This is a genomic window from Roseobacter sp. MH60115 (genome assembly GCF_015644665.1).
Classification (GTDB): Bacteria; Pseudomonadota; Alphaproteobacteria; order Rhodobacterales; family Rhodobacteraceae; genus Roseobacter.
This window is the reverse complement of the sequence record NZ_JADOBQ010000001.1, coordinates 226,629-338,751: the sequence shown is the minus strand read 5'-3', so window position 1 is coordinate 338,751 and position 112,123 is coordinate 226,629. Positions and strand designations below refer to the sequence as shown.

Here is a 112,123-nt window from a genome sequence, read left to right as displayed (position 1 = left end):
GGAGAAGCCAGCCGTGTTCCCCTGATAGCCTTCGGCGGCTTCGGAATAGTCGATGTTCCCGACCTTGTCCGACATGCCCCAGCGCAGGACCATGGCACGCGCGAGGCCCGAGGCCTGCATGATATCGCCCGCTGGCCCGTTGGAGACTGCATCCGGTCCGTATTTATGGATTTCCGCCGCCTTGCCCGCCATGGTCATGGCCAGACGCTGGTGGCATTCGTCCTTGAACATGTTCAGACGGTCCATTTCCGGCAGGCTCATCACCATGCCCAACGCGCCGCCGCGCGGAATGATCGTGGCCTTGTAGACCGGATCGCATTTGGGCAGCATCATACCGACCAGCGCGTGACCGCTCTCGTGGTAGGCCGTCATCTCTTTCTGTTCCTGCGTCATGACCATGGAGCGGCGTTCCGCCCCCATCATGATCTTATCCTTGGCCTGTTCGAAATCGATCATCGTCACGAAACGACGCCCGACCCGAGCAGCACCCAAAGCCGCCTCGTTCACCAAGTTCGCCAGATCCGCCCCGGAAAAGCCGGGCGTACCGCGCGCGATGATGCGCAGATCGACGTCAGGGCCCAGCGGCGTCTTGCGGGCATGCACGCCGAGGATCTTCTCACGGCCCTTGATGTCCGGATTGCCCACGGTGACCTGACGGTCAAACCGGCCCGGGCGCAGCAGCGCAGGGTCCAGCACGTCTTTGCGGTTGGTGGCCGCGATGATGATCACGCCTTCATTGGCCTCGAACCCGTCCATCTCGACCAGCAGTTGGTTGAGGGTCTGCTCACGCTCGTCATTGCCGCCACCATAGCCCGCGCCGCGGTGGCGACCCACCGCGTCGATCTCGTCGATGAAGACGATGCAGGGCGCGTTTTTCTTGGCTTGTTCGAACATGTCGCGGACCCGGCTCGCACCGACACCGACAAACATCTCGACAAAGTCCGATCCCGAGATTGTGAAGAAGGGCACACCCGCTTCGCCCGCAATCGCGCGCGCCAGCAGCGTTTTACCGGTCCCAGGAGGGCCCTCAAGCAGGGCACCTTTCGGAATTTTCCCGCCCAAACGACTAAACTTTTGCGGATTACGCAGGAACTCGACGATCTCTTCGAGCTCTTCCTTGGCCTCATCGATTCCCGCCACGTCGTCAAAGGTCACGCGGCCATGCTTTTCGGTGAGCATCTTGGCCTTGGATTTGCCAAAGCCCATGGCACCGCCTTTGCCGCCGCCCTGCATCCGGTTCATGAAGTAGACCCAAACACCGATCAGCAAGAGAAACGGCAGGAGAGACATCAGGAAGGTCTGGAAGCCCGATTGCTGTTGTTGCTCGGCCCGCACGGCGATGTCGTTCTCGATCAAAAGCTGTGTGATTTCAGCATCTTCGGGCTTGATCGCAACATAGTCGGCACCGTCCTCCTGACGGAAACGCACCTGTTCCCCGTCCAAGGTGACGTTGCTGACATTACCGGACTCGACCGCGTTGACGAATTCCGAATAGCTGATTTCACGGCTCTGAAGCGTGCTGCCGGGGCCGCTGAACAGATTGAACAGTGCCAGGATCAGAAGGAACAGAACGACCCAAAAGGCGATGTTGCGTGCGTTACCCAACGAAATTCTCCCAAATATGCGCGTGGTGCGGATCGGCATGATACCACCACCCGCTTAAGATAGACACTGTGCCGCCATGTTCAATGCGATAAAAGTGCGGCAAAGAATGCTTCTTCGCCGCCCTCGATCCGGGCGTACCAGCCGTTTCTGAAACCGGCCATGGGCGCGGCCACCAGGTCCGTGCCGCGCCAGACTGCGGGTGTGACGCGCAAAACCTCGCGGGGGCGCCCTGTCCCGCGCCAGTCCGGCAGTTGATCCAAACCGTCAGCCCCCAGAGCCGCGATATGCAACCGCTCATCCGCCAACCCGCCCTGAACATGCCAGCGCCCGTCCCAGATCGCGTCCAGCGGACAGGTTACATCGCGCACCGGCTGATACTCCCGGAAAATCCACAGCGCGTCGCGATCCCGCCATGCCTGGCATCCATCCACCGTGCCCCCTGTACCCTGTTTCAACGCCTCGATCAGGGCCAGAACCGGGCGGCGGCGCGGGGCGTAATCAGAGCCGCTGATCCATCGCAACGCACTCAGCAGGATGCGCCGGGCAATTTCATCCGGCAGCGTCCGATACGCGCGCCAGTCGATACGCACAGCACCCGCCTCGATGCGGGCGATGCGGCGCGCCTCCAGAAAGGCCTGCCAGCCCAGTGCATCGCGTGCCCGCGCCATGTTGAACGCAACCTGCCCCAGCGCCTGCGCATCGATGCCCAGAGGGGTGAGTACCTTCAGCGCCTCGCGCATCCTGACCCGGCTGAAGCGCCGGTCGTCGTTGCTGGGGTCTTCCAGCCAGGTCGCGCCCCGCGACTGCAGATCGTGGCGCAGATCGGCGCGGGTAATCCCCAGAAGGGGGCGGATCCAAGTGATCCCGCGGGACAGGCGCCGCGGGGTCATGGCCGACAGACCATCCACGCCCGCCCCCCGCGCCAATCGCATCAGCACGGTCTCTGCCTGATCGTCGAGTGTGTGACCCAGGGCGATGGTCTGCAGCCGGTTTTCCCGCGCCCATTCCGCAATCAGTTTGTAGCGCGCGTCCCGGGCCTCCTTTTGCAGGTTGCCCTGTCCGTCCCATCCGGTCCACGGCAGCACAGTGTGGGGGATGTCCAGAGACTGGCAAAGCTGCCCGACAGACTTCGCCTCTTCAGCGGCTTCGGCGCGCAGCCCGTGATCCACCGTGACCGCATAGAGTTGCAGCGGATGGCTCTCGGCGAACGCATGCAAAAGATGCACCAAAGCGACGGAATCGCCGCCGCCGGAGACGGCAATGCCAAGCGCCGGTGGGGGATTGGGCAGCAGATGTTTCGCAACCTCACTGCCCAGATCCTGCGGCATTACATCACGCACAGCCCAGGCGTTGCATCTCTGCGCGGGCCTGCTCGGCTGCGGGATCGGTAGGAAAGCGCAATCCGACCTCACCCAGGGTCACGCAGGCTTCCTGCGTTTGACCAAGCCCGCCAAGCGACCGCCCAAGGCGGAACAGGGATTGTGGCGCGAGGGGGCCGGTCGGGGCCACGCTGAAGCTATTGAGATAGGCGCGCGCGGCTTCACGGGTATCACCCAGCCCTTCGAGGGCTTCGCCACGCCCAAGGTCCGCCCCGGCAGCCAGCGGGCCGCCCGGATAGGTCTGAGAAAAATTCTCAAACAGCGTGACAGCCTGTTGGAAATCACCCTCCGCCAGCGCCGCTTGTGCCTTCTTGAAGTCTTCTTCTTCGCCGACGGCCAGTTGTGTGCCGCCTTCGGGCAAGGCAGTTGCCGTACCGGTGCCTGGAGCCGGGGCCGTGGGGGCCACGGTGGCCGGGATATCCCCGCCAAGCGTGCTGGTCTCTCCCAGCGCCGCGATATCGCCGCCTTCAAGCTCGACCAGGCGGAATTCCAGATCCCCAAGACGGTTGGTGCCATCCTCGACGATGCGGTTGATGCGGAACTCCAACTCCTCGGTCTTGGAGGTCAGCCGCTGCATCTCCGCTTCGATTGCGGTCATCCGGTCCAAAACCGACGCGCCGCCCGTATTGACCGAGGCCCCGCCCGTCGTGGAAAGCTCACGCCGCAGCTTCTGGATCTCCACGTAGAGCACGGTCATCTCTTGCCGGATATCGGCCAGCGTTTGATCGTCCTGCGCGGCAACACTGAGCGGCAGCAGCGCAAGGGCGGTGACGATAGCGACCAGATTGCGCATGGGTTATCCTGTCAGGCCACCGGCCAGCACGGTCACCGCGCGGCGGTTCTTGGCATAGCAGGCCTCGTTGGAGCAAATCTCGATGGGGCGTTCCTTGCCGTAGCTCACCGTGCGCAACCGGTTGCCCGCCACACCTTTGGAGATCAGATATTCCCGCACCGCATTGGCCCGGCGCGCGCCAAGTGCCACGTTGTATTCGCGGGTGCCTTGTTCGTCAGCGTGACCTTCGATGATCGCGGTGAAATCGGTGTTTGTCAGAAGCCATGTGGCCTGACCGTCCAGAACGACCCGCCCCTCGTCCGTCACGGCAGATTGGTCAACGGCGAACAGTACCCGGTCGCCAATCGCCTGGTTGAAATACGCGGGGGATGTCGGGTCATTTGCGCTGCCCGGCACGATTGCGCCGCCGGCACCACCACCAATACCACCCGCGCCACCATCGGCGCCGAAGCGGTCCGGGTTGGTACAGGCGGCCAGGGCCAGCCCCGCAACGAGAAGTAGGATTTTTACCTTAAGTGTCATGTTCTCTGCCTCATATGGATAGATCGTTTATTATTTTGTCGTGGTTTTACCACAGGCGGCAGCCCATGGGAACGATTTCAGCGGCCTCACTGCAAAAGCGGCGACCACGAGGGGTCTGATCCGCCCTCGGGGGTGCGCACCGGGCGCAGATTGCGGCCCGAGATGTCGACCGAGTAGAGCGATGAACGCCCGCCTTCCCCTTGGGTTTCGCGGGTAAACATAATGACGCGACCGTTGGGCGCCCATGTGGGCCCTTCATCAAGAAAGGAGGCGGTCAGCAACCGCTCTTCCGATCCGTCCGTGCGCATGACACCGATGTGGAAGCGCCCGCTGTTCTGCTTGGTAAAGGCGATGAGATCGCCGCGCGGCGACCAGACCGGCGTTCCGTAGCGGCCCGGTCCGAAGGAAATCCGCTGTGCCTCTCCGCCGCCTGCAGGCATGATGTAGAGCTGTTGCGAGCCCGACCGGTCGCTTTCAAAAACGATCTGGCTGCCATCGGGGGAAAAGCTCGGCGCGGTTTCGATCGATGGGGCAGAAGTGAGCCGTGTCGCCCCACCGCCGCCCACATTCATCGCCCAGATATCTGTGTTGCCACCCTGGCTGAGCGAAAAGACAATGTTCTGCCCGTCGGGAGCAAACCGCGGCGCGAAACTCATGGTGCCTTCCTGGCTTTCCAACTCCCGCCGCTGCACGGAGCCCACATCCAGCACGTAGATGCGCGGGAACCCGGTTTCATAGCTGGTATAGAGCACCCGGTCGCCGCTCGGGGAAAAGCGGGGCGCCAGCACGATGGCGCTGCTGTCCGTCAGATATTGCACGTTCGCCCCGTCGTAATCCATCAAGGCAAGCCGCTTTTGCCGGGCGTCCTTGCCGCCGGTTTCCGAGACATAGACCACGCGGCTGTCGAAGTAACCGCCCTCGCCGGTGATCCGGCTATAGACCGCATCGGCCACCTTATGCGCCATGCGGCGCCAGCCCTCGGTGGTGCCGGTGAACTGCAGGCCGTCCCCCATCTCCGCGCCCGAGAACACGTCATAGAGCCGGAACTTCACCGCCAGCTGGTTGCCCTGCACCGAGACCGCCCCGGTGATCAGCGCCTGCGCGTTGATCGCTTTCCAATCGGCGTATTGCACAGGCGCTGCAAAGCTGCTGACCTGGCTGATGAAAGCGTTTGCCGGGATTTCGCGGAAAAGCCCCGTGCCCGACAGATCAGCAGAGACAACCTGGCTGATCTGTGCCGCCAATCCGCCCGCATCCCCGGTTTCCGCCTCGAAGACCGGCAGGGCAAACGGCAGGGGCTCGATAACCCCTTCGGTGATCTCGATCCGCAAGGGACCCTCGCTTTGCGCTTGAGCGGCCGCTGCCCAGAGCCCGCCAAACGCCAGGGCCCCACTCAATACCATTCCCAGAAATCTCATTTGATACGCATCCTTTCGGGATTGAACGTCATCTCAATATCCTGCCACTGGCTATATTTTTCTACGGGTAATTCGAAGCCTCTTGCGCCACATCTGATAATTGCGCGGCGCGCCGCCTCAAACGCCTGCCGGGCGGCCTGCTCCGTGCCGCCGGAACTGGACGTCATGCGGATTGAGGAGGTGACCGGTTTGCCGTCCTGGCTCATTGCGACACTGACCACGACCGTGGTGTTCAAGGCATCCGTGGACAGCGAGCCCACGTTCCAGCAGGCCTGCACGGCAACCCGCAGCGTGTCCTTCTCCCCGGCGGTCAGGGGTGGCCCCTGCGGAGTGCTTGGTGCGCTTGAGGGCGTGTTCTCACCACTCAGTGCCTCGGCCAGTGCGGCGGCAACTGGATCTTCCTCCGGTTCGGGCGCGGGTGTCTCGCTTGCGGGTGGGTCGGGCTCTTCGGTCTCAGCCGGTTGCGCGGTCTGCACCGGCGCGTCGGGGCGGCGCGCAGGGGGCCGGGCCGATGTGTTTGGCACAGCGCTCGGGCGCTCCGCCTCGGTGACAATCTCCGTCGCCGCAGCCTCGGGTGCGGTTGCCTCGGCAGGCTCCTGCGGTGTCTCACCCGCCTCGTCCGGTGCCACGGCCTCCTGCTCCACCGGGTCCGGGGTCGCTTCTGGGTCGGGTTGGGCCACGGCTTCGGGGGCCACGCGCTCGGCAGCTTCGGGCACCGGCGTGTCGCTGACCTCAGGCACCAGAACGGCCACATCCGCAGGCGGTTCCGGCAGCACCGGGGCTTCGTCACTGACCTCCGCCCGCGGCAATGGCTCGATCTGCGTTACATCCGGGGCCTCTTCGACGCTGGGCGTCTCTGCGGGCGCGGGCATCGATTGATCATTCACCGTATCCTCTGTCGCCGCGATCTCGGGGGCATCCGGCGTCACCTCGGGGCTGGAGGGCTGCGCCACTTCCGTGGTCGATTGCGGCGCCTGTCCGGCGGCGACCATGGCGGCGTATTCAGCCCCCGAAATCACCGACACGGCGGTGGCTTCAAAGGGCAAGGGTTCGGCGGCGAAGACATCGCCAAAGACCAGCCAGCCGATCAAAGCCAGATGCCCCGCCCCTGAGATATAATGCCCGGTATGCACCGCGCCCTACCGGTCCTGCCCGTCCAGCGTCGGCCCGCCAATGTCGGTGACCAGACCGATATTGGCAAAGCCGCCTGCGTTCAGCGCGCCCATGACTTCCATGACCTGCGCATAGGGGACCGCCCCGTCCGCGCGCAGGAAAACCTGATCACTGGTGCGTTCCGCAGCAATTGCGCGCAGTTTGGGGATCAACTCCCCCCGCGCCGTCTCGGTGGTCTGGATCTGCAGGTCACCCGTTGCGGTGATGGTGATGGTCAGCGGTTCTTCCTGCTCCGTCGGCAAGGCCCCGGCGGCGGTTTTCGGCAGTTCCACCGGCACGCCGACGGTTAACAAGGGTGCGGCCACCATGAAGATGATCAGCAGCACCAGCATCACGTCAACAAAGGGCGTGACGTTGATCTCGGACATGGGCTGCGGCTTGCCACGCCCGCGACGTCTGCGTCGTGTGCCTTCGCCCTGGTTCTGAATGACGCCTGCGCCCATGGCCTATCCGTCCAACTGGCGGCTGAGGATCGTCGCGAATTCATCCGCAAAGGCCTCGTAGCCCGAGAGGATCTTATCACAATCGGCGCTGAGCTTGTTGTAGAAGATCACCGCCGGGATCGCCGCCAGCAGCCCCAGCCCCGTGGCCAGCAGCGCCTCGGCAATACCGGGGGCAACCACGGCCAGATTGGTGTTCTGCTGCTCTGCAATCTCGATGAAGGCGTTCATGATCCCGATCACTGTCCCGAAAAGCCCGATGAAGGGGGTCGATGAGCCCACCGTCGCCAGCACCGTCAGCCCACCGCGCAGATAGTCGGCCTCCTTGTTGATCGCCACGTCCATCGATCGGTCAATCCGCGAGGTGGCCCCGGCGATCAGACCGCCATCGTCGCGGTGCGAGCGGCGCCATTCGGTCATGCCCGCCGCGAATATCTTCTCGGAACTGCCCGAGGGCGCCGGTCCAACTGTTTCGAAAAGACCGTCTAACGGCTCCCCCGACCAGAAGGCCTGATCAAACTCTGCCGCCTCGGCGCGGGCGCGCCGGTAGACAAGCAGCTTCATCACGATAATCGACCACGACCAGAAGGAGGCCGCGATCAGCATGATCATCACGATTTTTACGATTAAGGTCGCGCGGGCAAACAGCCCCCAGAATGAGAAATCAATCTCATGCGCCAGTGCCAGCGTTTCTGCTTCCATGATGCCTGCTCTTTACTATTCACCGCTCGTGGGTCGTTTGCCGACCTCAATTTCACGCGATTCTATCGAAGAACAACCAAGATTACTATCACTATGCTGTCATGAGGGGGCACTAATCGGCATTGAGCGAAGTTCTGCTGGCATTCGGGTGGGCTTTCCACCCGCGCCGAGACAGGCAATCGTGACGTCGGCGGTAAAGAGCAGATCGTCATCGCGCCGCACCTTCTGGCGCATGACCATGCGCGCGGGCGTCATGTGGATAAGCGTGGTTTCGACGTCCAGCGTGTCGTCAAATCGTGCGGGCCGCAGGTACTCGGCCTCCACCCGGCGCACCGCAAAGACAACGCCTTGGTCCTTCATCGCCAGTTGGTCAATGCCCATATCGCGCACCCAGTCGCTGCGGGCGCGTTCGATGTAGCGCAGGTAGTTCGCGTGGTAGACAATGCCCGCCATGTCGGTGTCTTCATAGTAGACCCGGAGCCTGAAACGGTGCATCGGCCTAGCCCTCCCGATGACAGGCCGCGGCCTGCGTCACCAAGCCATCGGCCCCGAAATAGAGCGTCTCTGCCGCCAGCACGCCGCGATGGTTCTTGTAGGTGATCACCATCATCTCATGGCCCTCGAACACATCTTCCACGGTAAAGATCAGGTCGGGCTGCCCTTCCAGCGCCTTTGCCCAATAGGCCCACAACGCCTCCTTGCCGCGGATCGTACCGTCGCCCATCAGAGCTTGCGCCTTGCGCGAATGAAAGACGATGTCATAGCTATAATGCGCCAGGATACGGTCGAGATCATGGCTGTTCCAGCCTGCCTGCCACGCCCTGGCAAAGGCCTGATAGTCGATCGCGCTCATTGCACCTGTCCGATGCGGGCCGCAAGGCGCAGCGCATGGCTGCTGTCCTGTGCTGCCGGGGGCATGACCGGATCATAGGCCGCGCGGATCAGCGCGGAGATCTCCGGCCGCAGGATAGTCTTGTCCCCGGCCACGGCCAGCGGCGACTGCTGCCGAAATGCAGCGTCCGACCACAACAGCACTGACTGCACGATCTGGCTCAGCGCCAGGGTCTGTGCGGGCACGTCGCTCAAGGCCTTGTCCATGCGCAGGAAGACGAAACAGGCCTTGATCGCGCCTTCCGGATCGAAGTGAAAGACACGGTACTGATTGGCCTCCGCCGCTTTCAGCTTCTCCACCAGCGGCCTCAACTCAAGGATCAGGCGGTCCAGCCCCGGCACCTCGGGCAATTCGTCCCAGTCCTGAAAGAAGAACATCATGAGATTGCTGCCCAGTTCCGGGTCTGTCTCGGCCATCTGATGGCCGGACAAGGTCATCACCGCCTCCAGCGCCCCTTTGATGACTGCCAAGGTCTCGTCGGTCACGCCGAAGACCACAGGCGCAATCGGGCGGCCCCAACGGGCAAAGACATAGTCTCCGCTCTCACGCGTGAAAAGGGCCTCGATCTTGGTGGCGTCCATCATGTGGGTCTTCTTGCTTTCGCTGTTTGGATCAGGTGGGGACGGTGGTGCACCGGATCAGCCCCCAAAGAGATCGGATTGCGGTTTCGGTGCCTGCAGCCCGAGATGTGTCCAGCCCTTTTGTGCCAACATCCGCCCTCGCGGAGTGCGTTGGATCAACCCCTGCTGCAACAGGAAAGGCTCAATCACCTCCTCCAGCGCATCCCGGCTCTCGGACAGCGCGGCGCTCAGGGTTTCGATCCCAACAGGCCCCCCCGCATAGTTGTCAGCCATCAGACGCAAATAGCGCCGGTCCGCCCCATCCAGCCCCAGATGATCAACCCCCAGACGGGTGAGCGCCATGTCGGCCAGATCGCGCGTCACCTTGCCATCGCCCTCGACCACGGCGAAATCCACGACCCTGCGCAACAGCCGCCCGGCAATCCGCGGTGTGCCGCGCGCGCGCCGCGCAATCTCGCGCGCGCCACCTTCATCCGCCGGCGCCCCAAGCTTGCGTGCATTCCGGTCCACGATGATAAAGAGTTCATCCTCGGTATAAAACTGCAGCCGCGTGGGAATGCCGAAGCGGTCGCGCAGCGGCGTGGTCAGCAATCCCATCCGCGTGGTGGCTCCCACCAGCGTAAAGGGCTGCAGCTCGATCCGTACCGTGCGCGCTGCAGGTCCCTCGCCAATCACCAGATCGAGCTCGAAATCCTCCAGCGCAGGATACAGCACCTCCTCCACCGCCGGATTCAACCGGTGGATTTCATCGATGAAGAGCACATCGCGCGGTTCCAGATTGGTCAGGATCGCCGCCAGATCCCCCGCCTTGGCCAGCACCGGGCCGGAGGTCATGCGAAACCCCACCCCCAACTCGCGCGCCATGATCTGCGCCAGCGTGGTTTTGCCCAGCCCGGGGGGACCGTGAAACAACGTGTGATCCATCGCCTCGCCCCGCTGCCGGGCGGATTGAATGAACACGCGCAGATTGGCCCGCGCCTCGGCCTGCCCCACGAATTCATCGAGCATCTGCGGACGCAACGCCCGGTCGTGATCCTCGGGCAGCGGCTCCGGCCGCACGGTGGGGTCAATATCGCTCATGGGGTGTCCTGCAGGGTCCCGGGCATCTTAGCCCTTCGGCGCAAGAAGTTTCAACGCCGCACGAATAAGCGCAGGCGTATCCGCCTCAGGCGCCTCACCTGCCGCTTGCGCCACAGCCCCCGCTGCATCCCCGGGGCCGTATCCCAGATTGCCCAGAGCCGACAGCGCATCCGCCTGAGCCGAGGGCGACATCTGCGGCGCGGGGGCCGCCGTGGCGGGGGTCTCGATGACCGCCGCCACGGCATCGCCGGTCGCGGCGGCAAGGGTTGATCTCATGGCCATCACACCCGGCGCTTTATCCTTGAGGTCCAGCACCACGCGCTGCGCGATTTTCGGACCGATCCCCTTTGCCGCCTTGACCGCGTTCCAATCCCCCAGCGCGATGGCGCGGCTCACACCGTCGGGGCCCAGCGTGCCCAAGATGGCCAGCGAGGCCTTGGCCCCCACCCCCTGCACAGAGGTCAGCAGCCGGTGCCATTCCTTCTCTGCCAGTGTCGTGAACCCAAAAAGCTGCATCAGGTCTTCGCGCACCACCAGATCGGTAAAAAGCGCCACCGCCTCGCCGACCCCCGGCAGAGCGGCCAGGGTCCGCTCGGAGCAGTAGACCAGATAGCCGACGCCACGCACATCGATCAACACGTGATCCGGGGCGCGATACTCGATCCGACCGGTGATCTTGCCGATCATGCGCGTGCCCTCTCTATAGCGGCGCTCAGCCCGCCCGCACCGCCGTGATGGGCATGGCAGATAGCAATCGCCAGCGCATCCGCCGCGTCAGGTCCAGCAATCTCCGCGCCGGGCAGTTGCAACCGCACCATGTGCAGCACCTGCCGCTTGTCCGCATGGCCCACCCCGACCACCGCCTTCTTGACCGAATTCGGTGCGTATTCACCAATGCTCAACCCCGCCTGCGCCGGTACCAGCATCGCGATCCCGCGGGCCTGCCCCAGCTTCAACGTGCCTGCACCGTCCTTGTTCACGAAGGTCTGCTCGATGGCCGCCTGCTGCGGGACGTGTTCCGCGACAATACAACTCAACTGCGTATGCAGGGACAAGAGCCTCTGCGCCAGATCCGCGCCAGTCGAATGACAGATTCCATTGGCCACATGGCTGATCCGACTGCCCGACACGTCAATCACGCCCCATCCAAGGTTCCGCAACCCCGGATCAATGCCAATTATCCGTATCATAAGCCCTGCCCTGACCATTTAAGTCGTTTTTTATGCATTAGCACGAAAGGCGAACACCCGCAAAGCGCTTCGTTTTACGGAGAAGGTTTCAACTGGGCGGCGATCAGCGGTCCGATCAGGGGTCAAAAACGTCGGTTTCAGGTCCGTTTTCGACACATAGCTGCGCGGTATTTTCTATTTATTTACCTATGGTTAACCATGGAATGCACCCATGCGTCGGATGCATATCAAACATGCGTTTTCACATCTTGCTCAAAATTCAGGCAATCCCTATCTGCGGCTCATGACACACCGGCATGACCGGTTCACCCTCAGATAAAGGACGGCTACAATGGCTACTTTTGATACTTCCCGCACCACCTATGGCTCCGCAACCGTTGCAAGCCGTTTCTTCAACACCATCAGCGCAGCAGTTGCGTCCGTGATCGCATGGAATGACGCACGCGTCACCCGCAATGCACTGGCCTCTCTGACGGATCGTGAACTGGAAGATATCGGTCTGAGCCGCGCGGACATCGACACCGTCGCCGAAAGCAACATCATCCGCTAAGCGTATGAGATGCGCCACGCTGGCGCACAGACAAAAAAGCCGCCCCTTCTGATTAGAAGAGGCGGCTTTTTTTACCAGTGAACACCTTTGGAGGGACGTTCATTCACACACCCGAACGAAACCTGGTTTCGTTCGCACAGACTAGGGCAGTTGCGATGCAATCTGCTCAGCCACAAAAGAAGACACGATGCCCGGTTCCATCACCCAAGCCACGGTCTGCTCAAACACCGTGCCGGCCTGAAGACGCTCAATGCGGCCCTCATAGGTGGCAAGCCCGGTCGATACGATCATCAGGGATTTGAACAGCAAGACCCCAATAACGGCGAAGACGATGGCGCGGGGTCTGATCGAAAAGCGCGCAGGCTTCGGTTCCACCGAAATCAGACCATCAGGGCCGATTTTCGCAGTGTAGCCGCGCGCCATTTTCTTGTGCTTGGCGCTCAGCACGGCGAGGCGTTTTTCGAATTGAGCGTAATCTGTCACCACACTCTCCTGAAGATCAGGCCCCCACCGGATCCCTTCAAAATTGGCGCTAAAACGGCTCAAATTCAAGATAAACCGCCAAATAAGGCGGAAATGGGGCAATTAAGGCAGTTCTCTACCCAGAGTAAGCGTGGTCCAGTCAACAATCTCTTCGCGGTGCACCAGATTGATGCCGACATCGGCATAAACCCCGATCACCTCATCCGCCTGCTCATTCAGAATACCGGACAGAATCGCATGTCCGCCGGGGGCCAGATGCCGCGCCATATCAGGCGCCAGAGCAATCAGCGGCCCTTTCAGAATATTGGCAAAAACCAGATCAAACGGGCTTGCCGCCAGCAAGTCCGGGTGATCGAACCCGGCAGCCTCAAGACACAATACCCGCCCCTCAAGGCCGTTTGCCGCCGCATTGCTGCGCGCCACATCAACGGCCACCGCATCGATGTCGCTGGCCCGCACCGGATTTGGCCAGATTCGCGCGGCAGCCATGGCCAGCACCGCCGTCCCGCAGCCGATATCGGCCACGTTCTGCCCCACTACACCGGCATCCGCCAGTCTGTCCAACGCACGCAGGCACCCCAGCGTGGTGCCGTGGTGACCGGTTCCAAAGGCCATTGCGGCCTCGATCAACAAGGGCTCCGCCCCCGCTGGCACCTGATCCGCATCATGGCTGCCGTAGACAAAGAAACGCCCGGCAGCCACGGGGGCCAATTCGCGCCGCACATGGGCCACCCAATCGGTTTCCGGCACTTCGGAGACGACAAAGGGTTTCGCCCCGACCGCAAGCGCAAGAAGCGTCAACGCGGTGTCATCCGGCGGGTCCGTGAAATATCCGCCGACTTCCCACAGGCCGGAGCCGTCTTCCACTTCGAAAACACCAACGCCCGTGGGCTCCGGATCCAACGCCTCCATGGCGGCGCCAAGTTTCTCGGCGGCGGCCTTGCCGGGCAATGTGGTCAGGGCGGTAAAAGTGGGCATCAACGTCTCCGGTATCGGTCCGGGTTCGGGTAGGGCCGGGCGGGCGGAAGGTCAAGCGTCTCGGGCGGGACAGGCTGGAGGCTTTGCACAAAGCGCCACCCCCAAAGGGCGGAAAAGGCGCCAGCAAGCGCCCCTGCCGCTGCCTGCCCGTAAATCACCCCCGGCGCACCGTAATATGTGGCCAAGAGAGCCGCGGCAGGCCAGCTCATCGCCCCGTCCTTCAGCCAGTTGACCACCGTCGAACGCCCGGGTTTGCCCAGATTGTTGAAGGCCGCGTTGGAGACAAAGAGCGCACCGACAAAGATGAACCCGCCCACACCAATGGTGGTGAAGGCCCAAATCACTTCCGCGCCCTGCCCGCTCAACCCGAAGACCGCGATCACATGCGGCGTTGCCGCAAGCAGGAGCGCCCAGGTCACGCCGGTGTAGATCAGACAGAAAATCAACGCATCACGGTAAGTCGTGCGCAAGCGGTCACACTGCCCCGCCCCATAGTTCTGGCCAAAAATCCCACCAATCGCGCCGGAGAGGGCAAAGATCCCGCCAAAAGCCACCACCGTCAGCCGCCCGACCACGGCCCAGGCCGCAACGGCGTCATCACCAAAGGGTGCCATCACGATCGTCAGGAAGTAATTGCCCGCCGGTGTCGCCATCTGCGTTGCAATCGCGGGCACTGCGACGATCATGTAGGGCCGCAGGATCTCGGCCGTCATCCGCAGATCGGGCATCGCGATCAGCCGGTGCTGGTGGGCGGCGTAGAAGAGGCCCAGCCCCATCAGCGCAAGCCGGAATGCGCACAGGCCCATCGCCGCACCATCCAGCCCCAGACCAAGCCAGAGGATAAGAACCGGATCCACCAGCATCAGAAGGGAGCCGGACAACAGGGTCACATACATCGCCTTCGCCCCCAGCCCCTCCGCGCGCAAAGCCCCGGAGGCGACCATCCCCACGGCCATGAAGGGCAGCGACGGGATCGTGAACCCCAGGTACCGGGCCGCAAGGGCAGCCGTCTCGCCGCTGGCGCCCGCCAGTGCCACGAGATCATGCCGGAAAAGGACGATCAGCACCGCGACAACCGCCTGGATGATCGCGGCAATCGCAATGGCGCCGCCGGCCTGCCGCCGGGCCGCCTCCCGGTTTCCCGCGCCGATGCTGCGCGAGATCAGCGCCGTCGCCGCGATCATCAGCCCCACCCCGGAGGAAACAGAGAAAAACTGAATTGAGTAGGCAAAACCGATGGCGGCCACCAGCGACGGATCGCCCAGCTGCGACACCCAGAGAAGATTGGCCGCATCCACCAGGAAAACGAAGGTGATGCCCATGGCCCCTGTAGCCGTCATGCGCACCACATGCCCCATGGTCGAGCCGGTCAGAAACCGCGCATCGCTCATTCCGCCGCTGCCGTCACCGGGTGGGAAAAGATGGTTTCATTGCCCTTCTCAGGATGGCGCGGGATCATCATCGCGAGGATCAATGAGACCCCTGCCATCCCTGCGGCCAGGAAGAACACCGCAGCGGGTGATGCCAGCCACAACAGTCCCAAAAGCACCGGCAGAAAGACCGCCGCGATGTGATTGATCGTGAAGGCGACGGCAGCCGTGGGGGCGATGTCGCCCGGGTCCGCGATCTTCTGGAAATAGGTTTTCAGCGCCAGCGCAAGGCCAAAGAAGATATGGTCGATCACGTAGAGCGTCGCGGCCACCGCCATGCCCCAGCCAAGATAGTAGACCCCACCGTAGGACAAAAAGACGATGATCAGCCCGATGTATTCAAAACCCAGCGTGCGGCGTTCGCCAAAGTAACTGACCGCGCGCCCCAGCAAGGGCGCCACCAGCATGTTGATCACCAGATTGATGAGGTAAAGCAGCGTGATCTCATGCACGTCATAGCCAAACTTCTCGACCATCATGAAGCCCGCGAAGACCACGAAAATCTGCCGTCGGGCGCCGGACATGAACTGCAACGCATAATAGAGCCAGTATCGCCGACGCAGGATCATCTTCTTGATCTGCGGATTGGGTGCCTCGAACTGCGGATAGGCGATCATCGCGAAAACCGCGATGGCAACGGTGATGCCGCCCCCGATCAGGTAGACGATGTTATAGCTGAGCTGCAACGTGTCCCAGAGCGCCATGATCGCCAGATAGGCCACCAGCGTTGCGGCTGATCCGGCCGCCAGCAGCCACCCCAGCATCTGCGGCGCTTCTTTCTTGCTCAACCACTGCAACTGCAGCGACTGGTTGACCGTCTCGTAGTAGTGAAAGCCAATCGAACTCAGCATGGTGATGGTCAAAATGCCGCCCATCGACGGGAACCAGGCGGTGACCGCCGTGGCCGCCCCCAGCAGGATCAGCGACACCAGCCCCAATACCTGTTCCCGCACAAAGATGATGATCGCAATCACCCCCACGGCGAGGAAACCGGGGATTTCCCGCACCGTATGCAGCAAACCGATGTCGCCCCCGTCAAAGCTGGCCGCCTCGATCACGAAGTTGTTCAGCAAGGCGGACCATGTATTGAAGGCAATCGGCATCGCCAGCGCCATCAGGAACAACAACGCAATCGGTCGCCGCCAAAACGGCAACCGCTTTGCATCTGCAAGTTTCACAAATTGGGCCATGGCTGACCCATATGCTTTTTGCTTTCCTTTGGCGAGGCGCAAAAACGCACAAAACCTGTCCGCGGACGCACCTGCGGTTTCATTGTTCGTCAAATATGCCCGCCGGAGGCTCCTCTCGCGGCGCAAGCGCGAGAGGGAAAATGCTCAATAAAAGCTCTGCGGATCGATATCCACGGCCAGCCGCAGATCGCCCTTGATGCGCAATTGCCCGACCCATCTTGCCAGGGCCTCCTGCAGCGGCGCAGATTTCTCCGCCTTGACCAAAAGCCGTACCCGGTGCCGCCCCCGCACCCGGGCGATGGGCGCAGGGGCCGGGCCAAAGACCTGCGCGCCGATGGCCCGGAGCGGGGCATCCTGACGGGCCAGGAAATTGCCCGCATCAAAGACCATCGCCACATCCGGCGCGCTCAGGATGATCCCGGCCATACGCCCGTAGGGCGGCACGCCTGCCGCCTCCCGCTCACGCGCCTCCGCCGCCCAGAACCGCTCCTCATCCCCTGCCAGAATGGCGCGGATCACCGGATGCTCCGGCTGATAGGTCTGCATCAGCGCCGTACCCGGTTTCTCGGCACGCCCGGCACGCCCGGCCACCTGCCGCATCAACTGGAAGGTCCGCTCCGCCGCGCGCAGATCCGAGCCCTGCAGCCCGAGATCCGCATCAATCACACCAACAAGCGTGAGTTTGGGAAAGTTATGACCCTTTGCCACCAGCTGCGTGCCGATGATCACATCCGCCGCCCCCTCGGCAATACCCTCGATCTCAGCCTTCAGCGCCCGCGCCGAGCCATACATATCCGAGCTCAGCGTGGCGATGCGCGCCTCGGGAAAAAGCGCCGCCGCCTCCTCGCCCAAACGCTCTACACCGGGGCCGACAGCGGCCAGCTTCCCCTCAACCCCGCAGGAAGGACAGACCTGCGGCATCGGCTTGGTCTCACCACATTGATGGCAGACCAGCCGCTTGAGGAACCGGTGCTCGACCATGCGCGCATCACAGTGATCGCACCCGATCTGATGCCCGCAGGCCCGGCAGAGCGTGATCGGCGCATAGCCGCGCCGGTTGATGAAGAGCAGCGATTGCTCCCCGGCTTCCAACCGCGCTTCGACCTCGCGCTGCAAGACTGCAGAAATCCAGCGGTTGGACGGCAGCTGCTCCGCGCGCATGTCAATCGCGCGCATCTCGGGCATGACCGCCGGACCAAAGCGCGAGGTCAGTTCCAGACGCTTGTATTTGCCAGCCTCCGCATTCGCCCAGCTCTCCAACGACGGCGTGGCCGAGGCCAGCACCACCTGGGCGCCACAGATCGACGCGCGCAGTACGGCCATGTCGCGCGCGTTGTAGAGCACGCCCTCCTCCTGCTTGTAGGAGGTGTCATGTTCCTCATCGACAACGATCAACCCGAGGTTCTGAAACGGCAGGAACAGCGCCGAGCGCGCGCCGATCACCAGTTGCACGTCGCCCTGCCCGACCATGCGCCAGATGCGGCGGCGTTCGGTCATGGTGGCCCCGGAATGCCACTCGGCGGGTTTGGCACCGAAGCGCTCCTGCACCCGTGTCAGGAACTCCGCCGTCAGCGCGATCTCCGGCAACAGCACCAAAGCCTGCCGCCCGGCACTCAGCGCTGCCGCCACCGCCTCCAGATACACTTCCGTCTTGCCGGACCCGGTCACACCGCGCAGCAGCGTGGTGCCATAGCGTTCCAACCGCACCGCCTCGGCAAGTTGCGCAGCACCTGCCGCCTGATCGTCGGTGAGATCTTTACCCGGCAGCGCCGGATCGAGCCGTGGAAAGGGCAGATCGCGCGGGCTTTCCTCTTCAGCAACAGCCCCCTGCGCCACGAGGCCCTTAACCACAGACGGGCCCACCCCGGCCATCTCGGCCAATTCCTTCAGCGTGAACGCCAGATCACCGTAGTCGGCCAGAACATCGAGGACCTTGCGCCGCGCCGCCGTCATCTTGTCCGGCTCCGACGCCCCGCGCCGGTAGATCTTGCGCATCGAGGGCGGATCACCCAGTCTCGGCGCGCGCGTGGCCAACCGCAACATCGCAGGCAGTGGTGTCAGCGTATAATCAGCAGCGCGCTCCAGAAAGCTGCGCATCTCCTCGCGCATCGGCGCCACGTCGAGCACGCGCAGAACAGCGCGAATTTTCGCAAGATCATAGTCACCCCTGCCCGGCCCCCAGACCACGCCCAACACCTTGCGCGGTCCCAGCGGCACCTCGACAAAGGCGCCCAGATGGCACCCGCCCTCCGGCGCACGGTAGTCCAGCGCGCGACCCAAAGGCTGCGTCGTCAGAACACCGATCAGGTCGCCCTGGTCGTAGAATTGTGGCATGCTCAACGGGGCAGGCTCCGGCGGGAATAGGCATTTGAGGGTTTAAGCATCGCAGATCATGCGGTAAAGCCAAGCGCAAGACGGAAAACTGTTAGCGTTCACATCTACCTCCGAAAGGACCCGACCCATGAAATTCTTTGTCGACACCGCCGACACACAGGCGATCTCCGAACTCAATGATCTTGGCATGGTCGATGGCGTGACAACCAACCCGTCCCTGATCCTGAAATCTGGCCGCGACATTCTTGAGGTGACCAAGGAAATCTGCGGCATCGTGGACGGCCCTGTCAGCGCCGAAGTCGTGGCACTTGAGGCCGAAGCGATGATCGCCGAGGGGCGCAAGCTGGCCGAGATCGCGCCGAACATCACCGTGAAACTGCCGCTCACCTGGGACGGGCTGAAGGCCTGCAAGGTGCTGTCGAGCGAAGGCAAGATGGTCAATGTGACGCTTTGTTTCTCGGCCAATCAGGCGCTGCTGGCCGCCAAAGCGGGTGCGACCTTCATCAGCCCGTTCATCGGACGTCTTGACGACATCAACCTCGACGGCATGGACCTCATTCAGGACATCCGCACGGTCTATGACAACTACGGGTTTGAAACGGAAATCCTCGCCGCCTCCATCCGCTCGGTCAATCACGTTCAGGAGGCCGCACTGATCGGGGCAGACGTCATGACCGCACCGCCGGAAGTGATCAAGAAACTGGCGACCCACCCGCTGACCGACAAGGGGTTGGAGCAGTTCATGGCCGACTGGGCCAAGACCGGTCAGAACATTCTCTGACCAGCACGCTGTCGGGACACAGCATGCCACCAGCGCCTCGGCTCGGGGCGCTGGCACCCATTGGCAACACCTCGCCCATCTTGATGTCAGGACGCGAATTTCAGGGCAGATTTTACAGGGGTGTCGTGCTAGGGTTGCAAAAAAAAGAGTAAAAAAAATGAGCAGCAGTCCCAAGATTGAAGACGCCCTGAGAGAGGCGATCATCTCTCAACCCGATGTCATTCTGGATGACAAGGATGTCATGAATGCGTTGATTGCCGCGAATGAGCGGTCGATGGGCGCCAATATCGTCGATCTGCGTGGCATCGCCATGGACCGGATGGAGACCCGGCTGGACCGGCTCGAAGATACCCATCGCTCGGTGATTGCGGCGGCCTATGAAAACCTTGCAGGCACCAACCAGATCCATCGCGCCATTCTGCGCATGCTGGACCCGGTGGATTTCGAACCGTTCCTGCAAGACCTCGGCGGTGAGGTTGCTGAAATCCTGCGCGTCGATGCGGTTCGGCTGGTGCTGGAGACCGCGCAAGGCGAAGAAGGTCTGACGCTGAGCGGTCTCGGTGACGTTCTGACGGTTGCGGATCCCGGCTATGTCGAGGGTTATGTCACGCAGGCGCGCGGCGGCGCGGCCCGACAGGTGACATTGCGACAGGTCGAAAGCGGATCGGAAAAGCTCTACGGCGAGCAAGCCGCGCGGATCAGGTCAGAGGCCTGTCTCACACTGGATTTCGGCGCTGATCGTCTGCCTGGTCTGCTCCTGTTGGGGGCCGAGGATACCCATATGTTTGGCCCGCAGCAAGGCACCGACCTGTTGGTCTTTTTCACGGGCGTTTTCGAACGGATCATGCGCCGCTGGTTGTCGTGACCCTGATCAGCCCAGCAGCCGCCGACGCGCTGGAGACCTGGCTGAGCCATCAGCGCGCTTTGAAGGGCGCGTCCCAAAACACCATCACCGCCTATCAAGGCGATGTAATCGAGTTTCTCGCTTTCATCACGGAACATAAAGGCGACCGGCAAGGTCTGGCCGCCTTGTCGCGCATCACGGTCACCGACATGCGGGCGTGGATGGCGCAGGCGCGAGGCCAGGGGCTCGCCGCCCGGTCTCTGGCGCGCAAACTCTCTGCGGTGAAGGCATTCTACCGGTGGCTGGCGGACCGCGAGGGCTTTGAGCCCACCGCCGTCCTGTCGGTGCGCGCACCCAAGTTTCAAAAGAAACTGCCGCGCCCACTGGCCGAAGACGCCGCGCGAAACCTCATTGATGCCATCGAGGTACAGGCACAGAAGCCTTGGGTCGCCGCCCGTGATGTGGCGGTGGTGACACTGCTCTGGGGGTGCGGGCTGCGCATATCGGAAGCGTTGGGATTGACCGGCACGCAGGCGCCCTTGCCCGATGTGCTGCGTATTCTGGGCAAGGGCGGCAAGGAACGCGTGGTGCCCGTGGTGCCCGCAGCGCGGACAGCGGTCGATGCCTATCTGAGGCTATGCCCCTATCCGCTGGCGCCTGATCAGCCGCTCTTTCGGGCGATCCGCGGCGGGCCGTTGGGCGCAGGCGCGATCCAGAAGGTCATGGCGCAGGCCCGCATGCAGCTTGGCTTGCCAGCCAGCGCCACGCCCCACGCCATGCGCCACAGCTTTGCAACGCATCTGCTGGACGCAGGTGGTGATCTGCGTGCCATTCAGGAGCTTTTGGGGCACGCGTCCCTGTCCACGACCCAAGCCTACACGGCTGTGGATACCGCCCGCCTGATGGAAGTCTACGACCGCGCGCACCCGAAGGCGTGATGGACCCGTGGTTTCGTGCGGCAAGCCTATCGCTCTCTGCGAGGCACCTGTGTCGGACTGAGCGCGAGACACACCGCCGCATGGAATGATCTGAGGGGGCCCAATGACCGTGTCAGCCTGGCCCTGTTCGTCATGACTTCTTCGACAACCGCTTCCTACGCAGTAGCCTGCACCTCTTAAGCGGGCAGCCCGTTCGACCTCGAACACTCCAAGATCGACGTGCTCTATGATGCGTGAAAGATGCGCTGGCCCAAGACGACCCCAGGCAGGGCGATGCAACCGGCTCCGCGTATCGCAGTTGGACGGTAACAGCGATATCCGCCGATGTTCAGGGCGCGCATAGAAAACACGCGCTTTTGATCTATGCCAATGACATCGCCGCTAACAGTATCTGAAACTCGAACAAGACGATGTCGTCATGTCTGTGGGCTCGGTTCTGGCTACGGAAAGCCTGTCCCTCGGCAAAAAATAGGCCCGGTCCGCTGTTTATCATGACCAAGTGGCGGCAGAAGCCGCCCCGGAAACAGAGGATGGGGTCCATGACGGTCTGCACCAGAACGACAAACGGATGCGGGCCAAGCAGGCGTTCTGGCATGACTGCCATGCCGCCTGGAAAGGTCAGGATTTCGTCACCTGTCCAGCCGAGAAGATGCGCGTCGGCAACCAGAGAGACTGCAAAACTGCTACATTCCGGCGCGCTTGCAGCCTGGCGAAGCTTTTCCTTTTGCATCCCGCATCCCCTTGCGGCATGAACGCGGCATGACTTTGAGGTTACGCGCGCTCGGCGTGCATTTGTTTACAGCCACGGGCGCGGTTTTTGCCATGCTGTCCATGCTGGCGGCGGTCGATGAGAAGTGGGATCTGATGTTCCTCTGGCTGGTCGTGGCCTTTTTCGTCGATGGGATCGATGGCCCGCTGGCGCGGCACTACCACGTGAAGGTCAACGCGCCGGAGTTCGACGGCGTGTTGCTGGATCTGATCATCGACTATCTGACCTATGTCTTCATCCCGGCCTTTGCACTCTTCAAATCCGGGCTTATGGATGGTTGGACCGGATGGTTTGCCATCATCGTCATCACCTTCGCCTCCGCGCTCTATTTTGCTGACACGCGCATGAAGACAAAGGACAATTCTTTCTCTGGCTTTCCCGGGTGCTGGAATATGTTGGTGCTGGTGATATTCGCACTGCAGCCGAATTTCTGGGTGTCGCTGGCGCTGGTGACGGCATTGGCAATTGCCATGTTCCTGCCGTTGAAATTCGTGCACCCCGTGCGCACGGAGCGCTGGCGCTTTGTCACCTTGCCTACGGCGCTGGCCTGGACATTCTTTGCGGGCTGGGCGGCCTGGGTGGATTTCCATCCCCAAAGCTGGGCGCATTGGGGCCTGGTCGCGACATCCGTTTACCTGCTTTTTGCTGGGATCGCGCAGCAATTGTTCCCGCAGCGGGACTCGTCCTAGTCTCGAAAGGGTGGCCTGAAAGCCCACCCTACCTGCTGTGAGAAGCGGCGGTGGCATGCAGGTAGGGTGGGCTTTCAGGCCACCGTTGCAGGGTTCAGATCAGCAGACCAGCGGCTTTTTCATGGCGCAGCAGCGCAACCTTGGTCTCGACACCGCCTGCCCCGGAAAAACCCGTCAGCCCCTTGGCACCCATGACCCGGTGGCAGGGGATGATGATCGGAATCGGATTGCCACCGCAGGCCTTACCCACGGCCTGTGCCGGTGCCCCCAAAGCCTTGGCGATATCGCCGTAAGTGCAGGTATCGCCAAAGGGGATCGCGTAGATTGCGTCGCAAACGGCACGCTGAAATTCGCTGCCGTGTACTTGCAGGGGGAGGTCGAAGACCTCGCGCGCTCCCGCGTCATATTCTCGCATCTGCTGCGCCGCTTTCTCCAGCAAAGGCGACGTATCCTCACGACGCGCCTTGCCCCAGCGCACGGCTGTGATCGCGTCGGCATCCTCTACGAGCACCAGATCACCAAATTGAGTTGAGACAGTCTTTTCCAGCATGGGTTTCATGGTGGCCCCAGACCCGCGTCACAGCAACCCGGTTTTTGCGCATCTGAACGATAGGCGGTGACCCGAAGGCCACCGCCACAACCCATTTTCAGGTCATTGCGGCATCGCAACGCCCACAGACCCCCGCATGGCCATGGGTACTCACGTCCGGCAGCACTTTCCAGCAGCGGGCGCATTTCTCGCCCTCCGCCTTCGCAAAGGCCACCGCAACGCCCGGCACTTCCGGCAAGGTAAATGCACCCTCCGGTGCTGCTGTACCCGTGACGGTTACCTGTGAGGTGATGCAGATGTCTTCAAATGGCAACACCTCGAGCACCGCACGCAAGGCATCGTCCGACACATATACAACCGGGGCCGCCTCGAGCGAGGCGCCGATGACCTTGTTGGTCCGCTCTACTTCCAGCGCGGCCGTGACGACACGGCGCGCCGTACGCACACCAGACCATTTCGCCGCCAGTTCCGGCGCCAACCAGTCCTTGGGAGTTTCCGGGAAGTCCTGCAAATGCACCGAACTGCCCGCCTCCGGGAACCGTTCCAGCCAAACCTCTTCCATCGTGAAGACCAGCACCGGCGCCAGCCATGTGGTCAAGCGGTGGAAGAGCAGGTCCAGCACGGTGCGTGCCGAGCGACGCGCCACCGTATCCCCATCACAGTAAAGCGCATCCTTGCGGATATCGAAGTAGAAGGCCGACAGATCCACCGTTGCGAAGGTGAAAACCGCCTGAAACACGCCTTGGAAATCATACTTCGCATAGCCATCGCGCACGGTCTGATCCAGTTCCGCCAGACGGTGCAGCACCCAACGCTCCAGCTCTGGCATGTCCGACACGTCCATCCGGTCTGCAGTGCTGAAATCATTCAGCGACCCCAGCATGTAGCGCATCGTGTTGCGCAGGCGCCGGTACCCATCAGCCACACCTTTGAGGATTTCCGGCCCGATCCGCTGGTCCAGCGTGTAATCCGTCTGTGCCACCCAGAGCCGCAGGATATCCGCCCCGTATTGCTGCACAACCTTTTCCGGCACGATGGTATTGCCGAGGGATTTGGACATCTTCATGCCCTTCTCATCCAGCGTGAACCCATGGGTCAGCACGGCGCGATAGGGCGCATGGCCTTGCGTGCCCACCGACTGCAGTAGTGAGGAATGGAACCAGCCACGGTGCTGGTCGGTACCTTCCAGATAGAGATCGGCCACACCGTCGTCGGATCCGTCTTCGCGGTCACGCAGGGTAAAGGCGTGGGTCGATCCGCTATCGAACCACACATCAAGGATGTCGGTCACCTGATCGTAGTCGTCAGGGTTCACGACATTGCCCAGAAAACGCTCTTTGGCGCCTTCCATGTACCATGCATCCGCCCCTTCGGTCTCAAAAGCCTCAACGATGCGCGCGTTCACCTCGGCGTTGCGCAGCAGGAAATCCGCATCCGTCGGCAGCGCGCCCTTCTTGGTGAAACAGGTCAGCGGCACGCCCCAGGCCCGCTGGCGCGACAGCACCCAGTCGGGCCGCGCTTCCATCATCGAATGCAGGCGGTTGCGCCCAGACTTCGGCGTCCACTGTACATTGTCGATCTCGGTCAGCGCCCGTTCGCGGATCGTGGTGCCATGATCGTCCTGCCCGTCACCCACCGGCTTGTCGATCGCGGCAAACCACTGCGGCGTGTTGCGATAGATCACCGGCGCCTTGGAGCGCCAGGAATGCGGATAGCTGTGCTTGATCTTGCCCCGGGCGAGCAGCCCGCCCACCTCGGCCAGCTTGCTGATCACGGCGCTGTTGGCATCGCCTTCCTTACCTTTGCGGTTGAGAATGTACTTGCCACCAAAGAACGGCAGACCCGCGCGGAACATGCCATCATCGGTCACGTTGTAGGTGATGACATCCTGCAGCATGCCCAGATCACGGTAGAGCTCATATTCCTCCATCCCGTGCGAGGGGGCGCAATGCACAAACCCGGTGCCCTCTTCGTCGGTCACGAAATCCGCCGCGCGGAAATCGCGGATGTCATCCCACTCGCCATCACTGCCCTCGGCATCTTTCAACGGATGCGCCACGCGCAGCTGGCTCAATTCCTGGGCCGTCACATCCCGCACACGGCGGTACATGGTGTCATCCAACCGCGCCCGGCCCAGGACATCCGCCGCCAGCTTGTCCGCCAGCAAATACCGGTCCCCGATGTTCGCCCAGCATTCGTCTGGCCGCCCGGTGATTTCGTACAGCCCGTAAGAGATATCCGCCCCGTAAACCACCGCCTTGTTGGAGGGCATGGTCCACGGTGTGGTGGTCCAGATCACGACGTATGCCCCGTCCAGATCAGACATCGCCTGCACCTGACCCGCGTCACCCGTCACCGGCGGTGTTGTCTCATCGATCAATGCCTTGAACTTCACCCAGATGGTGAAGCTTTCCTTGTCGTGATACTCCACCTCCGCCTCGGCCAGCGCGGTCTTTTCAACCGGCGACCACATCACGGGCTTTGATCCCTGATAGAGCGTGCCGTTCATCAGGAATTTCATGAACTCTTCGGCAATCACCCGCTCGGCATGGAAATCCATGGTCAGATAGGGTTTTTCCCATTTGCCGGTGATCCCCAAACGCTTGAACTCCTCGCGCTGGATATCCACCCAGCCTTCGGCGAACTTGCGGCACTCCTGACGGAAATCGACGACATCCACATCGTCCTTGTCCTTGCCCTTGGCGCGGTATTGCTCCTCGATCTTCCACTCGATGGGCAACCCGTGGCAGTCCCAGCCGGGGATGTAGCGCGCGTCAAAGCCCATCATCTGTTGGCTGCGCACGACCATATCCTTGAGCGTCTTGTTCAGCGCATGCCCGATGTGCAGATGCCCGTTGGCATAGGGGGGTCCATCGTGCAGCGTAAAGGAGGTGCGCCCCGGCTTTTCGCGCAGCCGGTCGTAGATGCCGAGCTCTTCCCAACGTGCCAGCCATTCCGGCTCGCGCTTGGGCAGGCCCGCCCGCATCGGAAAGTCGGTTTTCGGCAGGTTCAACGTTGATTTATAATCAGGTTTTTCAGCGGCTTCGGTGGTGTCGGCGCACATTGCGGACGTCCTTCAGATATCTTGGCGGGATGGGAAAAGCGGTCGGTGCGAGCGGCTCAAACACCTTGGCCCGGCGTCTCATGGTCTCAGAGCGCCGGGGATATAATTCGAATGATAATCATGCGGAGGTCATCCATGCGCGCCTTATAAGCAGACCGGCACGGCGCGACAAGTCCCAAGCAGCGAAGGCTCTCAACAGGCAGGTAGGGTGGGCTTCAGGCCACCTTGCCGCTCAGTCGTTCACATGCGCCCAGGCCGCGGACATCACCACAGACCCTTCGCCGACCGCGGAGGCCACGCGTTTGACAGAGCCTGCGCGCACATCCCCTACGGCAAAAACACCGGGACAGGAGGTTTCATATTGCGTCCGCCCGCCCGCATCCGCTCCTGTCAGCACAAACCCCTTGTCGTCCAGCTTGATCAACCCGGAAAGCCATTCGGTATTGGGCGCCGCCCCGACCATGACAAAAAGCGCCCCCGTCCGCAGGTCCCAGTCCTGACCAGAGGCATTGTCGCAGATGGTGATCTTGTCCAGCGTCTCTTCCCCGTGCAGCGCGGTCACCTCGGTGCGGGTATGGATGGTGATGCGCGGATGCGTGGTGAGACGTTGCACCAGATAATCGGACATCGAGGATGCCAGCGAGGGCCCGCGTACGAGCAGATGCACGTGGCGCGTGGTGCGCGCTAGGAACATCGCCGCTTGCCCTGCCGAGTTACCGCCCCCGATCACGGCCACCTCCGTGTCCCGGCAATAGCGCGATTCCACTTCCGTGGCCGCGTAATACACGCCCGCGCCTTCGAACCCTTCCAGACCTTCCAACGGCATGCGGCGGTACTGGACACCGGTGGCTACGATCAGGGCCTTGGCGCTCACCTCCTGCCCGTCATCCAGCGTTGCGTGAAACCATTTCTCGTTACACTGGCGCAAAGCAGACGCGCGCCGGGGCACGGAAAACTTGGTGCCGAACTTCATCGCCTGCACCTCGCCGCGTCCCACCAGATCACCGCCCGAAATGCCCGTCGGAAAGCCCATGTAATTCTCGATCCGGCTTGACGTGCCCGCCTGCCCGCCCACGGCCATATCCTCCAGCACCAGCGCGCTGAGCCCTTCGGCCCCCGCATAGACACCGGCAGCCACACCCGCCGGCCCGCCGCCGACGATCAGCACATCAAAACTGGCGTCTTCCTGGGTTTCCAGATGCAGCCCGAGCATCTGGGCCACGCTGCGCGGCGTTGGTGGGTCGATCTTGCGTTCACGCCCGAAAATCACGCCCGGCTGTGCCTCCTCGATCCCGCATTGCGCAGCCAGGGCCACCGCCTCATCCGATGTCACCTCGATCTCGCGGAAAGGGATGCGGTTGCGCGCGGCAAAGCTCGCCACATGCCGGATGTCGCGGCTGATCTCCGATCCGATCAGGGTCAGCGCAGAATCCGATTGCTCCACCGCCCGGCGCCGCCGCGCCGCCAGTACCGTCACGACAATGTCGCTCATCTCCGGCATGTCGGACATCAGTTGCAGCATCTCGTCACGCGGCACGCAGAGCAGCGTGCTGTCCACCACCGCACGGGCACCTGCCAGAGACACGCCGCCCGAGAGGAACTGCAGGTCTCCAAAGAACTGCCCCGGCCCCAGCGTCGCATTGCCCATGCGCTCCATCGTCATCGGATCGACGGCTTCGACCTCACCGTCGACGACGTAGTGAAACTCCGCCGACTCCGCCCCTGGCTCCTGCACCATCTCTCCGGCCTTCTTGTCGCTGACTATGCCCTTCTTGCGCATCGCCGCGACATGTTCGGGCTCCAGCGGTCTGCGCACCATCGTGGCAAGATCAGCAGCAAAACTCTCCATTCAAACGTCTCCCATGAACCCCATCATCGCCGTCGCGGTTCAGGATTTCGACGATCCGAACAATCCGCTGAGGCTACTCTTAATGATATTGGGTACTTTCGGCTTTTTTCCAACCGCGAAGGGCAAGGGACGGCAGACTTCCATCGCCGCAACCCCGACACGTGCCGTCAGCGCGCCATTGACAAGCCCCTCACCGAAGCGGCGCGAGAGCTTGCCGATGATGGACCCGCCCAGCACCGGCTCCAGCAGATCATCCCCCACGGCAACGGCGCCGGTGGCCACGAGATGCGCCATGACCGCCCGGGTCAACCGCCAGCCGCCCAGAAACCCCGACCGACCGCCATAGACCTCCGCAACGCGGCGGATCATACGCAGATTGGCCGTCAGCGCCGCGGCCACATCCGCCAGCGCCAGCGGCACCAGCGCCGTTACGGTCGCCACCTGTCGTGCGGCGGCTTCGACCTCACGTTGTGCGGCCTGATCCAACGGCCCCAGCAACTCGCGGTCCGCCAGCGCCAACAGGCTCGACGCATCCATCTGATCGCGGCGCAGCTCGGCCAGTCGGTTCCGGCCCCAACGGGTATCCTCACGCCCTTTGTAAAGCGCCACCAACCGATCGGTGACCGCCCTCGCCGCCTCAAGATCCTCGTCCACCAGCGCGGTATCGGCGGCGCGACGCAGACCGTCCAACCGGCCGAGCCGACCCAGAGCAGCGATCTCGCGCAGGGCCAGCACAGCCAAAACAAAGAGGAACGCGCCCAACAGGCCAGTGATGCCCCAGCCCAGGATTGCATTGCGCGCAACCAGATCGGTCAGAAACCCCCACGCCTTGATCGAGACAATCGCGCCGACAAGGGCGATGCCCAGCGACCAGAACCAGCGCACCAGTCGTGAAGGTTTGCGCGCGGCAATCCCCGCAGCTACCTGCATCGCCTGACCGCTTGGCATTCCCGGCGTGTCGTCTGGCACCGGCGGTGCGTCCGCAACGGTCAGCCTGTCGGATTTTTCATCTTCCAGCTCGATCAGGACCGGGCCGCGGGCCATCAGGATGCGCCCCTGGTCCATTCGAACCGGATGTCCGGCAGCCCCACATCGTTCTCGCTGCCATCGGTCCGGGCTGTTTCCGCAAAGCCCCGCAATCCATAAAACCGCGTCGCCGATGAATTGGCCTGATAGCTCCAGAGCGCCAACCTGTCGGTGTCGGCCTTGGCATCATCCAGCAGCGATGTTCCCACGCCACTATCCTGCTCATCCGGCAGGACGTAGAGCGCGTGGATTTCTTCTTCCCAGCGCGCGATGAAGCCCACGACCTTGCCATTCCTCTTGGCCACGCGAACCCAGCCCGCCTCGATCATATCGCCTGCGTACATGATCTCTTCGGCAGCCGAGTGCAATCGCGGCAGCCAGGGCATCATATCGTTGGAGGCCGACAGGATGTGACCTACCGCGCCCGCATCAAGGGTCCGCGCCGGTGAAATGGTGATCGTGCTCATAGCCTATCCCCTAAAAGGAATTGGGCGGCCTTATCAAGCCGGATATGCGGTGGACCATCTCCGGGGCGCAAAGTTAGCGGGGAAGGTGCGAAATTCATCACACGGTAGTCGTCTTCCAGCCAGCTTTCTGCGCCGCTGCGGGCGGGCGTCAGCAGGTGGCTGGGGTCTTCCGGCAAGGCGCCCGGATAGAATGCAGCCTGTTTTCCGCTGTCGAGCAGGGTGCCACGCACCACGTCCAGCGTCTGACCTTGGTGGGAAACCGTATCCTCGACGGTAGCGCGCAGGGAGGCGATGGCCATGGCCGATGTCTCTGCACCCGCAAACCGGGCCCGGTCGACGGCCCCGCGTACCAAGGCCTCCATGATCGCGGTCAACCGCCCGTGTTGCCGGTGGTGCAGATGATCCGCCTTGGTGGCGGCGAAGAGGATTTTCTCCACCCGTTTGCCCTGGAAGAGCTGGGTCAGGAAGGCATTCTGGCCCGGGCGGAACGCGCCGAGGATGTCGGTCATGGCCCCGCGCATGTCCTCTACGGCACGCGGCCCCTTGTGGATTGCGCCCAAGGCATCGACCAGCACCACCTGGCGGTCGATCCGGGCAAAATGATCACGGAAAAAAGGACGCACGACCTGGTGTTTATAGGCTTCATAGCGCCGGGTCATTTCGCGCAGGAGCGATTTGCGCGGGGCTTTCCCGTCTGTGGGCAGAGGCGCAAAGGTAAGCACCGGCGATCCCGCCAGATCCCCCGGCAGCAGGAACCGCCCCGGCGTGCAATCGTAAAACCCCGCTTGCCGTGCCGCGTGAAGATAATCGGTGAAGGCCGCGGCGAGGGCCTTTGCTGCCGGTTCTTCAAGCGCCGCAGCCGGGTCTGTTGAGGCCACCAGCGCGTTGAACGCCGAGGCCTCCGCGCGGTCTTTGATGCGGGTCAGAACCTCTGCGGACCAGGTTGCGTAATCCTTGTCGAGCAGGGCGAGGTCAAGCAGCCATTCACCGGGGTAGTCGACAATATCCACGTGGATCGTGCGCGGCCCCTGCAGCCCCGCCAGCAACCCTGCGCGCTGCACCCGCAGGGACAACCGCAATTCCGAAATGGCTCGGGTGCTGTCCGGCCAGGCAGGTTCGCGCGCTGTCAATTGCGCCAGATGGGTCTCAAAATCGAAGCGCGGCACGGTGTCATCCGGCTGCGGTTGCAGGAAAGCCGCCTCGATCCGACCCTCGGCTGCCGCCACCAGATGCGGCATGCGGCCCCGGTCCAGCAGATTGGCAATCAGCGAGGTGATGAAGACAGTCTTTCCGGACCGTGCAAGCCCGGTCACACCGATACGCACCACCGGCTCGAACAGGGTCTCGTTTACAGTGTCCTGCACGTTTTCGATCTGGCGCAGCACCGTGTCGGCGATTGAAGTGATGACCAAAGCCTGCCTGTCCCTGCAGTTTTCGTTTTGCAACACATAAGCGCTGGCGCGCGGGGGTACCAGAGGCTTCAAAGCCATTTGACGCGACACGCACCGCGCGCTAGGGCCTGCGCCATGCCGCGCTATGCATTAAAAGTCGAGTACCACGGGAAGCCATTTGCCGGGTGGCAGCGCCAGAAGGCGCAGGCCACGGTCCAGGGGAAAATCGAGGCCGCCCTGGCCCGGTTGGAGCCGCGCGCGCATACGATTGCCGCGGCAGGACGGACGGATGCCGGGGTGCATGCGCTGGGGCAGGTTGCCCATTGCGACATGATGGAGACATGGGATCCCTTTCGCCTGTCAGAGGCGTTGAACTATCACCTGAAACCCGATCCGGTGGCAATTGTCGCCTGTGCCGAGGTTTGCGATGACTGGCATGCCCGGTTTTCCGCGCTGCAAAGGCAATACCTCTTTCGCATCCTGATGCGCCGGGCACCGGCCACCCATCAGGACGGGCTGGTGTGGCAGGTCAAACACGAGCTGGACGTCCCTGCCATGGCGAGCGCCGCCGCGCATTTGGTCGGGCGGCATGATTTCACGACCTTTCGGTCCACCATCTGTCAGGCAGACAGCCCGGTGAAAACCCTGGACCGTCTGGACGTGGCAAGGGTGGAGACGGCCCATGGTCCGGAGGTGCATTTCGACGTGCGCGCCCGGTCCTTTCTGCACAATCAGGTGCGCAGCTTCGTCGGCACATTGGAGCGTGTTGGCGCGGGCTCCTGGGCGCCGGATCAGGTGGCTGCCGCACTGGCTGCACAGGATCGCGTCGCTTGCGGGCCCGTCTGTCCGCCGCAGGGGCTTTACCTGGCGCATGTGTGTTTTGAAGAGAACCCGTTTGCGCCGTCAAAGGTGGCCTGAAAGCCCACCCTACCTGCCGTCAATCATTGTCGCTGGTCCCCGCACCCGCCCCTGCCCGGCGCGAGGTTTCGCTGTCGGGGACGAAGGTTCTGGCGGCCAGAACCGTCATCTGCGCAAGCAGGGCGGCACAGCCCTCCACCCTGCCGAGCCTCAGAGAGGGGGCTGATGTGGTCGTATCGACGGTGACGTCAAGGCTATCCCCATGCGCGGCGACCACCTCGGTCGCATGGGGCAAGGTCTCCAGATAGCTCCGCAGCAAGCTCGGTTGACCCCCAGTGGGGATTTCCAACCTGTGTTGAACTGTGCCGTGGGCGGCGAGCAGAAGCTCTTGCAGTTGGAGAGGCATGCGCATGATGGCGCCGGCGGGCAGAGCATCGAGCGCCTGACCAAGCGCGGCGGCATCGCGTCCCTGCCCGAGATGTATCGCCGCCGCCCTGCCAAAATGAGCCGCCTGCGCAGGCGGTGCCCCGGCGCCGCGCGCGGCTTTCGTGGCCAGGGCGAGAACCTCCGCGCGCGACCAACTCATCCCTCGAAGACCGGCAGCCACCAGTCATCCGAGCGGCTTGCCAGCTCATCCGCCAGAGGGGCGCCCTGGCACAGGGTGATGCGGGTCCACCTGTCAGATTTCGGATCGAATTTCGACGCTCCGAAAAACGACAGCTTGCAGCGCAGCATGTCGATGGGCAGGCACTGCTGGCCGATCAGGTTGTCGCGGATTTCAGCGTATGGATAGCGCGCCGCAAGCGCAGCCCGCTCGACGGCCATCAAGTGCTCTGGATGTTCCTTTAGGAAGACGGTCAGGGCCGTTGATGTTTGCGGCAGATCATCATGCAGCGCCTTCATCCGCCGCGCAACATCCAGCGGGCTTTCCAACGCGGCCCCCTCTTCGGCAAAACGGTCGCCCAGCCGCGGCTCCTGTTTGGCTTCGCTCACATACCAGAACTGCCGACATTGATCTGTTGCGTCGTAGTCCAGCGCCAATGCCCAGCCAAAGCTGCGCTCAAGGACGTCACGCAGTCCACCGGTATCGGCAATCGGTTCCGGCACCGGGCCGCAAGGATCGGCCATGCAGTCGGCCAGACCGTCCACAAGGTCCGGAAAAAGCTCGATCACCAGCGCCACCAGCAGTTCCTGAAGGTCCTCCGATTCAGACAACGCACGGTCGATCAGCGCCTCGATCGCGTTTTCAGGGGCAAACCCATCCGGCACCACCTTGGCCGAGAAGGCAGCCCAGTCCGTGCAGAGGCAATCAATGCGACGCTGATGCGCAAGATCGGGCACCTGCCACTCTGCGAGGTGCCGGTCTGCCCGCTTCATCAACTGGCGCAAGCGCGCCTGCATCTCTTCATTTAGGTGCGCCACAGCCCGCACCCGCGCCAAAGCGGTTTCCCGCGCGAGCATCCAGTTGTTGAGCAAAACCGGATGTGTGACCAGAAACGGTGCCATGCCAAGCCCGGTGGAATTGCCAATCCCGAGATGACGTTTGAGGTTGCGGTCCAGACGCCCCTGCCCCACATGCTCCACCAGATCATGAGTGAAATGGCGGATCAGCCAGACGGTCAGCATCTCGGCCATGAACGGGCCGGAAAACCCCGGCCGGGTGTCGATACAGGCGCGATCCGCAATCCCGAATTTGCCATTGCCGTAAACGGCAGTCGTGCGCATCAGATACCCGATGTCGCGTATCATTGCGGCATCCGGTTGACGACCCGCCCGCAGCCGGTCCACCACATGAGCGAACAAGCGGACGGATTTGTTGGCGCGGCTCAGCACCAGATCGCGTTCGGTGAACCGCGCAGCCTCCTGTTTTGGCGCGGTGGCACAGATCCGTGCCACCTCATCTGCATCCGGCACGCCATCATAGAGCACATAGGCCGTGTCCCAGGCGGAGGCGATCACGCGGTCGGTCCGCGCCGCCGGATCAAGTTTCGTTGAGACAGCGACCAGCGAATACGTGTACCCGCCAAGGTCGACACAATAAACGGCATGGCCATATCCTTCAGCGCACATCTGCCACGAGCGGCGCGTGATCCGCGCATTTTCAGCTGCCAGGAACCGCATCAATGTGCGCAGAAACGAAAGCCGGGTGGGAAACATCGACCCCATGCGGCTCAACCGCATCACCGTGTCTGGCGGACGCAGAGGGGCTTGAGGAGGGGCGATGAAGTCCTTCATGCCCGGCCAAAATTCTCGGAGTAGAACCTGTACCAATTGCCGCCCATGATCCCGTCGACGTCCGTCTGGTTCAGACCCTGCTCCAACAACCCCTTGCGAATATTGCCGAAGTCGCGATTGCCTCCAAACCAATCCGGCATCGGGGGAAACCCTGCGTTCTGCGCCGATCCTTCGCCATAATCGATCACCTTTGACCAGCGCCCAACCCGCATCCATTCGACCACGCTGTCCGGTTGATCCTGGCATAGGTCGGACCCCAAGCCCAGATGTTGCGCGCCATAGCGCCGCGCGGCCTCTGCAATCATGGCGCAGAAATCCTGCCGGGTGCAGGCGCTGCCACCCGCGAGGTGATGCGGATAGAGGGAGAAGCCGAGCATGCCGCCCGATGCCGTCAGGGCCGTCAGAACCTCGTCTGATTTGTTACGCAGAGCGGCATGCCACCAATGCGGATTGGCATGGGTGATGGCGATGGGCCGCGTGGAATGATCAATCGCCTCAAGCGTTGAGCGGTCGGCAGAATGTGACATGTCCACTACGAGACCGACACGGTTCATCTCGGTCACCACCTGACGCCCCATGCGGGTCAGCCCGGTGTCATCCTCCTCATAACACCCCGTCGCCAGCAGCGATTGATTGTTGTAGGTGAGTTGCATGAAGCGGATGCCCAGCTGATGGCAGATCTCCACCAATCCGATGTCATCCTCAATCGGACTGGGGTTCTGAAATCCGAAAAAAATCGCCGTGCGACCTGTCTCCTGCGCGCGACGCACATCGTCACCGGTCGTCCCTTTGAAGATCAACTCCGGGTGTGCCTCGAACCAGCGGTTCCACTGTTCGAGATTGAGCACCATCTCCCGAAAGCTTTCATGATACGCGATAGTCACATGCACCGCATCGACACCACCTGCCCGCATTTCCTCAAAGATACTGGGGGAAAAATTCGCGTATTGCAAATTGTCGATCAAGGGCGCGCGCATGCGGGCAGTCTGGGAAAGAATGGCCGTCACCTCAATTCAAAAAACGACCCGCCTATCGGCATAGCGACATTGATTTGTCAGTCCGAGCACCCATGCTTCTTGTTGTCTTGCAATCAGCAGGGGCAAGTAATCCCCCAAAAAATTCTTAATTCTGTATAAAATACAATATTTTAGCCTCTTACACACAGCTCGTGATCTGTATCGGTTGCTACAACCTTTTTGCTGTCAGGAGGGACATTTGTCATATGAGCAACATGGTGGGTCAGACCAAAGGCCCAACCCACCAAGCACTGGTTACCCAAACTCCCCAGGCACTCGTTAAATCGGTTCCGGGCAGCGCCAGAATGACTTTCGTTAACGATTTAAAAACTCCGGAAGAGGCTTGGAAGTTCCATGTGACTGGACAGAAACTCGGGCAGAATTCCGCTTATGCTACCGTAGGTTGCCAGATACAGACCCCCGCGTACGCAGCCCGACGGTACACCCTTCACCTGCAGGCAACATGACGGTTTTCAGACTTTTGCCTGCGTATGTTTGCGCAGTTCCGCGCGCGCCACCTGACGTCGGTGCACCGCATCCGGCCCATCCGCAAACCTCAAGGCGCGCTGCCAGGTCCAGGCCATGGCAAGCGGCGTGTCCTGGCTGATGCCCTGCCCGCCATGCATCTGCATGGCCTCATCAATCACCTTCAGTGCCATCCGCGGGGCGACAACTTTGATTTGCGAAATCCACGGGGCGGCAGCACGCGCATCCCCCTGATCCATCATCCAGGCCGCCTTGAGACACAAGAGCCGCGCCTGCTCGATCTCCATCCGGCACTCCGCGATGATGTCAAAATTCGCGCCGAGGTTCGCCAGCGGTTTGCCGAATGCCTCTTTTTGCAGCGAGCGGCGACACATCAACTCCAGCGCCGCTTCCGCCTGCCCGACAGATCGCATGCAGTGATGGATGCGCCCTGGGCCCAGCCGACCTTGCGCGATTTCAAACCCGCGTCCTTCACCCAGCAACATGTTCTCGGCGGGCACCCGGACGTCCGTGAAACGGATGTGCATATGCCCGTGGGGCGCGTCGTCGTGGCCAAAGACATGCATGGGCCGCAAAATCTCGATGCCGGGCGTGGCGGCATCGACAACGATCATCGAATGCTGCTGATGTCTGGGTGTCTCCTCATCCCCGGTCCGGACCATGACGATATAGACCTTGCAGCGCGGATCCCCCGCCCCCGACGCCCAGTATTTCTCCCCGTTCAGGACATAGTCGTCGCCCTCCCGCACGCAGGACATGGCGATGTTGGTGGCGTCAGAGGAGGCGACGTCGGGTTCCGTCATCAGATAGGCTGACCGAATTTCGCCTTCGAGCAGCCGCGCGAGCCAGAGCTCTTTCATGGCCGGTGTGCCGTAGCGCTCGAACACCTCCATATTGCCGGTGTCCGGTGCGGAGCAGTTGAAAACCTCAGCGCCAAGCGGCGTTTTCCCCATTTCCTCGGCAAAATAGGCGTATTCCACGGTGCTGAGACCAAACCCCTTTTCACTATCCGTCAGCCAGAAATTCCACAGGCCCGCCGCCTTGGCCTTGGCTTTGAGCCCTTCGAGGATCTCGGCCTGGCGATCCGTGTAGGCCCAGCGGTCTTCTTTGCCGATCTCCGCGTGGTATTCCGCCTCCATCGGCATCACCTCGTCACGGATCATCGCCGCCACCCGGTCCAGAAGGGCCCGATTTTCCTCCGCCATGCCAAAATTCATATCCATCGCCCGCGCCTCCCTGACCGGTAATCGGGGCTTTCCCCGCGCCCGCAGAGTTGCTTAGATCACCGGGACTTGTCCATGGGTCACGAGGGAGATTTGCCGATGCACCGCCACGACCCGAAAGAGCTGGAACGCTATCTGGCCGCGCATGTCGACGGCTTCGGCGCGCTGGACGGTTTCGAGAAATTCTCGGACGGGCAGTCGAACCCGACCTACCGCGTGACCAGCCGCGGCACCGATTATGTACTGCGGGCCAAGCCGCCCGGCAAACTGCTGAAATCCGCGCATGCGGTCGACCGCGAGTTCCGCGTGATGCAGGCGCTGGCCGCCACTGATGTGCCGGTGCCGCAGGTCTATCACCTGTCCGGAGACGACACCCCGCTGGGCACTCAGTTCATGGTCATGGAAATGGTCGAGGGGCGCATTTTCTGGGACCCGGCCCTGCCCAAGATCGACCAGGAGGCACGAGGGCGTGTCTACGATGCAATGAACGGCGCGCTGGCCGCGTTGCATAACGTGGTGCCTGACGAGGTCGGTCTGGCGGATTATGGCAAGCCCGGGAGTTATTTTGCGCGGCAACTCACGCGATGGTCGGGCCAGTATCAACAGACCGCCACCGCCCCGCTGCCGGATGTGGACTGGCTGATGCGCTGGCTCGACGAGCATATGGTGACAGATGACGGTGCCAGCAGCATCGTGCATGGTGACTTCCGCATCGACAACATGATCTTCGCCCCCGATCGCGAAGAGGTGGTCGCACTTCTCGATTGGGAGTTGAGCACATTGGGCCATCCGCTCGCCGATCTGGCCTATCAATGCATGCATTGGCGGTTGCCGCATGCGGGCCACTTCCGTGGCCTCGGCGGTGTGGATCGTGCTGCCACCGGCCTGCCGGACGAAGACGCCTATGTCACGGACTATTGCGCGCGGCGCGGAATTACCCGGCCAGATCACTGGGTGTTCTACGTGGTGTTTTCATATTTCCGCCTGCTTGCGATCCTGCAGGGTGTGTTGAAACGCGGGTTGGACGGCAATGCATCGAACCCCAAGGACACAGGACGCTTGCGAGAGATCATCGCCTTGATGGCACAGGACGCACGCGCTCTGGCCGAAGAAGGATAAGCTCATGAAAACCATTGAATACTTCTATGCCTGCCATTCGGTCTATGCCTATTTCGGGGCCTGGCGTCTGGCAGAGATTGCCGATGAACATGGCGCGCAGATTATCCACCGACCGTTTGACTTTGATCCGGTCATGGCCGCGGCAGGGGGTGCCCCGTTCAACGCGCGCCCGAAGCCGCATATGGATTACTTTTTCGGGCGCGAGTTGATGCGGTGGGCGGAATTTCGGAACCTGCCCTGGATCATGCGGCGGCCGACCCATCACGACAATCCGCTGGCCCTCGGCAATGGCGCGATCATCGCGGCGCAAGAGATGGGATGGGACGTGCATGCCCTGAGCCGCGCGCTGCTGCAGGCCCATTGGCGCGATGACGCGGACCCGGCAGACAGCAGTACCGTTGCCCGCATCGCGGAGGGCCTCGGCATGGAGGCGGAGACCCTGGTGGCAGAAGCAATGAGCGACGCGACACAAGAGCAGCACGCTGCCAATACAAAAGAGGCCATCGCCCGCCATGTCATTGGATCACCGACTTATTTCGTCGAGGGTGATATGTTCTACGGGCAGGACCGGCTGGAGATGGTCGCACGGGCGCTGGTCAGGCCTTTTGCCCGCTTTAGGGATCACAAAGCTTGACGACCCCGCGTGCCCGTGTTCCGAAAAGACAGGAGGGGGACGGGATGACGACTCAGCACCAGAACTATGACGTGATCATTGTCGGCGGCGCGATCTACGGCTCGAGCGTGGCGTGGTGGCTGACGCAGATGCCGGGGTTTCACGGGCGCGTGCTGGTGGTCGAAAAGGACCCGACCTATGAACATGCCGCAACCAGCCACACCAACAGCTGCATCCGCCAACAGTTTTCCAACAAAGTGAATATTGGTGTGTCGCAGTTCGGCGCAGAATTCATCAAGAACTTCCGCCGCTTCATGGGCGATCATCCCGAGGTGCCTGAACTGGTGCTGCAAAGCTACGGCTATATGTACCTCGCCGACACGCCCGAATTTGCCGAGACCCTGCGCGAAAGCCAGAAAGTGCAGGCCAGCCTTGGCGCGGGCACCAAATTCATGACGCGCGATGAGATCGCCGCCGACTATCCCTTTTACCGGCTCGATGACATCCTCGGGGCCAATCACAATCTGCTGGATGAGGGCTATTTCGACGGCGGCACCATGTTCGACTGGTTCAAGCGCATGGCGCGCAAGAACGGCGTTGAATATGCCCATGACGAGGTTACGGCGATCACGCGCGATAGCAACCGCGTCACCGGGGTGACCCTGAAATCCGGCGGTTTTATTGCCTGCGGCGTGCTGGTGAACACTGCGGGAACGCGCGGGGCACTTGTGGCGCAAATGGCAGGTCTCGATATCCCCATCGAGCCGCGCCGCCGCTATACCTATATCTTCGATGCCTCCCATCCGCTGGACCGCGACCTGCCCCTGACCATCGACCCCACGGGCGTACACATGCGCACCGACGGGCGCTATTACCTCGCAGGAGGGCCGCCCGACGACGACCCGGCGGTGGATTTTGACGATTTCAACGCCGACCACGGGCTTTGGGAGGAGAAGTTCTGGCCGATCATCGCCACCCGCATCCCACAGTTCGAAGAGATCAAGCTGATCAACATGTGGGTCGGGCACTACGACTACAACAAGCTCGACCAGAACGCGATTGTCGGACCGCATCCGGAAGTGTCGAACTTCCTGTTCTGCAACGGGTTTTCGGGACATGGATTGCAACAGTCACCGGCTCTCGGACGCGGGTTGGCCGAGCATATCGCCTATGGGGAATACCGCAGTCTTGATCTCAGGCCCTTCTATGTGGACCGTGTCTTGCGCGGTGAGAAATTCTTGGAAAAGGCCGTGATCTGACGGTCAGGAAGGACAAAGATGAAACTGGTACTAACAGGGGCCGCAGGCCGCTTGGGCTCTTACCTGCGCGAACCACTTGCGGCCATGTGCGACACGCTGGTCAGCACGGACATCGCTGCAGACATCGGCACGCTCTATGACAAAGAGACCTACGTTCAGGCCGATCTGGCACAGATGGACCAGATTGCGCCCGTGCTTGAGGGTGCGGATATGGTCATCCACTTTGGCGCCATCGTAGATGAAAAACCCTTCGAAGAACTGCTCGGGCCAAATTTTGTCGGCTCCTACAACATCTGGGAAGCAGGCTACAAGGCAGGCGTGAAACGCATCGTCTATGCGTCGTCGATCCACGCGGTCGGCATGCACCTGAAATCGGATTTCATCGGCATCGATGCGGAGCACCGTCCCGACACCTTCTACGGGCTGGCCAAATGTTTCACCGAAGACCTGGGCCGCATGTACTGGGACAAACGCGGGCTGGAATCGGTGCACCTGCGCATCCTGTCCTGCGCGCAGGTCACGAATACCCGGGCTCTGGGCTCCTGGCTCAGCTATGATGATCTTATCCAATTGGTGACCCGCGCGATTGACACCCCGTCGGTGGGTTTTGGGATTGTCTACGGCGTGTCCAACAACGACCGCGCACCGGTGGACAACGCCAAGGCATCCTTTCTGGGGTACCGCCCGAAAGACAATGCAGAGCAGTTTGCAGCGGAGATATTGGCCGAAGCCCCCCCTGTCGATCTGAAGGATCCCGGGCAGATGTGCCATGGTGGTCCCTTCTCTTCCGTCGATCTTGGGCAAAGCGGGCTGGCACAGATGAACATTGTGAACGACAAGAAAGAAACCTGATCCCACTGCGGAAAATGGCATGGGAACCGGCAGCTGACATGGGGTGCATCCAGCACCGCATGTCAGTCTGCGTACGGCTTTGACGGGATTTTAACCACAGTGAACTGACCGCACGCCCGGGCTTCCTTGCGGAAACTCTCTATGTGCTATCGACAGCATCTCAGACGCCGACGCGCTTTGCATCAGGCGGCCATGCGAGGATTGCACCAATGCCAGTCAACGTGATAATGGGGTCCAGCCCGCTGATCCTCGCCATTCCCCACGCGAGCACGCAGATTGCGCATCCCATCATGCAACGGCTCAACAACATTGGGCGCGCGCTCACCGACACGCATTGGCATATTGATCGGCTCTACAGGGGTCTGGTGGAGGATGTGACAATCGTGCAGGCCAACTTCCATCGATACATCTGTGACCCGGACCGCAACCCTGCCGAACGCGCAAGCAGCTTGGGAAACTTCAACATCGCTCCCTTTGTGCCGATCCTCAATCAGGACGGTCAGGCAATCTGGACCTACCCACCTGACAAGCTGGAGATGGCCAGCTGGCGTTCCGCCTTCTACGTACCCTATCACGCAGCCCTTGCCACACAGATTGCCCGGGTGCGGTCCCGGCATGGATTTGCGGTTTTGTATGATTGTCGCGCAACGCGATCAGAAGTCCCGAACCTGTTTGAGGGTGTCGCACCCGATTTCAGCATCGGCACCTATATGGGCGCCACCTGCGATCACAAGCTGGCCGCCCATGTGGCGGGCATCTGCCTGAGCGAGAAAAACTACACAAGCGCCATAAACAAGCGGTCAAAGGGCGGGTGGATTGTGCGCCACTACGGGTCCCCGAAGCGCGGCGTGCATGCGCTTCAGATGGAAGTGTCCCTGTCGACATATCTGCGGGCAGCACAGGATCCGTGGCTCTACGACCCGGAAAAGGCCCAGGCCGCCCGCACGGTGTTGACAAAGATATTGAGCCACTTGAAGTCCTGGTCTCCACAAAACACATTCGCGTAATTATATTTTATAACAATATATTGCATAGAAATTCTAAAGCATTACATTAAGCTCTACCCGCCTAAAACCCGGACCACTGAAAGCGGGGCCAATGCTGCAAAACCCGATTGCTCGCCGGTCAGGCAGGCAGGCTCTCGGTACCCTTGAGTTTGCGCAGGGCAACGGCCCAGAAACGGGTTGAGAGCAACACACTGGCCAGTCCGAGCCCGACGACCAGACCCAGCCAGACGCCGATGCCCTTGAGGTCCCAAATGAAGCCAAAGAGGTAGGAACAGGGGATGCCGACGACCCAGTAGCTCAGCGCCGCGAGGATCATCGGCACACGCGTGTCCTGTATGCCCCGCAGCAGCCCAAGGGCGATCACCTGCGCCCCATCGACCAATTGGAACAGCGCCGCCATGGCAAGCAGCCCTGTCCCGATTGCAAGAATCTGCAAGCGCTGTGGTTCGTTTTCCTGCATGAAAAGCGAGATCAATGGCTCAGGCAGCAACAGGAACAACAAGATCGTCAACGCGGCCATGCCCAGCGACATCATGGTGACCATCAAGGCGCCCTTCTCCATATGCGCCGGGTCGTGTCGCCCATACGCGTTGCCCGCGCGGATGGTCGCCACGTTGCTCAATCCCATATGGACCATGAAGGTGAGCGAGGCCAGTTGCACCGCAATCCCGTGCGCCGCCAGCGGCACGGTTCCAAGCCAGCCCATCATCATGGCGGACGCCGCGAATAATCCGACCTCGCTCAGGCTGGTCAGCCCAATCGGCCATCCCAGCCGGAACACCTGTGTCAGCATCTGCCAATCCGGGCGCCACAACCGTTGAAACAATGCGTGTTCCGACAAAGACATCGCGGCATAGGCTGTGACCCCGACCAAGCCGACCAGTTGCGTCACAACAGACGCGATGGCCGCCCCGGCGATACCAAGTTCTGGTGCCCCCCAGTTGCCAAAGATCAACGCATAGTTGATCAGCCCGTTGACCACCGCGCTGATCACCGTGATCCACAGTACGACCTGCGTACGCTCCAACGCCGCGAGGTAGGATTTAAGCACCATGACAAGGAGAGCCGGCACGATGCCGAAACCGGCGATAGAGAGATAGGCACTGGCATCGGCGGCCAGCATTTCCCCCTGCCCCAGCAAGCGCAACAAGGGCTCGGACCAGATCATGACCGGCAGTGCCAGAAGGCCGAACGCGAGGCTCAGCCACAGCCCCATACGCGTGGCACGGCGCAGCCCGATCTCATCGCCTTCGGCGGCAAACGAGGCAACCATTGGCATGACCGCCCAGGCAAACCCGGACCCGAAGATGAAAAGCACAAAGAAAAAGGTCGATCCAAGCGTGACCGCCGCCAGCGCGTCCACACCATACCAGCCGAGCATGACGGTATCCGTCACGCCGATCGCCATCTGCGCCAGATGACCGCCAATCAGCGGCAAGCCCAGCACCAGGATGGCGCGGCCATGTTCGGGATATGTCATCACTTTTGCCATACCCCTGCCTTACGCCTCGAAAACCTCCGGTGGAAGAGGCGTGCAGCATCGCATTTCAAAAAAAGTGGGCGGCGCGGAGAGCCCGGCCAGATATCTTTGGATACAATTCCGGTCACGCGCCGCCTGGGCCTGGCACCACAAAAACAGCGTTCTGGACACAAAAAAACACTCATAACTGGTTGAACGGCGGGGAAAACCTGTCAATCTATGCGTGCAGGTAGGACGATACCCGCTTGGAGCATACGATGACCGCAACACGCCCTCTCGCCGCCGTGGCAGCCCTACTTGCGGCTCCCGCATTGGCAAACCCGGTGGATATGGTGCGTCCCGATGCGCCCGAATTGGCGCCCTATGGTCTGATGCCGATTGGCGTGCAAACGCTGGACCTGGTGAACCCCGAGCAGATCGATATCGTCAATATCGACGGGCAGAAACAGCCGGTCTATGATCGTCCGCTGACAGCGGAAATCTGGTACCCTGCGGCAGAAGGCACGCAGCCGGGTGGCACCTATCGCGCCATGCTGCGTGATGGCGCCACGGAGGTCACCCTGACCGGGCGCGCAGCACGCGATGCCGCACCCGCCACCGGTGAACGCTACCCGTTGATCCTGATCAGCCACGGGTATCCGGGCAATCGCTTTCTGATGGCGCATCTTGGCGAAAACCTAGCCTCCAAAGGGTTCGTAACCGTTTCCATCGATCACACCGACAGCACCTATTCGGATCAGGCAGCCTTTGGCGCCACTCTTTACCACCGCCCGTTCGATCAGCGGTTCGTGCTCGATCAGATGGCTGCACTCGGTGGCGACCTCGGCGCCATCATCGATGCCAGCGCCGTGGGCGTGATCGGCTATTCCATGGGAGGATATGGTGCGCTGATCTTTGGCGGTGCCGGTGTGACCCAAGCCTCGACCGAGTATAGCTGGGGCACACCCAACGGCTTGCTGGCAAGCCACCAGGCCGGGTCAGAGAGCCACGAGGCTCTGGTGGACCCGCGTGTCCGTGCGATCATCGCCATTGGACCGTGGGGGCGCAATGCCGGGTTCTGGGACACCAATGGCCTGGCCGGGCTGCGCGTTCCGACGCTGCTGATGGCTGGCGGGTCGGACGATGTTTCGGTCTATGATGCGATCAGAACCATCTTTACCGAAGCCAGTGGCACTGATCGCCACCTGCTCACCTTCATTCACGCCAATCACAATGCGGCAGCACCGATCCCCGCGCCCAGAGAAGCATGGCAACCTGTTGAAGGTCTCGAATTTGTGCCCTTCGAACACTACGCCGACCCGGTCTGGGACACGACGCGCATGAATAACATCGCCCAGCACTTTGCGACCGCCTTCTTTGACCTGCACCTCAAAGGGGATGCCAGCAAACACCCCTATCTGGATCTGATCCCCAATGCCGATGACGGCATCCGGGCGCTGGATGAAGAGGCCCGTCCCACCGAAGATCACAGCTACTGGGCTGGCTTTCCCGCGCGTACCGCCAAGGGGCTGCGTTTCGAGACCCTGAAGAAGGGCGAATAGCGGCGTTTGAACAGGGTCATAGCATGCGCGACTGGCGCTGGCCGGGCGTCTTGTCCGATGCGACCGGAGTTCATAGAACGCGCGTCGCCGCCTCTCTAAGCTGAATTACCGATGCCCCCAGTCATTTGGATCGTCGGAATTCCCCGGGGACAAGCCAATGATGTCGCCCTTCGTCGAACATCCCAATCCAAGCACCGTGCGGTTGGCATAGGAAAAGTAACTGACCACCTGATTGATCTCGAGAATCTCTCCATCCTCGAACCCCGCGTCCCGTAACGCCTGCACATCCGCTTCGATCATGTCCTGCGGTGCGCGGCTGAGCTTGTCTGCATAGCGCATCGAAGCCTTTTGCGCTTGGTCCAGCGGGATCGCTTCGGTGTCGCTTGCGGCAATCGCGGCACGGATAGCATCAGCACGCGCGTCATCCTTCAGCAGCCGTTTCATGCCAGCAAAATGATGATTCTCACAGTATTCGCATCCGTTCAGATGGGACACCCACACGCCCAGAACCTCCAGAAACCACTTCGGCAGCGTATTGCCCGAATGATGCAGGACGTTTTTATAGAGCGCCATATGGCCCTCCATCGTGTGCGGGCGCAGGGAATGCGCCATCATGATGTTATCCACATTGTCTCCGGGGCCCGCGATACGCGTGTAAAGCAGCCGCAACCTACCTTTGGCTTTATCGAAGGGGATGGTGGTGATCCAAGTCATCGCATCTATGCTCCCGAGTAACGAGGGAGTTTCTCACCTCAAGCGCGAAAGGGAAAGGAAGACGATGCTGGAAGGTCAATGGTTGGGCACAGACAAAGGCACGAACCCAGGCGGTCTCTGGGTAGAATTGAACATGTTGACGGACGTATCTCGGGATATTGCCTCAAGATGGGGATACGCCAGATCTCTTTGCAACGCTGGTTGAGCTGGACCTTTCGGATCAATCGAGTGACCAGACTTTCAAGGTACGGACACACCTGGTCGATACCTTTGCGGGTCAGATTATCTCACATCGCGAGGCACGAGAACGGCTCCCAGACCTAACGCCCGCGAAAAATGTAGAAATCACGATCGCACTGAACGGGAGCGGACAGTTGCAGGTCCGTTGGCGTGCCGATATCGGAACCGAAGGTTCGGCCATACTGACAAAAGCCTACGTTGCACTACGCTCGCAGATCCGGCGACAACCCGGCATAACCTCTTGGGACAACTTCCGCGAAGAGATGCGCAAAGGCCCTTACCGCACCCGACTCTTCCGGGGTCAAGCCAAGGCTTGGCCCTTGCAGACCTCATTCCACCGCTCTTCGCGGAACGATCTCAACGGGCATATCAACCAAGACACGCGCGAACTATATCGCCGTCTAAGCGGCGAGGTACCCGAAGCGAGAATTGACCGGCGCGATCCGGTGCAGAATTCCTCATTCATCGCTCTGGCGCAGCACCATGGTTTTCCCACCCCGATGCTTGACTGGACCAAGTCGCCCTTTGTCGCGATGTACTTCGCTCTACAAAATGCGCTTAAGACCGAACCCCACGGGCAAACGCGTGTCCGGGTCTTCTGTCTCGACATCGAAAAAGTGCAACCCTTGGTCGGCAATACGCAATCCTTCATTCTCACAGGCCCTTATCTGACAGCTTTGAACGCTTTGCCCTTGGCCAACCGCCGCCTGTTGCCGCAACAAGGCGTTTTGACGGCCACAAATTTGCACGACATAGAAGGGTTCCTGCAGTTTCTCGAAGCTAAACATGATATCTCGCTCATCACTGCCTTCGATCTCGATATCCCCGACCCCGCCGAGGTCATGCGCGAACTTCGCACCATGGGGATCACCGCCGCCGCGCTTTTTCCCAGGCTGGACGGCATCTGCGAAGACCTTAGATCGGAGCTGTTTCTAGAGCCGGATTGATCTCGCTCCCTTCCCCCCCGCCTGCGCCTCTGCCATAATCGCCGACAACCAATAAACGAGGTTCGAGCCCGATGCCCAACGATCTGCTGTCCAATACCGCTGCGCCTGAATATGATGCCTCTTCCATCGAGGTGCTGGAGGGGTTGGAGCCTGTGCGCAAGCGTCCCGGCATGTATATCGGCGGCACCGATGAGCGCGCGTTGCACCACCTCGTGGCCGAAGTGCTCGACAACTCCATGGACGAGGCCGTGGCAGGGCATGCCAACCGGATTGAGGTCGAGCTGCATGACGACTACGCCGTGACCATCCGCGACAACGGGCGCGGCATCCCGATTGATCCGCACCCAAAATTCCCTGACAAATCCGCTCTCGAAGTGATCCTCTGCACCCTGCACGCGGGCGGTAAATTCTCCGGCAAGGCCTATGAGACCTCCGGCGGGCTGCACGGCGTCGGCGCCTCCGTGGTCAACGCGCTGTCGGATTCGATGGTTGTGCAGGTCGCTCGCAACAAGGAGCTTTACGAGCAACGCTTCTCCCGCGGTCTGCCCCTCGGCCCGGTCGAGAAAGTGGGCAGCGCCCCGAACCGCCGCGGCACCACCGTCACCTTCCACGCGGACCCCGACATCTTCGGCTCCCACCGCTTCAAGCCCGCGCGGCTCTTCAAGTCCATCCGCTCCAAGGCCTACCTCTTCTCCGGCGTCGAAATCCGCTGGAAATCCGCCATCGACGACAATGAGACCCCCACCGAAGCCACCTTCCACTTCCCCGGCGGCCTTTCCGACTATCTTGGCGAAACCCTGGGCACCTCCACCACCTACGCCGACAAACCCTTTGCAGGTACCGTCGACTTCAAGGAAAAATTCGGGCAGGCGGGCAAGGTCGAGTGGGCCATCAACTGGACGCCCTCCCGCGACGGCTTCATCCAATCCTATTGCAACACTGTGCCTACGCCCGAAGGCGGCACCCATGTCGCAGGCTTCTGGGCCGCGATCCTCAAGGGCATCAAGGCCTACGGCGAGCTCTCGAACAACCGCAAGGCTGCCCAGATCACCCGCGAGGACCTGATCTCCGGCGGCTGCGCGCTGGTGTCCTGCTTCATCGCAGACCCCGCCTTCGTCGGCCAGACCAAGGACCGCCTCTCCACCGAGGCCGCGCAGAAAATGACCGAAGGCGCCGTGCGCGACCACTTCGACAACTGGCTGGCGGCAGATACGAAATCCGCCGGCGCCATCCTCGACTTCCTCGTGCTGCGCGCCGAAGAGCGCCTGCGCCGCCGGCAGGAGAAAGAAACCGCCCGCAAATCCGCCACGAAAAAACTCCGCCTGCCCGGCAAGCTCACCGATTGCACCTCCAAGGACCGCGCGGGCACCGAGCTCTTCATCGTCGAGGGCGACTCGGCCGGCGGCTCCGGCAAGGGCGCGCGCAACCGCAACACGCAGGCGCTGCTGCCGCTGAAGGGCAAGATCCTGAATGTGCTGGGCGCGGCCTCCAGCAAACTGGGCAGCAACGCCGAGATTAACGACCTTTGCGAAGCGTTGGGCTGCGGCATGGGCACGAAATTCAACCTCGACGATCTGCGCTATGACAAGATCATCATCATGACCGACGCCGATGTGGACGGCGCCCATATCGCCGCCCTGCTGATGACCTTCTTCTTCACCCAGATGCGCCCGCTGATCGACGCAGGGCATCTGTACCTCGCCTGCCCGCCGCTCTTCCGCCTGACCCAAGGGGCCAAGCGGGTCTACTGCCTGGACGAGGTGGAAAAGGACATGTGGCTTGAAAAGGGTTTGGGCGGCAAAGGCAAGATCGACGTCTCCCGCTTCAAGGGCCTCGGCGAGATGGACGCCAAGGATCTCAAAGAGACCACCATGGATCCGGCCACCCGCAAGCTCATCCGGGTTTCGATTGACGAAGACATGCCGGGTGAGACCGGAGACCTCGTCGAGCGTCTCATGGGCAAAAAGCCCGAACTGCGGTTCCAGTATATTCAGGAAAACGCGAAGTTCGTGGAGGAGTTGGATGTTTGAGTGAGGTTTTTCAATGGACTTTGTGGTAGCACAACTTGCTCTAGTATTTCTCCCCGGCATAATCTGGGCCAACCTTGACAGCAAGTACGTCACCGGCGGGCAGTCTAATCAGTTCAACACTGTACTAAAGGCGTTTTCTTTTGGTTTGCTTACATATGGTGTCCTGTATCTCATCTACTCTTTGCTCGGGTACGACTTCAGCGATGAGAGTTTTTCTAGCGCAGACAAAACGCTAGATATCACGATGTTTATCGATGAAATTTTGTGGTCAGTACCCTTAGCAATCGGGCTTGCGATTTTCTGGATGTTTTTCCAGAACTATCGCATATTTATGAGGTTTCTTCAGTGGATAGGCGCTACTAAACGCTTTGGAGATCAAGACGTCTGGACGTTTACATTCAATTCAAATCAACCACACGTTGAGTACGTTAATGTCAGGAACACTGATATCGGCGTGACTTACTCTGGTTGGGTGAACTCGTTCTCCGAGAAGGAAGAAATACGTGAAATTTTGTTAGAAGATGCCTATATTTACGGTGAGGACGGTAAAGAATTAGCAAGAGTACCACACCTTTACTTATCTCTGCCTAAATCTAATATATGGTTGGAATTTCCGTACACGGAAAATGAGGAGTTTTACGATGGCGACGAACACAGCGAGGAAGGGGCCCGCGGTTAAAACAATCCGTGGTGGTAGCACCATGAAGGGCGGCCACAACTCAAGCTATCAAGTTCTGAAACGCCCTCCTGCTCCGAAGTCAATAGCAGCGTCTGCGCTTACTCAAAGGCCAAACAAAAAGAAGTAAGATTCAATCCCCCGAGGCCCCGCCTCGGGCCACGCCCGTCCAGGGCTTCGCCCGTTTAGCACTCAAACTCTCTCCCAGAGACTTTGCAGACCGGCTTCACCCTACACCCAGGAGAGCGCACTACATGCCCACTGATACTTCCCTTCCCGCATCCCTCCGGGCTCAAACGCTCCACCGGAGCGTTTGCAAGACGCCCTCCGGCCCGAGGTCGGGCGCGGCCCTGAACTGCTGTTTCGCGTGATGGCCGCACAGCCGTAAGGTCATGCGTTGCCTGCGCAACACCCGCCCACTCCACCGATGTTCATTTTTGCTTGTTCTGCGCCCGCGGGGGCTTGATCCGACAGCGCTTTTCAGGCCCTCATAGAACATGCGATTTGCTCTCCTCTTCCTGATGATCCTCACGGCCTGCGGGCGACCGCTGACGCCCACCGAAGAGGCCTTTGCCCGAACGATCCATGGCGATACGCTCGACACGGCCAAGGTCCGGCTGGTCGATGGTGCGCCCACCCGCGCCGTCACCTTCCGCCGTGAGCCACGCCCGCGCACCACCTGCCGCGAGCGCATCCTGCCGCCGCGCACCGATGAGATCGTGACCTCCAAGCCCGCGGCCGTCGCGCTTTGGAACCGTATCCTTTTCGACAAGGACTGGTATCTCGATGACTACCTGCCTGACTATCCGAATCAGATCGGCCTCGTCGCCACCATGCTTTTTGCCCATGAGATGGTGCATGTCTGGCAATGGCAGAACCGCAGGGAGACCGGCTATACCCCCTTGCGCGCGGCGTTTGAGCATGACGGTGCGCGGGACCCATATCTTTTCGATCTCGATGCCAACCCGAAATTCAGCGACTTCGGCTTTGAGCAGCAGGGCGCGATCATGGAGGAGTTCGTCTGCTGCCGCGCGCTTGATCCTACAGCGCCACGCACCGAACGCCTGCACCGGCTGATCTCTGGCGCGATGCCCGTCGCCCCCCTGCCCGAAGCGCGTCCGCATAACGTGCTGTTGCCCTGGGATGGTGTGGAGATTGGTGGCATTTGCCGCTGATCAGGGACGCTGCACAGCCTCCAGATAGACCAGCAGATCCGCCAGCGGGGGCGTGGTGCGGATACGTGCACCGTCGAGGCGGACGCGCTTGCGGTCCTCGCTTTGCAGGGCGGCGAACCCGGCCATGTGGCGCCCGCGCTGGCCATCGACCGCATAGCCTTCGAGCACAGCCAGCACGTCCTTCGCCGGGAAACTTCCCCCATTACGCGCAGCCAGGCCGGTCAGGTCAGGCGGCGTTTTGCTCAGCCCTTCGACCCCGCCACCGCCGCCACCACGCGCGTCCTGACCGTGACAGACCGCACAGTTCTGCGCAAAGAGCGCAGCACCGGAGGCCGACCGGTCCCGCCCCTCGCCGCAGCCCGTCACCGCCACGCTCGCCAGCAGCCCTATCCACCATAAACGTATCGACATGTGACCCTCACGCTTGATCATCCTGACGCAGCGGCGTGCAATCGGTCTTGCCGATCCGGTGCCGCGCCGCCATGGTCGCAACTGTTCCGCGTCAGCCTATAGGAGAAGAATGAATGGCTCATTACGCTGTAATCATGTTGTTGGCCGGGATCGGCATCCCCGTGCTTGCGGCGTTGAACGCGGCCCTTGGCGTGCGCATCGGATCGCCGGCGGCGGCGGCCACCGTGCTGTTCACCATCGCCTTTTTGACCTGTGCGGTGGTGATGGTCGTGACTGGGCCGCAGGCTTTGACCAAGGTTGTGTCAGCGCCCAAACATCTGTTGCTGGCCGGGGTGCTGATCGCTTTCTACGTGCTGTCCATCACCTTTGTCGCGCCGAATTTCGGGGTCGGAAATGCGGTGTTCTTCGTGCTGCTCGGGCAGTTGATCAGCACCGCGATGATCGACCACTTCGGGCTTTTCGGCGCGCGCGTGACGCCGATGGATGCCAGCCGGGCCCTGGGCATCGCGCTCATGGCCGCCGGGGTTTTTGTCACGCAGAAGGTCTAGGGCCTTCGGCCAACTCCTCCAGGCGGGACCATGTGCCCGCGTCCACTTCCACTTCATCCGCCATCTGTCGGTTCTGGCCGGGCATCCGCGCCCCTTCATCCTGCGCCACCAACTGCGCCAGCGCGGCGAGGCGCGCGTCGAAGGCCGCTGATGTGCCCGGATCGATCAGGATGTAGAACTGCCCCAGATCATGTGGCGGACCGACCGGCGCCTTCAAAGGTTTGACACTGGCGGAGAGGACGGAGCCGGTCATCCCGGCGGCAAGTATCTCGGCCATCAGACCAAAGCCCCACCCCTTGTGTCCCCCCGTGGAGACAAGAGACCCCTGCAAGGCGGCCTCCGGGTCCGTGGTCGGCTTGCCGTCCTCGTCCAGCGCCCACCCCAGCGGGATCTGCTGCCCCAACGCCTTGGCCATGGTGATCTTGCCCAGAGCAACGGTTGTCGTCGATTGATCGAACTGCATGGCCAGGCCACCAGCCCCGTCCGGCACCGAAAACGCGATTGGATTGGTACCGATCACCCGGGTTTTCCCATCGGGCGCCGCAACGATGGGGGAGGCGTTGGTAAAGCCGATGCCGATGAACCCGGCGCGGGCAATCTGCTCGGTGAAATAGCCCAGCGACGTGCAGGTGTGGGCGTGCCCAACGGCGAGCGTGGCTGTGCCGAACTGTCGGGCTGCGTCCAACGCGGGGATCAATCCCAGCGCAAAGGCAGGCTGCGCAAAACCGAACTGTGCGTCCACATGCAAGGCCGCCGGGCGCGGGGTGCTGACCACGGGGGCCGCGTCCCCGATGACCCGCCCGCTTTCAAGCTGAAGACAATAGCTTTCGACATAATAAAGACCGCATATCTTGTTGCCATGGCCTTCCGCCGCCCGCACGGCCCGTGCAACTTCGGTGGCCACGAAGGGCGTTGCCCCGTGGGCCAGCAGTGCCTTTTTGGTAAGGCTTTCAATCTCATCCAGCGTGTGGTGGCTCATGTATTGTTTCCCCGCCCCTGTCTGAGTGCAGGTTGGGCGAAAGAGGAACGGGCCGTCAAGCGACACATGGTATGTCTAGGCTGGCGCCAATCGGCCTGCGTCAAGGCGGATCTGCCGATCCATCCGGGCAGCCAGCTCCATATTGTGGGTCGCAATCACGGCCGAAAGCCCGGTGCCGCGCACCAGTTCCATCAGCGCATCAAAGACCTGATCAGAGGTTTCAGGGTCAAGGTTACCGGTCGGTTCATCCGCCAGAAGCAGCTTTGGTTGGTTGGCCAGCGCACGGCAGAAGGCCACGCGCTGTTGTTCGCCCCCGGACAGGGCCGCCGGCCGGTGGGTGGCGCGGGGGGCGATGCCCACGCGGTCCAACAGGTTGCGCGCCCGGGTTTCGGCCTTACCGCGCGCTGTGCCATTGGCCAGTTGCGGCAAGAGAATGTTCTCTGCGGCGGAGAATTCCGGGAGCAGATGATGGAACTGGTAGACAAAGCCGACATCAGCACGCCGCACCGCAGTTCGCCGATTGTCGGAGAGGCGCGTCATATCCTGCCCGTCAATTTCCACCCGGCCCTGATCTGCGGTGTCGAGCAGTCCGGCGATGTGCAAGAGCGTTGACTTTCCCGCGCCGGACGGCGCCACAAGGGCCACAACCTCTCCCTTGGCAACCGCCAGATCGATGCCACGCAACACCGTGACCTCGCCGGGCAGACCCCGATTGTAGGACTTCTCGATCCCCCTCAGCGTCAGGACGGCGTCACTCATACCGCAGGGCCTCGACAGGGTTCATCCGGGCGGCACGGCGGGCCGGGAAGATGGTGACCACAAAGGAGAGCCCCAGCGACAGTGCGACCGCAGACAGCACATCGGTCAGGTGCAGTTCCGCGGGCAGCGCGTAGATGCCGCGAATGGACGGATCCCAGACACCACCGCCCATCATGACATTCACGAATGAGAAAATCGGATCGATGTAGAGCGCAAAAAGCGAACCGAGGATGACGCCGAAAAGCGTGCCCAACAATCCGGTGAAAGCCCCGCAGATGAAAAACACACGCATCACCGATGCCTGGCTGAGACCCATGGTGCGCAGGATGCCGATGTCGCGCCCCTTGTTCTTGACCAGCATGATCAGCCCGGAGACGATGTTCATCGCCGCGATCAAAACCAATATGGACAGGATGACGAACATCACGTTGTCCTCCACTTCCAGCGCGCGGAGAAACCCGCCGGAAGCATCGCGCCAGGTCCAGACCTGTGCCCGTTCTCCCGCAGCTGCCAGCAGGGCCGGAGAAAGTGCATCCACTTGCTCCGGCACCTCAACCATCACTTCAATTTCGTCTGCCAACCCCTCTCTATTGAAAAACAATTGCGCCTCGGAGAATGGCAGATAGGCTCGAGTGCGGTCGATGTCATAGCGCCCCGCGCTGAAGATATAGGTGACGTCATAGGCGTTCACACGCGGGGATGTGCCAAAGGCGGTTTTCACACCGTTCGGAGAGATCAGCCGCACCTTGTCTCCGATGCCCACGCCGAGTTCCCGCGCCACGCCGGACCCAAGTGCAATCCCTGCGTCGAAATCGGCGATGTCCCCGCGCGCGGTCTCGGGATTGGCAATGCGCGGCAGGGTCTGCAGATCTGCGGCGTCGATCCCGAATATCTCGACACCAGCATTGCGGCCCTGATTGGCGGCCATCACCTGCCCCTTGATCAGCGGTGCTGCCCGCGTGACACCGGGCACGGCGGCCAGGCTTTCGGCGAGGGCTTCGTAATCGGTGATGGAGCGGTCGATCTGCCCGTTCTCGGTCACCTGCCCCAGCGAGTAGATCGTGACATGGGCATTGGCACCGAGGATCGTATCGACGAACTCCGCCCGAAATCCGGAGCGGACGGCCAATGTGGCGATCAGGGCAAAGACGGCGAGGGTGATGCCGATCAGGCTGATCCAGGTCATCACGCTGACCCCGCCTTCGGCCCGGCGCGCGCGCAGGTAACGCCAGGCGATCATCCATTCGAAAGGCGCAAAAGGCGCGGTTGAAGAAGCCATGCTTTTCCTTGATCCGTGGTTGCGCGCAACCTGATGCTTTGGCGGCAGAGGGTCAAGCAGGCAATGACCTGCGACGCAACGACCAGCGGAGCAGAGCCCGCGTCAGCCCCAGCAGGAAGGTCGACAGAAGAAATCCGGCAAAGGCGAAAATGCCGGTCGCCAACGTCAGGGGAAAGGCTGGCTGGAACGCCTGCCAGGCCCGTTTGGCAATCTCTGCATCGGTCAGATGCGTGGCATGATAGGCCCGCATGAACGGCCCCTGACCCTGCAGCACCGAAAGATCGGCGCGCAACCGTGCATAGCGGTCGAATGTTTGGACCATGTCGGCCCGGCGGCGTTCGACAAAGGCGGTGCCGCGCATCTGCGCGAGGGCCTCGGTGCGGCTGAGACCTTCCTTGGCGGCAGAGGCATCGAAATCGGCCACCACCTGCGCCAGCGCATCCACTGCCCCGCCAAGGCGTTGCATGTATTGCTGTGAATAAGCGGGGAATTGTGCGGCCCCGAAGGCGCCGGTCAGCCCGACGGCCAAGGTCACTGCGCGAAGGATCATGTCTGCGCTCCTGCTCGCCCCCCGGCGGCACAGGTGTCAGTTTAACAGAAGCGCGACCTGCCGCAAAGCCTCAGATGTAGGTGTGGAACGACCGTTTGCCCATCATCTGCACGTGCTCGCTCGACCGATGCCCGCTGTAAATCTCGGCAATCTTCTTAACGGCTTGTTCCGGTGGCAGCTCTTCGCTCTCCCCGGTCCGGCGGCTGGTCAGCTCCACCACCCCGTTTTTCAAGCCGCGCGGCCCGACGGTGATCCGCCAGGGCAGACCGATCAGGTCCATCGTGGCGAATTTGCCGCCCGCACGTTCATCCCGATCATCATAGAGCGGTTCCAGCCCGAGCGCCGTCAGGCTGGCGTAGAGGCTCTCACAGGCGGCATCGGCTTCCGCATCCCCCTGCTTGAGATTGACGATACCGCAGTGATAGGGCGTCACGCCTTCGGGCCATATGATGCCCTTGTCGTCATGGCTGGCCTCGATGATCGCGCCCACCAGGCGGCTGACACCGATACCGTGGCTGCCCATATGCACGGGCGTCGGCTTGCCATCGGGTCCTTGCACCGTGGCCCCCATGGCGTCGGAATACTTGGTGCCAAAATAGAAAATCTGCCCCACCTCGATGCCGCGCGCAGTGCGGCGGCGTTCTTCGGGCACCTGCTCGAACAGCGCCGCGTCATGGGTCTCATCCGTGCGGGCATATCTGGAGGTGAATTCCTCCAGAACGCCCGCGCATTGCTCCACGCTGTCGTAATCAATCTCGCGGTCGCCGAATGTCAGGTCAGTCACGGCGCTGTCGTAGAAGACCTCCGACTCGCCCGTCTCCGCCAGCACAAGGAATTCATGGGTGTCATCGCCCCCAATAGGTCCGCTGTCGGCGCGCATCGGGATCGCCTGCAGGCCCATGCGTTCATAGGTGCGCAAGTAGGTAACAAGGTGGCGGTTGTAGGCGTGCAGCGCATCTTCTTTGGTCAGGTCAAAGTTGTACCCGTCCTTCATCAGGAATTCGCGGCCCCGCATCACCCCGAACCGCGGGCGCATCTCGTCGCGGAATTTCCACTGGATGTGATAGAGCGTCATCGGCAGATCTTTGTAGCTACTGATATGCGCCCGGAAGATATCGGTGATCATCTCTTCATTGGTCGGACCATAGAGCATGTCGCGATCATGCCGGTCGCGAATGCGCAGCATTTCGGGACCATAGGCGTTGTAGCGGCCCGACTCCTGCCACAGATCGGCGGGCTGCACCGTGGGCATCAGCACCGGCATGTGGCCTGCGCGCTGCTGTTCTTCATGCACGATGTTCTCGATCTTGCGCAGCACCTTGAAGCCCAGCGGCAGCCACGAATAGATCCCTGCGGCCTGCTGCTTGATCATACCGGCGCGCAGCATCAGGCGGTGGCTCACGATCTGCGCCTCCGCTGGGTTTTCGCGCAGAACAGGCAGGAAATATCGGGTCAGGCGCATCGCACGTCCTTTCAGGTCTTGGATCAGCCCTGATTAGGCCAAAGACCAAGGACCCGCAATCGTGAAACCGGAATGTCCGGTCGCCGCGCTGACGGCCAAAAAGCGGTAACGGGCGCGCGACAATCTGGTGCGTGTGCAAATGTTACACGTTTCTCACAAGCCCGCGAGGAGGCTGATCCGTGCAGGCCAACCCCCCGTAAGCCTTGCATGTCAATCAGACATCAATGCACTTCAAGGAGGTACAATCCATGACACCCATCCACAAAATCGCTGCTGCCGCTGCCACTGCACTGACGCTCGGGACCGCTACCCAGGCTGCCGACATCGTTGAGATCGCCTCCGGCGATGACCGCTTCTCCACCCTTGTCGCCGCTGTTTCCGCGGCGGGACTGGTCGAAACGCTGCAGGGCCCCGGCCCCTTCACCGTCTACGCCCCGGTTAATGATGCCTTTGCCGCGCTGCCGGAAGGCACCGTGGACACCCTGCTGCAGCCTGAAAACAAGGGCCAGCTGACAGACGTGCTGCTCTACCATGTCGATGACCGCAAACTGACCGCCGAGATGATCCCGAACGGCTCCACCTACTTCAAGCCGGTCCTCGCGTCGGAACGTCTGTGCATCAGCAAGGGCGCGGACGGTGTCTCGATTGCCGATGGCACAGGGGAAACCGCCAATGTGATCGTCGCCAATATCGAGGCGGACAATGGTGTCATCCACGTGGTCGACAAGGTCCTGCTGCCCGGCACACGCCCCGCTTGTCACTGATCTCGACCGGAAATCCCGAAAAGGCCTCGCACTCTGCGGGGCCTTTTGCGTCAGCGGATCACGGGCCAGCATCAGAGCGCGCGCGACCACCCGTTGCACTCCCCCCGCCAATTGACGGATAGTGCCTTGAATGACCGGCCCGCATGGGCGATGTCACCGCAAGAGAGATGCATCGGAGCATGTGATGGCGCTGCCTGTACAGAAACAACTGCTCTATTGGGGGATCGCAGCGGCGGTTTTCCTGATGATCCTGTGGTCGCTCGGCCATGTGCTGCTGCCCTTCGTGCTGGGCGGGGCCATTGCCTATTTCCTCGACCCCGTCGCCGACCGCCTGGAACGGATGGGGCTGAGCCGGGTCGCCGCCACCGGGCTGATCACGATTGTTGGCATTCTGATCTTCGTGCTGATGGCCCTGCTGGTGATCCCGACCCTGGTCAACCAGGCGTTGCAGCTGGTCAACGTCGCCCCCGATTACTCCCGCAGCATCACGGCCTTTCTGACCGAGAGGTTCCCATCGCTGCTCGATGACAGCTCCACCCTGCGGCAGTCGATCAGCTCGCTGGGGGAAACCATCCAGAGCCGGGGTGCGCAATTGCTGGAAACCGCGCTGAGCTCTGTCGCCTCTCTGCTGAACGTGGTTGTCCTGCTGGTCATCGTGCCGGTGGTGTCTGTCTACCTGCTGCTGGACTGGGACCGGATGGTGGCGCGCATCGATGATCTCTTGCCCCGCGACCACGCGGACACCATCCGCAACCTTGCGCGCGAAATCGACGCAACGCTGGCCTCCTTCATTCGCGGGATGGGCACGGTCTGCCTGATCCTCGGCGCCTATTATGCCATCGCCCTGATGATTGTCGGGCTGCAATTCGGTCTTGTCGTCGGTTTCGTCGCCGGGCTGGTCACCTTCATTCCCTATCTGGGCGCCCTGATCGGCGGTGCCCTGGCCATTGGTCTGGCGCTCTTTCAGTTCTGGGGAGATTGGATTTCCATCGGGCTGGTTGCGGGTATTTTCGTGGTCGGCCAGGTGGTTGAAGGAAACATCCTCACCCCGAAACTGGTGGGCAGTTCCGTTGGGCTGCATCCGGTCTGGCTGATCCTTGCGCTGTCGGTCTTTGGCGCGGCGTTCGGTTTTGTCGGCATGCTGGTCGCCGTGCCAGTCGCCGCAGCCATTGGCGTCGTCACGCGGTTTGGCGTCGCGCAATACAAGGACTCGCTGCTCTACCGTGGCCTGTCCGGGCGCAAAGAGGACTGACATGCCGGAGCAACTGGGTTTTGATCTTCCAAGCGTTCCGGCGCTGGGGCGGGCGGACTTTCTGGTCGCGCCTTCCAATGCCGTTGCGGTGGCGATGATCGAAAGCGCGCGGGCCGACAAGCTGGTGCTGACCGGGCCCGAAGGGGCAGGCAAGACACATCTCGCCCATGTCTGGGCCACCCAGACCGGCGCGCGCATTTTCTCTGCCAGGGATTTGGCGCGACACGACATTCCAGAGCTTGCGCAGGGTGCCGTCGCTGTGGAAGACGTGCCGGAGATCGCGACGGATGCTGATGCACAAACAGCACTCTTTCACCTGCACAACCTCGTGCTGGCAGAGGGTCACACATTGTTGCTGACCGGCTGCGGCGCGGTGCGCGACTGGGGCCTTACCCTACCCGATCTGGCCAGCCGCGTTTCTGCGGCGCAATCCGCCGCCCTGGATGCGCCGGATGACACGCTGCTGAGCGCTGTGCTCGCCAAGCTCTTTGCGGATCGTCAGGTGACACCAAAAGCGGATCTGATCCCCTATCTGATCCGCCGCATGGATCGCTCTTTTGCCGCGGCGCGCGCGCTGGTGGAGCGCCTCGACACTGCCTCATTGGCACAAAAACGCCCGATATCACGGGCACTTGCAGCAACGTTGCTGGACAATGATCAGGGCCCTGCGCGATAACTGTCATAGATAGTTTACACAGCTCGCGCACAAGGCCTCCATGACCCAAGCCGATTTCCTTTCCGCCGAATTTCCCGCCGCCACCGAGATGCCCGATCTCGATGCCAGCGGGCCAGCCCGGTTCTTTAATCGCGAACTGAGCTGGCTCGGCTTCAACTGGCGTGTGGTGCAGGAAGCCGAAAACCCGCGCGTGCCCTTGCTGGAACGCCTGCGGTTTCTTTCGATCTCGGCGGCAAACCTCGATGAATTCTACACTGTCCGCGTCGCGGGCCTGCGGGAACTGGCGCACGCGGGCAATACCACGCCCGCGGCAGACGGGCTCAGCCCCAGCGAACAACTGGCCCTGATCGACGAAAACGCCCGGCGATTGATGGAAACCCAGCAACATGTGCTGGTCGATCTGCTGAGTGAGATGGAGAAGGAGAATATCTCGGTTCTGCGCAGCGGCGACCTGACCGCAGAGGATCGCAAGTATCTCGAAGACGTCTTCCTGACGCAGGTCTTTGCCGTTCTGTCCCCGCTGGCCATTGATCCCGCGCACCCCTTCCCCTTCATCCCCAACACCGGCTACGCATTGGCGCTGCAACTCGAACGGGTTTCCGACAAACGACCACTGCAGGCCCTGCTCCCGATCCCGGCCCAGATCGACCGATTTGTGGCCCTGCCCGCAGAGGACGGGCACCACCGTTTTCTGCCGCTCGAAGAGCTGCTGGTGCTGAACGTGTCCGGGCTTTTTCCCGGCTACAAGCTCAAGGCCCACTTCGAGTTCCGCGTGCTGCGCGACAGCGATCTGGAGGTCGAGGAAGAGGCCGAAGACCTCGTGCGCGAATTCGAGGTGGCGCTGAAACGCCGTCGGCGCGGCGAGGTCGTGCGCCTGACCCACTCCTCCGGTGCGCCGGAGCAGTTGAAGTCCGTGATCATGGAGGAATTAGGGGTCGATCAGGAAGAGGTCATCGAAATCAACGGAATGATCGGCTCCGCTGACCTCAAGGAACTGGTGCTGGACGCGCGTCCTGACCTGCTCTGGCCGATGTTCACGCCGCGCGTGCCCGAACGGGTGACCGACCATGATGGCGACATGCTCGCCGCGATCCGATCCAAGGACATGCTGCTGCACCACCCCTATGAGACCTTCGATATGGTGGTGCGCTTCCTGCAGCAGGCAGCGCGGGACCCGCAGGTGGTTGCGATCAAACAAACGCTCTACCGCACCTCGCGCGACAGTCCGATTGTCGAGGCGCTCTGCGAGGCCGCCGAAGATGGCAAATCGGTCACCGCACTGGTGGAGCTCAAAGCGCGCTTTGACGAGGCCGCCAACATCCGGCAGTCCCGGCGGTTGGAGCGGGCGGGCGCCCATGTGGTCTATGGGTTTCTGGACCTCAAGACACATGCCAAAATCTCGACCGTTGTGCGCCGCGAGGGCAATCAGCTGGTGACCTATACGCACTATGGCACCGGTAACTACCATCCGATTACCGCCCGGATTTACACCGACTTGTCGCTCTTTACCTGCGATCAGCGGCTCGGGCGCGATGCCACGAAGGTCTTCAACTACCTATCCGGCTATGCGCTGCCCGAAAGCCTCGACAATCTGGCGATTTCGCCCACAACCCTGAAGCCGCGCCTGCTGGAATTGATTGCCGCGGAGGCGGCATACGCGCGGGAGGGTAAACCGGCGGTGATCTGGGCGAAAATGAACTCCCTGATCGACAGCGAGGTGATTGACGCGCTCTATGCCGCCTCGCAGGCAGGCGTAAACATCAGCCTGGTGATCCGCGGCATCTGTGGCCTGCGGCCGGGCATCAAAGGCCTCAGCGACAATATCCGGGTGAAATCCATCGTCGGGCGATTCCTTGAGCATTCGCGCATCGTCTGCTTTGGCAATGGCGCCGGCCTGCCGCACAAGAAATCGCGCGTGTTCATTTCCTCCGCCGACTGGATGGGGCGCAACCTCAACCGCCGTGTGGAAACGCTGGTGGAGATCGAAAACGCCACCGTAAAGGCACAGATCGTCAGCCAGATCATGGCCGCCAACCTTGCGGACGTCGCGCAAAGCTGGGTCATGGGGCCGGACGGCACATTCGAACGTCCGCCGCTGCCCGAAGGGGCATTTGCCTTCAACTGCCACCGTTTTTTCATGGAAAACCCATCTCTCTCCGGACGTGGCTCTGCCGGGGCCTCGGATGTGCCGAAACTGACCCATACCGAAGACTGAAATCGCACCCGCACGCGTACCCTTGACCAGGAAACCTTGTCACAACGCCCCGGTTGACCCATAGCTGGTTATTGAACAGGGTGGTGTCAGCAAAAGCCGGATGTCTGCATGAACGAAGCAACTGAAGTGCCCGATGCTGCCCTAGCGCAGCTCGACCACCCAGACATGGGGCTTTTTGGCCGACCTTTGTTTCAGGACCCCAGCGCGCGGGCGCTATCGCGTGTGGGGGTGGTCGATGTCGGATCAAACTCCGTGCGGCTTGTGGTCTTTGACGGGGCGGCGCGCTCGCCCGCCTATTTCTACAATGAAAAAATCATGTGTGCGCTTGGTGCCGGTCTCTCGGAAAGCGGCAAACTGAACCCCCAGGGCCGAGTACGCGCGCTCAGCGCGCTGCGCCGGTTCCAGCATCTCGCGCAGGGCATGGGGCTGCCCGAACTGACGGTCGTCGCAACCGCCGCCGTTCGCGATGCCAGCGACGGACCTGAATTCCGCGAGGAGGTGCTGCGGGAAACCGGCTTGCGCATCTGGGTCATCGACGGAGAGGAAGAGGCACGCCTCTCCGCGCAGGGTGTTCTGCTCGGCTGGCCCGGCTCTTACGGGCTGGTCTGTGATATCGGAGGCTCTTCCATGGAGTTGGCGGAGATTTCAGGCGGTCGTGTGGGCCGCCGCGTCTCCTCCTCGCTCGGACCCCTGAAGCTGCAGGAGATCAAGGGCGGCAAGGCCGCGCGCCGCGTGCACATCAAGGAAACGATGCTGCAGTTGCAGGAAACCATGGGCGTGCAACGCGACCGCCTGTTTCTCGTGGGGGGATCCTGGCGCGCAATTGCCCGCATAGACATGCACCGGCGCAACTACCCGCTGCATGTGCTGCACGAATACCGGATGACCGCCCGCAGCGTCAGCGCCACGGTCAAATTCATCCAAAAGGCCGATCTGGAGGAGCTGCGCGCCGCCTGTGGCATTTCCTCGGCCCGTATGAGCCTTGTGCCCTTGGCCACCGAAGTACTGAGCCGCCTGGTCAAGACCTTCCGCCCCAAGGACATCGCGATTTCCAGCTACGGCATCCGCGAGGGCATGCTATATGAGCAGATGCCGCAAAGGCTGCGCGATCGCGATCCGCTGATTGAATCCTGCCGTTTCGCCGAAGCCAAAGACGCGCGCATGCCCGGGTTCGGCAAGCTGCTCTATGCTTTCATCCACCCTATTTTCCGCTCGGTGCCCGATGCGCGGCGGCGGCTGATCAAGGCCGCCTGCCTCTTGCATGACGTCAGTTGGCGCGCCCACCCGGACTACCGTGCGGAAACCTGTTTCGACAATGCCACGCGCGCCAACCTCGGCGGTCTCAAGCATTCGGAACGCGTCTTTCTGGGTCTTGCGCTGCTGCACCGTTATTCCAACAAGCGCCAGGGCACACGGTTCGAAGAGCTTTATGATCTCATCGATGAAAAGACGCAGCTGGACGCGGAAATCCTGGGAAAAGCCATGCGCTTTGGCTCCATGCTCTGGATGACGCAGGACGCGGAACGCGGCACGCTGCGCTGGTTCCCGAAGAAAAAGGTGCTGCACCTGCGCCTGACGCCGGATATGGTCCCGCTTTTCGGCGAAGTCGCGGAGGCGCGGTTGATGTCACTGGCCTCCTCTCTGGGCGCGGAGGTGGAAGTCAAGAAAATCCGCGGAACCGCTCAAAGATCGATCTGAGGCGGCGTCTCTTCGGATGGCTCTGCACCTTCGGGCTTGCGACGGATGATGATGTCACCGTTGGGCAGGATTTCCGGTGCTTCATAGACGGACCAATCTTCGATCTGCCCCATCAGGTCCGTCAGAGCAGGTCCCATCTGCTCCATGAAACCGCGCATGCTGTCGAATGCAGGCTCCATCTCCAGCAGCAGGCCTTCGAGGAATTGTTGCGCGCCGCGCTCCATCATTGAGGGCGCGTCATCCTCTTGCGCGGCAACGGGTGCGGCACAGAGAAGACAAAAGATCAGAACCGTCAGAATGCGTGTCATGGTGGCAATATAGGCGTTTCGGCGCGATTCTTCGAGGTCAGATGTCCAGATCGATGCTGACCGGGAAATGATCCGAGGCCGTCACCAGCGCATCGCGCAAGGTGGTATTCGCCCAGCACGCGGGGTCATCCAGCGGGTGCCAGATACGCCAACTGGCCCCTCTCTGCTGCAAATCCGGCGTCACCATGATGTAGTCGAGCAGCGCCTGCAGGTATCGTTTCTCCGGTTTGATCCAGAAACGGGCAGACGTGGGCGCCGCGCCCAGCCGGGAGGTAAGCGCCCGGCGTGCGTGCGGATCAAAGAGGGCACCGGCCTCCCCGTCCAGAATGATCTCCACCGACGACCGGCCAAAGAGGCCCTCGAATTCATCCAGCCCCGGCCCGTCGTTGAGATCCCCCATCAGCATCAGCGGACGCGCCTGCGCAAGATGCTGATCCACGCGCGCGCGCAGCCAGATCGCCTGTGCCAGCTGCTTGCGGCGGTTGGCGATGGCGAGTTTCATCGCATGTGCCTTGTTGCGCGCGCCATGCGGCGCCTTGGATTTGAGATGGGCGCCGATCAGGCTGAACGACACGCCCGACGCCGTTTCAATGTCCAGTTCCAGGGGTGGTTTGGAAAAGCGGACCTGATCCCGGGTCGCATCGATATCGAGATCGATCTCGAAGGTGCCGTCGAACCGCGGCACCGTGCCCGTGCCCGCCATCGGCGCATGCCGCGCCTGCAGGTGATCGGGGTCAAAAAGCAGCGCGATTTCCTGCTGGGTCTCATTCATGAACCCCATCACGGCCCGGCGCGCACGCAGCCCGAAGACCTCGGCGAAATCCTCCAGCGCAGGCACGGTCTGGCGTTTGCCGTTTGAATCCGGCGCCTCGATGATCAAGACCGCATCCGCGTCCAGCGCGTGAAACACGACGCCCAGAGCGTCCGCCTGCTCTGCCCGCGTCACGTTGTGGCGCGCAGACCACGCGCCATCGCGCAACAGGCGATTGTCGTCGTCAAAGAGATTGGTGAACCATTCGATGTTGTAGGTCGCCAGACGCATCAGACGTCGGCGCCCGCAATCTCATCCCAGGCGCGATTGATGTCCGCCATGCGTTTCTGGGCCAGTTGCATGGCCTCTTCGGGGACCCCGCGGGCGATCATTGCGTCGGGGTGGTTTTCCCGCACCAGCCTGCGCCACGCGCGCCGTACTTCTTGGGGTGGCGTGTCGGGGGTGACCCCCAAAACCGCGTAAGGGTCCTGCCGCGCATCGGGCGCAAATCGCATGCGCAGGCGACTGAACTCCGCCTGTGGCAGCCCGAAGATCTCGGTCACCCGTTCCAGAAACGCATCTTCATTCGGGTGATAAAACCCATCCGCCATGGCGATATGAAAAAGACCCTCCAGCAGGTCGCGCAGCGTCTCTGGCTGGCTGGCAAACATCTCCCGGATTCGCGACGCGTAGTCCTCGAAACCGGCCACATCCTGCCGGGCGAGGTTGAAGACCTTCGCCGCGCCCTGCTCATCCTGCGACGCGATGTGAAACACCTCGCGAAAGGCCGTCACCTCGTCCCGCGTCACCTGCCCATCGGCCTTTGCCATTTTTGCCCCCAGGGCAATCACGGCGATGGTAAAGGCCACGGATCGCTCGGGCGGGCTGCGCAACCGGTCGAATACCGCAGAGAGACCCTCACCCGCGGTAAGGGCCGACAGCGCCTCGGAAATGCGGGACCAGATCGACATGATGGCAACCTTACCTGCTCCCCCCGGGCGTGTCAGGGGGCGAAGCGTCGCGTCATAGGATTTTCTGCATCAGCACAAGGTCCAGCCATTGGTCCGCTTTGCGCCCGACCTGCGGCATGCGGGCAACCTCCGTGTAGCCCAACCGCCGGTGAAACATCTGGGCACCTTTGTTGGTGTGGCTGATCCCCGCGACCATCACGTGGTGGCCCTGCTGACGGGCGGCATCTTCGGCGGCGCTCAGCAACGCGCGCCCGGTCCCGCGCGTCTGTGCACTGTCCGCAACGATCACAGTGTGTTCGACCGTCGCCGCATACCCCGGTCCCGCTCGAAACGGACCGAAAGTAACGAAGCCCACACAGGCATCCCGTTCCCGTGCCACAAGGAAGGCGTCTTTTCGTGCGGCGATCATCGTTTGGATATCCTCAGGCGTTTTTTCAACCGTCGTAAAGGTAGAGAGCGTGTCCCGGATCATCGGGTTCCAGAGCGCCGCGATTGCGCCCGCGTCCGCCGCTACCGCCGGGCGGAGCCTCACGCGATGTCGCGGGGACCATGGGGCGTGTCGAATGCCGCATGCAATCCCGCAGGCCCCTGTGCGTATTGCACCCGGTCATCTGACAGATGTGGTGCCAGACGCGCCTGTAAATCCGCACTTTCGGGGTGCTGAATGGTCAGCCGCCTGAGGCGGACCCCGGAAGGGGTCAGCATCAGCGCCGGGTGCAGAGGCGTATCCCATTGGATCAACGCAGGCGCACAATTGTCGAATGGCAGAATACCATCCTCTGGCACCGCCATCCGCCACCGCAAATCCCCTCGTTCCAGCGCGACGGGGCGGCCCATGTCGCCGGGCAGAGCAGCCAGCGTTCCGGTGATGTCCTCTGTCCGGCAAATCCAGTTGGTCAGACGTGCCGTTCCTGCAAACCGATCAAGGTCAAACCACCGGGCGTACGCGGGTTTTGGCGCTGCCGGGTTAGCCGCAATGGCCTCCAGATAAAGGCCCTCTTCCAATCCCAGCAGGGCGTTATGCGTGCCGAAAACCGCATGTTCCCCACCGGGCTGCAGGTGCACACCAAGCGCGTTCTCGACGAAATTCCGCGCCTCTTGCAGCGTTTCACCGGCAATTGCCACATGGTCCAATAGCATCCGCGCGCTCCTTCAAGCCCTTGTTTCTTCGTGGATTCCCGACTCCGCAGGGTGTCGAACTTCCACACCCTCTATTGTCGCGCGGTGCGAATGAGCGACAGGATGTCCTGTGCCGCCTTGGGAATATTGGTCCCGGGTCCAAAGATCGCCTTGACGCCGGCATCATAGAGGAATTGGTAGTCCTGCTGCGGGATCACCCCGCCACAGATCACCAGAATATCCTCAGCGCCGGCCTCTTTCAATGCCTTGACCAGCTGCGGCGCGAGCGTCTTGTGGCCCGCCGCCTGACTGCTGATGCCGATGACATGCACGTCATTGTCAACCGCATCCTGCGCCGCCTCTGCCGGGGTCTGGAACAATGGCCCCACATCGACATCGAACCCGATATCCGCAAAGGCGGTGGCAATCACTTTGGCCCCCCGGTCATGCCCGTCCTGACCCATCTTGACCACCAGCATGCGCGGGCGGCGCCCTTCGGCCTCGGCAAATTCCTCCACCGATTTCTGAATGGCGGCGAAGCCTTCATCTCCCTCGTAGGCGGCCCCATAGACACCGGCCAACGTTTTGACTTCGGCACGATGGCGCCCAAAGGTTTTTTCCATTGCCATGCTGATTTCTCCCACGGTTGCCCGCGCGCGGGCGGCCTCTACTGCAGCGGCCAACAGGTTGCCGCCCTCTGCTGCGCAGGTGCTCAGGGCATCAAGCGCCTGGGTGCAAGCGGTCTCATCCCGCGCAGCGCGGATCTTGTCGAGCCGCGCGATCTGACTGTCCCGCACAGCGGCATTATCGATGTCCAGGATATCAATGATGTCTTCCTTCTCGCGGCGGTACTTGTTGACCCCCACGATCACCTCGGTCCCCCGGTCGATCCCGGCCTGCCGGGTGGCCGCAGCCTCCTCAATGCGCAGTTTCGGCATACCGCTGGCCACCGCCTTGGTCATGCCGCCCATCTCTTCAACTTCTTCGATCAGCTTCCAGGCGGCATCCGCAAGATCGGAGGTCAGTTTTTCCACGTAATAGGATCCAGCAAGCGGATCGACCACATTGGTCACACCGGTTTCTTCCTGCAAAATCAATTGGGTATTCCGCGCGATCCGGCTGGAGTTTTCCGTGGGCAGGGCAATGGCCTCATCCAGCGCGTTGGTGTGCAGCGACTGGGTGCCGCCCAGAACCGCGCTCATCGCCTCATAGGCGGTGCGGATGACGTTGTTATAGGGGTCCTGCTCCTGCAGGCTCACACCAGAGGTCTGGCAATGGGTGCGCAGCATCGAGGATTTGGGGTTCTTCGGCTCAAACTCCGCCATGATCCGCGACCAGAGCAACCGCGCCGCGCGCAGCTTCGCGGCCTCCATGAAAAAGTTCATGCCAATGGCAAAGAAGAACGACAGCCGCCCGGCGAATTTGTCCACATCCATGCCCCGCGCGATGGCGGTCCGCACGTATTCGCGCCCGTCCGCCAGTGTGAAGGCCAACTCCTGCACGAGGTTCGCGCCCGCTTCCTGCATGTGGTAGCCGGAGATCGAGATCGAGTTGAACTTCGGCATATGGTCGGAGGTGTACTCGATGATATCCGCGATGATCCGCATCGACGGTTCCGGCGGGTAAACATAGGTGTTGCGCACCATGAATTCCTTGAGGATGTCGTTCTGGATCGTGCCCGACAGCAGGGATTTATCATGCCCCTGCTCCTCCCCCGCCACGATGAAATTCGCGAGGATCGGGATCACCGCGCCATTCATCGTCATGGAGACGGAGACCTTGTCGAGCGGGATGCCGTCGAAGAGGATCTTCATATCCTCAACGCTGTCGATGGCCACGCCCGCCTTGCCCACATCCCCCTCGACGCGGGGGTGATCGCTGTCATAGCCCCGGTGAGTGGCGAGATCGAAGGCAACCGATACCCCCTGTTGCCCGGCGGCCAGCGCGCGGCGGTAAAAGGCGTTGCTTTCTTCCGCCGTTGAAAACCCCGCGTATTGACGGATGGTCCAGGGGCGCCCTGCGTACATCGTCGCCTTCACGCCGCGCGTATAGGGCGCCTCCCCCGGGATGGTACCCAGATGCGCAAGATCGGCGACATCATCCGCCGTATAAAGCGGCTGAACCTCAATGCCTTCGAGGGTCTGCCACGTCAGATCGTCGAGCGGCCTGCCGCGCAATTCCGCCTCAGCCAGGTCGCGCCACTTGTCTTTCGTCGAGCTCATTCCCTTGTCCTTCTGTCTGTGGCCCGGCCGGCAGAATTTTTCCTGCTCTTGTCCGGGTTTGATCCTCTGTCAGGGTGGCCATGCCGTCTGCACCGGCATGGAGCCACATCATATCGTCTGCGTAAGTCTCTCGCAGAGCTGCATTTTCTTCCGGGGTAAAGGGGTTCCAGCGCCCCATGCCAAAGGGCAGCACGCTGCCCTCCGATCCTCGGTCGGCCAGCACACGGCGCAGGTCCGCCAGGGTCGGCGCGCGGTTCAGCCACATGCGTTCCGCGTTCCGGGGCGCATCCAGGCCAGCCCCTTTTTCAAGCAGCATTTCTGGCCGCCCGGCATAGGTTTCGAACGGCATCACCCGGATGTCAGCCTCGGGCAGCGCGCAGGCCAAATCGGCAATCACGTCCCGCCAGCCGCGGCATGAGTGCGCGATGCCGCGCAGCTTGTCCCGTTCCGGCACAGCGTGTCCGCGGGCAATCCCATAAGACAAGGCCGAACTCCAGTAGAGTTCGAGACTGCGGGGGCTGAAAATAACCGTGCTCAACTGCCCCTCAAACGCGCGGGCAAACCGTGACATGCGCTCGCCAATGGCAGGGTAGAGACTGCCGGTGCGGATGTTGTCGCGCACCGTGCCGATCATGTTTTCATCGCTGATCAAAAGGGTCTTGAGGCCCCGCGCCCGCGCTGCGGTCAGTTGCAACTGAATGCGGCCCTCGGCCCGGCGGCGCAGATCGCGGCCCTTCGCCACCTCGGGTTTCGGCACCAGACCAGCGAACAGCCCCCGGCGCGTCCGACCGGGGCCCCAATAGCCAATGCCCGCCTCCGCCAGGGGGTCAGCGTGGCGGCGCATGTAGTCCTGAAATGTCGTTGTTCCCGTGCGGTGCGCACCAACGTGAAGGATAACGTCCATGACCTGTGTGACCCGATGTGAAACGACCGCTCCGATCGGTCCGGATGTTGCGGAGGACATCATCATTACACGCAATCTCTTGCTGCGGATTTAATGGTAAATTTGCCGGTATTACCCATCGCATATCTGGATGAGCGGCCTATATTGGACGGGACAGGAGACACGATGAAACCGATATTACCCCTTGTTCTCGCTTGCCTTTTTGCCAATGGGACCGCCGCGCAGACCGCAGAGGCAGAGCCTGAGGCGAAGCTGTTCGTGACCATGGAAGAAGTCGATTTGAACCAATTTAAGTGGAAAAATCGCCCCATTGTCGTCTTTGCCGACAGCGAGGACAACCCCGCCTTTACCGAACAGATGCGCCTGCTGCAGCAGCGCCCCGGTGAGTTGGTCGCGCGTGACGTGGTTGTGATCACCGACACCGACCCCGATGCACAGTCGGATCTGCGCAAAAAACTGCGTCCGCGCGGGTTCATGCTGGTGATCATCGGCAAGGACGGCGGCGTGAAGCTGCGCAAGCCCTTCCCCTGGGACGTGCGCGAAATCAGCCGCAGCATCGACAAGATGCCCATGCGCCAACGCGAAATCCGCGAACAGAAAGACCGCGCCATCACGCGGTGATCCTGTCGCATATCGCAGTTGGCATCTGTGGGCTCAGGGGTCATTCGAACTCCATGATCACATCGTCCACGGCCAGACTGTCCCCGGCGGTCGCATTGATCTTGGACACCACGCCCCGGCGTTCGGCGCGCAGGATGTTCTCCATCTTCATCGCCTCGATGGTGCAGAGCGCCTGACCATCCTGCACTTCGTCGCCCACGGCGACATCCATCTTCACCACCAGCCCCGGCATCGGGCAGAGCAGCATCTTGGAGGTGTCGGGCGGCAGTTTCTCAGGCATCTTGCGCGCCAGTTCCGCCTGACGCGGCGTGCGCACATGCACCTTGAGATCGGCCCCCCGTGTCCGGATGCGGAACCCGCCGCTGACCTTGCCGACCTTCAGCACCAGGGGGGCGTCGGCCACGGTCATTTCCGCCAGTTGGTCACCGGGCGTCCAGGCGCCGGACACCCGCAACTCCGCGCCGTCCTCGAAGGTCACCGTCGAGCCGTCCTGATCCGCCGCGATGGTCACGTCATAGGACTGGCCCTGCAGCCGCACGTTCCAGTCCGATCCGACCTTGCGTTCGTGGTTGTCCATGCGGCCCGACACCCGCGCACGCCGGATTTCCGCAACCCGGTGCATGGCTGCACAGGCCGCCGCAATGCGGATCAATTCCGCTTCCGGCAATTCGACGCCGTCAAAACCGTCTGGGTATTCTTCGGCGATGAAAGCTGTCGTCATGTCGCCGGAAATGAATTTTGGATGATCCATGACGGCGGAGAGGAAGGGCAGGTTATGGCCGATCCCTTCCACCTCGAAGCTATCCAGTGCCACGCGCATCGCCTCAATCGCCTCCGCCCGCGTCGGCGCCCAGGTGCAAAGCTTGGCGATCATCGGATCGTAGTACATGCTGATCTCGCCGCCCTCATAGACGCCGGTGTCGTTGCGCACCGCTGCAGGACCACTCTCGGCATCGCCGTGCCACTTGTCATTGTCGAGAAGCGGCCCGGCGGCAACCTCGGCGGGCGGGCGGTAGCGCGTTAGCCGACCAATGGACGGCAGGAAGCCACGATACGGGTCCTCTGCATAAAGCCGGTTTTCGATGGCCCATCCGGTCAGCGTCACATCCGACTGTGAGATGGTCAGCTTTTCGCCATTGGCAACGCGGATCATCTGCTCCACCAGATCGACACCGGTGATCAGCTCGGTCACCGGGTGCTCCACCTGCAGGCGCGTGTTCATCTCCAGGAAGTAGAAATTCTTGTCGCCGTCGACGATGAATTCGACGGTGCCCGCGCTGGTGTACCCAACCGCCTGCGCCAGGGCGACCGCCTGCTCGCCCATCGCCTTGCGTGTGGCCTCATCCAGAAACGGGCTGGGCGCCTCTTCGACCACCTTCTGGTTGCGCCGCTGGATCGAACACTCCCGCTCCCCGAGATAGATGCCATTGCCATGCGCGTCACAGAGCACCTGAATTTCGATGTGGCGCGGCTGGGTCACGAATTTTTCAATGAAAATCCGGTCATCCCCAAAGGAATTGGCCGCCTCATTTTTGGACGACTGGAAGCCCTCGCGTGCCTCTTCATCATTCCAGGCAATGCGCATGCCTTTGCCACCGCCGCCCGCGGAGGCCTTGAGCATCACCGGATAGCCGATTTCATTCGAAATCTTGACCGCTTCTTCCGCATCTTCGATCAGTCCCATGTAGCCCGGCACCGTGCTGACCCCAGCCTCCTGCGCGATCTTCTTGGAGGTGATCTTGTCCCCCATCTGCTCGATGGCACCTGTGGGGGGGCCGACAAATGCGACACCCGCCTCTGCCAGTGCCTCGGCAAACTTGGCGTTTTCCGACAGAAACCCATATCCGGGATGCACGGCTTCGGCGCCGGAGGATTTGATCGCCTCCATCACCTTGTCGATCACGATGTAGGACTGGTTGGCGGGCGGCGGACCGATATGCACCGCCTCATCAGCCATCTGCACATGCAGGGCCTGCTTATCCGCATCGGAATAGATCGCGATGGTCTTGATCCCCATCTTGCGGGCAGACTTGATGACGCGGCAGGCAATCTCGCCACGATTGGCGATCAGGATCTTATTGAACATGAGGGGTCCTTTTGGCAGTGCAAAGTAATGAAGAGGCAGTCCACGCAAAACGCCGCGCGTGGGCGGCACGCGCGGCGTTGAAATCAGGATGGGAAGTGTCTGACCTTAGGTCAGTTGCACCTGCCTGGGTTGAGTTGGCAGTAGGCCACGTTGCCCGCCGCGCCAAGGGCAGCACCCGCCAGGGCGCCGTTGCCGGTGACCACAGCTGTACCGGCACCGATGGCCGCGCCGCCGACCGCCTGTTCGCCCAAGGTGTCGCCGCAGGCCGCGAGGCCCGCGCAGGCGGCAAGCGCAAGCATGACTTTTCTAACTGGCATAACTGGTATCCTTTTGTTTTCGCTGCTGACGCACCGTCAACGCCGAGCGCGCCTCTTTGTTCCAACGCCTTGGACTGGCTCACGAAAAAGGCGGGCAGTCCGGGCGCAACCGCGCTGAACTGCCCGCCAGGGGAAGGGGTACGAATAGTGTACACAGACACGGTGCGGGGATATTCGCGCGCGGCTGCATCAACGACAATACTCGCATTGGTTGAACATTCTACTGTTTTCGCGGCCATCGGCGGCAAATGGGCCATGACCCGCCGGTTTGTCGTCGGCAGTGGCAAAATCATGCCGATCCTCCCTCGAACGCTTCCGGAAATGACTGGCGCGCAACCCTTTCGTCGATCACCAGCATTGCCTCGTAGTCCGCTGGATCAAAGGGATCGGTGGCGGGAATCACCTCGCGGCCAAAAAGCCAGGACAACCGGCCCGCATCAAGATTGCCCCGCTCGAACGGCTCAGGGCCAAAATGCTCCCAGAGTGCCTGGAAAAAGGCCGCGTCTGCGCGCCGGTCGGCGGGCTTGCGATCCTTGAAACGCGCGCGCTCTGTCAGCGGGGTGACCCCACGCGGATTGAACCGTCTGAGCGTGAAATGGAAATCGGTGCCCGGCAATCGACCGGGAAATCCGCGGTGCTTCAGCATGACGCCCCTCCCCACAACAGAGGTGCGCCGGTCAGGGCGGGTCCAAAGACCCGCCCCACCGTCTGGTTACTGGTATTTGCCGGTGTATGTCGGCTCAGTCGAGATCGGCTCAGGCTCGACCACGACGAATTCTTCCTGCTCTCTCGCACACGCGGCCACGAGGGCGATGAAGCCCAAGGTCGCCAGCAGTTTGATGCTCTTCGACATCTGTATCTCCTGTCACAATGTCTGTCGGCCGGGTGCACATATTGGGTGCCCGCGCCCGTTCTTGGAAAGAAGCGGCCCAATCGACCGCCCGGCGTCACCATAGGCAATGGCGCCGATAAAGGAAATGTGAGCAGCGCCAATCCGCCTTGCCCGGCATGCAAGGCCGCAGATTTCCGCCGAATGCCGCGCCGCGCGTCAACATCTTGTGGCCGCATCAGAACCCCTCCCAGATACAGGCACCCGAGGTAACCCTGAACACATCAATGAACTGCGTGACCTCCGGATCGGTGAGACCAAAGGCCACCGGGCGGTCCAGCAGCGTAACCGCCACGATCTCGGGCGCGAGGTCGTATTCCGCGAGATAGGGCAGCGCGACTTCGGCGCAGAGGTGCTCCAGATCCGCTTCGGCCTCGATGAAGGTGATACTGCCACCGTCGCGCGCGATCTCCGGTGTCAGAAAGCGGAATCGCAGCCATGTTTCGGCACCGACCTTATCGACCAAAACCTCATAAAGCTCCACCGGCTGGCCTGATGGCACATCGAGCACGGGCAAGGCCGTGGCGGCGGTGAATGCGATGACCGTCACCAGGCTCATGGGGCGTCCTCGTCCCGGGTATCGAAATCCGCCGGGGAGATCACCTCCAACAGTTCGAGATCGTCGGAATGGCGCACTTCCCGGTGCTTGATCCCGGGCGGTTGCAGCACGCAGGACCCTGCGCGCAGAACATGTTCGCCAGTACCCTCGTATTCGAAGACCACCCAACCTTGGGTGACATAGACCATCTGGAACGCCAGATCATGCGAATGCCATGTTGCGGGGCTTTCCATACCCGGCACAGCGCGGATGATGTGTGCGCCGAATTTGCCCTGCGTCGCCTCCTTGATCCCCAGATCGCGGTATTCGAAGAAGGGCCGCAACCCCGCGCCCTCGAACTTGCCATCATCCGCGTGGGTGATTGTGAAGGCCTGGTTTCTCCAGAGCGATTGCTGCGGCTTGCTCCTCCAGTGTTCTCGAACAAGCACCTTTTCCACGACTTCATCGGCGGACAAATCTCTTCGCTCTTCGATCAGGCCCGATTCAATGGGTGCACCTCGAAGTTTCCAGAATCCATGTTCAATCTTTTCGAAAAGGTCTTCTCTGAAGTCACCGGGCGCATCAGATGAATGCTCGTATATTCTAGCTCGAACACCTTCGCGCCATGTCCGAGGCAACTCTTCCTCTGCGGTTACTTCAAAGTACTTGTAGACATCTTCCATTCGGCCCGCGCCGCCAAGCTTTCGAAAAGCATCTACAACCTGATCTATTCTCCTCATTTCGAAGTACTTCTTTCGCTTAAAGCGGAATATTGTCGTGCTTCTTCCACGGCGTGTTTGCCTGCTTGTTGCGCAGGCTGGCAAAGGCGCGGGCGATGCGTTTGCGGGTCGTGCGCGGCATGATCACCTCGTCGATGAAACCGCGTTCCGCCGCCACGAAGGGGTTGGCAAAGCGTTCCTCATAGTCCGCCGTGTGTTTCGCCGTTTTCTCCGCGTCCCCCAGATCACCACGGTGGATGATCTCCGTCGCCCCTTTGGCGCCCATCACCGCAATCTCCGCCGTAGGCCAGGCATAGTTGAAGTCCGCCTGCAGGTGCTTGGAGGACATCACCACATAGGCCCCACCGTAGGCCTTGCGGGTGATCACCGTGACCATCGGCACCGTCGCCTCACCATAGGCATAAAGCAGTTTCGCCCCGTGTTTGATCACACCGCCGTACTCCTGGCTGGTCCCCGGCAAAAAGCCCGGTACGTCGATCAATGTCAGGATCGGGATTTCAAACGCATCGCAGAAACGCACGAAGCGGGCCGCTTTGCGCGAGCTGTCGATGTCCAGACAGCCCGCCAGCACCATCGGCTGGTTCGCCACAACGCCCACGGTGCGCCCCTCAAGGCGGATAAACCCGGTGATGATGTTCTTGGCGAACTCTTCCTGTATTTCGTAGAAATCCCCCTCGTCGCCAAGCTTCAGGATCAGCTCCTTCATGTCATAGGGCGTGTTGGGGTTTTCGGGCACAAGCGTGTCCAGTGACGTCTCAACCCGGTCGGGGTCATCGAAAAAGGGGCGGACAGGTGGTTTTTCCCGGTTGTTCGACGGCAGGAAGTCCACAAGACGCCGCACTTCCGCAAGCGCTTCCACGTCATTCTCGAAAGCCGCGTCAGCCACCGATGACTTTTTGGTATGGGTGCCCGCACCACCGAGTTCTTCCGCCGTCACCTGCTCGTTTGTCACGGTCTTCACCACATCCGGGCCCGTCACGAACATGTAAGAGCTGTCTTTGACCATAAAGATGAAGTCGGTCATGGCGGGCGAATAGACCGCACCGCCCGCGCAAGGACCCATGATCACGCTGATCTGCGGCACCACGCCTGACGCCATGATGTTACGCTGAAAGACATCACCATAGCCCGCTAGGGAATCCACACCTTCTTGAATCCGCGCACCACCGGAATCGTTGATGCCGATGACCGGCGCGCCGTTCTGCACCGCCATATCCATGATCTTGCAGATCTTCTTGGCGTGGGTCTCCGAGACAGAGCCCCCCAGAACCGTAAAATCCTGACTGAAAACATACACCAAACGCCCGTTGATCGTCCCCCAGCCGGTGACAACACCGTCCCCCGCAGGCTTTTCCTGATCCATGCCGAAATCGGTGCAGCGGTGGGTCACGAACATATCGAACTCTTCAAAGCTGCCTTCATCCAGCAGAAGGTCAACCCGCTCTCGCGCCGTAAGCTTGCCACGTCCGTGCTGCGCGTCGATCCGCCTCTGCCCCCCCCCAAGACGGGCAGTTTCACGACGCTCTTCAAGCTGATGCAGAATATCTTTCATGGGGACCCCATTGGTTGTTTGCGGCACCATACTCAAGGATTGCGGAGGATCGAAGGTATATTTCGTTAATTTGCAAAGTCTATTCACCACGTACTTTGCAAATTGCAAATCAGCAAACAAGCGCGAGACGCATAGCAGCTATGCGTGGACAACAATCCGGACGTGGCCTAGCGTTGACGAATGCAAAATCCGCCTGCCATCCGCTTCCTGGACCGGACCACGCCGCCGCATATCGCGACGCTGATCCTGCTGTCCGGCATGTCCGCGATGGTCATGAATATGTTCCTGCCCAGCCTGCCGAATATGACCGCATATTTCCAGACCGAATACGGTGTGATGCAGCTCTCGGTTGGCCTGTATCTCGGGGTCAGCGCGATATTGCAGATCCTGATCGGCCCGATCTCCGACAAGTTCGGCCGCAGACCGGTGATCCTTTTTGGACTGAGTATTTTCCTCATCGCCACCTTGGGCTGCATCTATGCTCCCACCGCCGAGATATTCCTTGTCTTCCGCGTCTGTCAGGCGATGGTCGCCGTGGCCATGGTCCTCAGCCGTGCCGCCGTCCGCGACATGTTCGAGCAGGACAAGGCGGCATCGATGATCGGCTATGTCACGATGGGCATGGCGATCGTGCCCATGATCAGCCCCATGCTGGGCGGGGTGCTGGACGAGCTCTTTGGCTGGCGCGCCAATTTCTGGGCGCTCTTCATCATGGGCGCCATGACCCTTTGGCTCGCTTGGGCAGATCAGGGCGAGACGGCAACCAAGAGCGGCAAGACACTCACACAACAGTTCGGCGAGTATCCCGCCTTGCTGACCTCCCCAAGGTTCTGGGGGTACTCGCTTGCTGCGGGCTTCTGCTCCGGCGCGTTTTTTGCCTACCTCGGCGGCGGTCCCTTTGTCGGATCCGTCGTCTTCGGCCTCTCCCCTTTTTGGGTGGGCATCTACTTTGGCGCGCCAGCCCTTGGCTATTTCTTTGGCAACATGTTCACCGGCATGCTGGCGCAGCGGGTAGGCGTCAACAAACTGATCCTGATCGGCAGCTTGATCAACGCCTTCGGGGTATTTCTCTCCCTGCTGATTTTCCTGGTGGGCCACGGCAGTGCCCTCAGTTTCTTTGGCTTAATGACCTTTGTGGGGCTGGGGAACGGGCTGGTCATCCCCAACGCAACCGCAGGCATGCTGTCTGTACGCCCACATCTTGCTGGTTCCGCATCCGGCCTGGGCGGCGCCATCATGATCGGGGGCGGTGCTGGCCTCAGCATGTTGGCCGGCGCGTCACTGGGTCCGGAAACCGGGGCCTTCCCCCTGCTCTACATCATGCTGGCCACCTCAACGGCGGCGGTCCTCTCGATCCTGATGGTCTACCGTCGCGAAAGACGCATTGCGCTGCAGGATCCGCTGACCTGACACACCCCGATCGATCCGGCGGAAGGCCCGCCCGCCACCGCCATCTGCGCTGAGTAGAAACGGCGGCGATGGCAGGGCCTGCCCCGAGTATCTGGAGCAATCCAGCTGCACGACCAAATTTACTGGCAGGGTGTGCGGAAAAACCTTCAGGTCCCCAAAATACAAAACCATTTGTTAACCAACATTGCCGCACCTTGTCCGTACTGATTTGCAAAGATAGCTTTGACGAATCTGCAAATTTGCAAACTACCGGGAGAGACGCGGGGGATGGCCACACAGAAACTCTATGCAGGTGCCAAGCTGCGCGAATTGCGCACGCGCCTAGGCCTGACGCAGAAGGACTTTGCCGCCAAGCTTGGTGTTTCACTGCCCTATCTGAACCAGATGGAAAACAACAACCGGCCGGTGTCCACCACGGTGGTGCTGGCCCTGGCGCAGGAGTTCGGGCTGGATGTTACCGAGCTGAGCACGGGCGACAGCGAACGGCTGGTCAGTGACATGCGCGAAGCCATGGCGGACCCGCTTTTCGCAGACGCCCTGCCCCCGGTCGCAGATCTGCGCCTTGCCGCGTCGAACGCCCCCGCCTTTGCGCATGCCTTTCTGGAGCTGCACCGCAGTTACCGCCAGATGCAGGAAAGGCTGGCGTCATTGGACGAAGCACTGGGCCGGGAAGATGCGCGATCAACCCCAAGCCCCTGGGAAGAAGTGCGCGATTTTTTCCACTATTGCGACAACTATATCGATGCTGTGGATCGGGCCGCCGAGCACTTTGCAAATAAGGAAGGCGGACATCGCAACATCCGGGTCGCCGCGGTTTCAGCCTTGGGAAATGCAAAGGTTTCCGTGCAGTTTGCAGATACGGACAAGCTGCGCAGTTTCGATCCCGACACCCGCGAACTGACCCTGTCGCGGCGCGCGCCACCCGAAAGCCAGACCTTCCAGCTGCTGCTGCAGGTCGCGCTGATCAAACAGGAGGCCTTGCTGGAAGCCACGCTGGACCTGGCGCGGTTCCACAGCGCCGAAGCCCGCGCGATTGCAAAGATTGGACTGGCGAATTACTTCGCGGGTGCCGCGCTGATGCCCTATGCCGCGTTCCAGCAGGAAGCGCGCACCTACCGCCATGATGTCGAGGCACTGGCAGGCCATTTTGGCGCCTCCATTGAACAGGTGGCGCACCGGCTTTCGACCCTCCAGCGCCCCGGCGCCAAAGGCATACCGTTTTTCTTTGTCCGGGTCGATCAGGCGGGCACGATCACCAAACGCCATTCCGCCACGCGGCTGCAATTTGCCCGGTTTGGCGGCGCCTGCCCGCTGTGGAACGTGCACCGCGCCTTTGAACTGCCCGGCCAGTTTCTGCGGCAATTGGCGGAGACCCCTGATGGTGTCCGCTACATCAATCTGGCGCGCGACGTGTCGAAATCCGCAGGCCGGTTCGGTGCACCCGTGCGCCGATATGCGATTGCCTTAGGATGTGACGTGCGGCACGCCAGCGATCTCGTCTACGCCGATGGCATGGACCTGAGCCGGGATGGCGCGTTTGAGCCCATCGGCATCTCCTGCCGGATTTGCGAACGGGCGAATTGCCATCAACGTGCGGTGCCACCGCTGGAACGCAAGCTGCGCGTCGATCCCAATCTGCGCGATGTTCTACCCTATCAGGTTGAATAGCGCGGTCTCGCGCCTGACGCGACATCCAAGCTTGTGACGCGCAGAGAAAGCGCTACCGTTTAGCTGCACGCCACCCGGCAAGTTGCGCAGCGCTTGCAGAGCAAAACCATCGCTCACCGCGTTCCGTGCGGATGCCGGTGCGTTCATAGTCGCGTTGTCCGGGCACATGGTAGATCCGGGTGCCCTGACTGGAGATATTGCCCTTCACAGGGCACGCGCGGTCAGGTGGGATCCGCCCAACGGCGCGTGTTGGGCGGAACTGGGATGGGTTCTGCACACGGCTGGCATGCAGCCCGATGTCCCGGATGGCGGCACCCTTCTCCGCAAAAACATAATCCTGCGCGTATTTCCGATAGGCAAAGGCCAGACCTGCGCTGACCAATTCATATCCGACATCCTGACCCGCCACGGTGCAGCGGGCCACGGTGCGATTATATTTGTCCGTGGTCACGGGCGTGCATTCGGCCATCCGCCCGCCAAACAGGGTGGTCACCTGATCGGTCACCCACTTGCCGCAGGCCCAAACCTGACCCTGCTCGGTCCTGCAGGTCTGATCGGTCTCGGGCGCGTCGATCCCATGGAGGCGCACACGAACGTCTCCCACGTCGACCGTGTCGCCATCAATCACCCGCACCGCGCCAGAGAACGCATTGCCCGCCAGAACACCACCCGGCAGCCAAAGTCCGGACACGACCATCATAATCATCACCATACGCATGCGCGCGGTATGACGACGCCCCGATGGTCACGCAAGGGAATTCGTTAACCAAGGTTACCAGGTGGTTAACGTTGGGCGGTCGCCCATGCCGGGTTGATCCAGGGCTCATCGTTGGACCGCGCCAATGGATCGCGGCCCAGCAAATGGTCAGCGGCCTTCTCGCCCACCATGATCGATGGCGCGTTAAGATTGCCGTTGGTGATCCGCGGGAAAATGCTGCTGTCGGCCACGCGTAGCCCGTCAACGCCGATCACCCGCGCCTCGGCATCCACGACCGCGTGGCGGTCATCTGCCCGCCCCATGCGGCAGGTGCCACAGGGGTGATAGGCGCTTTCGGCGTGTTCTTTGATAAAGGCATCCAGATCGGCGTCCGATTGCACCGCATCCCCGGGCTGTATTTCGTGTTTGACGAAGGGCTTGAAAGCCTCCTGCGCAAAAATCTCGCGCGTCAGGCGGATGCAGCGCCGGAAATCGGCCCAGTCCTCATCGGTCGACATGTAGTTGAAGAAGATACGCGGCGCATCCGCCGGATTGGCCGAAGCAAGGCTCACCGCACCGCGCGAGGGCGAGCGCATCGGCCCCACATGCGCCTGGAACCCGTGGCCTTCGGCGGCCACCTTGCCGTCATAGCGCACTGCAATCGGCAGGAAGTGGAATTGAATATCCGGGTATTGCACCCCCGGTTGCGAGCGGATGAAACCAGTGCTTTCGAACTGGTTGGAGGCGCCGAACCCCGTCTTGGTGAAAAGCCACTGCGCGCCGATCACCGCCTTGGACACAAGGTTCCAGTGTTTGTAGAGCGTGATCGGCTGGCTCGCCGCCATCTGCAGGTAGAGTTCCAGATGGTCCTGCAGGTTTTGCCCAACGCCCGGACGGTCAGCCACCACATTGATCCCGTGTTCGGCCAGATGGCTAGCCGGTCCGATCCCGGAGAGCATCAGCAGTTTCGGCGAGTTGATCGAGGAGGCCGCCAGTACCACCTCGCGGTTTGCCCGGATCACCTCGACACGGCCACCGCGACGGATTTCGACACCGACAGCGCGCCCGTCCTCGACGACCACTCGCTGTGCCAACCCGTTGATCAGGGTGCAATTGTCCCGTTTGAGCGCCGGGCGCAGGTAGGCATTCGCCGCAGACCAACGACGCCCCTGCCAGACCGTCTGCTCCATCGGGCCGAACCCTTCCTGTTTCTGACCGTTATAATCCTCGGTGGTATGATATCCGGCCTGGCGCCCCGCCTCGACGAAGGCGTGGTAGAGCGGGTTCTGCCGGGGACCCCGGCTGACATGCAGCGGGCCGTCGGCGCCGCGCCACGTCGGGTCACCACCATGGCCGCCGTCGTGCCAATTCTCCATCCGTTTGAAATAGGGCAGCACATCGGCGTAGGACCAGCCGTCGGCCCCCTGCTCTGCCCAGTGGTCAAAATCCATCGCGTGGCCCCGCACGTAGACCATGCCGTTGATGCTGGAGGATCCGCCAATCACCTTGCCGCGGGGACAGGCGAGACGACGGTTGTTCAAATGCGGCTCCGGCTCGGATGTAAACCCCCAGTCGTAGCGTTTCATGTTCATCGGGTAGGACAACGCCGCTGGCATCTGGATGAAGGGGCCCGCGTCCGTGCCCCCGTGCTCGATCACGATGACGGAGGCCCCTGCCTCGCTCAACCGATAGGCCATCGCACAGCCTGCGCTGCCCGCGCCCACAATTACAAAATCTGCTTGCATTTTATTCGTCCATTCAAGCGTTCAGATAGCCAATGAGCAGCGAGACAAATGCCCCGACATGCACGACCATGATCGCCTTGTCCTTCCACATCACACCCACCGCGAACCACAGAACGATGCCGCCGAAAAAGGCGAATACGTTCCATGGGACGATGTTCAGACCCGTCAGCCCGTAGCCGACCAACTGGATGGCCGTTGCCACCCATTTGACGATATCGACGGGTTGAAACCCCTCCGGTTTCTGCACCGCACTGGCCATCAGAAAGGCGCTTCCAGATCGCCCATACGGACGTAGACGGATTTCAGCTGGCTGTAGTAGGCGATGGCGGCCTTGGAGTTTTCGCGCCCGACACCGGAGGCCTTGGAGCCCCCGAACGGTGCCTCGACCGGTGCGTCATTGTAGGTGTTGATGTAGCAGGTCCCGGCCTCGAACCCGGCGGCCACGCGGTGGGCACGCGCCAGGTCGCGGGTGAAAACACCGGCAGCCAGACCGAATTCGGTGTCGTTCGCGCGGGCCATCACATCCGCTTCGTCCTCGAAATCAAGCACGGCCATGACGGGGCCAAAGATTTCTTCGCGCGCGATGACCATGTCATCTGCGACGTCGGCAAAGACCGTTGGGGTGAGGTAGAAACCGTCGCGGTCCAGCCGGGTGCCACCACAGACCAGCCGGGCTCCTTCAGCTTTGCCCTTCTCGATATAGTCGAGCACGATATTCATCTGCCGTTCGGAAACCATGGGGCCGAAACTTGTCTCGGGCTGCATCGGGTCACCGATCACCGCGGCCTTCAGGCGCGTGCTCAGCCGGTCGAGAAACGCCTCCTTGATGTCCTTGTGCACGAAGACGCGGGTGCCGTTCGAGCACACCTGACCGGAGGAATAGAAATTGCCCAGGATCGCGCCGCTGACGGCGTTGTCGATATCTGCGTCTTCGAAGACGATCATTGGAGATTTGCCGCCCAGTTCCATGGTGACGTGCTTGATCCCCTGGGCCGCGGCGGCATAGACCTTGCGGCCCGTGGGCACAGAGCCGGTCAGCGAGACCTTGTCGACACGCGGGTCGGTGACCAATGCGCCGCCGACGTCGCCCAGACCTTGCAGCACGTTATAGACACCGGCAGGCAGCCCTGCCTCATGCAGGATTTCGGCCACTTTCAAGGCGCAGAGCGGCGTGGTCTCAGAGGGTTTGAAGATCATCGTATTGCCGCAGGCCAGTGCGGGCGCGCCTTTCCAACAGGCGATCTGCGTCGGGTAGTTCCACGCGCCGATGCCGACACAGAGGCCCAAAGGTTCGCGACGGGTATAGACCCAATCCTCGCCCAGCTGGATATGTTCGCCGGTCAGCGTTGCAGCCATGCCGCCAAAGTATTCCAGCGCATCCGCGCCGCTGGTGGCGTCCGCCACGCTGGTTTCCTGATAGGGTTTGCCGGTGTCATAGGTTTCGAGCACGGACAGATCGTGATTGCGCTCCCGCATCATCTCCGCCGCGCGGCGCAGGATGCGGCCGCGCTCGGTCCCGGTCATGGCGGCCCATGTGATCTGCGCCGCCCGCGCGCTTTCGATGGCGCGCTCGATCAGCGCGGGTGTTGCGGCGTAGACCGTGGCGATCTGCTCGCCGGTGGCGGGGTAAATGACGTCGATGGGCGTGCCTGCGGTGTCTTCGGCGTATTCACCGTTTATGAAATGGCTGGCGGTAGGTTGGGTTGGATAGGTCATGATCGCCTCCGGGGGGCATATTTGAAGAACAATGAAAGGCTCAGTCACCCTTGGGGGCGCGTTTGGCATCTTCCAGCACGTTGAGATCCATGTGGTTGCGCATGTATTGCTCTGACGCGTCGCGCAGGGGCTGGTAGTCCCACGGGTAGTAGCCGCCTTGCCGCAGCGCGTCGTAGACGACCCAGCGGCGGGCCTGGCTTTTGCGCACGTCGGCGTCGAAGGCGGCGAGGTCCCAGCGGGCTTCGGATTTTGTTTTGAGCTGGCTGAGGGTGCCCTGATGGGCGGCGACCTCTGCGAGATTGGTCCGTTCATGCGGATCAGCGTCCAGATCGAAGAGCTGATCGGGATCGAGCGCGCAGCGGTTGTACTTCCACTTGCCGTAGCGCAGCGAGACCATGGGCGCATAGGTGGCTTCGGCGGCGTATTCCATGGCGACCGGTTCGCTGCGCTCCACCCCTTGGCCCATCGGGACAAGGGACACACCTGTGGTCCAGTCCTTCACCTCCTCCATGGACACGCCGGCAAGGTCGCAGAGCGTCGGGCAGACGTCGATGTTGGAGACGGGTGTGGTCTGCAGCCCCGGTTGCATCTGCGGCGCGGAGATCATCAGCGGCACGCGGGAGGAGCCTTCGAAGAAGGACATTTTGAACCAGAGACCGCGCTCGCCCAGCATGTCGCCGTGGTCCGAGACAAAGAGGATGATTGCCTCTTGCCGGGTGTCTTCCAGCGTTTGCAGGATCTCTCCGATTTTGTCGTCGAGATAGCTGATGTTGGCGAAGTAAGCGCGGCGGGAGCGGCGGATATCCTCTTCGGTGATGTCGAAGCTGCGCCAGTCGTTGGCGTCAAAGATGCGCTTGCTGTGCGGGTCCTGATCCTCGTAGGCGAAGGCCGGTACCTCGGGCAGCAGGTGGTCGCAGTCCTCATAGAGGTCCCAGTATTTCTTGCGGGCCACGTAAGGGTCATGCGGGTGCGTGAAGCTGACCGTCAGACACCAGGGGCGCGCATCGGCCCCGCGCGAGAGATCATAGAGCTTGCGGGTGGCGTTGAAGGCAACCTCGTCGTCATATTCCATCTGGTTGGAAATTTCGGCGACACCTGCACCGGTGACCGACCCCATGTTGTGATACCACCAGTCGATCCGCTCGCCCGGTTTGCGGTAGTCGGGCGTCCAGCCGAAGTCGGCCGGGTAGATGTCGGTGGTCAGGCGTTCTTCGAACCCGTGCAGCTGGTCGGGCCCGACGAAATGCATCTTGCCCGAGAGGCAGGTCTGGTAGCCTGCGCGGCGCAGGTGGTGGGCGTAGGTGGGCACCGACGACGGAAACTCGGCGGCATTGTCATAGACGCCCGTGGCCGAGGGCAGCTGGCCCGACATGAAAGCGGCGCGGCCCGGCGCACAGAGCGGCGAGGCGGTGTAGGCGTTGCGAAACCGGGTCGAGCGCGCGGCGAGTTTTTTCAGATTGGGCGCGTGCAGCCAGTCGGCAGGGCCATCCGGAAACAGGGTGCCGTTGAGCTGATCAACCATCAGGATCAGGATATTCGGGCGGGACATCAGCGCTCCTCCAGCAGCATGTTGAGTGTTTCCAGGGCGGTGCGCCGGGCGGCATCGGGGCTTTGTGAGCGCGAGAGGGCCGCGCGCAGGTAGAGCCCATCGATCAGGGCCGCCAGTGTTTCGGCATGTGCCTCCGGCCGCGACGTCAGCGGGCGCAGGGCATGGCTGAGGTTGGATTTCAAACGGCGCTGGTAGAGCTGCAAGAGCCGCAGCATTTCGCGGTTGGTCTGCGCCTGCGCATAGAGCGTCATCCAGGCGCTGACCGTCTGGGGCGAGAAACAGGTGTCCGAAAAGCTGGCCTCGATCAGCGACACCGCCCGCGCCTTGGGGGTGCTGGCCCGCGCGAGCCCCTGCCGCACTTCCGCGCCGAAATCACGCAGGATCTGGCGCATCGCCGCGAGGAATATCTGGTCTTTGCCGCCGAAATAGTGGTGCGCCAATGCCGTGGACATGCCCGCGCGTTTTGCAATCTGGCCAACGGTCACATCCAGCGACCCTTTGGAGGCAAGCTCCGCGATTGTCGCCTCCACCAATGCGGTGCGGCGGATCGGCTCCATTCCCAGCTTTGGCATGCGATTCCCCTTGTGACGGTGTTTCGCCTGCAGTAGCGGGTTTTTTATTGACTGGTCAATCAATAAAAAAGAGCGTGCTCAAACCTTGGTCGCATTTACGGTGGGCGTTGTCTCTCCCCGCTTCAGCACGGCTTCTCGCCAGGTGATGAAAACCACGGAGCCCAGAATGACCAGACCGCCCAGAACCACCCAGATATCAACGGCTTCGTCAAAGACCAGATACCCCAGCAGAACGGCCCAGATCAGTTGGGCAAAGGTCACGGGCTGGGTGACGGTCAAGGGGGCTGCGGCAAAGGCAAGGGTCATGGTGTAGTGACCTGCAGTGGCGAAACAGGCCACCAGGAAGAGCACGCCAAGATCGGCGAGACTGGGTGTGACCCAATGCGCCAGGGCAAAAGGCGCCAAGGTGATCGTCACGAAAATCGACAGCATGGCGACGACCACGGCGGGTTTGACCTCATCCGCCATGACCTTGGCCGTGAGGTACGATCCCCCAAAGGCAATGGCGGTGGCCAGCATGGCTAGATGCCCGCTGCTGATCTCGCGGAAGCCCGGGCGCAGGATCAAAAACGCCCCGGCGAGGGCGGCGAGAATGGCTGCGATCCGCCGGAAGGCCAGCCGTTCGCCCAGAAACAGCGCGGCCCCGATGGTGACATAGATGGGTGCCAGATAGTTCATCGCTGTGACATCCGCGATGGGGATACGGGCCATGGCATAGAACCACAGGATCACGCCGATCCCATGCATCACGCCGCGAAGGCCAAAGAGACGCCACTGCCGGGGGGTCAGATGCGCGGCGCGCAGCGCGCCGATGGCGGGGATCAGGAAAATCAGCCCCATCAGGTAGCGCAGAAAGGCGGATTCGGCGGGCGGCACGCGGGTGCCCATATGCTTCACCAACGCCGTCACCGCGATGAAACACAGCCCCGTGACAAGCATCCAGAAAATACCGACAACCGGGCGATGGGGGGTGCGGGTGACCATGTGCCATAGACAGCGTGTTTTGCCGCCCGCCGCAAGGGGTCAGGCCCACAATAATCCCGCGGCAATGGCCCACATGGTGAGCGCAATCAACCCGTCCAGCACACGCCAGCTGGTGGGGCGTCCGAAAAGCGGTGCGAGCAAACGGGCGCCGTAGCCGAGCATGAAGAAGAAGGTCAGGCTGGCCGACACCGCGCCAGCGCCAAAGAGCAACCGGTTGTCATATTGCGCCGAGATGGACCCGAGCAGGACCACCGTATCGAGATAGACATGCGGGTTGAGCCAGGTGAGCGCCAGCACGGTCAGGATCGTGGGCAGCAACGCGCGCTGTGTGCCGCCATCCGCCTGCAGCGCCTGCCCGCCCTGCCAGGCGGACCGCGCGCTGCGCCATCCGTACCACAGCAGAAAGGCGGCCCCGCCAAAACGCATCACAGTTTCAAACCAGGGCATGCGTTCCGACAAAGCGCCGAACCCGGCCACGCCCACAGCAATCAACACGGCATCAGACACCCCGCAGGTCAGGCACACCCAGAACACATGCTCGCGCCGAAGCCCCTGCCGCAGGACAAATGCGTTTTGTGCGCCGATGGCCAGGATCAGGGACAGGCCCAACAGGTAGCCGGGGAGGAAGGTATCAAACACGCGATCATCCTTTTGAGGTGCCGCATTGACTAGCGCGCCTCTCGACATTACTCAAATTAAACATGTGAAGCTTAATTAAGAACAACTAATGTCGATTGATCCCAGTCAGCTTGCGGCCCTTGCCGCCATTGTGCGCCACGGCAGCTTTGAGGCAGCGGCGGCCCATCTCGGCGTGACATCCTCGGCCATTTCACAGCGGATGAAGGCGCTGGAGGAGCGGATGGGGGCTGCGCTGATCTACCGGGGCCAGCCCTGCACCCCGACCGAGGCCGGCACACGCCTGGCGCGGCACGCCGATGACGTCGCCTTGCTGGAATCGCACGTGCTGCGCGACCTGTCCCCTGATCGGATGCAGCAAGCACCGCGTGTGCGTGTCGCCGTCAACGCCGACAGCCTTGCCACCTGGTTTGTGCCCGGGCTGACGCAGGCAACCGGCATGCTCTTTGATCTGGTCATCGACGATCAGGACACCTCCACCGACTGGCTTTTGCGCGGCGCGGTGAGTGCGGCGGTCACCGGACAGGCGCAGGCGGTATCGGGCTGCAACTGCACACCGCTTGGCGCATTGCGTTATATCGCGACGGCCAGCCCTGCGTTTTTTGACATATGGTTCAGCAAGGGTGTCACCGCGGCGAGCCTGGCCGCAGCACCCGTTATGACTTTCAACGCCAAGGACGCCCTGCAACACCGGTGGATCACGCAACAGACAGGTGAACGGCTGACCCCGCCCGCGCATCAGCTGCCCTCTACGCATGCCTTTGTCGATGCCGCGCTGGCCGGGCTGGGCTGGGGTCTCAATCCCCTGCCCCTTGTCAAAACCCATTTGCAGCGCGGCGCGCTGATCGAGCTCGTTCCGGAAAATCCTTTGGATGTGGAGCTTTACTGGCAGACCAGCCGCTTGATGACCGACGCGCTGGCCCCGCTCAGCCGCGGCATCAAAGCCGCCGCAGGGTCACATCTCGTTAAGAATACTCACGCAGGTGTGATGTGAAAAAATAAAATCACAGAAATCTTATCCGGGATGATTGGCGTATCCCTCTTTGTTCCCCATATGATAGGGATGCAACAAGGATGTGCTCAGATGCTGGACAATTCACACAACCTAGATCTTACGGCAAAAGACATCGAATTGATCGAGTCCGCGCTGCACACTCAAAAGAAGATCCTGTCCGTGCAAAGCGAAGCGGGCGGCAGTGGGGCCCGCAAGCGGCTTACCGATCTCAAGCACCTCATGAAGCGGATCAACCGAAGCACGTCGCGGCGGTCGATGGGCCAGCCGGAAACGCAGCGCCTCGGCTGGGGGCATTTCGCGCGGTCCCTTTTCTGCACCGATTGCAACCAACCGCGCTGATCCGGTTTCGGTCTGACGTCAAAAGCCGCCCACGTCCCCCGGGCGGCTTTTGGTTTTTTGGCGCGTGGCACAGTTCAGAGCTGTTCCATCACCTCATCGCTAGCTTCGAAATTCGTCGTGACGCGTTGCACGTCATCGTCATCTTCAAGCGCATCGATGAGCCGCATCAGTTTCTGCATGCTGTCGAGGTCCATCTCGGTGGTCGTTGTCGGCCGCCACACCAGCTTGGTGCTCTCGGATTCGCCCAGCTCCCCCTCAAGCGCCGTGGCCACCTCATTGAGATCGGTATCCGCACACCAGATCACGTGCCCATCCTCGGAGCTTTCGACATCCTCGGCGCCCGCCTCGATGGCTGCCATCATGACCGTATCCGCATCGCCCACATCAGCCGGGTATGTCACCTCGCCCTTGCGGTCGAACATGAAGCCAACGGAACCGGTCTCGCCCAGGTTGCCGCCGTTCTTGGTGAAGGTGGAGCGCACGGTCGATGCGGTACGGTTGCGGTTGTCAGTCATCGCCTCGACGATCACCGCCACACCGTTGGGCCCATAGCCCTCGTAGCGGATTTCTTCGTAATCGTCGCCATCGCCGACCTGGGATTTCTTGATCGCGCGGTCGATGTTGTCCTTGGGCATGGACTGCGATTTGGCTTCCTTCACCGCAAGACGCAGGCGCGGGTTCTTGTCGGGATCGGGATCGCCCATCTTGGCGGCCACGGTGATCTCTTTGCTGAGCTTGGAAAACAGCTTGGCCCGCACGGCGTCCTGACGTCCCTTGCGGTGCTGGATGTTTGCCCATTTTGAGTGTCCGGCCATTGGCACCCTCCATTCATTCTTTGAGTTTGGCGATGTGTATCCGTGACGCGCGGGACGCTCAACCCCTCAGCCTATCCCGTCATCATGGCCTGGAGGATCAGGAAGGCGCGGATGGCCAGACCAAGCGTCAGTGCCGCCAGCATGTAGTTGGGCATGACGCGCGCAAAATCCTGATAGTACCGCGCTTCTTCCCGTTTGAGCTGGACGGTATGCTCATCGGCATCGCGGGCCATCAGCCGGTCGGCCTCACGTTCGTACCAGCGGGACCGCAACAGGAAGGAACAGGCCCAGATCGCCGGGGCCAGGATCAGCGCGTCGGAAACGAGACCGGCCTTTGTCACTTTTTGACGGCGTTCAGCTCAATCCGGTAACCCAGCGCCTCGGCCAGGGCAAAGACCTTCCACAAGGTGGGTCCGGTCTTGGAAGCACCGCGGGCAATCCGCGATAACGCGGTATGGTCAAACCCGGATTGGGCGCCGATCTCACGCATGCTGAGGTCCGATCCGTTCAGCATCTGGGCAATCACCTGCGCCCCCAGCGTACGGGCCAATTCCTCACCAACATCGCGGAACACGGCGTGTTTCTCCGCCGGGTCAAGCGCGTCGAAGGCGGCATCAAAGGCCGCTTCGTCCAAGGCAGCAAGCGGTGGGGCGGTGGTTGTCGAGGTGCGTGCAGCCCGCCGGGCGCTCGCCCGTTTGGGTGCTTTGGCCTCGGCCCCTGCATTGGTTTGTACATCAGTCATGGGTCATCATCCGTTTGTGGCGATCAGAACTGTTGTCTTGCAAAGCAACACTTAGGCAATAACGCCCTCTCTGTCAAGGTTTTACCGCGCGGTGGTCGAAGGCTTTGGCAAGGCCCGCACGTCTGCAATGAGCTTTTTTGCAAGTTTTTTGTCGCGCAGGGCAGTCAGGTGTCTGTTGCACTCGGCCAGTGTGCCGACCACAGGGAAAGCCAGACGCCGGTCGGGCTGTTCCGTATAAACAACCAGACAAGCCAGTTCGAACCTGCGGGACCGGAACCGCGCGAAATATCCTTCGGGATCCGGATCGTTCAGCCCTGCAATGTTCTGAAACAACAGCGGTTTTTCAATCTCGCAGAGAAACGCCCCGAATTCGGGGGGCGGATAGCTGTTCTTGACGTGCCGCGCCTGATCAATATGGCTCCAGCGCAGATGATCAGGATTGCGCCAGCTGTATTCGACCCCATCCAGATACTTCCTGAGCTTGAACACCCGGACCTTGGCCCTGGCCGCCGCCCTCGGCGCCAGCTTGCCAGCATTCTCCAACGCGGTCAGAAATCCGTTGGTGATTAAAAAGTTCAAATCAGACATAACCGCAGTTGAGGTAAAACAACTCGCAAAATCAAGAGCGTGGAGCAGGCCCCCGTGACAACAGATCAAATCATCCTTTTCACGCTCTTTGGCGCGGTCTTTGGCCTGCTGCTTTGGGGGCGCTTTCGCTATGATATCGTGGCCTTTACCGCCCTGATGGTCGGTGTGGTTCTGGGCGTGGTTCCCACCCAGGACGCGTTTTCCGGCTTTGGGCATCCCGCGACGCTGGTGGTGGCCCTCGTCCTTGTGGTCTCCGCCGGGCTGGTGCGGTCGGGGGCGGTGTTCCTGATCACCCGCACGCTCGTGGATGCGACGCGCTCTCTGGGCACACATATCGCGCTGATGGGCGCCATCGGCGGGGTGCTTTCCGCCTTCATGAACAATGTCGCGGCCCTTGCCCTGCTCATGCCGGTGGACATTCAAACCGCGCGCAAGGCGGGCCGCGCGCCGGGGCTCAGCCTGATGCCGCTCAGCTTTGCCACCATCCTCGGGGGCATGGCCACATTGATCGGCACGCCGCCCAATATCATCATTGCGTCGATCCGCGAGGAGTCTCTGGGGGCGCCTTTTGCGATGTTCGACTTTGCCCCTGTCGGCGGGGCCGCAGCGATTGCGGGCCTGATTTTCGTGGCCTTGATCGGCTGGCGGCTGATTCCACAAGACACAACGCAAACAACACCGGAAGCGGACCTGTCGCAATACATTGCCGAACTGACCGTGCCCGAGGGCAGCAAGCACCTTGGCAAACGTCTGGCGGAACTGGATGACGCGGCGGACAAGGCGGATGTGGCCATCCTCGGTCTCATCCGCGACGGCAAGCGCCGCTACGGTCAGGCCCGGAATGCGCTGCTGCAGGCCGGTGACGCACTGGTTCTGGAAGCAACACCCGACGCATTGGACGAATTTCGCACCAGCCTTGACCTGGCCGTGGCCGACGCCAAACGCGAAGAGGCCCTGCGCGCCGATGGCGAAGGCGTCGAGATCATCGAGGTCGTGGTCCCGGAAGCCGCGCGCATCCACGGCAAGACGGCGCAATCCATCGGCCTTGCGTGGCGACAGCGCACGGTACTCTTGGGCATCTCGCGGCAAGGCACGCGGATCACCAAGCATCTGCGCAAGACGGTTGTGAAGACCGGCGACATCCTGCTGCTGCTGGTGCCCCGCGACACCGGGCCGGATGTCACCGACTGGCTGGGCTGTCTGCCGCTGGCCGACCGCGGGCTGGCCGTGACCGAAAACGGTAAGGTCTGGCTTGCGATCGGCCTCTTTGCCGGGGCCGTGGCCGCGGCCAGTGTCGGGCTGCTCTATCTACCTATCGCGCTGGGGCTGGTGGTGGTTGCCTATGTGCTCACCCGCATCGTCCCGCTCAGTGAACTCTACGATCATATCAACTGGCCGGTGGTGGTGCTCCTGGGGTCGATGATCCCGCTGGGCGCGGCGCTGGAAAGCTCTGGCGGCACCGAGCTGATTGCGGACGCGCTTGTCTCCTGGACCGGCGGGCTGCCGGCCTGGGCTGTACTCACCGTGTTGATGATCGTGACGATGACTTTGTCGGATGTGCTCAACAACACCGCAACGACCATCGTGGCCGCGCCCGTCGGCATTCAGATGGCGCAGAGCCTGAATGTCTCACCCGATCCGTTCCTGATGGCGGTGGCCGTGGCCGCGTCTTCCGCGTTTCTCACCCCCATCGGGCACAAGAACAACACGCTCATCCTTGGGCCCGGGGGCTATCGGTTCGGGGACTACTGGCGCATGGGCCTGCCGCTGGAGGTGATCGTGGTGGCGGTATCGATCCCCGTTATTCTGGTTGTCTGGCCGCTCTGAGATTTAGTGTGGGAAAATGAAAAGCCCGCGCGCGCTCCTGCTAAAGGAGACGGGCGCGGGCTTGAGGAATGTCGGTGGGCGCCTTCTGGTGCCCTTTGCGTTTAGCGTCCGTAGACGTGCGAATACGCGACTTGATAAGCGTCTTCCGGGAACATGCCCAGATCAATCGCCGTCTCGCGTGGCATGTGCCGCAGCTCGTGATAGGTGCGGTTGAATTCGGCCCGTTTCGCGGCCGCGTTTTTCAGTCGGTTCATAATATCATTCATGTGACGTTCCTTTCATCAAAACCGGATGTTCTGATAGCGCCAACATGGTGGCAAAATTCTTAACAAACAACGTTCAAAAACGAAAAGCAGCCCTGCAATTGCTGCATGGCAGCATGAGCTTCAGAGCGGCCAGATCAGCGGGATGATCATTGAGACAATGAGCGCCATGCTGAGGTTAAGCGGCACGCCGATGCGCATGAAGTCGGTAAAGCGATAGCCGCCGGGCCCATAGACCAGCGTGTTGGTCTGATAGCCGATGGGCGTGGCAAAGGCGCAGGAGGCCGCGATCATGACAGCAACGACCAGGGGGCGCGGATCCAGGCCCAGTGCCGTGCCCAAACCAATGGCCAGCGGGGTCATGATGACGGCGACGGCGTTGTTGGACACGATCTCTGTCAGGGTCGAGGTCATGGCAAAAACCACCAGAACCACCACCGTCGGCGGCATTGCCATCAGCGTCGGCGAGACGGCATCAACGATGAGCGCAATTGCTCCGGAATGCTGCAGCGCCGCGCCGACGGAGAGCATGGCAAAGATTAACGCCAGCAGGCGCCCGTCGATGAAGGAAAACGCCTCATCCGCGTCGATGCAGCCGGTGACCAGCACCAGCGCCACAGCGATGATCGCCAGCAGCAGAATGGGCGCCACGTTGAGAGCGGCGAGGACGACAATTCCTGCCAGAGCGGCAATGGCGATGGGCGCGTGACTGCGCCGAAAGGCGCGGGCGGAAGGCTGCGACACATCCACCATGTCCATATCCGCAGCCAGCCGCTGAATGTCTTCGGGTGCCCCTTCCAGCAGCAGGGTGTCCCCGATCTTGACCACCAGATCGTCCAGCTGCCGACCGATGTTCTGGTTACGTCGATGCACGGCCAGCGGATAGACACCGTAGCGACGGCGCAGCCGCATGCTGCCAAGGGATCGCCCGACCATGCGGCACCCCGGCGTGATCAGGACTTCAACCGTCGTCGTCTCCACCGCTGAGACCTGATCCACCCGTTTCAGCTCCTTGTTGGCCTGCAGGCTCAGCAGCTCCGTCATCTGGGTGCGCAATACCACGCGGTCCCCCAGCTGCAGCGTCACACCCTGCATGTTGCGCCGGAGCGAGGCATCGCCCCGGATCACATCGACAAGCCGCACGCCTTCGCGTTTGAAAAGTTGCACGCTCAGCACCTCGCGCCCGATCAGGTTGCTTTCGGGGGGGATCACGGCCTCGGTGAAGAACTTCATCTTGGAGCGATCAGAGAGCATATTCGCCATGCTGTCGCGATCCGGCAGCAGATGTTTGGCAAAGATCGACAGGTAGATCAGCCCCCAGACGCAGACCACAAGACCGATGGGCAGGATCTCAAAAATCGTGAAGGGATCGAGCCCCTGCGTGCGGGCAACCCCATCGACCAGCAGGTTGGTCGAGGTCCCGATCAGCGTGAGCGAGCCGCCCATGATCGCCGCATAGCTGAGCGGGATCAGGTAGCGCGAGGCCTTGGCCCCCAAGGTTTGGCTCAGCTGGACCATCACGGGGATCATCACTACCACGACAGGCGTGTTGTTCATGATGGCCGAGGCGCCCATCACCGACAGGATCACCCCCGCCACTGCCCCCTTCGGATGGGTCTTGGCATAGCGTTCCGCCAGTTGGGTCAGCACCTCCAGCGCGCCGGTGCGCACCAGCGCCCCCATCACGATGAACATCGCGGCAATGGTCCAGGGCGCGGGGTTGCTGAGCACGGCCAGCGCGTTCTCATAAGGCAGGACACCCAGCAGCAGCATCAGTGCCGCACCGGTGATGGCGACCACCTCTGTCGGGAAGGTCTCGCGCACAAAGAGCACGAACATCACCGCAACCACCGTGAGGGTCAGCACGGCACTCACGGTAGATGACAATTCAACAAATGGGATCAAGGGGATGCGACCTGTGTCGTTGTTCAACCTGCGGTAAGGTACGCCGATTGCTCACGCAGGAGCAAGCGCCGCTTTCGGGCGCGGCTGCACCAGATACATGCCTGCAAACATAAGCAGCAGCGCTGCCCAGATGCCAGCGGAATAGGCCTCGCCCAGCAGCAGTTTGGCCCAGAGGACGCCAAAGCCCGTGACCAGATAGCTGACCTGCACGGCGAAAACGGACCCGGCACGCCCAACCATCCAGACATAACCGGCATAGACGACCACGTGAATGATGGAGCCGAGGATCAGCGCCTGCCCCTCGCGGGTCTGGGCGGCGTCGACGGGGATCCACTGGCCGGAGAGCACCGTCACGGGCAGCATGATCACCGCCCCCATCAGGGATGCCCCGTAGAGCACCTGGAACGGGTCCATGCCTGCGGTGCCGAATTTCGCCACCAGATTGCCCTCAAGCCCGTAGCAGATGCCGCTGATCAACCCGACGCCGACCCAGAAAACCGCGAGATTGAGCGCGGACGCCCCCGGCACCGCGATCAGCAGCACACCGCAGAGGCCCAGCGACAGCCCCAGAAAGCGCCGCCATGAAAACCGGTCCAGCCCCATCAGCAGCGCAATGGGAAAGGCCCACATGGGCACCATCGACAACAGGATCGACAGGATGCCCGAGGGCAGATGCACTGCGGCCTGGTAGGCGGTGGAGTTGGGGATCATCGTGCCAATGGCCGCCACCATCAGGCAAATGGCGATCTGACGCCGTCCGCGCGGCAGCCGGGTGCCCCGTATCGCGCAGATGGCCGCCATCAGAACCGCTCCGATAATGAGCTGCCAGAAAATCAGGCCAAAGTGCTGGTACCCGGTGGAGACCGCAATCTTTGTCAGGGGCTGTGTCATGCCCCAGCCGGCTCCCAAAAGGATGAGCACGCCGGTCAACAGCACCACGTCCGAGCGCACAGGCACGGTCACGGGGCGCCCGGCTCAAGCAGGCCGCCCTCGCGGATCGCGGCGATGCGGGTGGCCTTGCCCGTGCGGTCGTCGGTTTCGACATAGACACCGGAGAGGGTCGCCTCGCCGTTCGCGGGGGAAAAGCGGTCGCGCGGCATGCCGGTGATGAAACGGCGCAGCGGTTCGGCCTTATCCATGCCGATGACGGAATTATAGTCGCCGCACATGCCCGCATCGGTCAGATATCCGGTGCCGCCGGGTAGAATCATCGCATCCGCCGTGGGCACATGGGTATGGGTCCCGACAACAAGGCTCGCGCGCCCATCGGCAAAATGCCCCATCGCCATCTTTTCCGACGTCGCCTCGCAATGCACGTCCACGATCACGGCGGCGGCCTGCCCGCCGAGCGGATGCATCTTGAGCACCGGCTCCAGCGCCGAGAACGGGTCATCAAAGGGCCGTTTCATGAACACTTGCCCCAGCACCTGCGTCACCAACACCTTACGCCCGTTTTTCGAGGTAAAGAGCCGCGCGCCCTTGCCCGGTGCGGTTTTGGAGAAGTTCAGCGGGCGGATGACCCGTGGTTCCTGCTCAATGAACTGCAGCATATCGCGCTGATCAAAAGCGTGATCGCCCAGCGTGATGCAATCGGCCCCGGCCTCCAGCAGCGTCTTGGCATGCGCGCCTGACAGACCCACGCCCGAGGTCGCGTTTTCGCCATTCACCACCACGAAATCCAGCTTCCACGCCGTCCGCAACCGCGCAAGGTTTTCCGTGATCGCGCGCCGTCCGGCCCGCCCCATTACATCGCCAAGGAACATCAGTTTCATGTCTGATGGGTAGGGCTCCGGCACCGGCAGGGCAAGGGGCAGGCCTTATAATAATGCGGCACAGCGTCATGGCGGAAAACCGATTTCGCCTTAAGTTGGGATATGTAGATACCGGAGGGCAAAACGATGTCATGGCAAGAAATCAGCAAACGCGGTGGGCTGGCCGTCATCACCGGTGGCGCCAGCGGCGTCGGATTGGCGGCAGCAGAGCTATTGGCGGGGCGGGGGTTTCACCTCCTGCTGGCCGATCAGAATGCGGAGGCTCTTGAAACGGCGGCAACAGACCTGCGCGCCTCGGGGGCGCGGGTTGAGACGCAGGTTGTGGATGTCTCCGATGCGCATGCCGTAAACGCGCTGGCCGATCAGGCCTTTGCAATGGGCCGGGTTGCGGTGGTCATGAACAATGCAGGCATTGGTCTCGGCTCCTCCTGTTGGGACGATCCCGAGGCGTGGCGCAAGACCTTCGATGTCAACTTCTTCGGCATCGTCAATGGCGTTCAGGCCTTCGTGCCCCGGCTGATCGACGCGGGCGAGCCTGCGGCGATCATCAACACCGGCTCCAAGCAGGGCATCACCACCCCGCCCGGAAACCCGGCCTACAACGCCTCCAAGGCGGCGGTGAAAGTCCTGACTGAACAGCTGGCACACGAACTGCGTGAGGCAGGCGCCCCCATCGATGTCCACCTCTTCGTGCCGGGGTTTACCTACACGGGCATGATCGCGGCCATCATGCCGGAAAAACCGGAGGGCGCCTGGACCAGCGCGCAATGTGTGGAATACCTCTTTGACCGCGTCGGACGGGGGGATTTCTACGTGCTCTGCCCTGACAATATGGTGGATGAGACGGTGGACGAGCGCCGCGTGCTCTGGGCGGCAGGCGATATCGCTGAAAACCGCCCGGCCCTGTCCCGGTGGCATCCGGACTGGGCTGAGGCATTTTCCGCCTTCGAAAAAGGATGACGACTGGAGGCATGCAAGGTCTGCCGGGAGGTGCGGTTCGGGAACCAATGACCCACCGAAACCACTCCGGTAGGCACCTTTGCAACTTCATGTGATAGAGCCCCACAAAAATTCATATTAGGATTGCAATAATTATTGTTTTACGATAATTTTTAAGCGTAGTATTTTATGTGGAGTACGCACCCATGTCCGACCCCCTCGACAGGCAATCGAAAATCGCGGCAACCGCCCGCGCTGGTGTGTGGTTCAGCACACTCGCTCTGGGTCTCGCGATCGTTGTCGCGGCCTATTTTGTCTTTCTATCCATCAGCGATCCGCAGCTTTTGGGACAGAAATTGACGCAAGAACTCAACCTCGACATCAGCGCCCTGCAGCTGACCACGGCCAGCGCGCTGCTGGCCTCGCTGATCTGGCTGATAACCGACGTCATGGCGGTTGCGATGATGCTGCTCATCCGGCAGCTTTTTGCAGGTATCCGTGAAGGATCAGGCATCTTCACCCAAAGGACCGCCATCCGGCTACGACGGGTCGGCTGGGTGCTGGTTCTGATCGTCCCGGTCAGCATGATCGTCGATGGGATCGCACGCGCAATCCTGCTGTATTGGGCCGATCCCACACGTCTCACCTTCGGCATTGGCTTTGAGGACGGCGACATCTACGCCATCATCCTGGGCCTGATGCTGGTGGCATTGGGCCACATCATGGTGGACGCCGCCCATATGGCAGAGGAAAACAAGGCCTTTGTCTGATGCGGAACAAGAAATCGGCAAGCGGATCGTCGTGACGCTGGATGTGATGCTGGCCCGGCGCAAGATGCGCTCCAAAGAACTGGCGGAACGGGTGGGCATCACCGAACAGAACATCTCGTTGCTGAAGTCCGGCAAGGTCAAGGGCGTGCGCTTCGACACGCTGGCGCGGATTTGCGAGGCCCTGTCCTGCGAACCCGGTGACATCCTGACCTACGAGGACGTCGAGGACTAGCGCAGGTCGATCATCTCGGTCTCTGTCACGATGAAATCAAGCGTCTGGTCGGTCGGCTCCAACGGCAGCTGAGCGGCCTCCTGTGCGGCATAGGCAAAGCCGATGGCCAGGGTCCCGCGGCGCGCCCGCAGCTGTTCCAGCGTGCGGTCGTAGAACCCCCCGCCATAGCCCAGCCGCCCGCCCTGCCCGTCAAAAGCAACCAGCGGCACGATCAGTATTTCCGGCTCGAAGTAGTCGGGGTCTTCGGGGATCAGCGCGCCAAAAGCCCCTTCGACCAGCGGCATGTCGGGCTCCCACCGGGCGAACTTCAGCGGTTGTCCCGCCCCGAGGATGACCGGGATGCCAACCGGGCCATGGGCGGCGGCCTCCGACATGGCCGGGCGCGGATCGATCTCTGTGCGGATGGGCATATAGCCGGACAGGGGCACCCCCCGGTAGCCTGCCAGAAAGCCCGACAGCACCCCGGCCGCCGTGCCCGGGTCGTCTGCATGCGCCGCCTTGCGCCGGGCAAACCCCTCCCGCCGCGCCTGTGCCTTCGCCTCCACCAGATCGATCACAAAAGCACCAGTGCCGCGAGGCCGAGAAAGGCAAAAAACCCGACCACATCCGTGACCGTGGTCACAAAGGCGCCGGAGGCCAGCGCCGGATCGACGCCCACGCGCTCTAAGACAACCGGAATCACCGTTCCAGCCAGCCCCGCAATCACCAGATTGATGACCATCGCCACGGCAATCACGTAGCCAAGCGCGGGGGAGCCGAACCAGATGACCCCCACCACACCCATCACCACGGCAAAGATCAGCCCGTTGATCAGCCCCACCAGCACCTCGCGCCGGATCACGCGCCAGACGTTGGCGCCGGTCAGGTCCTTGGTGGCAATCGCACGCACCGCAACCGTCAACGACTGGGTGCCCGCATTGCCACCCATGGAGGCCACGATGGGCATCAGCACGGCCAGCGCCACGATCTGCGCAATCGCCATCTCGAACTGCGCGATCACCAGACTTGCGGCAATCGCCGTCACCAGGTTCACCGCCAGCCAGGGCAGACGCTGCTTGGTTGTCTCGATCACCCGGTCGGACAGCGACCCCTCGCCCACACCGGCCAACCGCAGGATGTCTTCTTCATGTTCCTCGTCCAGGACGGCCATGGCGTCGTCAATGGTGATCACCCCGATCAACCGGTCCTCTTCATCCACAACAGGTGCGGAAATCAGGTGGTACTGGTTAAAGGCATAGGCGACCTCGCCCTCGTCCTGCAGCGCCGGAATGACCTGAAAGGTCTCTTCCTTGATGTCCATCAGCCGGGTTTCACGCTTGGATCGCATCACCTTGCCCAGCGTGACATTCCCGATGGGATGCAGCCGCGGGTCGACCAGCACGATGTGATAGAACTGCGCGGGCAGTTCCTCCTCGGGCGTGGTGCGCAGGTAGTCAATGGCCTCACCCACCGTCCAATGCTCCGGTGCCATGACCACTTCGCGCTGCATCAGACGGCCCGCAGAGTACTCCGGATAGCCCAGCGCCTGCTGTACGGCGGCCCGGTCCACATCTTCGAGCGCCTCGAGAATGGCTTCCTGCTGATGATCCTCAAGATCTTCGACCAGATCGACAACGTCATCGCTGTCCATGTCGCGCACGGCCTGCGTCAAGACCTGTGGTGTCAGGACGGAGATGACCTCCTCCCGGATCGATTCATCGAGTTCCGACAGGATTTCACCGTCAAACTCGCGCCCGTAAAGCCGCACCAGCCGGGAGCGGTCAAAGGCGTTGATCTGCTCCAGAAGGTCAGCAATATCCGCCGGGTGCAGCGGCTCCATCAGCTCTGTCAGCTTGGCGGAATCTTCAATATCCACCGCGTAGAGGATCGCAGCAATCGCCTTGGGACCAAGGAGATAGGCGTCGTCCTCGCCTTCCGGCTCCAGCTCTGCGGTCTGATCTGACATGCGCGCGTCCCCCTGCTTTGGATCGGACCATAAGCGGCGGCCCCGTTGGACACAATGCCAGCACGCTTGCCCGTTGTCGCCACCGCGCGAAGCGCCTAGAGAAGACGCATGAACACGCAAAAGCTCCTCCTCGGCCAGACATTCGAAACCTCCGGCAATCCGATGACCGGCCCGTGGCAGGACGCGGTGCGGATCAACAGCGCCGGTGCCGTTTTGATCGAAAATGACCAGATCGTCCGGGTCGCGGATCGGGACACGCTGCGCCGCGACGCGCCCCAGGCGGACGTGCATGACTACGGCCAGCATCTCATCTGCCCCGGTTTTGTGGATGCCCATGTGCACTACCCGCAGACAGCGATCATCGCGAGCTGGGGCAAGCAGCTGATCGACTGGCTGAACACCTATACTTTCCCTGAAGAGATGCGCCTGCATGATCCGGCCTACGCCCGCCAAATCGCGGCCCGCTATCTGGACCTTGCGCTGGACCATGGCACGACGACCATGTGTTCCTACACCACCATCCACCCCGGCAGCGTGGACGCGTTCTTCGAAGCGGCGGCCACGCGCGGCATGCGCACCGTCGCGGGCAAAACCTGCATGGATCGCAACGCGCCGGACGGCCTGCGCGACACGGCGCAATCGGCCTATGACGAGAGTAAGGCGCTGCTGGCGCGCTGGCACGGCAAGGGCCGCGCGCAATACGCAATCACCCCGCGCTTTTCACCGACCTCAACGCCGGAACAACTAAGCGCCTTGGGCGCCCTCTGGGCAGAATATCCGACCTGTCTGATGCAAACACATCTGAGTGAACAACCCGCGGAAATCGACTGGGTGCGGCAGCTCTTTCCGGACGCCCGAGACTATCTGGATACCTATGAGGCGCATGGGCTGATCGGCGACCGCGCCGTCTACGGCCACGCCATCCATCTGCAGCCCCGTGAAATCGACCGCATCGCCGAAACGGGGGCCGCGCTGGTGCATTGCCCCACCTCTAACAGCTTCATCGGGTCCGGCCTAATGGATGTGGCCGGGCTCGCGACCCGTCGCATTCCGCTCGGGCTTGCCACGGATACCGGCGGTGGGTCGTCCTTTTCGATGCTGCGCACGATGGCTGCCGCCTATGAGATCGCGCAGTTGCGGGGCACCGCGCTGCATCCGGCACAGCTGATGTGGCTGGCCACCGCTGGCTCCGCACGCAGCCTGCATCTGCACACAAAAATCGGGACGCTTGCAGCGGGCTACGAAGCGGATCTGATCATCCTTGACCTCGCCTCGACGCCTGCCATTGCGCAACGCTCGGCAGAGGCCGACACGATCTGGGAAACCCTCTTCCCCACCCTCATGATGGGGGACGACCGCGCCATTGCCGATGTCTGGGTCGCGGGACAACGCCGCGCAGCTTCTTCTGGCTGAAAATATCCCCCCCGGAGGGCCCGGCTGCACCACGCACAACCGGTCAGCACCCAGGTGCCGCCAGCACCATGACCCAGATGCGCCCCGGCACTTCGACAAGGGCGAACTCCTGCGCCTGTCGGGAGAGCATGTTGCGGCGGTGCCCCTGAGACCCCGCCCAGGCCTGCATGACATCCGCCAGCGACGGCTGCCCCTTGGCAATATTCTCTGCCACAAAACACCATTCGTATCCCTCCCGCAACACCCGTTCGCCCACGTCTGAGCCATCACTGCCCCGATGATCGAAGAACCCCCACGCCGCCATATCCTGCGCATGCGCTTCCGCCGCACTCTGCAACGCCATGGAATAGGCCAGGGGCGCGCGTGCGTTTTCCGCGCGATAGGCATTCAACGCATCGGTGGCCGCTGGATCGGAGACCGCAGCGGTGGTCAGCCCGCACCACATAAGAACGCTGAAAATGTGCCTCACACCGCGTCTCCCAGGGCGTGCGCCATCTGGTTTTGGCGTGCAATCAGCGTCGCCATATCCAGCGTGATGATCTGCCCGTCCTGCACAATCCGGCGGCCTTCCACGATCAGATCCCGCACTGTTGTCGGCCCCGCCAGCAGCAGGGCCACCGGATCCCAGCTGCCAGCAGTCTCAATCCCGGACATGTCCCAGATCGCAATATCCGCCCGGCATCCAACCGCGATCCGCCCGCATTCCGGGCGTCCGAGCACGTCCGCGCCCCCGCGGGTCGCAACCTCCAGCGCCGCCCTTGCGCTCATCGCGTCCGCCCCTTGCGCGACCCGCTGCAGCAGCATGGCCTGTCGCGCTTCCGCCACCAGATTGCCTGCGTCATTGCTGGCCGATCCGTCCACCCCAAGCCCGACAGGCACACCTGCGGCACGCATATGGACCACCGGCGCAATGCCACTGCCCAAACGGCAATTGGAACAGGGGCAGTGGGCAACACCGGTCCCTGTCTTCGCAAAGAGCGCGATTTCCGCCGCATCAAGCTTCACGCAATGCGCGTGCCAGACATCCGGCCCGACCCACCCCAGGTCTTCAGCATATTGACCCGGGCGACAGCCGAAAGTTTCGAGGGAATAGGCGATGTCCTGCTCATTTTCAGCCAGATGCGTGTGCAGCATCACGCCTTTGTCCCGCGCGAGCAGGGCGGCATCGCGCATCAGATCCCGGCTGACCGAAAACGGGGAACAGGGCGCCACGCCGACCCGGCACATCGACCCCGGCGACGGGTCGTGGAAGGCATCGATCACCCGGATGCAGTCCTCCAGAATATCGGCTTCCTGCTCCACAAGGTCATCGGGGGGCAACCCACCCTGCGACCGGCCAATGCTCATCGCGCCGCGCGTGGGTTGGAAGCGGACGCCGACCTCTGCTGCTGCGTGGATCGTGTCTTCCAACCGTGCGCCGTTTGGGTAGAGGTAGAGGTGATCACTGCTCAGCGTGCAGCCCGACAGCGCCAATTCCGCCAACCCGACCTGCGCAGACGTAAACATATGATCGGGTGTGAAGCGCGACCAGATCGGATAGAGGGTTTGCAGCCACCCAAAGAGCAGCGCATCTTGGGCCGCAGGCACCGCGCGGGTCAGGGATTGATAAAGATGGTGGTGCGTGTTCACCAGGCCGGGCGTTACAACACATCCGCTGGCATCGATCACCGGCGCATCGCTTTGCAGGTTCTGTCCGACGGCGCAGATGACGCCGGCCTCGATCAAAACATCCGCCCTGCGCAACTCCCGGCGGTCGTCATCCATCGTCAGCAGATGATCCGCACCGCGCAGCAGAAGGCGTGTCACGCAGCGCTCTCTTGCAACAGGGCGAGCGCCTGCGCGTGGATGTCTGCGTTCGCAGCAGCCAGGGCCCGCCCCCCTTCATGTGCCGGGTCGCCCTCCCAGTTCGTGACAATGCCGCCCGCCGCTTCGATCACCGCAATCGGCGCCTGGATGTCATACGCCTGCAATCCGGCCTCGATGACCAGATCAACCTGCCCGGCGGCCAACAAGGCATAGGCATAGCAATCCATCCCGTAACGCGTCAGCTTGGCCTTTTCCGCGACAGCGCGAAAGGCGGCAGCTTCCTGCGGCGTGCCGACTTCGGGGAATGTGGTGAACACAATTGCGTCGTGCAACGCCTTGGTGGACCGTGTCTTCAACACGGATGTGCCGGATGGTCCCGTCAATTCGGCCTTTGCCGCGCTGCCAATGAACCGCTCTGCGATATAAGGCTGATCCACCAGGCCATAGTATGGGCCCCGTGCGTTCGAGACGGCGATCAATACACCCCAGGTCGGGGTGCCGCTGACAAACCCGCGGGTGCCGTCGATCGGGTCGAGCACCCATGTGCGCCCGCTTGTTCCATTGGATTGGCCGTACTCTTCGCCCAGAATAGCATCATCTGGGCAGTTTTCTTCCAGAATGGCACGCATGGCACGTTCCGCTGCGCGGTCGGCTTCGGTGACGGGGTCAAACCCGTCTGCCAGCTTGTTTTCGGAATCTAGTCCTGCCTGCCGGAAGTACGGCAGAATGGCTGCACGTGCTGCATCCGCCATGCGCTGCGCAATTGTGTCGATGTTTTCGAGTTCAACGGTATCAGGTGATAGGGTCATACCCGACTGGTGCCAGTCCGCGCGCATCGGCGCAAGCCTTGCGCGCGGTATTCATGCATGCAGCACTCTAAGCCGCGGTCTCACGAAAACCCCAGAAATATCAGGCGACGTCGCTCAGAACGCGTGCCAGTTCGAACAGGCGGCGGCGTTGGTTCTCAGGGATCGCATAGTAGGACCGAACGAGATCCATTGCTTCCTTGTCGCCCATCATATCCGCCGGGATCGAGTCTTGTTCTGCCGGGCTTTCAGCGTCCGATTTCAGACCTTCGAAAAAGAAGGCCACGTCGACTTCCAATGCATCGGCGATATCCCAAAGACGGGATGCGCTGACGCGATTGGCACCTGTTTCGTATTTCTGGATCTGCTGGAATTTGATTCCGACACATTCCGCGAGTTTCTGCTGTGTCATTCCGACAAGCCAGCGCCGCTGGCGAATACGTTTTCCAACATGAACGTCTACGACATGTACCATTTGCTTATTCCTTGCATAAACCTTGTTAAAAGGTGGTCCTCGACTGGACTGCTCCTTGGCACAACCTAGCCGCGATCACCACAAAACCGATATGTCGGCGAACAATAGTGAAATTCACTATCCGATCAATAATAATCGCTTCCCAATAAAGTGAGCAGACCGTTAGTCCAGACAATCATAAGGGGTCTTTTTCAGCGAAATCAGTGATTTTTGCGCCAAATTCTGCGTTGCCGCTTTTCGTTTAAAATTTTTTATATTTGATCAAATTTATCTGGATAAATACACTTATAAGTTGATTTTTACCGTGTTTGCGTTAACTTTTTCGCCGCAGGCTAGAATTTCTGAGCCCTTTCCCGGCGGCAGTATAGCAGGCTTGAAATCAATAGGCGGAAATTGCCCGTTCTGCGCAAAATTGGCAAAAAATTGCCAAGCCAAGCGAAATTTTCGCATTTTTTTGACCGTAACCCCCGGTGACTCCTGCCGAATCCAAGTGCCGCCGCTTTTGAATATGGCGATGCCAGTTCACGCAATTTTCAAACGCACCGCGTCCGACCCGGAGAAGGCACGCCGCAGGAAATCGGCCAGCGTGTCATGCACAACCCCCTTGGTGGCTTGCGCCCCGTATAGGTTGATCAGCTGGTGCGGCAGTTCCGGCAACCCTCCCCCGTGATCAATCGGTTCCAGATGCGGCGGCTCGGTGCCTTCGATCATGGTGTGCACGGCCAGATCGGCGCTGACCGTGGCTTCGATCGTGCGATCACTTTCGGTCTCGACGATCACCTCCCATTCGATGCCCGCCGCATCCAAAGCCTCGACAACCCGGGGACGGAACGTGCACAGCCGTCCGAAGGCCAGGTTGAGCGGTTTGCACCGCCAGGCCGCGCCACCGGGCGCACCGATCCACAACAATGGCTTCCGGATGAGGGTGACGCCCCCCGGATCAACCGTGTTCTCCGTCGTTAGGATCAGGTCGCATTCCCCCCGGCCGAACTTGTCCTTCAGGGCGCGGGTGTAGGAGGAGACAAGATGTACCTTCACCTGTGGGAACGCCGCATGAAAGCGTTTCAAAACCTGCGGAATCGCCGGGTAGACAATGTCATGCGGGACGCCGAGGATGATCTCCCCCTCATAAGCCTGATCCGTCAGGCGCCCGATCACCTCGTCGTTCAAGGCCACCATGCGGCGCGCGTAGACCAGCAGCTGTTCCCCCGAGGCCGTCAGGGCAATCGTCCGCCCCGAGCGGTCGAGAAGCTCAACATCCAGCAGTTCTTCGAGGCGTTTCAGCTGCATTGAAACCGCCGATTGGGTCAGATGCAGGAAACCAGCGGCGCGTGTGACGCCCCCGGCATCCGCGACCGCCACAAAAGAGCGTAACGTGGTGATGTCGAGGTTTCTCATATCACTATCCTTGATTCAATGCGTCACAAACATTCGTTTTCAATATGAATGATGATTGGCCATATATCAAGTCACTTGATGAAAACGACCTCATACATCACGAGAGGAACTATAAAATGGCTTTGATTGATCACGTTTCCGGACACACCAAAGGTGTTCCTCACCGCCGCCGCCACTTCGGTCTGCTGTCCTATCTGGCTCTGTGGCGCTCGCGCCGGGCGCTGGCACAGCTGGATGCGCGTGCTTTGGAAGACATTGGAATCGATAGCGAGGCCGCACAGCGAGAGGCGCGGCGCCATCTGTGGGATGTCCCCAGCACCTGGATAAATCGTTGAAACCGTGTTCTTTCGCGCCGTGTCAGACACCGCGTTAACACTTTATTACCCAAATCGCCCCAAACCGGCACATTCCCGACCGAAAAACCTTGAAATGCACCGGTCTGAGCACGATATTCGTGCCAGAGCGCGCAGAAGGTCTGACGCGCATTGAGTTTCAAGTGGAGGTCTTAATGGCTGACGTGAATACAATCCGGTCAACGGCCGGATCCCGCGCCGCCCAGATTGATGAGGGGCTGCGCGCCCATATGAACAAAGTCTACGGCACGATGTCCGTAGGCATGTTGATCACATTCGCAGTGGCTTGGGCCGTCGGCACGGCGCCGGGTTTGCTGTCTGTCTTCCGTGACCCGGTCACACTGCAGCCCAACATTCTGGGTTGGATCATCATGTTCGCACCGCTGGGCATGGTCTTTGCCTTCGGCGCCGCCATCAATCGCCTGTCTGCGGCAGCGGCTCAGCTGTTCTTTTACGCCTTCGCGGCGGTCATGGGTCTGTCGATCTCGTGGATTTTCGTGGCCTTCACCGGCTTCTCGATTGCGCAGATCTTCCTGATCACCTCGATTGCTTTCGCGGGTCTGTCGCTTTGGGGCTACACCACCAAGAAGGACATTTCCGGCTGGGGCAGCTTCCTGATCATGGGCGTGATCGGTCTGATCGTGGCCTCCATCGTGAACATTTTCCTTGGCAGCCCTGCCATCATGTTCGCGATCTCCGCCATTGGTGTTCTGATCTTTGCGGGCCTCACAGCCTATGACACGCAGAACATCAAAAACACCTACCTGGCCCATGCCCATCACGGCGACCAGGAATGGCTGCAGAAGTCCGGTATCATGGGCGCCTTGAGCCTGTATCTGAACTTTATCAACATGTTCATGATGCTGCTGTCGCTCTTCGGCAATCGCGAATAAGCGACACTCGATTTAAGAATTGGGCCGGTTCCTCACGGGACCGGCCTTTTTTGTTTCCGCCGGTTGAGATACTCCCGGTACCAGCATCGCGTCCGCAAACCGCATTCCCGGGGAGAAACATGGCAGTCATCAAGTCCGGCACGGCAAAAATCAACCAAAGCCACGCAAATGATCCCCTTGGGGACTTCCGCACCGAGTTGATCAGCGACACCGGCGGCCTCAGCCAATTCGGCGCATGTGTCGAAGAACTTGCCCCCGGTGCATGGAGTTCGCTGGCCCATTGGCATGCGGAGGAAGATGAGATGGTGCTGCTGCTGTCCGGCCAGGTCACCCTCTATGAAGACGGTGTAGCGACCCTCTTGGCACCCGGCGATGCGGCCTGCTGGAAAGCAGGCGCGCCTCTGGCGCACCGGATGCGCAATCACACAGACGTGCCCGCGCGCTATGTGGTGGTCGGGACACGCGCGCCGCAGGACAAGGTGACATACCCGGACCAAGACCGCGTGCAGCATCTGGACCGCGACACGGGAACACGCTGGTTCACCACGCTGGCAGGCGATCCTGCCGACGCCCCCTAGGCAGGACCATGCGCACAAAAAAACCGCGCTTGAAGCGCGGCCTTTCGATCATCGCGAAGGCTGATCTTACTTGATCTTGCCTTCCTTGTACTCGACGTGCTTACGCGCCACCGGGTCATACTTCCGCACGACCATTTTCTCGGTCATGGTGCGGGCGTTTTTCTTGGTGACGTAGAAATGGCCTGTTCCCGCCGAGGAGTTCAGACGAATCTTGATCGTGGTTGGCTTGGCCATGGTTCTTCTCCTGCTGCAGCGCGCCTCCGGTGAGGGACTGCGTGAATCCTGAAACCCGGCTTTTACCCGGATGGGTGCCTGAGTCAACCGCAAAAGGCAGGTATTCTAACCAAGCCTTCTGCTCCTACTGAAAAGGCCAGCGCAGGAGCATGCGCTGGCCTTGAGACGTCGATGTTCCCTCGAATTACGAGGTGATATCGTAGGCGCGTTCGCCGTGAGCGGAGAGGTCAAGACCGTTGGTTTCATCCTCGTCGCTGACGCGCAGCGGCATGATCACACGCGCCACCAGAATGATCAGAACCGTGGTGACCAATGTCCAGGCGCCGACAACCGCCAGCCCGCCCAGTTGCGCCACCCAGGAGGCGTGACCGAAACCCGCCAGCATGATAATGCCGAACATGCCACCCACGCCGTGCACGGCGAAGACATCCAGCGTGTCGTCGATCTTGAGGACGTTCTTCACGACCCCGCACAGCTCCTGACACATGATGCCTGCAACGGCCCCGATGAACAGCGCCTCAACCGGACCGACGGAACCGGAGGCGGGTGTGATGGAAGCGAGCCCCGCAATGGTGCCCGTGACCATGCCCACGAGAGAGGCCTTGCCGTAGCGAAATTTCTCCCACGCGGCCCATGTCAGCGAGGCGGTTGCCGCGGAGATATGCGTGACCGTCAGCGCCATTGCGGCCCCGCCGTCTGCGGCCAGTTGCGACCCACCATTGAAGCCAAACCAGCCGACCCAGAGCATTGCCGCCCCAATCATCACCATGCCCGGGTTGTGCGGCGGCTGGTGTTTGCCCTTGCGCGGCCCCAGCATCGCCGCCAGCACCAGCGCTGCGATCCCCGCGGTCTGGTGCACCACGATGCCACCGGCGAAATCATTCACGCCGTCGGCGAACAGCGACCATTCCGCCCCGGCCAGCAACCCGCCGCCCCAGATCCAATGCGCCACGGGCGCATAGCAGATCAGCATCCACAGGCTGGAGAAGAGCAGCACGAACCCATACCCGATGCGCTCGACATAGGCGCCCACGATTAGCGCCGGTGTGATGATCGCAAAGGTCATCTGGAAGGCAAAGAACAGCACTTCGGGGATGGTGCCGGAAAGGCTGTCCGCGTCGACCCCGTTCAGAAAGGCCTTGCCCAGACCACCCCAATAGGCGTTGCCGTCGCCAAAGGCGATGGAATACCCGGCAGCCAGCCAGAGAATGCTCATCAGGCAGGCAATCGAAAAGCACTGCATGAAAACGCTGAGCACATTGCGCGCGCGCACAAGCCCGCCGTAAAAAAGCGCCAGACCTGGCAATGTCATAAACAGCACCAGTGCCGTGGCCACGATGATCCAGGCGGTATCCGCTCCGTTCATGTCTTTGATCCTTCCCCATATTCAAGTGCGCAACGGGGTGGTGCAAAGACCTGCTGAAATAAACAGCAAAGGGGTGATATGCCGCTCAATAAGGGGGCATTTTACGAAGTGATATAAAATTAGGCATCATCGAGCGCGATGTGACCTAAAATTAAGCGAAATGCGATTACACCTGCTGCGCCTTACAATTCGACGCGCACCTCATGCATCCAGAGCTTCGCTGGCCGCGACAGCATGAAAACCACCACATCGGCCAGATCATCCGGTTCGGTGAAGATGTGGTTCGGCACCTCTTCACCCGCCTTTGCGAACATGCCGGTGTTGGTGCCCGACTGATAGAGCCCGGCGATGCGCACGCCGCTTTCCTGCTCATCCTCTTTCAAAACGTCGGTGAAGCCGCGCATGCCGTATTTCGTCGCAGTGTAGACCGATTGCCCCGCCTGCGCCACGACGCCGGATTTGGAGATGACGTTGAGCACAGCGGCCTCAGGCTGCGCGCGTAACGTCAGCAAAAGCGCGCGGGTCAATTGAATGGTGCCTGTCAGGTTGGTCTGGATCGTGGCCTCGATCATCGCGTCGTCAATGCTGTCCAGCGGACCGGTCTTGTGCCAGATACCTGCGTTGTTGATCAGGATGTCGGGCGCGCCCTGCCCGTCCAGAATGGCCTGAACGGTGGTCGCAATCGCCGCCGGATCCTGCATGTCGCAAGAGTAGCTCTGCGCCTCTGGAGCACCTGCCGCGCGCGTATCCGCCTCGGCGCTGGCCAGTCGGTCCGCGTTGCGCCCCAGGATGGCCAGACGGCAGCCCGCCGCTGCCAGCTTCAGGCAAATGTGCCGGCCGATGCCGTCGCTGCCGCCTGTGACGATCACCAGTTTATTGTCCAGTTGCATGATCTCTGTTCCTCAAATGTCTATGCGCGGAAGGCCTGTAAGCCGGATTCTGTTCCCCGGATTGCTCCGGTTCGATGACCATTCCTCTTGCCCGCCGGTTGCCCGGCAGGCTCTAGCTGCCAACCCGGATCTGCTGGGGCAAAAGCGGCCCTGCCTTGCGACACGCGATCCCTATTTGGCATTGCTCCCGGTGGGGCTTGCCGTGCCACCGCTGCTGCCAGCGGCGCGGTGGGCTCTTACCCCACCGTTTCACCCTTGCCCACGGGCGGTTTCGGTTGCCCGACCTTTCCGCTGGCGGTTTCATTTCTGTGGCGCTTTCCGTCAGGTTGCCCTGCCCGGGTGTTACCCGGCACCGTTGCTTTTTGGAGTCCGGACTTTCCTCGACACCGGTTGCCCGGCGCCGCGGTCATCCGGCCTTCCGCGCCGGGTGGTGATGCGCGCAAATGCAGGCGGCGTCAATATTTCATCCACGTTGGGACGCCTCCGGCGGGCATATTTTGAGAACAATGAAAGCGGGTGTCAGGGTGAGAGGGCTTTGGGACCCAGGGGCGTGAAGTCTTGAGCGGTGAGAGGACCCGTGGCCCCGGGCCGGAAGCGCAGCCGGACGGCGGCGAGAAGGGTCTCATCGTCGACGTCCGCTGTGAAGCCTGCCTGCCGGGCAAGGGTTCGGAACTCCGCAGCCGTCGGGTTTTTGAAATCGTGATCGCATCCGGCGCGGGCTGCCAGTCCCTTCCGCGCCAGCCGTGCCCAGTCAAAGCCAGGGCCAGGGTCGATCTTGCGCCCGGGAGCCATGTCGGAGTGGCCGATGACGTTTTCTGGTGTGATCTGCCAGCGGTCGAGGATGGCGCGCAGCAGCGTCTCGAGCGCCGCCATCTGAGGTTCGGGGAACGGGTGATCCCCACCGTTGTCGAGCTCGATGCCGATGGAGCGGGAGTTGATATCTGTCTGACCGTGCCATTCCCCCACGCCAGCGTGCCAGGCGCGATGTTCTTCATCGATCAGCTGGATCACAGCCCCCTTGCGGCAAATCAGATAATGGGCGGAGACCTCTGCTGCCGGATCACAGAGGCGATCTATGGCCGCCTGTACAGTGTGCATTGCCGTGTAGTGTAGCACCACGAGGGTCGGGGTCAGCCCATCCTTGCGCGGTCCAAAGTTCGGGGATGGATGCCACTGCACCCTGTCTCAGCCTTCGGATGCCTTGCGGAAGGGGGCGGGATCCCAGGTGCAGGCATAGCCGTCGCCATCCGGATCAAGGCCCTTGCGATCCCGTGTCGGGCCGCCGCGCGCGAGGAAATCAATCTGGGCCAGATCGGGAGAGGCATAGGCGGCGCAGTTGCGGGCCGCGCGGGATTCGCCGCCGAACCCTGCGCGGGCATAGACGCTTTGCCCTTTGGGATGGCTGGTGGAGAGGGCAAAGGCCACGATGTTCGGTTGCTCATCACCGGGGCGTGTGGGCAGGGCTTCGGGCTGCACCACCTCATATTGCGCGCGGTTGTTGGCGATCCGCTCGGCGTCGCTCTCGATGGTTTGACGCTCGGCCACCGCATCGAAGTCGTTCTCGTTCGAGATGCCGGGGTTGTCGAGTGTAG

At 61.6% G+C, this 112,123-nt stretch carries 115 protein-coding genes and 1 other RNA gene (2 of these 116 only partly in view); 35 read left to right on the top strand and 81 right to left on the bottom strand.

Annotated features, from left to right (window positions below; all coding sequences use genetic code 11):
• The 14 genes from ftsH to ruvC form a co-directional block, all read right to left on the bottom strand.
• Positions 1 to 1,605: the 5' portion of an ATP-dependent zinc metalloprotease FtsH gene (ftsH, locus tag ISX84_RS01590; RefSeq protein ID WP_195818567.1), read on the bottom strand. 321 nt of this gene lie to the left of the window's left edge; the window shows 1,605 of its 1,926 coding nt (coding positions 1-1,605); its start codon is at positions 1,603 to 1,605; its stop codon lies off the left edge, out of view.
• Between the two features lie 80 nt (positions 1,606 to 1,685).
• Positions 1,686 to 2,933 (bottom strand): tRNA lysidine(34) synthetase TilS, encoded by a 1,248-nt coding sequence (tilS, locus tag ISX84_RS01585; protein WP_195818566.1) that lies wholly within the window; start codon positions 2,931 to 2,933, stop codon positions 1,686 to 1,688.
• A gap of 4 nt (positions 2,934 to 2,937) precedes the next feature.
• Positions 2,938 to 3,777, bottom strand: coding sequence for a tol-pal system protein YbgF (gene ybgF, locus ISX84_RS01580; RefSeq protein ID WP_195818565.1), 840 nt, complete (start codon positions 3,775 to 3,777; stop codon positions 2,938 to 2,940).
• Between the two features lie 3 nt (positions 3,778 to 3,780).
• Complete coding sequence (gene pal, locus ISX84_RS01575) at positions 3,781 to 4,299, bottom strand: peptidoglycan-associated lipoprotein Pal (RefSeq protein WP_195818564.1); 519 nt, start codon at positions 4,297 to 4,299, stop codon at positions 3,781 to 3,783.
• Between the two features lie 86 nt (positions 4,300 to 4,385).
• Positions 4,386 to 5,717, bottom strand: a complete 1,332-nt coding sequence (gene tolB / locus ISX84_RS01570) for a Tol-Pal system beta propeller repeat protein TolB (protein ID WP_195818563.1) — start codon at positions 5,715 to 5,717, stop codon at positions 4,386 to 4,388.
• The gene (locus tag ISX84_RS01565; protein WP_195818562.1) at positions 5,714 to 6,850 is read right to left on the bottom strand and encodes an energy transducer TonB; all 1,137 of its coding nucleotides are present in this window, start codon (positions 6,848 to 6,850) and stop codon (positions 5,714 to 5,716) included. Before ISX84_RS01565 ends, tolB begins: the two co-directional genes overlap by 4 nt.
• A 6-nt stretch (positions 6,851 to 6,856) precedes the next feature.
• Positions 6,857 to 7,333, bottom strand: a complete 477-nt coding sequence (gene tolR / locus ISX84_RS01560) for a protein TolR (protein ID WP_195818561.1) — start codon at positions 7,331 to 7,333, stop codon at positions 6,857 to 6,859.
• 3 nt (positions 7,334 to 7,336) lie between these two features.
• Positions 7,337 to 8,032 (bottom strand): protein TolQ, encoded by a 696-nt coding sequence (tolQ, locus tag ISX84_RS01555; RefSeq protein WP_195818560.1) that lies wholly within the window; start codon positions 8,030 to 8,032, stop codon positions 7,337 to 7,339.
• A gap of 99 nt (positions 8,033 to 8,131) precedes the next feature.
• Complete coding sequence (gene ybgC, locus ISX84_RS01550) at positions 8,132 to 8,527, bottom strand: tol-pal system-associated acyl-CoA thioesterase (RefSeq protein WP_195818559.1); 396 nt, start codon at positions 8,525 to 8,527, stop codon at positions 8,132 to 8,134.
• Between the two features lie 4 nt (positions 8,528 to 8,531).
• On the bottom strand, positions 8,532 to 8,885 hold the full coding sequence (locus tag ISX84_RS01545) for a nuclear transport factor 2 family protein (RefSeq protein WP_195818558.1): 354 nt from the start codon (positions 8,883 to 8,885) through the stop codon (positions 8,532 to 8,534).
• Positions 8,882 to 9,508: a hypothetical protein gene (locus tag ISX84_RS01540; protein ID WP_229884034.1), complete on the bottom strand. Its 627-nt coding sequence runs from the start codon at positions 9,506 to 9,508 to the stop codon at positions 8,882 to 8,884. The genes ISX84_RS01545 and ISX84_RS01540 overlap by 4 nt, the downstream gene beginning before the upstream one ends.
• A 54-nt stretch (positions 9,509 to 9,562) precedes the next feature.
• Positions 9,563 to 10,585 carry a Holliday junction branch migration DNA helicase RuvB gene (gene ruvB / locus ISX84_RS01535; RefSeq protein ID WP_195818557.1) on the bottom strand — a complete coding sequence of 341 codons (1,023 nt, stop codon included), beginning with the start codon at positions 10,583 to 10,585 and terminating at the stop codon, positions 9,563 to 9,565.
• Between the two features lie 27 nt (positions 10,586 to 10,612).
• Positions 10,613 to 11,272, bottom strand: coding sequence for a Holliday junction branch migration protein RuvA (gene ruvA, locus ISX84_RS01530; protein ID WP_195818556.1), 660 nt, complete (start codon positions 11,270 to 11,272; stop codon positions 10,613 to 10,615).
• A complete protein-coding gene (gene ruvC, locus ISX84_RS01525) occupies positions 11,269 to 11,775 on the bottom strand; it encodes a crossover junction endodeoxyribonuclease RuvC (protein ID WP_195818555.1) in 507 nt (168 codons plus the stop codon). Before ruvC ends, ruvA begins: the two co-directional genes overlap by 4 nt.
• Positions 11,776 to 12,106: 331 nt before the next feature.
• Between ruvC and ISX84_RS01520 the strand changes: the two genes are divergently transcribed.
• Positions 12,107 to 12,325: a DUF1127 domain-containing protein gene (locus ISX84_RS01520; RefSeq protein WP_195818554.1), complete on the top strand. Its 219-nt coding sequence runs from the start codon at positions 12,107 to 12,109 to the stop codon at positions 12,323 to 12,325.
• Between the two features lie 141 nt (positions 12,326 to 12,466).
• On the opposite strand, the gene ISX84_RS01515 is transcribed toward ISX84_RS01520, so the two are convergent.
• The 5 genes from ISX84_RS01515 to ISX84_RS01495 all read right to left on the bottom strand — a co-directional run bounded on the left by ISX84_RS01515 (position 12,467) and on the right by ISX84_RS01495 (position 18,740).
• Positions 12,467 to 12,808 (bottom strand): hypothetical protein, encoded by a 342-nt coding sequence (locus ISX84_RS01515; RefSeq protein ID WP_195818553.1) that lies wholly within the window; start codon positions 12,806 to 12,808, stop codon positions 12,467 to 12,469.
• A 102-nt stretch (positions 12,809 to 12,910) separates the two neighbouring features.
• The gene (locus ISX84_RS01510) at positions 12,911 to 13,786 is read right to left on the bottom strand and encodes a 50S ribosomal protein L11 methyltransferase (protein ID WP_195818552.1); all 876 of its coding nucleotides are present in this window, start codon (positions 13,784 to 13,786) and stop codon (positions 12,911 to 12,913) included.
• Entirely contained in the window at positions 13,786 to 15,177 is a 1,392-nt protein-coding gene (locus ISX84_RS01505; protein ID WP_229884033.1) for an MATE family efflux transporter, read from the bottom strand. Before ISX84_RS01505 ends, ISX84_RS01510 begins: the two co-directional genes overlap by 1 nt.
• Positions 15,174 to 16,406 (bottom strand): MFS transporter, encoded by a 1,233-nt coding sequence (locus tag ISX84_RS01500; RefSeq protein ID WP_195818551.1) that lies wholly within the window; start codon positions 16,404 to 16,406, stop codon positions 15,174 to 15,176. The genes ISX84_RS01505 and ISX84_RS01500 overlap by 4 nt, the downstream gene beginning before the upstream one ends.
• A gap of 144 nt (positions 16,407 to 16,550) precedes the next feature.
• The gene (locus ISX84_RS01495) at positions 16,551 to 18,740 is read right to left on the bottom strand and encodes a primosomal protein N' (protein ID WP_195818550.1); all 2,190 of its coding nucleotides are present in this window, start codon (positions 18,738 to 18,740) and stop codon (positions 16,551 to 16,553) included.
• Positions 18,741 to 18,867: 127 nt separating this feature from the next.
• On the opposite strand from ISX84_RS01495, the gene fsa reads away from it, so the two are divergent.
• From fsa to ISX84_RS01480, 3 genes are all read left to right on the top strand, one after another.
• The gene (fsa, locus tag ISX84_RS01490) at positions 18,868 to 19,521 is read left to right on the top strand and encodes a fructose-6-phosphate aldolase (protein ID WP_195818549.1); all 654 of its coding nucleotides are present in this window, start codon (positions 18,868 to 18,870) and stop codon (positions 19,519 to 19,521) included.
• Positions 19,522 to 19,678: 157 nt separating this feature from the next.
• Complete coding sequence (locus ISX84_RS01485) at positions 19,679 to 20,386, top strand: DUF484 family protein (RefSeq protein WP_195818548.1); 708 nt, start codon at positions 19,679 to 19,681, stop codon at positions 20,384 to 20,386.
• Positions 20,383 to 21,303, top strand: a complete 921-nt coding sequence (locus ISX84_RS01480; protein WP_195818547.1) for a tyrosine recombinase XerC — start codon at positions 20,383 to 20,385, stop codon at positions 21,301 to 21,303. Before ISX84_RS01485 ends, ISX84_RS01480 begins: the two co-directional genes overlap by 4 nt.
• A gap of 361 nt (positions 21,304 to 21,664) precedes the next feature.
• Here the strand turns inward: ISX84_RS01480 and ISX84_RS01475 are convergent, their stop codons facing one another.
• Positions 21,665 to 22,033, bottom strand: coding sequence for a hypothetical protein (locus ISX84_RS01475; RefSeq protein WP_195818546.1), 369 nt, complete (start codon positions 22,031 to 22,033; stop codon positions 21,665 to 21,667).
• Between the two features lie 29 nt (positions 22,034 to 22,062).
• On the opposite strand from ISX84_RS01475, the gene ISX84_RS01470 reads away from it, so the two are divergent.
• A complete protein-coding gene (locus ISX84_RS01470; RefSeq protein ID WP_195818545.1) occupies positions 22,063 to 22,761 on the top strand; it encodes a CDP-alcohol phosphatidyltransferase family protein in 699 nt (232 codons plus the stop codon).
• A 94-nt stretch (positions 22,762 to 22,855) separates the two neighbouring features.
• Here ISX84_RS01470 and ISX84_RS01465 read toward each other — a convergent pair whose 3' ends face one another.
• The 6 genes from ISX84_RS01465 to ISX84_RS01440 all read right to left on the bottom strand — a co-directional run bounded on the left by ISX84_RS01465 (position 22,856) and on the right by ISX84_RS01440 (position 31,129).
• Positions 22,856 to 23,311 (bottom strand): methylated-DNA--[protein]-cysteine S-methyltransferase, encoded by a 456-nt coding sequence (locus tag ISX84_RS01465; RefSeq protein WP_195819334.1) that lies wholly within the window; start codon positions 23,309 to 23,311, stop codon positions 22,856 to 22,858.
• 97 nt (positions 23,312 to 23,408) lie between these two features.
• A complete protein-coding gene (ileS, locus tag ISX84_RS01460) occupies positions 23,409 to 26,375 on the bottom strand; it encodes an isoleucine--tRNA ligase (RefSeq protein ID WP_195818544.1) in 2,967 nt (988 codons plus the stop codon).
• 232 nt (positions 26,376 to 26,607) lie between these two features.
• Positions 26,608 to 28,224, bottom strand: a complete 1,617-nt coding sequence (locus ISX84_RS01455; RefSeq protein WP_195818543.1) for an FAD-dependent oxidoreductase — start codon at positions 28,222 to 28,224, stop codon at positions 26,608 to 26,610.
• A gap of 39 nt (positions 28,225 to 28,263) precedes the next feature.
• Positions 28,264 to 29,268, bottom strand: a complete 1,005-nt coding sequence (locus ISX84_RS01450; protein WP_195818542.1) for a YcjF family protein — start codon at positions 29,266 to 29,268, stop codon at positions 28,264 to 28,266.
• Complete coding sequence (locus ISX84_RS01445; RefSeq protein WP_195818541.1) at positions 29,268 to 29,717, bottom strand: GNAT family N-acetyltransferase; 450 nt, start codon at positions 29,715 to 29,717, stop codon at positions 29,268 to 29,270. The genes ISX84_RS01450 and ISX84_RS01445 overlap by 1 nt, the downstream gene beginning before the upstream one ends.
• Entirely contained in the window at positions 29,714 to 31,129 is a 1,416-nt protein-coding gene (locus ISX84_RS01440) for a YcjX family protein (RefSeq protein WP_195818540.1), read from the bottom strand. Before ISX84_RS01440 ends, ISX84_RS01445 begins: the two co-directional genes overlap by 4 nt.
• 114 nt (positions 31,130 to 31,243) lie before the next feature.
• Here ISX84_RS01440 and truA point away from each other — a divergent pair, with 114 nt between their 5' ends.
• On the top strand, positions 31,244 to 32,026 hold the full coding sequence (truA, locus tag ISX84_RS01435; protein ID WP_195818539.1) for a tRNA pseudouridine(38-40) synthase TruA: 783 nt from the start codon (positions 31,244 to 31,246) through the stop codon (positions 32,024 to 32,026).
• A gap of 19 nt (positions 32,027 to 32,045) precedes the next feature.
• On the opposite strand, the gene ISX84_RS01430 is transcribed toward truA, so the two are convergent.
• From ISX84_RS01430 to ISX84_RS01415, 4 genes are all read right to left on the bottom strand, one after another.
• Complete coding sequence (locus ISX84_RS01430; RefSeq protein WP_195818538.1) at positions 32,046 to 32,552, bottom strand: hypothetical protein; 507 nt, start codon at positions 32,550 to 32,552, stop codon at positions 32,046 to 32,048.
• Positions 32,549 to 34,201, bottom strand: coding sequence for a hypothetical protein (locus ISX84_RS01425; protein ID WP_195818537.1), 1,653 nt, complete (start codon positions 34,199 to 34,201; stop codon positions 32,549 to 32,551). Before ISX84_RS01425 ends, ISX84_RS01430 begins: the two co-directional genes overlap by 4 nt.
• Positions 34,198 to 35,178: a membrane dipeptidase gene (locus ISX84_RS01420; protein ID WP_195818536.1), complete on the bottom strand. Its 981-nt coding sequence runs from the start codon at positions 35,176 to 35,178 to the stop codon at positions 34,198 to 34,200. The genes ISX84_RS01425 and ISX84_RS01420 overlap by 4 nt, the downstream gene beginning before the upstream one ends.
• A 512-nt stretch (positions 35,179 to 35,690) precedes the next feature.
• Positions 35,691 to 36,926 carry an acyl-CoA dehydrogenase family protein gene (locus tag ISX84_RS01415; RefSeq protein ID WP_195818535.1) on the bottom strand — a complete coding sequence of 412 codons (1,236 nt, stop codon included), beginning with the start codon at positions 36,924 to 36,926 and terminating at the stop codon, positions 35,691 to 35,693.
• 99 nt (positions 36,927 to 37,025) lie between these two features.
• On the opposite strand from ISX84_RS01415, the gene ISX84_RS01410 reads away from it, so the two are divergent.
• The 5 genes from ISX84_RS01410 (at position 37,026) to ISX84_RS01390 (ending at position 41,776) form a co-directional block, all read left to right on the top strand.
• On the top strand, positions 37,026 to 38,045 hold the full coding sequence (locus tag ISX84_RS01410) for a phosphotransferase family protein (RefSeq protein ID WP_195819333.1): 1,020 nt from the start codon (positions 37,026 to 37,028) through the stop codon (positions 38,043 to 38,045).
• A gap of 4 nt (positions 38,046 to 38,049) precedes the next feature.
• Complete coding sequence (locus ISX84_RS01405) at positions 38,050 to 38,679, top strand: 2-hydroxychromene-2-carboxylate isomerase (protein ID WP_195818534.1); 630 nt, start codon at positions 38,050 to 38,052, stop codon at positions 38,677 to 38,679.
• Between the two features lie 44 nt (positions 38,680 to 38,723).
• Entirely contained in the window at positions 38,724 to 39,917 is a 1,194-nt protein-coding gene (locus ISX84_RS01400; protein WP_195818533.1) for an NAD(P)/FAD-dependent oxidoreductase, read from the top strand.
• Between the two features lie 18 nt (positions 39,918 to 39,935).
• A complete protein-coding gene (locus ISX84_RS01395; RefSeq protein ID WP_195818532.1) occupies positions 39,936 to 40,769 on the top strand; it encodes an NAD-dependent epimerase/dehydratase family protein in 834 nt (277 codons plus the stop codon).
• 209 nt (positions 40,770 to 40,978) lie between these two features.
• Positions 40,979 to 41,776 (top strand): N-formylglutamate amidohydrolase, encoded by a 798-nt coding sequence (locus tag ISX84_RS01390; RefSeq protein ID WP_195818531.1) that lies wholly within the window; start codon positions 40,979 to 40,981, stop codon positions 41,774 to 41,776.
• 118 nt (positions 41,777 to 41,894) lie between these two features.
• On the opposite strand, the gene ISX84_RS01385 is transcribed toward ISX84_RS01390, so the two are convergent.
• Positions 41,895 to 43,268, bottom strand: coding sequence for an MATE family efflux transporter (locus ISX84_RS01385; RefSeq protein ID WP_195818530.1), 1,374 nt, complete (start codon positions 43,266 to 43,268; stop codon positions 41,895 to 41,897).
• 245 nt (positions 43,269 to 43,513) lie between these two features.
• Between ISX84_RS01385 and ISX84_RS01380 the strand changes: the two genes are divergently transcribed.
• On the top strand, positions 43,514 to 44,797 hold the full coding sequence (locus tag ISX84_RS01380) for an alpha/beta hydrolase family protein (RefSeq protein WP_195818529.1): 1,284 nt from the start codon (positions 43,514 to 43,516) through the stop codon (positions 44,795 to 44,797).
• Between the two features lie 105 nt (positions 44,798 to 44,902).
• Here ISX84_RS01380 and ISX84_RS01375 read toward each other — a convergent pair whose 3' ends face one another.
• Positions 44,903 to 45,511, bottom strand: coding sequence for a carboxymuconolactone decarboxylase family protein (locus ISX84_RS01375; RefSeq protein WP_195818528.1), 609 nt, complete (start codon positions 45,509 to 45,511; stop codon positions 44,903 to 44,905).
• Between the two features lie 158 nt (positions 45,512 to 45,669).
• Between ISX84_RS01375 and ISX84_RS01370 the strand changes: the two genes are divergently transcribed.
• The 4 genes from ISX84_RS01370 (at position 45,670) to ISX84_RS01355 (ending at position 50,579) form a co-directional block, all read left to right on the top strand.
• Positions 45,670 to 46,698 carry an FRG domain-containing protein gene (locus ISX84_RS01370; protein ID WP_195818527.1) on the top strand — a complete coding sequence of 343 codons (1,029 nt, stop codon included), beginning with the start codon at positions 45,670 to 45,672 and terminating at the stop codon, positions 46,696 to 46,698.
• A 71-nt stretch (positions 46,699 to 46,769) separates the two neighbouring features.
• The gene (parE, locus tag ISX84_RS01365; RefSeq protein ID WP_195818526.1) at positions 46,770 to 48,728 is read left to right on the top strand and encodes a DNA topoisomerase IV subunit B; all 1,959 of its coding nucleotides are present in this window, start codon (positions 46,770 to 46,772) and stop codon (positions 48,726 to 48,728) included.
• 13 nt (positions 48,729 to 48,741) lie between these two features.
• On the top strand, positions 48,742 to 49,407 hold the full coding sequence (locus ISX84_RS01360; RefSeq protein ID WP_195818525.1) for a DUF6338 family protein: 666 nt from the start codon (positions 48,742 to 48,744) through the stop codon (positions 49,405 to 49,407).
• Positions 49,408 to 49,901: 494 nt separating this feature from the next.
• Positions 49,902 to 50,579, top strand: coding sequence for a hypothetical protein (locus tag ISX84_RS01355; protein WP_195818524.1), 678 nt, complete (start codon positions 49,902 to 49,904; stop codon positions 50,577 to 50,579).
• On the opposite strand, the gene ISX84_RS01350 is transcribed toward ISX84_RS01355, so the two are convergent.
• Positions 50,580 to 50,990, bottom strand: coding sequence for a c-type cytochrome (locus tag ISX84_RS01350; protein ID WP_195818523.1), 411 nt, complete (start codon positions 50,988 to 50,990; stop codon positions 50,580 to 50,582). It abuts the gene before it with no gap.
• 113 nt (positions 50,991 to 51,103) lie between these two features.
• On the opposite strand from ISX84_RS01350, the gene ISX84_RS01345 reads away from it, so the two are divergent.
• Positions 51,104 to 51,538, top strand: coding sequence for a DMT family transporter (locus ISX84_RS01345; protein WP_195818522.1), 435 nt, complete (start codon positions 51,104 to 51,106; stop codon positions 51,536 to 51,538).
• Here the strand turns inward: ISX84_RS01345 and ISX84_RS01340 are convergent.
• The 5 genes from ISX84_RS01340 to proS all read right to left on the bottom strand — a co-directional run bounded on the left by ISX84_RS01340 (position 51,522) and on the right by proS (position 56,567).
• Positions 51,522 to 52,517, bottom strand: a complete 996-nt coding sequence (locus ISX84_RS01340) for an Ldh family oxidoreductase (RefSeq protein WP_195818521.1) — start codon at positions 52,515 to 52,517, stop codon at positions 51,522 to 51,524. The two genes, ISX84_RS01345 and ISX84_RS01340, sit on opposite strands and share 17 nt — an antisense overlap.
• A gap of 75 nt (positions 52,518 to 52,592) precedes the next feature.
• Complete coding sequence (locus tag ISX84_RS01335; protein WP_195818520.1) at positions 52,593 to 53,276, bottom strand: ABC transporter ATP-binding protein; 684 nt, start codon at positions 53,274 to 53,276, stop codon at positions 52,593 to 52,595.
• Positions 53,269 to 54,555 carry a lipoprotein-releasing ABC transporter permease subunit gene (locus ISX84_RS01330; RefSeq protein ID WP_195818519.1) on the bottom strand — a complete coding sequence of 429 codons (1,287 nt, stop codon included), beginning with the start codon at positions 54,553 to 54,555 and terminating at the stop codon, positions 53,269 to 53,271. Before ISX84_RS01330 ends, ISX84_RS01335 begins: the two co-directional genes overlap by 8 nt.
• A gap of 52 nt (positions 54,556 to 54,607) precedes the next feature.
• A complete protein-coding gene (locus ISX84_RS01325; protein WP_195818518.1) occupies positions 54,608 to 55,105 on the bottom strand; it encodes a DUF2937 family protein in 498 nt (165 codons plus the stop codon).
• A gap of 70 nt (positions 55,106 to 55,175) precedes the next feature.
• Entirely contained in the window at positions 55,176 to 56,567 is a 1,392-nt protein-coding gene (proS, locus tag ISX84_RS01320; protein ID WP_195818517.1) for a proline--tRNA ligase, read from the bottom strand.
• A 248-nt stretch (positions 56,568 to 56,815) separates the two neighbouring features.
• On the opposite strand from proS, the gene ISX84_RS01315 reads away from it, so the two are divergent.
• From ISX84_RS01315 to ISX84_RS01295, 5 genes are all read left to right on the top strand, one after another.
• On the top strand, positions 56,816 to 57,331 hold the full coding sequence (locus ISX84_RS01315; protein WP_195818516.1) for a fasciclin domain-containing protein: 516 nt from the start codon (positions 56,816 to 56,818) through the stop codon (positions 57,329 to 57,331).
• Positions 57,332 to 57,515: 184 nt separating this feature from the next.
• A complete protein-coding gene (locus ISX84_RS01310) occupies positions 57,516 to 58,583 on the top strand; it encodes an AI-2E family transporter (RefSeq protein ID WP_195818515.1) in 1,068 nt (355 codons plus the stop codon).
• A 1-nt stretch (position 58,584) separates the two neighbouring features.
• Complete coding sequence (locus ISX84_RS01305; RefSeq protein WP_195818514.1) at positions 58,585 to 59,259, top strand: chromosomal replication initiator DnaA; 675 nt, start codon at positions 58,585 to 58,587, stop codon at positions 59,257 to 59,259.
• Between the two features lie 40 nt (positions 59,260 to 59,299).
• Positions 59,300 to 61,474, top strand: a complete 2,175-nt coding sequence (locus tag ISX84_RS01300; protein WP_195818513.1) for an RNA degradosome polyphosphate kinase — start codon at positions 59,300 to 59,302, stop codon at positions 61,472 to 61,474.
• Positions 61,475 to 61,582: 108 nt separating this feature from the next.
• Positions 61,583 to 63,172 (top strand): Ppx/GppA family phosphatase, encoded by a 1,590-nt coding sequence (locus tag ISX84_RS01295; protein ID WP_195818512.1) that lies wholly within the window; start codon positions 61,583 to 61,585, stop codon positions 63,170 to 63,172.
• Here the strand turns inward: ISX84_RS01295 and ISX84_RS01290 are convergent.
• From ISX84_RS01290 to ISX84_RS01260, 7 genes are all read right to left on the bottom strand, one after another.
• Positions 63,157 to 63,480: a hypothetical protein gene (locus ISX84_RS01290; protein WP_195818511.1), complete on the bottom strand. Its 324-nt coding sequence runs from the start codon at positions 63,478 to 63,480 to the stop codon at positions 63,157 to 63,159. The two genes, ISX84_RS01295 and ISX84_RS01290, sit on opposite strands and share 16 nt — an antisense overlap.
• Positions 63,481 to 63,517: 37 nt before the next feature.
• Positions 63,518 to 64,522 (bottom strand): endonuclease/exonuclease/phosphatase family protein, encoded by a 1,005-nt coding sequence (locus tag ISX84_RS01285; protein WP_195818510.1) that lies wholly within the window; start codon positions 64,520 to 64,522, stop codon positions 63,518 to 63,520.
• Positions 64,522 to 65,202, bottom strand: coding sequence for a molecular chaperone DjiA (locus tag ISX84_RS01280; protein ID WP_195818509.1), 681 nt, complete (start codon positions 65,200 to 65,202; stop codon positions 64,522 to 64,524). The genes ISX84_RS01285 and ISX84_RS01280 overlap by 1 nt, the downstream gene beginning before the upstream one ends.
• A 52-nt stretch (positions 65,203 to 65,254) precedes the next feature.
• Positions 65,255 to 65,734, bottom strand: coding sequence for a GNAT family N-acetyltransferase (locus ISX84_RS01275; protein WP_195818508.1), 480 nt, complete (start codon positions 65,732 to 65,734; stop codon positions 65,255 to 65,257).
• Complete coding sequence (locus ISX84_RS01270; protein WP_195818507.1) at positions 65,731 to 66,342, bottom strand: VOC family protein; 612 nt, start codon at positions 66,340 to 66,342, stop codon at positions 65,731 to 65,733. The genes ISX84_RS01275 and ISX84_RS01270 overlap by 4 nt, the downstream gene beginning before the upstream one ends.
• 71 nt (positions 66,343 to 66,413) lie before the next feature.
• Positions 66,414 to 68,543 carry a methylmalonyl-CoA mutase gene (gene scpA, locus ISX84_RS01265; protein ID WP_195818506.1) on the bottom strand — a complete coding sequence of 710 codons (2,130 nt, stop codon included), beginning with the start codon at positions 68,541 to 68,543 and terminating at the stop codon, positions 66,414 to 66,416.
• The gene (locus ISX84_RS01260; protein ID WP_195818505.1) at positions 68,506 to 69,447 is read right to left on the bottom strand and encodes a hypothetical protein; all 942 of its coding nucleotides are present in this window, start codon (positions 69,445 to 69,447) and stop codon (positions 68,506 to 68,508) included. Before ISX84_RS01260 ends, scpA begins: the two co-directional genes overlap by 38 nt.
• A 165-nt stretch (positions 69,448 to 69,612) precedes the next feature.
• On the opposite strand from ISX84_RS01260, the gene ISX84_RS01255 reads away from it, so the two are divergent.
• Positions 69,613 to 70,068, top strand: coding sequence for a DUF4174 domain-containing protein (locus ISX84_RS01255; RefSeq protein ID WP_195818504.1), 456 nt, complete (start codon positions 69,613 to 69,615; stop codon positions 70,066 to 70,068).
• Between the two features lie 40 nt (positions 70,069 to 70,108).
• On the opposite strand, the gene ISX84_RS01250 is transcribed toward ISX84_RS01255, so the two are convergent.
• The 7 genes from ISX84_RS01250 to ISX84_RS01220 all read right to left on the bottom strand — a co-directional run bounded on the left by ISX84_RS01250 (position 70,109) and on the right by ISX84_RS01220 (position 76,190).
• On the bottom strand, positions 70,109 to 72,154 hold the full coding sequence (locus ISX84_RS01250) for an acetyl-CoA carboxylase biotin carboxylase subunit (protein ID WP_195818503.1): 2,046 nt from the start codon (positions 72,152 to 72,154) through the stop codon (positions 70,109 to 70,111).
• 110 nt (positions 72,155 to 72,264) lie between these two features.
• Positions 72,265 to 72,471 carry a hypothetical protein gene (locus ISX84_RS01245; RefSeq protein ID WP_195818502.1) on the bottom strand — a complete coding sequence of 69 codons (207 nt, stop codon included), beginning with the start codon at positions 72,469 to 72,471 and terminating at the stop codon, positions 72,265 to 72,267.
• A gap of 289 nt (positions 72,472 to 72,760) precedes the next feature.
• Positions 72,761 to 73,117: a hypothetical protein gene (locus ISX84_RS01240; protein WP_195818501.1), complete on the bottom strand. Its 357-nt coding sequence runs from the start codon at positions 73,115 to 73,117 to the stop codon at positions 72,761 to 72,763.
• 66 nt (positions 73,118 to 73,183) lie between these two features.
• Entirely contained in the window at positions 73,184 to 73,324 is a 141-nt protein-coding gene (locus tag ISX84_RS01235; RefSeq protein WP_195818500.1) for a hypothetical protein, read from the bottom strand.
• Between the two features lie 214 nt (positions 73,325 to 73,538).
• Complete coding sequence (locus ISX84_RS01230) at positions 73,539 to 73,919, bottom strand: DUF6497 family protein (RefSeq protein ID WP_195818499.1); 381 nt, start codon at positions 73,917 to 73,919, stop codon at positions 73,539 to 73,541.
• Positions 73,916 to 74,374, bottom strand: a complete 459-nt coding sequence (locus ISX84_RS01225; protein ID WP_229884031.1) for a cupin domain-containing protein — start codon at positions 74,372 to 74,374, stop codon at positions 73,916 to 73,918. The genes ISX84_RS01230 and ISX84_RS01225 overlap by 4 nt, the downstream gene beginning before the upstream one ends.
• A gap of 283 nt (positions 74,375 to 74,657) precedes the next feature.
• Positions 74,658 to 76,190, bottom strand: a complete 1,533-nt coding sequence (locus ISX84_RS01220; RefSeq protein ID WP_195818497.1) for an acyl-CoA carboxylase subunit beta — start codon at positions 76,188 to 76,190, stop codon at positions 74,658 to 74,660.
• Positions 76,191 to 76,370: 180 nt separating this feature from the next.
• On the opposite strand from ISX84_RS01220, the gene ISX84_RS01215 reads away from it, so the two are divergent.
• Positions 76,371 to 77,600, top strand: coding sequence for a multidrug effflux MFS transporter (locus ISX84_RS01215; protein WP_195818496.1), 1,230 nt, complete (start codon positions 76,371 to 76,373; stop codon positions 77,598 to 77,600).
• 267 nt (positions 77,601 to 77,867) lie between these two features.
• Entirely contained in the window at positions 77,868 to 79,268 is a 1,401-nt protein-coding gene (locus ISX84_RS01210) for a helix-turn-helix domain-containing protein (protein WP_195818495.1), read from the top strand.
• A 52-nt stretch (positions 79,269 to 79,320) separates the two neighbouring features.
• Here the strand turns inward: ISX84_RS01210 and ISX84_RS01205 are convergent, their stop codons facing one another.
• The 8 genes from ISX84_RS01205 to ISX84_RS01170 all read right to left on the bottom strand — a co-directional run bounded on the left by ISX84_RS01205 (position 79,321) and on the right by ISX84_RS01170 (position 87,170).
• Positions 79,321 to 79,974, bottom strand: a complete 654-nt coding sequence (locus ISX84_RS01205; RefSeq protein WP_326838683.1) for a thermonuclease family protein — start codon at positions 79,972 to 79,974, stop codon at positions 79,321 to 79,323.
• Positions 79,975 to 80,051: 77 nt separating this feature from the next.
• On the bottom strand, positions 80,052 to 81,710 hold the full coding sequence (gene betA, locus ISX84_RS01200) for a choline dehydrogenase (protein ID WP_195818493.1): 1,659 nt from the start codon (positions 81,708 to 81,710) through the stop codon (positions 80,052 to 80,054).
• Between the two features lie 13 nt (positions 81,711 to 81,723).
• Positions 81,724 to 81,969 carry a DUF6552 family protein gene (locus ISX84_RS01195; protein WP_195818492.1) on the bottom strand — a complete coding sequence of 82 codons (246 nt, stop codon included), beginning with the start codon at positions 81,967 to 81,969 and terminating at the stop codon, positions 81,724 to 81,726.
• Entirely contained in the window at positions 81,969 to 83,426 is a 1,458-nt protein-coding gene (gene betB / locus ISX84_RS01190; protein WP_195818491.1) for a betaine-aldehyde dehydrogenase, read from the bottom strand. Before betB ends, ISX84_RS01195 begins: the two co-directional genes overlap by 1 nt.
• Before the next feature lie 40 nt (positions 83,427 to 83,466).
• Positions 83,467 to 84,975 carry a choline-sulfatase gene (betC, locus tag ISX84_RS01185; protein WP_195818490.1) on the bottom strand — a complete coding sequence of 503 codons (1,509 nt, stop codon included), beginning with the start codon at positions 84,973 to 84,975 and terminating at the stop codon, positions 83,467 to 83,469.
• Entirely contained in the window at positions 84,975 to 85,547 is a 573-nt protein-coding gene (gene betI, locus ISX84_RS01180; protein ID WP_195818489.1) for a choline-binding transcriptional repressor BetI, read from the bottom strand. Before betI ends, betC begins: the two co-directional genes overlap by 1 nt.
• 78 nt (positions 85,548 to 85,625) lie before the next feature.
• A complete protein-coding gene (locus tag ISX84_RS01175; protein WP_195818488.1) occupies positions 85,626 to 86,531 on the bottom strand; it encodes a DMT family transporter in 906 nt (301 codons plus the stop codon).
• Between the two features lie 39 nt (positions 86,532 to 86,570).
• Positions 86,571 to 87,170, bottom strand: a complete 600-nt coding sequence (locus ISX84_RS01170; protein WP_326838682.1) for a LysE/ArgO family amino acid transporter — start codon at positions 87,168 to 87,170, stop codon at positions 86,571 to 86,573.
• An 88-nt stretch (positions 87,171 to 87,258) separates the two neighbouring features.
• Here ISX84_RS01170 and ISX84_RS01165 point away from each other — a divergent pair, with 88 nt between their 5' ends.
• Together ISX84_RS01165 and ISX84_RS01160 are read left to right on the top strand one after the other, a co-directional pair.
• Positions 87,259 to 88,161: a LysR family transcriptional regulator ArgP gene (locus ISX84_RS01165; protein ID WP_195818486.1), complete on the top strand. Its 903-nt coding sequence runs from the start codon at positions 87,259 to 87,261 to the stop codon at positions 88,159 to 88,161.
• A gap of 90 nt (positions 88,162 to 88,251) precedes the next feature.
• The gene (locus ISX84_RS01160) at positions 88,252 to 88,521 is read left to right on the top strand and encodes a hypothetical protein (protein WP_195818485.1); all 270 of its coding nucleotides are present in this window, start codon (positions 88,252 to 88,254) and stop codon (positions 88,519 to 88,521) included.
• Between the two features lie 74 nt (positions 88,522 to 88,595).
• On the opposite strand, the gene ISX84_RS01155 is transcribed toward ISX84_RS01160, so the two are convergent.
• The 4 genes from ISX84_RS01155 to ISX84_RS01140 form a co-directional block, all read right to left on the bottom strand.
• Positions 88,596 to 89,336, bottom strand: a complete 741-nt coding sequence (locus ISX84_RS01155) for a YebC/PmpR family DNA-binding transcriptional regulator (RefSeq protein WP_195818484.1) — start codon at positions 89,334 to 89,336, stop codon at positions 88,596 to 88,598.
• Positions 89,337 to 89,407: 71 nt separating this feature from the next.
• Positions 89,408 to 89,677 carry a hypothetical protein gene (locus ISX84_RS01150; RefSeq protein ID WP_195818483.1) on the bottom strand — a complete coding sequence of 90 codons (270 nt, stop codon included), beginning with the start codon at positions 89,675 to 89,677 and terminating at the stop codon, positions 89,408 to 89,410.
• Positions 89,674 to 90,078, bottom strand: a complete 405-nt coding sequence (locus ISX84_RS01145) for a helix-turn-helix domain-containing protein (RefSeq protein WP_195818482.1) — start codon at positions 90,076 to 90,078, stop codon at positions 89,674 to 89,676. Before ISX84_RS01145 ends, ISX84_RS01150 begins: the two co-directional genes overlap by 4 nt.
• A gap of 81 nt (positions 90,079 to 90,159) precedes the next feature.
• Positions 90,160 to 90,657 carry a hypothetical protein gene (locus ISX84_RS01140; RefSeq protein WP_195818481.1) on the bottom strand — a complete coding sequence of 166 codons (498 nt, stop codon included), beginning with the start codon at positions 90,655 to 90,657 and terminating at the stop codon, positions 90,160 to 90,162.
• 63 nt (positions 90,658 to 90,720) lie between these two features.
• Here ISX84_RS01140 and ISX84_RS01135 point away from each other — a divergent pair, with 63 nt between their 5' ends.
• Complete coding sequence (locus tag ISX84_RS01135; protein ID WP_195818480.1) at positions 90,721 to 92,493, top strand: SLC13 family permease; 1,773 nt, start codon at positions 90,721 to 90,723, stop codon at positions 92,491 to 92,493.
• A gap of 101 nt (positions 92,494 to 92,594) precedes the next feature.
• Here ISX84_RS01135 and ISX84_RS01130 read toward each other — a convergent pair whose 3' ends face one another.
• The 4 genes from ISX84_RS01130 to ISX84_RS01115 form a co-directional block, all read right to left on the bottom strand.
• Positions 92,595 to 92,759: a hypothetical protein gene (locus ISX84_RS01130; RefSeq protein WP_195818479.1), complete on the bottom strand. Its 165-nt coding sequence runs from the start codon at positions 92,757 to 92,759 to the stop codon at positions 92,595 to 92,597.
• A gap of 120 nt (positions 92,760 to 92,879) precedes the next feature.
• Positions 92,880 to 94,595 carry an SLC13 family permease gene (locus tag ISX84_RS01125; RefSeq protein WP_229884100.1) on the bottom strand — a complete coding sequence of 572 codons (1,716 nt, stop codon included), beginning with the start codon at positions 94,593 to 94,595 and terminating at the stop codon, positions 92,880 to 92,882.
• 117 nt (positions 94,596 to 94,712) lie between these two features.
• The gene (locus tag ISX84_RS01120) at positions 94,713 to 95,624 is read right to left on the bottom strand and encodes a DMT family transporter (protein ID WP_318168541.1); all 912 of its coding nucleotides are present in this window, start codon (positions 95,622 to 95,624) and stop codon (positions 94,713 to 94,715) included.
• Complete coding sequence (locus ISX84_RS01115; protein ID WP_195818478.1) at positions 95,621 to 96,433, bottom strand: TIGR00282 family metallophosphoesterase; 813 nt, start codon at positions 96,431 to 96,433, stop codon at positions 95,621 to 95,623. Before ISX84_RS01115 ends, ISX84_RS01120 begins: the two co-directional genes overlap by 4 nt.
• A gap of 126 nt (positions 96,434 to 96,559) precedes the next feature.
• Between ISX84_RS01115 and ISX84_RS01110 the strand changes: the two genes are divergently transcribed.
• The 3 genes from ISX84_RS01110 (at position 96,560) to ISX84_RS01100 (ending at position 98,374) form a co-directional block, all read left to right on the top strand.
• Entirely contained in the window at positions 96,560 to 97,393 is an 834-nt protein-coding gene (locus tag ISX84_RS01110; RefSeq protein ID WP_195818477.1) for an SDR family NAD(P)-dependent oxidoreductase, read from the top strand.
• Positions 97,394 to 97,578: 185 nt separating this feature from the next.
• The gene (locus ISX84_RS01105; protein WP_195818476.1) at positions 97,579 to 98,142 is read left to right on the top strand and encodes a DUF2975 domain-containing protein; all 564 of its coding nucleotides are present in this window, start codon (positions 97,579 to 97,581) and stop codon (positions 98,140 to 98,142) included.
• A complete protein-coding gene (locus tag ISX84_RS01100; protein ID WP_442800608.1) occupies positions 98,135 to 98,374 on the top strand; it encodes a helix-turn-helix domain-containing protein in 240 nt (79 codons plus the stop codon). The genes ISX84_RS01105 and ISX84_RS01100 overlap by 8 nt, the downstream gene beginning before the upstream one ends.
• Here ISX84_RS01100 and ISX84_RS01095 read toward each other — a convergent pair.
• Positions 98,371 to 98,931, bottom strand: a complete 561-nt coding sequence (locus ISX84_RS01095) for a 5-formyltetrahydrofolate cyclo-ligase (RefSeq protein WP_195818475.1) — start codon at positions 98,929 to 98,931, stop codon at positions 98,371 to 98,373. The two genes, ISX84_RS01100 and ISX84_RS01095, sit on opposite strands and share 4 nt — an antisense overlap.
• Positions 98,928 to 100,319 carry a magnesium transporter gene (mgtE, locus tag ISX84_RS01090; RefSeq protein ID WP_195818474.1) on the bottom strand — a complete coding sequence of 464 codons (1,392 nt, stop codon included), beginning with the start codon at positions 100,317 to 100,319 and terminating at the stop codon, positions 98,928 to 98,930. Before mgtE ends, ISX84_RS01095 begins: the two co-directional genes overlap by 4 nt.
• 108 nt (positions 100,320 to 100,427) lie before the next feature.
• On the opposite strand from mgtE, the gene guaD reads away from it, so the two are divergent.
• Positions 100,428 to 101,732, top strand: a complete 1,305-nt coding sequence (gene guaD / locus ISX84_RS01085; RefSeq protein WP_195818473.1) for a guanine deaminase — start codon at positions 100,428 to 100,430, stop codon at positions 101,730 to 101,732.
• Between the two features lie 43 nt (positions 101,733 to 101,775).
• Here the strand turns inward: guaD and ISX84_RS01080 are convergent, their stop codons facing one another.
• The 5 genes from ISX84_RS01080 to ISX84_RS01060 form a co-directional block, all read right to left on the bottom strand.
• Positions 101,776 to 102,201 (bottom strand): CAP domain-containing protein, encoded by a 426-nt coding sequence (locus ISX84_RS01080; RefSeq protein WP_326838681.1) that lies wholly within the window; start codon positions 102,199 to 102,201, stop codon positions 101,776 to 101,778.
• Positions 102,198 to 103,538, bottom strand: a complete 1,341-nt coding sequence (locus tag ISX84_RS01075) for an 8-oxoguanine deaminase (RefSeq protein WP_195818472.1) — start codon at positions 103,536 to 103,538, stop codon at positions 102,198 to 102,200. Before ISX84_RS01075 ends, ISX84_RS01080 begins: the two co-directional genes overlap by 4 nt.
• The gene (gene hisN / locus ISX84_RS01070; protein WP_195818471.1) at positions 103,535 to 104,347 is read right to left on the bottom strand and encodes a histidinol-phosphatase; all 813 of its coding nucleotides are present in this window, start codon (positions 104,345 to 104,347) and stop codon (positions 103,535 to 103,537) included. Before hisN ends, ISX84_RS01075 begins: the two co-directional genes overlap by 4 nt.
• Positions 104,348 to 104,447: 100 nt before the next feature.
• On the bottom strand, positions 104,448 to 104,819 hold the full coding sequence (locus tag ISX84_RS01065) for a helix-turn-helix domain-containing protein (RefSeq protein WP_195818470.1): 372 nt from the start codon (positions 104,817 to 104,819) through the stop codon (positions 104,448 to 104,450).
• A 522-nt stretch (positions 104,820 to 105,341) separates the two neighbouring features.
• On the bottom strand, positions 105,342 to 106,217 hold the full coding sequence (locus ISX84_RS01060; RefSeq protein ID WP_195818469.1) for a LysR family transcriptional regulator: 876 nt from the start codon (positions 106,215 to 106,217) through the stop codon (positions 105,342 to 105,344).
• 116 nt (positions 106,218 to 106,333) lie between these two features.
• Between ISX84_RS01060 and ISX84_RS01055 the strand changes: the two genes are divergently transcribed.
• The 3 genes from ISX84_RS01055 to ISX84_RS01045 all read left to right on the top strand — a co-directional run bounded on the left by ISX84_RS01055 (position 106,334) and on the right by ISX84_RS01045 (position 108,041).
• Positions 106,334 to 106,552: a DUF1127 domain-containing protein gene (locus ISX84_RS01055; protein ID WP_195818468.1), complete on the top strand. Its 219-nt coding sequence runs from the start codon at positions 106,334 to 106,336 to the stop codon at positions 106,550 to 106,552.
• 173 nt (positions 106,553 to 106,725) lie between these two features.
• Positions 106,726 to 107,463 carry a Bax inhibitor-1/YccA family protein gene (locus tag ISX84_RS01050; protein WP_195818467.1) on the top strand — a complete coding sequence of 246 codons (738 nt, stop codon included), beginning with the start codon at positions 106,726 to 106,728 and terminating at the stop codon, positions 107,461 to 107,463.
• Positions 107,464 to 107,582: 119 nt separating this feature from the next.
• Positions 107,583 to 108,041, top strand: coding sequence for a cupin domain-containing protein (locus tag ISX84_RS01045; protein WP_195818466.1), 459 nt, complete (start codon positions 107,583 to 107,585; stop codon positions 108,039 to 108,041).
• Between the two features lie 66 nt (positions 108,042 to 108,107).
• Here ISX84_RS01045 and rpmG read toward each other — a convergent pair whose 3' ends face one another.
• The 6 genes from rpmG to ISX84_RS01015 form a co-directional block, all read right to left on the bottom strand.
• Complete coding sequence (rpmG, locus tag ISX84_RS01040) at positions 108,108 to 108,275, bottom strand: 50S ribosomal protein L33 (protein ID WP_011454349.1); 168 nt, start codon at positions 108,273 to 108,275, stop codon at positions 108,108 to 108,110.
• A gap of 184 nt (positions 108,276 to 108,459) precedes the next feature.
• Positions 108,460 to 109,641, bottom strand: coding sequence for an ammonium transporter (locus tag ISX84_RS01035; protein WP_195818465.1), 1,182 nt, complete (start codon positions 109,639 to 109,641; stop codon positions 108,460 to 108,462).
• 182 nt (positions 109,642 to 109,823) lie between these two features.
• Complete coding sequence (locus ISX84_RS01030) at positions 109,824 to 110,531, bottom strand: SDR family NAD(P)-dependent oxidoreductase (protein ID WP_195818464.1); 708 nt, start codon at positions 110,529 to 110,531, stop codon at positions 109,824 to 109,826.
• A 22-nt stretch (positions 110,532 to 110,553) separates the two neighbouring features.
• Positions 110,554 to 110,953, bottom strand: an RNA gene (gene rnpB / locus ISX84_RS01025) — RNase P RNA component class A.
• A gap of 97 nt (positions 110,954 to 111,050) precedes the next feature.
• The gene (locus tag ISX84_RS01020; protein ID WP_326838680.1) at positions 111,051 to 111,710 is read right to left on the bottom strand and encodes an N-acetylmuramoyl-L-alanine amidase; all 660 of its coding nucleotides are present in this window, start codon (positions 111,708 to 111,710) and stop codon (positions 111,051 to 111,053) included.
• Between the two features lie 6 nt (positions 111,711 to 111,716).
• Positions 111,717 to 112,123, bottom strand: the 3' portion of a protein-coding gene (locus ISX84_RS01015) for a hypothetical protein (protein ID WP_195818463.1). Its footprint extends 313 nt past the window's final position; 407 of the gene's 720 nt are visible here — the last part of the coding sequence; its start codon lies off the right edge, out of view — the gene reads right to left on this strand; the stop codon is at positions 111,717 to 111,719.

Bases quoted from the DNA above. Each gene is read 5' to 3' on its own strand.
- tilS (WP_195818566.1), bottom strand. From the start codon at position 2,933: ATGCCGCAGGATCTGGGCAGTGAGGTTGCGAAACATCTGCTGCCCAAT.
- ybgF (WP_195818565.1), bottom strand. From the start codon at position 3,777: ATGCGCAATCTGGTCGCTATCGTCACCGCCCTTGCGCTGCTGCCGCTC.
- pal (WP_195818564.1), bottom strand. From the start codon at position 4,299: ATGACACTTAAGGTAAAAATCCTACTTCTCGTTGCGGGGCTGGCCCTG.
- tolB (WP_195818563.1), bottom strand. From the start codon at position 5,717: ATGAGATTTCTGGGAATGGTATTGAGTGGGGCCCTGGCGTTTGGCGGG.
- tolR (WP_195818561.1), bottom strand. From the start codon at position 7,333: ATGGGCGCAGGCGTCATTCAGAACCAGGGCGAAGGCACACGACGCAGA.
- tolQ (WP_195818560.1), bottom strand. From the start codon at position 8,032: ATGGAAGCAGAAACGCTGGCACTGGCGCATGAGATTGATTTCTCATTC.
- ybgC (WP_195818559.1), bottom strand. From the start codon at position 8,527: ATGCACCGTTTCAGGCTCCGGGTCTACTATGAAGACACCGACATGGCG.
- ISX84_RS01545 (WP_195818558.1), bottom strand. From the start codon at position 8,885: ATGAGCGCGATCGACTATCAGGCCTTTGCCAGGGCGTGGCAGGCAGGC.
- ISX84_RS01540 (WP_229884034.1), bottom strand. From the start codon at position 9,508: ATGATGGACGCCACCAAGATCGAGGCCCTTTTCACGCGTGAGAGCGGA.
- ruvB (WP_195818557.1), bottom strand. From the start codon at position 10,585: ATGAGCGATATTGACCCCACCGTGCGGCCGGAGCCGCTGCCCGAGGAT.
- ruvA (WP_195818556.1), bottom strand. From the start codon at position 11,272: ATGATCGGCAAGATCACCGGTCGGATCGAGTATCGCGCCCCGGATCAC.
- ruvC (WP_195818555.1), bottom strand. From the start codon at position 11,775: ATGATACGGATAATTGGCATTGATCCGGGGTTGCGGAACCTTGGATGG.
- ISX84_RS01520 (WP_195818554.1), top strand. From the start codon at position 12,107: ATGGCTACTTTTGATACTTCCCGCACCACCTATGGCTCCGCAACCGTT.
- ISX84_RS01510 (WP_195818552.1), bottom strand. From the start codon at position 13,786: ATGCCCACTTTTACCGCCCTGACCACATTGCCCGGCAAGGCCGCCGCC.
- ISX84_RS01505 (WP_229884033.1), bottom strand. From the start codon at position 15,177: ATGAGCGATGCGCGGTTTCTGACCGGCTCGACCATGGGGCATGTGGTG.
- ISX84_RS01500 (WP_195818551.1), bottom strand. From the start codon at position 16,406: ATGGCCCAATTTGTGAAACTTGCAGATGCAAAGCGGTTGCCGTTTTGG.
- ISX84_RS01495 (WP_195818550.1), bottom strand. From the start codon at position 18,740: ATGCCACAATTCTACGACCAGGGCGACCTGATCGGTGTTCTGACGACG.
- fsa (WP_195818549.1), top strand. From the start codon at position 18,868: ATGAAATTCTTTGTCGACACCGCCGACACACAGGCGATCTCCGAACTC.
- ISX84_RS01485 (WP_195818548.1), top strand. From the start codon at position 19,679: ATGAGCAGCAGTCCCAAGATTGAAGACGCCCTGAGAGAGGCGATCATC.
- ISX84_RS01475 (WP_195818546.1), bottom strand. From the start codon at position 22,033: ATGCAAAAGGAAAAGCTTCGCCAGGCTGCAAGCGCGCCGGAATGTAGC.
- ISX84_RS01470 (WP_195818545.1), top strand. From the start codon at position 22,063: ATGACTTTGAGGTTACGCGCGCTCGGCGTGCATTTGTTTACAGCCACG.
- ISX84_RS01465 (WP_195819334.1), bottom strand. From the start codon at position 23,311: ATGCTGGAAAAGACTGTCTCAACTCAATTTGGTGATCTGGTGCTCGTA.
- ileS (WP_195818544.1), bottom strand. From the start codon at position 26,375: ATGTGCGCCGACACCACCGAAGCCGCTGAAAAACCTGATTATAAATCA.
- ISX84_RS01455 (WP_195818543.1), bottom strand. From the start codon at position 28,224: ATGGAGAGTTTTGCTGCTGATCTTGCCACGATGGTGCGCAGACCGCTG.
- ISX84_RS01450 (WP_195818542.1), bottom strand. From the start codon at position 29,268: ATGGCCCGCGGCCCGGTCCTGATCGAGCTGGAAGATGAAAAATCCGAC.
- ISX84_RS01445 (WP_195818541.1), bottom strand. From the start codon at position 29,717: ATGAGCACGATCACCATTTCACCGGCGCGGACCCTTGATGCGGGCGCG.
- truA (WP_195818539.1), top strand. From the start codon at position 31,244: ATGCCGCGCTATGCATTAAAAGTCGAGTACCACGGGAAGCCATTTGCC.
- ISX84_RS01430 (WP_195818538.1), bottom strand. From the start codon at position 32,552: ATGAGTTGGTCGCGCGCGGAGGTTCTCGCCCTGGCCACGAAAGCCGCG.
- ISX84_RS01425 (WP_195818537.1), bottom strand. From the start codon at position 34,201: ATGAAGGACTTCATCGCCCCTCCTCAAGCCCCTCTGCGTCCGCCAGAC.
- ISX84_RS01420 (WP_195818536.1), bottom strand. From the start codon at position 35,178: ATGCGCGCGCCCTTGATCGACAATTTGCAATACGCGAATTTTTCCCCC.
- ISX84_RS01415 (WP_195818535.1), bottom strand. From the start codon at position 36,926: ATGGATATGAATTTTGGCATGGCGGAGGAAAATCGGGCCCTTCTGGAC.
- ISX84_RS01410 (WP_195819333.1), top strand. From the start codon at position 37,026: ATGCACCGCCACGACCCGAAAGAGCTGGAACGCTATCTGGCCGCGCAT.
- ISX84_RS01405 (WP_195818534.1), top strand. From the start codon at position 38,050: ATGAAAACCATTGAATACTTCTATGCCTGCCATTCGGTCTATGCCTAT.
- ISX84_RS01400 (WP_195818533.1), top strand. From the start codon at position 38,724: ATGACGACTCAGCACCAGAACTATGACGTGATCATTGTCGGCGGCGCG.
- ISX84_RS01395 (WP_195818532.1), top strand. From the start codon at position 39,936: ATGAAACTGGTACTAACAGGGGCCGCAGGCCGCTTGGGCTCTTACCTG.
- ISX84_RS01390 (WP_195818531.1), top strand. From the start codon at position 40,979: ATGCCAGTCAACGTGATAATGGGGTCCAGCCCGCTGATCCTCGCCATT.
- ISX84_RS01385 (WP_195818530.1), bottom strand. From the start codon at position 43,268: ATGGCAAAAGTGATGACATATCCCGAACATGGCCGCGCCATCCTGGTG.
- ISX84_RS01380 (WP_195818529.1), top strand. From the start codon at position 43,514: ATGACCGCAACACGCCCTCTCGCCGCCGTGGCAGCCCTACTTGCGGCT.
- ISX84_RS01375 (WP_195818528.1), bottom strand. From the start codon at position 45,511: ATGACTTGGATCACCACCATCCCCTTCGATAAAGCCAAAGGTAGGTTG.
- parE (WP_195818526.1), top strand. From the start codon at position 46,770: ATGCCCAACGATCTGCTGTCCAATACCGCTGCGCCTGAATATGATGCC.
- ISX84_RS01360 (WP_195818525.1), top strand. From the start codon at position 48,742: ATGGACTTTGTGGTAGCACAACTTGCTCTAGTATTTCTCCCCGGCATA.
- ISX84_RS01355 (WP_195818524.1), top strand. From the start codon at position 49,902: ATGCGATTTGCTCTCCTCTTCCTGATGATCCTCACGGCCTGCGGGCGA.
- ISX84_RS01350 (WP_195818523.1), bottom strand. From the start codon at position 50,990: ATGTCGATACGTTTATGGTGGATAGGGCTGCTGGCGAGCGTGGCGGTG.
- ISX84_RS01345 (WP_195818522.1), top strand. From the start codon at position 51,104: ATGGCTCATTACGCTGTAATCATGTTGTTGGCCGGGATCGGCATCCCC.
- ISX84_RS01340 (WP_195818521.1), bottom strand. From the start codon at position 52,517: ATGAGCCACCACACGCTGGATGAGATTGAAAGCCTTACCAAAAAGGCA.
- ISX84_RS01335 (WP_195818520.1), bottom strand. From the start codon at position 53,276: ATGAGTGACGCCGTCCTGACGCTGAGGGGGATCGAGAAGTCCTACAAT.
- ISX84_RS01330 (WP_195818519.1), bottom strand. From the start codon at position 54,555: ATGGCTTCTTCAACCGCGCCTTTTGCGCCTTTCGAATGGATGATCGCC.
- ISX84_RS01325 (WP_195818518.1), bottom strand. From the start codon at position 55,105: ATGATCCTTCGCGCAGTGACCTTGGCCGTCGGGCTGACCGGCGCCTTC.
- proS (WP_195818517.1), bottom strand. From the start codon at position 56,567: ATGCGCCTGACCCGATATTTCCTGCCTGTTCTGCGCGAAAACCCAGCG.
- ISX84_RS01315 (WP_195818516.1), top strand. From the start codon at position 56,816: ATGACACCCATCCACAAAATCGCTGCTGCCGCTGCCACTGCACTGACG.
- ISX84_RS01310 (WP_195818515.1), top strand. From the start codon at position 57,516: ATGGCGCTGCCTGTACAGAAACAACTGCTCTATTGGGGGATCGCAGCG.
- ISX84_RS01305 (WP_195818514.1), top strand. From the start codon at position 58,585: ATGCCGGAGCAACTGGGTTTTGATCTTCCAAGCGTTCCGGCGCTGGGG.
- ISX84_RS01300 (WP_195818513.1), top strand. From the start codon at position 59,300: ATGACCCAAGCCGATTTCCTTTCCGCCGAATTTCCCGCCGCCACCGAG.
- ISX84_RS01295 (WP_195818512.1), top strand. From the start codon at position 61,583: ATGAACGAAGCAACTGAAGTGCCCGATGCTGCCCTAGCGCAGCTCGAC.
- ISX84_RS01290 (WP_195818511.1), bottom strand. From the start codon at position 63,480: ATGACACGCATTCTGACGGTTCTGATCTTTTGTCTTCTCTGTGCCGCA.
- ISX84_RS01285 (WP_195818510.1), bottom strand. From the start codon at position 64,522: ATGCGTCTGGCGACCTACAACATCGAATGGTTCACCAATCTCTTTGAC.
- ISX84_RS01280 (WP_195818509.1), bottom strand. From the start codon at position 65,202: ATGTCGATCTGGTCCCGCATTTCCGAGGCGCTGTCGGCCCTTACCGCG.
- ISX84_RS01270 (WP_195818507.1), bottom strand. From the start codon at position 66,342: ATGCTATTGGACCATGTGGCAATTGCCGGTGAAACGCTGCAAGAGGCG.
- scpA (WP_195818506.1), bottom strand. From the start codon at position 68,543: ATGAGCTCGACGAAAGACAAGTGGCGCGACCTGGCTGAGGCGGAATTG.
- ISX84_RS01260 (WP_195818505.1), bottom strand. From the start codon at position 69,447: ATGGACGTTATCCTTCACGTTGGTGCGCACCGCACGGGAACAACGACA.
- ISX84_RS01255 (WP_195818504.1), top strand. From the start codon at position 69,613: ATGAAACCGATATTACCCCTTGTTCTCGCTTGCCTTTTTGCCAATGGG.
- ISX84_RS01250 (WP_195818503.1), bottom strand. From the start codon at position 72,154: ATGTTCAATAAGATCCTGATCGCCAATCGTGGCGAGATTGCCTGCCGC.
- ISX84_RS01245 (WP_195818502.1), bottom strand. From the start codon at position 72,471: ATGCCAGTTAGAAAAGTCATGCTTGCGCTTGCCGCCTGCGCGGGCCTC.
- ISX84_RS01240 (WP_195818501.1), bottom strand. From the start codon at position 73,117: ATGCTGAAGCACCGCGGATTTCCCGGTCGATTGCCGGGCACCGATTTC.
- ISX84_RS01235 (WP_195818500.1), bottom strand. From the start codon at position 73,324: ATGTCGAAGAGCATCAAACTGCTGGCGACCTTGGGCTTCATCGCCCTC.
- ISX84_RS01230 (WP_195818499.1), bottom strand. From the start codon at position 73,919: ATGAGCCTGGTGACGGTCATCGCATTCACCGCCGCCACGGCCTTGCCC.
- ISX84_RS01220 (WP_195818497.1), bottom strand. From the start codon at position 76,190: ATGAAAGATATTCTGCATCAGCTTGAAGAGCGTCGTGAAACTGCCCGT.
- ISX84_RS01215 (WP_195818496.1), top strand. From the start codon at position 76,371: ATGCAAAATCCGCCTGCCATCCGCTTCCTGGACCGGACCACGCCGCCG.
- ISX84_RS01210 (WP_195818495.1), top strand. From the start codon at position 77,868: ATGGCCACACAGAAACTCTATGCAGGTGCCAAGCTGCGCGAATTGCGC.
- ISX84_RS01205 (WP_326838683.1), bottom strand. From the start codon at position 79,974: ATGATTATGATGGTCGTGTCCGGACTTTGGCTGCCGGGTGGTGTTCTG.
- betA (WP_195818493.1), bottom strand. From the start codon at position 81,710: ATGCAAGCAGATTTTGTAATTGTGGGCGCGGGCAGCGCAGGCTGTGCG.
- ISX84_RS01195 (WP_195818492.1), bottom strand. From the start codon at position 81,969: ATGGCCAGTGCGGTGCAGAAACCGGAGGGGTTTCAACCCGTCGATATC.
- betB (WP_195818491.1), bottom strand. From the start codon at position 83,426: ATGACCTATCCAACCCAACCTACCGCCAGCCATTTCATAAACGGTGAA.
- betC (WP_195818490.1), bottom strand. From the start codon at position 84,975: ATGTCCCGCCCGAATATCCTGATCCTGATGGTTGATCAGCTCAACGGC.
- betI (WP_195818489.1), bottom strand. From the start codon at position 85,547: ATGCCAAAGCTGGGAATGGAGCCGATCCGCCGCACCGCATTGGTGGAG.
- ISX84_RS01175 (WP_195818488.1), bottom strand. From the start codon at position 86,531: ATGGTCACCCGCACCCCCCATCGCCCGGTTGTCGGTATTTTCTGGATG.
- ISX84_RS01165 (WP_195818486.1), top strand. From the start codon at position 87,259: ATGTCGATTGATCCCAGTCAGCTTGCGGCCCTTGCCGCCATTGTGCGC.
- ISX84_RS01160 (WP_195818485.1), top strand. From the start codon at position 88,252: ATGCTGGACAATTCACACAACCTAGATCTTACGGCAAAAGACATCGAA.
- ISX84_RS01155 (WP_195818484.1), bottom strand. From the start codon at position 89,336: ATGGCCGGACACTCAAAATGGGCAAACATCCAGCACCGCAAGGGACGT.
- ISX84_RS01145 (WP_195818482.1), bottom strand. From the start codon at position 90,078: ATGACTGATGTACAAACCAATGCAGGGGCCGAGGCCAAAGCACCCAAA.
- ISX84_RS01130 (WP_195818479.1), bottom strand. From the start codon at position 92,759: ATGAATGATATTATGAACCGACTGAAAAACGCGGCCGCGAAACGGGCC.
- ISX84_RS01125 (WP_229884100.1), bottom strand. From the start codon at position 94,595: ATGTTCGTGCTCTTTGTGCGCGAGACCTTCCCGACAGAGGTGGTCGCC.
- ISX84_RS01115 (WP_195818478.1), bottom strand. From the start codon at position 96,433: ATGAAACTGATGTTCCTTGGCGATGTAATGGGGCGGGCCGGACGGCGC.
- ISX84_RS01110 (WP_195818477.1), top strand. From the start codon at position 96,560: ATGTCATGGCAAGAAATCAGCAAACGCGGTGGGCTGGCCGTCATCACC.
- ISX84_RS01105 (WP_195818476.1), top strand. From the start codon at position 97,579: ATGTCCGACCCCCTCGACAGGCAATCGAAAATCGCGGCAACCGCCCGC.
- mgtE (WP_195818474.1), bottom strand. From the start codon at position 100,319: ATGTCAGATCAGACCGCAGAGCTGGAGCCGGAAGGCGAGGACGACGCC.
- guaD (WP_195818473.1), top strand. From the start codon at position 100,428: ATGAACACGCAAAAGCTCCTCCTCGGCCAGACATTCGAAACCTCCGGC.
- hisN (WP_195818471.1), bottom strand. From the start codon at position 104,347: ATGACCCTATCACCTGATACCGTTGAACTCGAAAACATCGACACAATT.
- ISX84_RS01065 (WP_195818470.1), bottom strand. From the start codon at position 104,819: ATGGTACATGTCGTAGACGTTCATGTTGGAAAACGTATTCGCCAGCGG.
- ISX84_RS01060 (WP_195818469.1), bottom strand. From the start codon at position 106,217: ATGAGAAACCTCGACATCACCACGTTACGCTCTTTTGTGGCGGTCGCG.
- ISX84_RS01055 (WP_195818468.1), top strand. From the start codon at position 106,334: ATGGCTTTGATTGATCACGTTTCCGGACACACCAAAGGTGTTCCTCAC.
- ISX84_RS01050 (WP_195818467.1), top strand. From the start codon at position 106,726: ATGGCTGACGTGAATACAATCCGGTCAACGGCCGGATCCCGCGCCGCC.
- ISX84_RS01045 (WP_195818466.1), top strand. From the start codon at position 107,583: ATGGCAGTCATCAAGTCCGGCACGGCAAAAATCAACCAAAGCCACGCA.
- rpmG (WP_011454349.1), bottom strand. From the start codon at position 108,275: ATGGCCAAGCCAACCACGATCAAGATTCGTCTGAACTCCTCGGCGGGA.
- ISX84_RS01035 (WP_195818465.1), bottom strand. From the start codon at position 109,641: ATGAACGGAGCGGATACCGCCTGGATCATCGTGGCCACGGCACTGGTG.
- ISX84_RS01030 (WP_195818464.1), bottom strand. From the start codon at position 110,531: ATGCAACTGGACAATAAACTGGTGATCGTCACAGGCGGCAGCGACGGC.